The sequence below is a fragment of the Streptomyces eurocidicus genome (genome assembly GCF_002891295.1).
GTDB classification, from domain to species: Bacteria; Actinomycetota; Actinomycetes; order Streptomycetales; family Streptomycetaceae; genus Streptomyces; species Streptomyces eurocidicus.
The window spans coordinates 1-113,150 of the sequence record NZ_LGUI01000010.1; the positions used below are offsets into that span (position 1 = coordinate 1).

A 113,150-nucleotide genomic window follows, 5' to 3' on the forward strand; every position below is an offset into this window, starting at 1 on the left:
CAATGCACCGGCCACAACAACCACACCAACAAACCCACCGAAACCAACGGCGCCAACCCCACCAACAACCCCACACGAAGAACCGCAAGGCGCCCGGGTTCCCCTTCGGACCCGCTCTCGCGCGATCCTTGACGACCCCTCAGGCGCCGGTACTCCACGCGGTACTCACCCTCCGGCGCCTCCCGCACCGGTCCCGTCAGACGGCTGAACCGCTCGTAGTCGTAGCCGCCGGAAGCCTCCACAAGGCCGGCGTCGACGACGACCCCGACACCCTCGACACCGCCGGCGACAGCCGCCTCGGCCGCCGGACCCGGCACCCCACTCGCGCCTGCCACCTCATCCGTGACCTGGCACTCCGACACCCGTGCACCACTCACCACAGCCACCACCCACTCCCCCACAGCCACATCGGACATAACGTGAGATCAGTCTGAAAAACCTAACAATCCGCCCCTGGGTTGCCGGGCCGTCACACTCGATGCGGCCGCTCAACCACCCGCACAGCCCATACGGAGATACGAAAGACACATGGATCGGCCGAGTGGCCCCACTCCACACCCCCGCCGCCTCGCGCACGGGGAAACCGGAGGCAGGCACACCGGAACGGATGAACCATGGGTCGGCGCGTCGACCCGGCACGACGTGATCAAGTCAAAACAACCGGCGCCATCGGCGTTTCAGTGCCCGGTCCGCACCCTCACCTGCGATATCTCTCGCCGTACACGGCAACGTCGAGAGAAGGCTGAAGGGCAGGCATGATCACCAACCGCACCGCCACCCCCCTCGCGGCAGCCGTCGCACTGGCCGTCCTCGGTGCCGGCCCGGTCCCGGGCGCGGCGGCCGAGGGCTCCGACGACCCGGTCCCGGACGCCGCGGACGCCAAGAAGGTCGACGAGTTCCTCGAGCGGGCCAAGGAGACCGAGCAGGCCGTCAGCCCGGAGCTGAAGGCCGTCGCCCTGATCAGCCGTGCCACCCTGGTCGGCTTCGACGACCGGCTGAGGTCCGCCGGCTCCGTCAGACGCACGGTGGCCGCGCTCATGAAACGGACGCCCGGTCAGACCGTGGAGGCGGCCCTCGCGAAGATCGAGGACTCCGTCCACTACACCTTGCAATGGCCGGACGGCAGATACACCGAAGGCGTCAAGGCCGCCTCCACCGCGCTCGTCGGCTGGGACAACGACAGCGTCCGCTGGTCCAACACCTGGGGCCGCAAGGACGGCCGCAAGGCGATCGACTCGGTCTGGCGCGACCGGCGTTCCGGGCACGCCTTCGCGATCCGGTTCCACACCCCGTCCAGCAGGTGGGCCCAGGAGGCGGCACGCAAGCTCAAGGCGGAACAGCACCGGCCCGGCACCCAGGAGGACCGCGTCAAGGAACTGCGCCGACAGCAGGAGGCGATCTTCAACTCGGTGCCCGTTCCCGAGGGCGCGGAACGGCTGGCCGCGCCCGCGTCACCCCCGCCACCCGCCAAGCCCGAGCCCACCGCCGTGCCGGCGCCCGAGGTCACTCCCGCACCGGCGCCGGCCCCCGCGCCGGCCCCGGCCGAGCCCACCGCGGGTCCGGTACCCGTGCCGGCCTGACCGTGGCGGTGACCCGGGCCGGCGGCCCGGAAGCGCCCCGGGAAGGCACCGGTTTTCCGGCAGGGCCGGAATCGGCCCATCCGCGTTTCACCGGGCGCTTCGCTCCCGGACACCGTGGGAACCGCCCCGGGCGCACCGCCGGCACGGCCGGCGCCGGGCACGAGGGTCCGCCGCACCCGGGCCCCCACCGAGGCCCCGTCCAAGAACCCCGTTCACAACCAGGAGACATCGATGATCTTCATTGTCGTCAAGATGACCGTCCGCCCCGAGCGCACGAAGGAATGGCTCACGCTCGTCGGCGACTTCACCCGCGCCACGCGCGAGGAGCCGGGCAACCTCTTCTTCGAGTGGTCGACCAGCGTCGACAACCCGAACCAGTTCGTGCTGGTGGAGGGCTTCGCCTCCCGCGAGGCGGGCGACGCCCACGTCAATTCGGCCCACTTCAAGAAGGCCATGGACACGATGGCCGACGCCATCGCGACCACGCCGCAGATCATCAGCACCGAGGCGCCGGGCAGCGGCTGGTCCGCCATGGCCGAGCTCACCCCGCGCCACACGTCGTAGGACGGACCGGCCGGCCGCCCTCGGCCGGACCCCGTGGTCCGGCCGAGGGCGGTACGGGCATGCGTGGCTGCAACCCTCGGGCGGTTGCCGTAGTCCTATTGACTATGACCATACGAGCGAAGAAGAGAACGACCTCGTCGGCGGTACGCCGGCTGTCCGTGCTCCTCGGCGCGGTGGGGCTCGCGGCCCCGCTCACCCTCGCGATCGGCGGCACCGCGCAGGCCGCCCCCGCCTGCACGACGAAGGCCGGTCCGCACCAGAAGGACGTGGAGAAGTTCCTGGGCCTGCCGGTGGACGGGCGGCAGGCCCCGGCGGACTGCCGGGCGATACAGGACTTCCAGATCAAGCGCGGCATCCGTCCGAACATCGGCTACGCGGGCCCGGTCACCTGGGGCGTCATGCGGGAGGAGCTCACCGCGCGCAACCCCAACGCGGCGGGCAGGTGCCCGGTGAACGTGGGCCGCGTCGCCTGCGTCGACCTCACCCGGCAGATCAGCTGGGTCCAGGACGGCAAGTCCCTGAAGTTCGGCCCGGTCCCGGTCCGTACGGGACGTGACGGCCACGAGACCCGGACCGGCGCGAAGAAGGTCTACTGGCGTTCGATCGACCACTGGTCGACGCTCTACGACGTCCGCATGCCGTACGCCCAGTTCTTCGACGGCGGGCAGGCGTTCCATTCCATCGAGGGCAGCGTCCGTTCGCAGCCCGGGTCCCACGGCTGCGTCAATATGCGCCCCGGCGACGCCAAGGCGTACTGGTCCCTGCTCCGCAACGGCGACGACGTCTTCGTCTACGGCCGGAAGCCCGGCACCTGAGCCATGCCTCGGGGGCGGGGAGCCTGCCCGGCGCCCCGCCCCGAAAACCGGAGGAATTACCTCCCCCATAGGCAAACGATTCTGCGAACACTCTTACGAGTGAAGCGAGTTCATTCCCCCTTCTCCGGCCCCGGAACTCTCCGATAGAAAAGGCGCCTGGTCCCGAAGATGGGTGGTCATGGATGGCTCCGCATCACACAGCTCCCCTCTCCCAGGTCCCCTCGGACCTCGCAGACCGCACAGATCCCGCAGACCCCGCAGCCCTCTCGGCGCCGCGTGCCCCCGCCGGTCCGTCGCCGGCCGTGGAGCGGTTCGTCGAGGTCTCCGTCCGGCTGACCGGCTTCGACGCCTTCGACCTGCACGCCACGGGATTGGCCGCGCTGTACCGGGCGACGGCGCTCGACCAGGTGGGGCCCGAGGCGTTCGAGCGCTTCCTCGCCGAGCTCGCCGCCGTGGGCGGCGACCCCGGCCGGCTCGAAGGCGAGACCTCCCGCGACATCGCCCGCGCGCTCGCCCACCTCTGGTATCTGGGCGTCTGGCCGCAGCTCGCCAGATCCGTCCACACGGCCCTCGGCCGGGAGAAGGCCAACGTCCCGTTCACGGTCTCGCCCGAGGCGTACACGGAGGGCCTGGTGTGGCGGACCTTCCACGGCCATCCGGCCGGCGCCAAGGCCCCGGGCTTCGGCACCTGGTCCGAGCCACCGCCCGGCGCCCCGCCGGTGCCCCGCCCGGCCGCCCCCGGGCGACCCGTGGCGGGGCCCGGGAAAGAGCGCGAAGAGGAGACCGCGGGGGACGCCGTATGAGCACTTCCCCGCGCGCCGGCGGACAGCCGACCGGCGGCCACCGCACCGGCACACCCCACCTCCGGCGGTACGACGTGATCGTGGTCGGCGCCGGGCTCTCCGGAACCCTGGTCGCCAAGCGGCTGGGCGACCAGGGCTGGCGCGTCCTCGTCCTGGAGGCCGGCACCCGTACCCTCGACACCTGGCCCGGCCACCTCGACGCCATGAACACCTATTACGCGGCCTCCGCGAAGGTGCCCAATTCCCCGTACCGCGCCAATACGGCGGCCCCCTCCCCCGATGTCCTCGACCTCGTGGGACTGCCGGGCGGCGGATTCCGCGCGAACGGCTATCTCGTGCAGAACGGCGCCCTGCCCTACGGCTCCGACTATCTCCGCGCCAACGGCGGCACGGTCATGCACTGGCTCGGCCTCACCCCCCGTATGCACCCGGAGGACTTCGCCGTCCGCCGGACATTCGGATACGGCCGCGACTGGCCCATCGGCTATGCCGACCTGGAGGGCCACTACCGCGCGGCCGAGCGGGAACTGGGCGTCGCGGGGGACGCCCAGGAACAGTCCGAGGCCATCGGCCTGCCCTTTCCGGAGGGCTACGTCTATCCGATGCACAGGATTCCGCGCAGCTATATCGACGACGTCGTCGCCGCGAAGCTCGACGGCGTCCCCGTCCGGGAGTCGCCGGACGCCGCCGAGACCACCCTGCGGGTCGTCACCACCCCGCACGCCCGCAACAGCGTCCCCGACGCGCGGTACGACGGCGGGCGCGGCTACCGCCCGGTCGGTGCGGCGGGCCTGCCCAACTACGGGGAGCGGTGCGTCGGCAACGCCTCCTGTGTGCCCATCTGTCCCGTGCAGGCCAAGTACAACCCCCTGAAGACCCAGGCCACCTGGGACAGCCGGGTCACGCTCGTCACCAAGGCCGTGGTCAGCCGGGTCCTGGCCGACGGGAACGGCCGCGCCCTCGGCGTCGAGTACCAGGCGTACGACGACCCCGCCGCCCCCGTGCACACCACGCACACCGCCGAGGCCGACATCGTCGTGCTCGCCGCGCACGCGATCGAGAACGCCAGACTGCTCCTGGTGTCCCGGCTCGCCGGGCACAGCGGCCAGGTGGGCCGCAATCTCATGGACCACCCGGTGCTGCTGACCTGGGGGCTGATGAGGCATCCGGTCGGCCCCTTCCGGGGCCCCGCCTCCACCTCGGGGGTGGAGAGCTTCCGCACCGGCCCGGCCCGGCGGAGGCGCGCACCGTTCCGTATCGAGATCGCCAACTGGGGGTGGAGCTGGCCGGCGTCCTCCCCGGGGAGCGATGTCGCCCGGCTGCTGGGCATCACGGGAGACTCCGGGCAGCCCCGGGGAAGAGGCGTGTTCGGCGAGGAGCTGCGCCGCGCGCTCGGGGAAGGGATCGGCCGTCAGTTCAGCCTGCAGTTCGAGCTGGAGCAGGAGGCCGAGAGCCGTAACCGGGTCACCGTCGACCCGCGCCACCGCGACCGGCTCGGCAACCCCCGCCCGGTCATCACCTACGACCTCTCCGACCGGCTCAAGCGCGGTCTGGCCGCCGCCAAGGCCGTGTCCGACCGGATCTTCGGCCTGCTGGAGGCCGAAGACCACACGGCGTACGGCCCCGGCCCCTTCTCCCCCGGCTACTTCCGCTTCGAAGGACAGGATCTCTCCTTCAACGGCGCCGGCCACGGAGCGGGCACCCACGTCATGGGCGACTCGCGGGACTCCTCGGTGGTCGACCACTGGCAGCGCTGCTGGGACCACCCCAACCTCTACGCCGTCGGCTGCGGCAGCATGCCGTCGATCGGCACCTCCAACCCCTCGCTGACCATGGCCGCCCTCGCCCTGCGCAGCAGCGAGCAGATCCACCGCGAGCTGACCGGGCTGCACCGGCCGGTGACCGTCCGGACCGGTGGCGGGACCGGTGCCGGCGACCTCTCTCCCCATGTCCCCGGCCCGGCGCCGTCCCCCGCCCCCGCGCGGGGTCCGTCCCCGCACAGCCACCCGCACCAGGAGGTACGACCGTGACGACCGCCCGGGCACAGGCCGCCGCGACGCCCGGCCTCTCCACGGAGCTCGCCGTGGTGGTGGAGCCGCCGTTCCATGTGCCGCGCAACCCCGAGGAGCTCCGCCTGTTCCTCCAGGCCGCGCTGACGCTGGAGCACCTCACCATCCCGCCCTACCTCACGGCGATGTACACCCTCCACGCCGGCACCAACCGCCCCGCCTTCTACGCCATCCGGGCCGTGGTGCTGGAGGAGATGCTCCATATGACGCTCGTCGCCAATCTGCTGAACGCGGTCGGCGGCACCCCCCTGGTCGCACACTCCCGGTTCGTCACGGGCTATCCCGCCCGGCTGCCCTACAGCCGGGACAAGATCCCCATCGCCCTCCGGCACTTCGGCACCGAGGCGCTCCGGACCTTCCTCCACATCGAGCGACCGGAGTACGTCGCCGAGCCGCCCGGCCACCCCTCCGTCGCGGACGACGAGGGCTGGACGTCCATCGGGCAGTTCTACGCCACCATCCGGACGGGGCTGATCCGGCTGACCGAGGAGCTGGGCGAGAAGGCGCTCTTCACCGGCGACCCAGGCAGGCAGATCGGCCCGGAGCACTTCTACAACTCGGGCGGCGAGGTGTTCAGGGTCTCGGACCTGTCCTCCGCGCTCACCGCCTTCCGGGTGGTCACCGAGCAGGGCGAGGGCGTAAGCCGGACCATCTACAACACGGACGACCTGCTCTTCGGAGAGGCCCGGGAGCCCGCGCACTACTTCCGCTTCGACGAGCTCCTCCAGGAGCGGCGGTACGGCCCGCACGACACCCCGGGCTCCGGCCCGACGGGCCCCGCGCTCGATGTCGACCGGGCGGCCGTCCACCCCATCGATCCCGGGGCCAAGGCCGCGCACTATCCGCCGGGCAGCGCCGTGCGACAGGCCGCCGACCGCTTCAACGAGGTGTACGCCCGCCTGCTGTGCGTCCTGGAGGACGCCTTCACCAAGGACCCGGCCGCCCTGCGGGCCGCCGTGCCCACGATGCTGGAACTGCGCGACCTCGCCGAGCGGCTCTACCGCAATCCGCACCCCGACCCCGTGAAGCGGGCCATGGGCCTGCACGCGAGCGCCACATACGAGATCACCGACGAGTTGTTCGGCCGCGTCCGCGCCCTGCTCGCGGGGCGCCCGCCCGGAGCGGCGGCCGGGGGTGGTCTAGGAGTGGGGGAGCCCTATGGACTGTGAGTGGCGGAAGACGTTCCGGGGGTCGTAGGCGGCCTTGACCCGCTGCAGACGGGGGTAGTTGTCCTTGTAGTAGAGCGTGTGCCAAGGCACTCCCGAGGTGTTCCGGCGAGGGTCGACGATGTCCATGTCCGGGTAGTTGATGTAGCAGCCGTCGGTGGCCGTGCCGGGGACGGGATAGCCGCCGGTGGCGGAGAAGACGTCGGTGTACGCCTCGCGGGTCCAGGCCAGGTTCTCGGCGTCGGCGTCCTCGCCGGACCAGAAGCTCTGGAAGAGGGCCTTGAAGACGGAGTCGCGCTGGGCGGCGGCCGTGTCGGCCGGCCGGACGGTGTTGATCCTGCCGCCGTAGGACAGCAGGACCACCATGGAGTCGGGGTTCCGCCGGTCGGTGCGGGTCAGGTGTTGGTACAGCGCCACGGTCTGCGCCTCGTCGAAGCCCTTGCGCATATAGGCCGACTTATGGGCGGCGCGCAGCGTTGGATTGGTGAGGGTGGGGTTGTTGGTGCCGAGGAGTTTCACGGAGGTGAGCCATGGGATCCGTTGCGGGGTGAAGAAGCCGGGCAGCGGCCCCTGTTCACCGGCCGGACGGCTGAGCGGCCGGGGTTCGGCCCCGGTGCCGGAGAGGACCGCGCCGACGTGGTCGTCGACGAGCTGCCGGGCGCCCGGCACGGAGGCGTCCATCTGGGTGAGCATGCCCACGCTGTCGTGGGAGCGGTGGTTGAGCATCAGGAAGGTGCACAGCGAGGCATAGGGCGAGCCGGGGTCGCTGTTCCGTTCGTGCCAGCCGCCGAAGTTCTTGACGAGGGTGCTGAAGCCGGCCTTGTCGAGCCCGCTCCAGGGCAGGGAGAGGGCGCTCACATAGACCTCGCCGGGCGGGCGCATCAGCTGGCGCGCGGGGTCCTCCCCGGTGGCGCCCGGCGTGCGGAACCAATAGCGGGTGATCACCCCGAAGTTGCCCCCGCCGCCTCCGGTGTGCGCCCACCAGAGGTCGCGGTGGGGGTCGTCCGGTTCCCGGGTGGCGATCACGGGCCGGGCGGTGCCGTCCGCGTCCACCACCACGACCTCGACGGCGTGGAGGTGGTCGACGGTGAGTCCGTACCGGCGGGAGAGCATTCCGTAGCCTCCGCCGCTGATGTGCCCGCCGACGCCGACCGAATAGCAGGAGCCGCCGGGCAGGCCCACGCCCCAGCCCCGGTAGAGGGACTCGTAGACGTGCAGGAGGGTGGCGCCGGCCTCGACGGCGAAGGCCCTGCGCCGCGCGTCGTAGGAGATCTGGTCCATGCCGGACATGTCGATGACGGTCCGGACGTCGGGGTGGAAGACGAAGTCCGCGTAGCAGTGGCCGCCGCCGCGCACGGACAGCCGGCTGCCGCCGCGCACGGCCTCCTGGACCACCTGGACGACCTGCTCGGTGGTGCGCACGAGGCGTACGGATTCGGGTCGTCCGGTCCACCGGGTGTTGTTGCCGACGGTCAGGGCGGCGTAGCGCGGGTCGCCGGGGAGGACGGTGACGGCGGGGCCCGAGGGGTCGGCGGGGCCGGCGGGGCCGGTCCCGGTGGGCGCGGCGACGGCGGTGGCCGCCGGGCCCGCTCCCAGCGCGGAGGCGCCGGCGACGCCCGCGACCGCCGCCGTGCCGGTCAGGATGGTCCGTCTGTTCAGCATGCCCCTGGGCCCCTCTCCGACGCGCCGCTCCGGTCAGTCGCCGCCGACCGAGGATGCCTCCCGGGCGGGCGGGGCGGCCAGGCGCCGGGGCCCAGTCCGTCAGGTGCCGGGCGGCCGGGCGGCGGACGGTGCCGTCGTGGTCCACGGGTCGATGCCCGCGTCCCAGATGCGCCGTTCCTCCCGGCAGTGCAGGAACTTGGGGGCGTGCTCGCCCCAGAGCCGGGTGCCGCTGAGGGGGCACTTGCCGAAGCCGGCGAGGAAGAGGCGGCGGAGGAACTCCGCCATGCCGCAGTCGTGCACGGTCGCCGGCTCCGGGGTGTCCCGGCCGAGGACGACGACGGGCCAGCGGTCCGGGTCGGGGTCCGAGGTCAGCCAGCACAGGAGGTCGGGGCCGGAGGTGACCCCCCAGGCGATGAGCCGGTCCGGCGTCAGGGCGGAGCCCGGCGGGCGGGGCACCCCCATGAGGAGCTCTCCGGCGTTGGCGGTCTCGGCGCGCATACCGGTGTCCGGATCGGTCCAGTACGGGGACGGCAGGGGCTGGAGCACGTACAGGAAGTCGCTGATGGTGCCTTCGCCGTATTCGGCCATGAAGGTGACGTAGTCGCGGGGGAACGTGGTGCCCCAGATGCGCCCCGCGGCCGCCCAGTCGACGCTCTCCCCCGCGTTCGCGTGCGGCGGCATCAGACGGCGGACGCCGGCGAAGCCGGACGGCACCGCCCCTGCTGCACGGCCCTCGCGCCCCTCACGTGCTGTCCCGGCACTCATGTCGTCCCCTCCCGGCGGCGCCGGCGGGAGGCCGGGCGCCGTTCCCCTTCACCATGTCACACATGTCCGCCCGAAACGCCCCAAAGGGCGGTCAAGGGCGGTAGGTCCGGGCAAGGGCGGCGGGGGTCAGGGGCAGCCCGCCGGCCGGCTTTCCGGCGCCCCCTCCTGGGCGGGCAGCGCCGCGTCCTCGCCCTCCGGGCCGCGCGGGCCGTCCATGGGGTGGAGCACATGGCCGATCGAGTGGGGTTCGGCGTAGACGCCGATCAGCCGGCAGACCGTGGCGGGGTCGGCGGTGACGGTCACGGGCGCCTGGTACAGCTCGTGGTCGCCGTTCTCCTCCCCGTCGTCCGGCTCGGAGAGGGTGGCCCACATGTCCTCGGCGGCGCTGATGAGCTGGTCGAGTTCGTCGCGGACGGCGTTCCAGGCGCCGTCGCGGACGGCCCGGTCGATGCGGGAGACGGTGCCGAGGACGCTCGCGTAGTCCTCGGCCAGCTGGTCTTCCTGGGGGGACGGTCGAAGAGTCAGGGCGACTGGCTCGGTGGTGTACACGGCGCCTCCACGCAAGGAGAAACGGTATGGGCTGGGGCCGATGCGGACGAACCCCCACCCGGGCATCGTCGCGCGCCGGGACGCGGCGGCCGCTGTTCGCCGTCACCGGTCGGCCATATATCACTCGCACGGGCGAGCACCCGCTCTGGTGACGGGTGTCCGACGGGTGCCTGACGGGCGTTCGGGTACGCCCCCGCGCTCCTCCCGGCCGCCGCCGGGAGGAGCGCGGGGGCCGCGCCGGGCCCCGGCCGCCGTTACATCCAGATGGTGGCGGTGGCGACGGTGAAGGCCCGCTTCGGGCGGTCGGGGTTGCCGTAACGGACCTCCACGCGCGGGTGGGAGCGCATGAATCCGCTGTCGGCGATGACGACCCGCCGGGGGTCGCGGACGGTGCGCACCGCGATGTCCGTGTCGAGGAAGCTGCCGAACTCACCGGTGGCGGGCGCGTAGAGGAAGAACTGGCCGCCCCGGTAGTGCCGCGTCACGGTCTCGTCGTCGAGGACGAGCGCCCAGAAGGTCACCGGGTGACCCGCCGGGTACATCGTCCGCTGCTCGGCCCGCAGACCCTGGAGTTCGATCCCCAGGTAGGGGTTCTCGTCGGCGGGCCGCACGGTCGCCGGGGAGGCGGCTTCCGGCGCGGCGGCGCCGGGGCCGGCGGCCTGCGCCCCCGTGATCAGCGCGGCGCCGAGGGTCGCGGTCGCGGCGGCCACCGTGAGGGTGCGGAAGAGAGTGCGAGCTGACACCTGGTCTCCAATTCGGGCGGAAGGGCGACAGGGCGGCGGAACGTGCACGGAAGGTCGTACGGACACGGCGGAGCGACGACGGGATCCGTATGCGTGTTCCTGTCGCTACGTCCGGTGATCATCCAGCCGCGTCCGCACTCCTGGCAACGGCGTCCCTCGGGTTTCGGCCAGCGGGGCCCGGGACGGCCGCGTCACGCCCCGCCCCTCGAAGGCGGGACTACGCCTCGTCGTCGCCGCCCCCGAGCCCCCGCATGACCTCCGCCGCCTTCGGCGTGAGGACCATCGGTCCCTCCCCCGTCGACCAGATCATGCGCAGCTCCAGCCGCCGGAACCGCCATCCCTCGGCCGTACGGACCACCTCGCCGGTGAACGTGCCGCCGACGTCGAAGTGGCCGCCGACGACCGCGTCGCGGGCGCGCTGGGTCGAGGCGAGGTGCACGTGCGTCATGAGGGCGTTCCAGCGCACCGTCGCCCGGTCCCCGTCGAGGCCGATCATGTAGTTGGTGCCGATGTGCTGAGTGCGCCGGAACTTCGCCATGGTCTCCTGCTGGGACTCGCCCAGTCCCGCGACGCCCTCGTGGTCCCCGATGGGTGTCGTGATCCGGACGTCCTCGGTGAACATGCGCCGCGCCCAGGCGTCGTCGAACCGGCCGCCGGCGGCCGGCACCGCGTCCAGGCTCATGAGGTAGCCGTCGATGAGTCCCGTGATGTCCGCCCGGTCGGCGAGGACGCGGACGCGTGCCTCGAGTGCGGCGAAGTCGGCGCCGGAGACGGCGGGAACGGGGGTGACGGAGACGGTCATGGCTGTCCTCCAGGAGACTTGGCGGCCCGTCGGCGGGGCCGGCCCTTCCTTCGAGGAAAACACTAGAACCTCGACATAACTTGAGGTAAAGCCGGGTCGGGCCGCCCGGCCGGGCCCACCGCGGCGGGCCGGTCGCCTCGCTCGACGCGGAGACCCGGGCGGCGATCGAGCTGCTGCGCGGGATCCCCGAGGAGGGCGTCGACTGCGACGCCGTGGCGGCGGTGTGGGAGGACGCGCCGCGGGCGCCGGGCCCGGACAGGCCTCCGGTGCGGCTGCACGCCGACTTGATGCCGGGCCTCCGGACGGGGTGGATCCGCCGGTCTAGCGGCGGACGGGCCCCGGTCCGGCGACCGCGTCGAAGAACCGGTCGGCGTCGTCGGGGCCCGCGAGGTTGCCGAGAGTCAGCCAGGAGCCGTCGGGGAAATGCAGGTCGAACCGGGCGAAGCCGCGCGGCTGGCCCGTTTCCGCTTCGATACGGACCTCGCCGGACCCGAATTCGGCCATCAGCCGGAAGTCGTCGGCGCTGTGCGGAAAGACCCGGCGGCGCGGGGAGGCCGCGAAGCAGACGCGGTCACGGGTCGCCAGGAAGAGCCGGGCGCGGTTCGGGGAGGCGTCGTACCAGCGCAGCAGCAGCTGTCCAGCCGTCAGATTCCAGTCGCCGTCGAACACTTGGTCCCGCGGCCGCGCTCCGGTGTCGCCGGTCTCCTCCCGGCCGGGCGACGGCGGGTTCCGCCGCCCGGAGCCGTCGATCCTGCGTGCCGCCTTTTGCGAGAGGAGATCCATCAGCATGTACGGCACCACGATCACGCAGAACAGCACCGCGCCGACGTAGACCGCCCAGTGCCTGCCGGGCTTCAGGCGGCCCTTGCCCGCGGCGCGGTGAATCTCCTTCGGGGGCCGGGGAACGGCTGAGGGTATTCCGCACCACACCAGGAGGGCGGGTTCTTCGCCCAGGATTCTCCCGGCCCGCCGGAGGACTTTGCGTTTCGCCATGAAAGGAATTCTATTTCGGTGGCGCGGAGGCCCGGCCGCCGGAGAGACTCGCTCCCATGCGGGAACATATCGAGGCGTCCGCCGAGCTTTCCTTGCGCCCCTGGGCCGCCGCCGACGTGGCCGCCGTGACGGAGGCGTTCGCCGAGCCCCTGATGCGCCGGCAGCTGCCGTGGCCCGTCGACTCCCCCGAGGAGGCCCGGCGTTGGCTCGCCGACCGCGCGGAGCGACGGGCCACCGGCACGGACTTCTCCTTCGCGGTCGTCGACCGCCGCGACACCGTGCTGGGCGGCGTCGCGGTCGGCTCGATCGACCTCCGGCACGCCGTCGGCTGGGTCTCCTACTGGACGACGGCCCCGGCCCGGGGCCGCGGGGTGGCGACCCTCGGCTGCCGGGCGCTGGCCGACTGGGCGTTCACGGATCTGGGGCTGTTCCGGCTGGAACTCGGGCACCGCGTCGGCAACACGGCCTCCTGCCGGGTCGCCGGAGCCGCCGGTTTCGCCGTCGAAGGACTCCAGCGGCAGAAGCTCCGCTACGACGGCGTCCGCTACGACGTCGAGACCCACGCACGGCTGGTGTGCGACCCGGTCCCGGCGGGCGGGACGACCGGCTGAGCCGCGCCCGGGCAGGGTGTCCGGCCCGTCAGCTGCCCAGGGCGGTGCACATCGCCGACGGCCCGGGGAAGTCCTCGGGGAGGGCGTCCATCAGCAGCGTGTCGACGCGCTGGCCGAGCCAGAACCCGGACTTCCGCAGGCGCCCGGCCGGGCGGAAGCCCGCGCTCGCGAACGCGGCGATCGCCGCCCGGTTGGGTTCGAGCACCTTCAGCCAGGCCGTGCGGAGGGCGCCCAGGTGGAACGCCCAGTCCAGGGTGAGCCGGGTGGCCTCCTCGGCATAGCGCTTGCCGCGCTGGGCGGGCGCGAGGACGATCGTGAACTCGGCCGTCTGCGCGTCGGGGTCGAGTCGCAGCACGGTCAGCCCGACCGGCAGTTTGTCCTTCAGGCGCACGATCTCGAACGGGGCGTGCCGCCGGGCTCCGCGCCGGCGTTCCCAGTCGTCGGTGCGGTCCTCCGCCCGGCACGGGAACCGGTCGCCCCGGCCGAGGACGGTCGCCGGGTCGTTCTCCCACTTGTGGAACTCGGTCAGCGTGTCCTCGCGGGGCACCCCCAGGGCGAGCCGGTCGCCGGTGAGGAGGATGTGCGGGCTGCTCATGTGTGGCTTCCTTCCACGTCGCGGTGCGGCACGGGCGCCCGGCCAAGCTTGGTGCCGCACGCGCGCGGGGCCGCGGCGTCCGCCGGACGATCACTCGCATGTGTGGCGGCGGGGCTGACCCCGCTTCCCGCGGCCCGCGTTCACACCCGGCGGACGACCGCGTTCCGGTGAGTGGACGGCGACGGGAGGGCGCCGGGCACCGTGGGCGGCCGAGGGCTCCGGGGTGCCGCCGACGGCCGGGTCGCGCGGGCGGAATTGACCCATCATCTCGGCCCGGGAATGCACCATACCCCGGACCTTTTCAGCTCCTAGAGTTCCTGACATGACAGCGATTGAGATTCCCCAGCGCATGAACTTCGGCACCGTTGCTCCCAAGGTCTTCAAGGCCGTTCTCGCCCTCGACGCCGCCGCCCGCGACGGCCTGGACCCGGTCCTTCTCGAACTGGTCCAGATCCGTGCCTCGCAGGTCAACCGTTGCGCGTACTGCATCGACTACCACACGGGTGACGCCCGTAAGGCGGGCGAGACCGAGGAGCGGATCTACCAGCTCAGCGCTTGGGAGGAGTCCAGCCTCTACACCGCGAAGGAGCGGGCGGCGCTCGCGCTGACCGAGGCGGTCACCCTGCTTCCGGCCGGCGTCCCGGACAGCGTCTACGACGAGGCCGCCCGGCACTTCGAGGAGAAGGAGCTGGCCCACCTCATCGCGCTGATCTTCACGGTGAACGCCTGGAACCGGATGAACGTGACCACCCGCAAGATCCCCGGCACCGAGTAAGGGGACCCCGTTCGGGGCGGTGGCCGGTATCCCCCGGCCGGTCACCGCCCATCACCCCGGCCCCGGACGCGGGCGCGTCGTCGTTCCCACGGTCCGCCGGGCGCCCCGACCGGCAGCCGATCCCCCTCGCACGGGACGGAGGGTGCACGTGAGCCCCGCCACTCCCACCGCCGTATCCCGCCGTCATGGCGCGACACTGTGGCCATGCCGACGATGACCACTGCCCCGGACCACCACGACGGCCGGCCCTTCGACGCCGTGCTCTGCGACCTCGACGGTGTGATCCGCCATTACGACACCTCCAGGGTCACGGAGCTGGAGCGCGCCTCGGGACTTCCTGAAGGGAGCACCGCCGAGCGCGCGTTCGCTCCCGGGAACGGCCTTCCGCTGCTGCTCGGCGAGCTCACCAAGGAACAGTGGGTGGACGCGCTGGCCCACGACCTCTCGGCGCGTGTGCCACCGGCGCGGGCCCGCGCCTTGAGCACGGCGTTCGCCGAGGCGGAGTCGTGGATCGACGAGTGCGTCGTGGACCAGCTGCGCCGCGCCCGCGCGTCCCTGCCCGTCGTGATCGTCACCAACGCGGCCCCCTGGCTGGACGACGACCTCGCCGCGCTGGGCCTGACCGACCTCGCGGACCACGTGGTGAGCAGTGCCCGCGTCGGGGTCGCCAAACCGGACCGCAGGATCTACGAGATGGCCGCGGCGCGGGCCGGGGTCTCCCCGGACCGCTGCCTGTTCGTGGACGACGCGCGGGAGAACGTGGCCGCGGCCGTCGCCCTCGGGATGACGGGGGTCCACTACCGCGAGCCCGCGGACCTCCGCCGGGCACTGGCCGTCCTCACCCCGCCCCGCTGATCCCGGCGGGGGCGGCGTACGGAGACGGGGCGCGTACGGGTGCGGGAGGCGCACGGGCCCGGGAGGGGCGTACGTCCCCGCGCCGACGGCCGTACGGGCCTCCGTTCCCTGCCACCCGGGGCCGCGGACGCTCGTTGACCCGTCATGACGATGTCCTTCCGCCCGTGGCTCCGACGCCGGCCCACCGGCCCGCGCGCGCCGCGTGCCCGCGCCGTCTGCCTCGCGGCGGTCTGCGCGTTCCTGCCACCCGTCGTGCCCCGGGCCGAGCCCGCGTCGCCGCCCCGCGTCCTCGCCGTCCACGCCGACGGAGAGCTGGACGGGGCGTTCGCCCGGTACGCCGGGCGGCCCGGTCCCGGCCCGACCGGGATCGGCCACTGGACCGGCGGCGACAGCACGTACTCCCTGCCGACCCCCGCCGGTGAGCTGTGGGTCTTCTCCGACACCTTCCTCGGCACGATCCGGCCGGACGGCTCCCGCTCCCCCGTCGTCGGAGACGGAGGCACGACGCCCTTCGTCAACAACAGCTTCGTGCTGTGGGACCGGCACGGCCCGCGCACCGTCACGGGGCACGACCGCGCCGGCGGCCCCGCGTCCGTGGTGCCCGGCACCGCTCGTGGCGAGTGGTACTGGGCCCGGGCCGGGATCCCGGACGGCGGCGGCTTCTCCGTCGTCTACGCGCGGTACGCCCGCACCGGTACGGGCCCGCTGGACGTGGCCTGGCGCGGCAACGCCCTCGCCCGGTTCGGCCCCGGCGGCCCCGGCCGGCCCCGCTCGCTGACGCCGCTCCCCTCGTCGGCGGGCATCGCCTGGGGCGCGTGGCTGGAGCGGCAGGGCGGCCACACCTATGTGTACGGCACCGAACGGCTCGCCCGGGGCGGCAACCGGCTGCACCTGGCCCGCGTCGAGGGCTCGGACCTCGGGCGGCCCTGGCGCTACCGGACCGCCGACGGCGGCTGGTCGGCCCACGAGGCGCGGTCCGCCCCGCTCACCGGGCCGGGCGGGTCCGCGCTGCTCACCTCGGACGAGCTCAGCGTCGTCCGGCACGGCTCCTGGTACGCGCTGGTGACACAGCGGGCGGAGGTGCCGTTCAGCGCGGAGACGCGGCTCGCGTGGTCCCGTTCGCCGGGCGGCCCGTTCGGCCCGGCGCGGACGGTGTACACGGCGCCGGAGGCGGGGGCGCTCGGGACGTACCACGACCGGAACGTCATCGCTTACAACCCGCACGAGCATCCTGAGTTGGGGCGGGTGGGGGAGCTCGTCGTGTCGTACAACGTCAACAGTCTGGAGCCGGGGGACGTGGTGCGGCGGGCGGGGATCTATCGGCCGCGGTTCGTTCGGGTGAGGCTCGGGGGTGTGTAGCGCCCTGCGGGCGGCTTTTCCCCAGCCCCGCCCCTTCCCGCTGTATCCGATGTGCGGCTCCGCCGCGGGGGAGGCTTCGCCCCTGGGCCCCCTTTCCGCGCTGACGCGCGGTGTCCTCAAACTCCCCCAGCTACCGCTGGGAGGTGCCCCCAGACGGGCTGATTTCAGCCCGTCCGGCGTTTGAGGACATTCGGGAAGGGGCGGGGTGGGGAAAAGCCCGCCGCAGGCGGCCCGGACAACCGAACACCCCTCCCGCGCGTCTCCCACTCGACAACCGTGCGAAGCCGCGGGGCACGCAGGTGAGGACAAGGGGCGGTAGTGGGCGAGACGGGCAGGCCCGGCGCGGAGGACACCGGACAGGGCGCGCCGGAGGACCCGGGGGCGGATCCCTCGGGGTGCATACCGGCCGCGGGGGCGGACGAGCCGTCCCTGCGCCCACGCGGGCTGGTCGACCTGCGCGGACCGGCCGAGGTGCCAGCCGGTCTGTCGCTGTCCTATCCGGCGGGTGCCGTGGTCGTGGTCTCCGGCCTGCCCGGCAGCGGCAAGAGCACCCTGCTGCGCCGCTGGTCCGCGGCGGCGCCCGTCGTCGACCCGCGCGACGTCCACGTCGCCTGCGAGGCCGTGATGCCCGCCCGGCTGCCGTACGCGGTGTACCGGCCCTGGGCGCGGCTGGAGCACTTCCGGTGGCTGCGCTCGGCGGTGCGCGAGGGCGGGCCGTTCCTGGTGCACGACTGCGGGAGCCGGGCGTGGATGCGGCGCTGGCTGGCCCGTACCGCCGGGCGGCAGGGGCGGGAGCTGCACCTGGTACTGCTGGACGTCGGGGCCGCGGAGGCCCTCGCGGGCCAGCAGGCGCGGGGCCGGTGGGCGCGGGAACGGGTGTTCACCCGGCACCGGCGGGGCCTCGGCCGTCTGTTGCGCGCCCTGTCCGCGGAGGCCGCGAGCCCCGACCGGGCCGGGGCCGGGGCCCGGGTGGCCGCGGTTCCGGAGGCGGCCTCGGTGGTGCTGCTGGACCGTACCTCGCGTGCGCGGATGGCGGCGGTGGAGTTCGACGACCCGGCCGGCGGGCAGAGGGCGGCCATGGCGGGCGGCTTTTTCCCCACCCCGCCCCTTCCCGAATTGTCCTCAATCGCCGGACGGGCTGAAATCAGCCCGTCCGGCGATTGAGGACACCGCGCGGAGCGCGGAAAAGGGGGCCCGGGGGCGTCAGCCCCCGGTTACGGGAAGGGGCGGGGTGGGGAAAAAGCCGCCCGCGGCAGGGCGCCCCGCCTCAGCCGCTCCCCTCGGGCGGCCGGTTGTCCGGGGCGCCGCCGCCGTGCGACGGCAGATCGCCGCGCGGGGGCATGTCCATGGGGCGCCCCCGCACCGGCGGCAGGACGCGGTCCAGCTCCTCGTCGTCGGCGCGGTGGACGGACCGGGCGGCCTCCCGCAGGAGCGAGCGCTCCGCCTCCTCCGGCCGGGCGCTCACGGTGATCACATGGCCGCCGTCGGCGAGTTCGTACCGCTGCTCCCCGTCCCCCGTGCGGAACACCAGCTCGCCCTCGCGCTCGCAGGTCTCCCCGCCCCGGGCCGGGGTGCGCGGGCAGTCCTGCCGCGGCCCGCGCTCGGCGCGGACCGTGACGGGCCCGCCCTTGCCCCGGGAAGCGCCCTGGAAGACGTACGAGCCGGAGAAGCCGTCGTCCCCCGAGACGCCGACGGACTGCTGGGCGAGCACGAAACCCGGCACCTTGATCACATAGACCATGTCGGCCGAGGTGCCGATGGCCCGCGCCCGGGCCTCCAGCTGGGAGCGGTCGGCGCCCTTGCGCCGTTCGTCACCGGCCGACCGGGGCCGTGCCTCGCTCGTGTCCGTCCCGCAGGCCGTCAGGGACAGGGGGAGCAGCAGCGCTCCCATGGCCAGGGCGGCCGACAAGGGTCGATTCATGGGGACATTCTGCCGGTGCGCACGGTGCGGCCGGGGCGCCACTCCCGTCGTTCGGCCGTAAGGGCGCGGGCGGCCGGCCCGCGCGCCGGGCTCCGGGGGCCGAACGGGTGCCGTACGCGCCCCCGGTGTTTGCGCAGGGCCGGAAAGGGGACCCCGTCACGGTGCTGATGGGACCCCAGTGAAAGGCGTGGCACCGTGGCAGCGCACCCCGCCCAGGACGGCCCTCCTCCCCCGGACTCCGGTCCCCCGCCGTCCCCCGCGTCCTCCTCCCCCACCTCGTCGACCGTGACCCTCGAAGTCAACGGCACCTCCCACCGGCTGACGCTCGACCACCGCACGACCGTCCTCGACGCCCTGCGCGAGCACCTGGACCTGACGGGCACGAAGAAGGGCTGCGACCACGCCCAGTGCGGCGCGTGCACGGTGCTGGCCGACGGCAGGCGCGTGAACAGCTGTCTGCTGCCGGCGGTCGCCTACGACGGTGTGGAGATCACCACGGTGGAGGGGCTGGCCGGCGGCGGCGCGCCGCACCCGCTGCAACGGGCGTTCCTCGACCGCGACGGCCTCCAGTGCGGCTACTGCACGCCCGGGCAGCTCTGCTCGGCGGTGGGCGCGATCGCCGAGGCCGCCGAGGGCCACCCGTCCCACGTCACGCCCCTGTCGGCGCCGCCCGGCGCGCCCGTGCCCCTCTCCCCCGACGAGATCCGCGAGCGGATGAGCGGCAACCTGTGCCGGTGCGGCGCCTATGTGAACATCGTCGCCGCGATCGAGGACGTGACGCGGTGAAGGAGTTCGCCTACGCCCGCCCCGCCGACGTCGACGCGGCGATCGCCGCCCTGTCCGGCCGCCCCGACGGCGCGTTCCTCGGCGGCGGCACCAACCTCGTCGACCTGATGAAGCTGGGTGTCACGGCGCCCGCCCTGCTGGTCGACGTCAGCCGGCTGCCGCTGACGGCGATCGAGGAACGGCCGGACGGCGGCCTGACGATCGGCGCGAACGTCCGCAACAGCGACCTGGCCGCCCACCCCGCCGTACGGACCCGCTACCCCGCCCTGTCGCAGGCCGTGCTGGCGGGCGCGTCCGGGCAGATCCGCAACGCCGCCACCACCGCCGGAAACCTTCTCCAGCGCACCCGCTGCCTCTACTTCCAGGACGTGGGCAAGCCGTGCAACAAGCGCCTCCCGGGCAGCGGCTGCCCCGCCCGGGACGGTGTGCACCGCGACCTGGCCGTGCTCGGCCACTCCCCGCACTGCGTGGCGACCCACCCTTCCGACATGGCCGTCGCCCTCGCGGCCCTGGACGCCGTCGTCCACCTGCGCGGCCCGGACGGCGGACGGACGGTGCCGCTCACCGGCTTCCACCGGCTGCCCGGCGAGGAGCCGCACCGCGACACCGTCATCGGCCCCGCAGAGCTCGTCACCGCCGTCGAGCTGCCGCCCGCGCCGGCCGGCCCGTCGGCCTTCCGCAAGGCCCGCGACCGCGCCTCGTACGCCTTCGCGCTCGCCTCCGTCGCCGCCGCGCTGGAGGTGCGGGACGGGGTGGTCCGCGAAGCGCGCCTGGCCTTCGGCGGCCTGGCGCACAAGCCGTGGCGGGCCCGGGTGGCGGAGCGGGCGCTGCGCGGCGCCCCCGCCACCGAGGAGGAGTTCGCGCGGGCCGTCGGATCCGAGCTGGCCGCGGCCGAACCGCTGCGCGACAACGCGTTCAAGGTCCCGCTGGCCCACGCCCTCGCCGTACGGGTCCTCGCCCGGCTCGCCGGGCTCCCCGACCACGACGCGGCGACGGGAGCCGGCCGGTGAACCCCGCCGGAACCACCGGGCCCCTGAGCGCCGCGGACGACGGCGGCGGCGCCCCCGTCCGCCTGGAGGGCCTGCTGAAGGTCACCGGCGCCGCCCGGTACGCCGCCGAGCACACCCCGCCCGGCACCGCCTACGCCTGGCCCGTCCCGGCCGGCGTCGCCCGGGGCCGGGTCGTCGCGGTCGACACGGGCCGGGCGATGGCCGAGCCCGGGGCGCTCGCCGTGCTCACCCACGAGAACGCGCCGCGCCTGAAGGAGACCGGCGACGCCACCCTCCTCGTCCTCCAGGACGACCGGGTGCCGCACCGCGGCTGGTACGTCGCCCTGGCGGTCGCCCGCACCCCGGAGGCCGCCCGGGCGATGGCCGGGGCGGTGGTGGTCTCCTACGAACCCGAGGGCCACGACACCGTCCTGACCCCGGACCACCCCGGGCTGTACGTCCCCGACAAGGTCAACGCGGGCTTCCCGGGCAGCCGCGAGCGCGGCGACTTCGACGCGGCGTACGCGGGCGCCGCCGTGCGCGTCGACGCCACGTACACCCTGACGGGGCTGCACAACCACCCCATGGAGCCGCACGCCACGACCGCCCGCTGGGAGGACGGGCGGCTGTTCGCCCATGACTCCAGCCAGGGCGCCACGCTCGTGCGGGAGACGCTGGCCGGGCTGTTCGGCATGGACAAGCGGCTGATCACGGTCGTCTCCGAGCACGTGGGCGGCGGGTTCGGCTGCAAGGGCACCCCGCGCCCGCAGGTGGTCCTGGCGGCGATGGCCGCCCGGCACACCGGGCTGCCCGTCAAGCTCGCGCTGCCCCGCGCGCAGCTCGCGGCCGTCGCCGGCCACCGGCCGCCGATGTTCCAGCGGGTCCGGCTCGGCGCCGGCGGGGACGGGGTGATCAGCGCGCTCGCGCACGAGGTCGTCACCCAGACCTCCACCGTCCGGGAGTTCGTGGAGCAGGCCGCCGTCCCCTCGCGCGTCATGTACACCTCGCCGCACAGCCGCACCGTCCACCGGGCCGTCGCGCTCGACGTGCCCAGCCCGTCGTGGATGCGGGCGCCGGGCGAGGCGTCGGGGATGTACGCGCTGGAGTGCGCGATGGACGAACTGGCCGGCGCCGCCGGGCTGGACCCCGTCGAGCTGCGGATCCGCAACGACACCGCGACCGAGCCGGACAGCGGGAAGCCTTACAGCAGCCGGCACCTCGTGGAGTGCCTGCGCGAGGGCGCGCGGCGCTTCGGCTGGGCCGCCCGGGACCCGCGGCCCCGGTCCCGGGCCGAGGGCCGGCTGCTCCTCGGCACCGGGGTGGCCTCCGCCAACTACCCGGTCTACCTCGCGCCCTCGCGGGCGCAGGCGCGAGCGGAGCGGGCGGCGGACGGGGTCCGCTTCCTGGTGCGGACGGACGCCACGGACATCGGTACGGGCGCCCGTACCGTCCTCGCGCAGATCGCGGCGGAGGCGCTCGGCGTGCCCCTGGAGCGGATCGGCGTCGAGATCGGGAACACCGGGCTCCCGGCCGCGCCGGTCGCCGGCGGCTCCGCCGGCACCGCGTCGTGGGGATGGGCCGTGCACAAGGCGTGCCGCGCGCTCGGCGGGCTGCTCGCCGAGCACGGCGGCACGGTGCCGCCGGAGGGCCTGGCCACCACCGCCGACACCGCGGACGACGTCCCGGCGGAGTCGCGCCACGTACAGGCGGCGTTCGGCGCGCACTTCGCGGAGGTGGCGGTCGACGCCGACACCGGGGAGGCCCGGGTGCGCCGGCTGCTGGGCGTGTACGCGGCGGGCCGGATCCTCAACGCCCGGACCGCGCGCAGTCAGTTCATCGGCGGGATGATGATGGGCCTGGGCATGGCGCTGCTGGAGGGCAGCACCATGGACCCCCGGTTCGGCGACTTCGCCGAGCGCGACCTCGCCTCGTACCACGTGCCGGCCTGCGCGGACGTCCGGGACGTCGAGGCCCACTGGATCGCGGAGGAGGACCCGCACCTGAACCCGGTGGGCGGCAAGGGCATCGGGGAGATCGGCATCGTCGGGACGGCCGCGGCGATCGCCAACGCGGTGCACCACGCGACGGGCGTCCGCGTCCGTGACCTGCCGATCACCCCGGACAAGCTGCTCGGCACGGCGGGCGGCCCCGGCCGGTGGTCCGGCGCGGCTTCCGGGTCCACCGCGCACGACCTCCCGACATAGCTGGAAATATGCTTGTAACACTCACTGGGTAAGGTCCCGCCGCCAGGAGGGATCAACCATGCGAGACAGCGGTGCGGGGATACGGATCCGCCCGGCGACGTCCGGCCATCTCGGCCGGCTCACCGAGATCTACAACCACTACGTGACGCACACCCCGATCACGTTCGACATCGAGCCCGTCTCCGTCGAGGAGCGCGCCGACTGGCTGACGGCCCACCCCGACCGGGGCCGGCACCGGCTCCTGGTCGCGGAGGACACGGCCGCGGACACGGTGCTCGGCTACGCCTCCAGCAGCTCCCTGCGCCCGAAGCGGGCCTACGAGACCTCGGTGGAGACCAGTGTCTATCTGGCGCCCGGGCACACCGGGCGCGGGGTCGGCGGCCTGCTCTACGAGGCCCTGTTCGCGGCCCTCGCGGACGAGGACGTGCACCGGGCCTACGCGGTGGTGACCCAGCCGAACGAGGCGTCGATGCGGCTGCACGCCCGGTTCGGGTTCGCGGCGGCGGGGGTGCACCGGGAGGTGGGCCGGAAGTTCGGGCGGTTCTGGGACGTGGCGTGGCTGGAGAAGCCGCTGCGGTAGCCGTGCCGCACGCGCCCGGCGACCCCGCCGGGGGCGCCGGGAGACGCGGGAGCCGGCGCGGATCCGGGCCTAGCCGAGCGCCTTCGCCATCCGGCGCACCCCCTCCGTGAGGATCTCCGGTGACGTGCCGAAGTTCAGGCGCGCGTGCCCCGCCCCGCCCGAGCCGAAGGGCAGGCCGCCGGTCAGCGCGACCCGGCCCCGCTCCAGGAACACCGCGGCCGGGTCGTCGCCGAGGCCCAGCGCCCGGCAGTCCAGCCACGCCAGGCACGTCGCCGCCGGCGGTGCGTACCGCACCCCGGGGAGGTATCGCGCCAGCAGGTCGGCGAGCAGCCGGCGGTTCTCGTCCAGGCCGCGCAGCACCCCGTCCAGCCAGTCGCCGCCGTGCCGCAGGGCCGCCGCGTGACCGATGACGCCCAGGTGGCTCGGGCCGTGGCTCACCACGTAAGGGATCCGCGCCAGCTCCGCCGCGGCCTCCGGGCCGGCGATCGCCAACGCGGCCTTCGCGCCCGCGAGATGCCAGCCCTTGGAGGCGGACATCACCGAGAACGCGCTACCGGTCCCGGGCACCGACAGATACGGCACGAACTCCGCGCCCGGCAGCACCAGCGGCGCGTGGATCTCGTCCACCACGACCCGCACGCCGTGGGCGTCCGCCAACCCGGCCGCCGCGGCCAGTTCCTGGGCCGTGTGGACGGTGCCGGTGGGGTTGTGCGGACTGCAGAGCAGATACGCGGCCCGCCGCCCGCCGGCCGCGGCCCGCCCGAAGGCCGCCTCCAGCGCGGGCAGGTCGAGGCGGTGACCGTCGCCCAGCGGAGCCTCCGTCACCCGTCGGTCCATATGTTCCATGAATCCGTAGAACGGTGGATACACAGGGGAGTTCACGACGACGGTGTCCCCCGGACCGGTGATCAGACGCAGGACTTCCACGACGCCCTGCATCACGTCCGGCACGATCGCGGTATGCGCCGCCACCACACCGTCCCAGTTCCACCGCTTCCGGGCGAACTCGTCGAGCGCCTGCGCGTACGCCGTCCCGGAGGCATACCCGGTGTCGCCCCGCGCGACCGCCTCCGTGAGAGCGCGCGCCACCGGTTCGGCGAGCGGCGCGTCCATCTCGGCAACCCACAGCGGCAGCACGTCCGGCGGATGGGTGCGCCACTTCGCGCTCGTCCGCAGCCGCAGCTCGTCCAGGGAGAGCCGGCGCAGCGGTTCGGTCATGTCAACAGGCATAGGAACCATTGTGCTCGCCGGCGTCAACCGCAGAGGGGACCGCTCGGAGCATCCTCCGTGGGTCCCGTACCCAGAAGCCTGGAGTGAGCCCGGCGAACCCGGGCAGCACACCGGAACGAGAGGGAAACTCATCGTGTTCAGGGAGCAGCCGGTCAGCGAGACCATGGCCGAAGGCGGGATCGTCCTTCCCTTGCCTCCCGGAATGACCGACGCCGCGCATGTGGTGGTCCACCGGACCACGATGCCGCCCGGCGCACGGACCGGATGGCACTACCACCCCGGCACCCTCGTCGGTGTCGTCACCGGCGGCACGCTCACCCACTACTGGGCGGACGGCCACATCAGCCGGCACCCCGCGGGAACGAGCTTCATCACCGGCGGGCCCGGCCACATACACGATGGCCGCAACGAAGGGGACGACCCCCTGGTCATGCTGCTCACGTACATCAACTCCGCGGACGCGCGCCTGGCGGTGGACGTCCAGCCGCTGTTCCCCGACCCTCTGTTCCCCGATCCGGTCGTGCGCGTCGGCCGGTGATCAGGCCGGGCCGTCCGGCTCCGGCCGGGTGGCGGACCAGCCACGGTGGGCCGGTCGCCGGCCCACCGGCTGGGCCGGCTCCGGCCGCTCCGGCAGGCCCGGGACCTTCCGGCTCTCCGGCTTCCCCGGTGTCACCGTGAGCGTCTCGCCGCAGTGCTCGATCTCCAGCTCCCGGCCCTCGACCAGGGTGTACGTCGCCACCGAGTCGGTGATCTCCACCCGCAGCCTGCCCCGCCGCACCTGCACGGTGAACACGAGGCGGCGCAGCTGCTCGGGGAGCCGGGGGGCGAAGGAGACGACGCCGTCGCAGTGCCGCATCCCGCCGAACCCCGAGACCAGGGCGATCCAGGTGCCCGCGAGCGAGGCGATGTGCACCCCGTCGCGGGTGTTGCTCTCCAGGTCGGAGAGGTCCATCATCGCGGCCTCGCCGAGATAGTCGTACGCCAGCCGCAGATGGCCCACCTCGGCGGCCATCACGGCCTGGACGCAGGCGGAGAGGGAGGAGTCCCGGACCGTCAGCGGCTCGTAGTAGGCGAAGTTGCGGGCCTTCTGCTCGTCGGTGAAGGCGTCGCCGCGCAGCACCATGGCCAGCACCAGGTCCGCCTGCTTGACCACCTGCTTGCGGTAGATGTCGAAATAGGGGAAGTGGAGCAGCAGCGGGTAGTGGTCGGCGCCCGTCCCGGCGAAGTCCCAGTGCTGGTGCCCGGTGAAGCCGCGCGACTGCTCGTGCACGCCGAGGACCGGATCGAACGGCAGCGCCATCCGGGCGGCCGCGTCGCGCCACGCCGCCGTCTCCTCGTCGTCCACGCCGAACTCGGTCGCGAGGTCGGGGTGCCGCTCGGCGGCGTCGGCCGCCGCCCGCAGGTTCTGCTCGGCCATCAGGTTGGTGTAGACGTTGTCGTCCGCGATCGCGCTGTACTCGTCGGGGCCCGTCACCCCGTCGATGTGGAACTCGCCCTGGTGGTCGTGGTGGCCCAGCGAGCGCCACAGCCGGGCGGTCTGGACCAGCAGCTCCATGCCCACCTCGCGCTCGAACACCTCGTCGCCGGTGGCGGTCATGTAGCGCACCACGGCGTCCGCGATGTCCGCGTTGACGTGGAAGGCGGCCGTACCGGCCGGCCAGTACGCCGAGCACTCGTCACCGTTGAGGGTGCGCCAGGGGAAGGCCGCCCCCTGGAGCCCCAGCAGGCGGGCCCGTTTGAGGGCGGCGGGCAGGGTGGCGTGCCGCCAGCGCAGCGGTTGCGCCGCCGCCAGCGGCGCCGTGCACGTCAGCACCTGGAGGACGAACGTCTCGCTGTCCCAGAAGCTGTGCCCGTCGTACCCCGGGCCGGTCAGCCCCTTGGCGGCGATGGCCCGGCACTCCGCCCGCGCGCCCGCCTGGAGCACGTGGAACAGCGCGAACCGCACGGCCTGCTGGATCTCCGCGTCGCCGTCGACCTCGACGTCGGCCCGGTCCCAGAACTCGTCGAGGTACTGCCGCTGCTCGGCGCACAGGCCGTCCCAGCCGGTGCTCTTGGCGCCCGCCAGCGCCGCGTCGGCCTGGTCGTGCATCGCGGACAGCGAGCGGACCCCCGACCACCCGTAGGCGACCGTCTTCTCCAGCCGCAGCCGCTCGCCGGGGCGCAGCACCGTGGTCACGGTGTACCGGCTGAGGTTCTCGCTGCACTTGGAGTACGTCTTGGTCGCCTTCGGACCGTCCACCCGGTGCTCCGCGGCCACCGCCACCCGCAGTCCGCTGTGTTCGGTGCGGTGCACCAGGCGCAGCCTGCCCTCCTCGGCCGCGTGCTCCTCCGGGACCAGCGGGGACTCCAGCACCGCGGCCACCCGGGGGTCGCCGCCCGCCGCCGGCAGCTGCTCGTTGGCCACCAGCTCCGACTGGAGGACGATCCGCGTCTCGGCGTCCACCGCCTCCACCTCGTAGGCGATGGCCCCGACGGACCGCTGGGTGAAGGAGACCAGCCGGGTCGAGCGCACCCGCACCGTGCGCCCGGACGGCGACGTCCACTCGGCCTCGCGGGTCAGCAGCCCCGAGCGGAAGTCCAGCACCCGCTCGTGGCTGACCAGCCGCCCGTACCGCAGGTCGAACGGCTCGTCGTCGACGAGCAGCCGGATCAGCTTGCCGTTGGTGACGTCGATGAGGGTCTGCCCCGACTCCGGATAGCCGTAGCCCGCCTCGGCGTACGGGAGCGGCCGGAGCTCGTACACCCCGTTGAGGTACGAGCCGGGCAGGCCGTGCGGCTCGCCCTCGTCGAGGTTGCCGCGCCAGCCGATGTGCCCGTTGGCGAGCGCGAAGACGGACTCGCTCTGCGGCAGCACGTCGAAGTTGAGCTCCGTCTCGCGCAGGCACCAGGGCTCGACCGCGTAGGCCGGATGGGTGATCACGGGGCGTCTCCCAGCAGTTCGTCGAGGTCTCCCACCACCAGGTCGGCGCCGTGGGCGCGCAGTGCCTCGGCCTGGCCCACCCGGTCCACGCCGACGACGAGGCCGAACGCCCCGGCGCGGCCCGCCTCCATGCCCGCCAGGGCGTCCTCGTAGACCGCGGCCCGGCGGGGCTCCACGCCGAGGTCGCGGGCGGCCGCGAGGAAGGTGTCGGGGTGGGGTTTGCCCGGCAGCTTCCGCTCGGCGGCGACCACGCCGTCGATCCGGACCTCGAAGAGGTCCTCGATGCCCGCCGCGACGAGGACGTCGCGGCAGTTGGCGCTGGAGGAGACCACGGCCCGGCGCAGCCCGGCCGCCCGCGCGGCCTTCGCGTAGCGGACCGAGCCCTCGTACGGCTGCACCCCGAGCTCCTTGATCTTCTCCAGGACGATCGCGTTCTTGCGCGTGCCCAGGCCGTGCACGGTGTCCGCCTCCGGCGGGTCGTCCGGCCGGCCCTCGGGCAGGGTGATGCCCCGGGAGGCCAGGAAGGAGCGCACTCCGTCGGCCCTCGGCATGCCGTCCACGTAGGCGTCGTAGTCGTCGACCGGGTCGAAGGGCCGGAAGCCCGCCCCGTCGCGCGACCGCAGGAAGGCGTCGAACATCTCCTGCCACGCCGCCGCGTGCACGGTCGCGGTGCGGGTCAGGACGCCGTCGAGGTCGAAGAGACAGGCACGGATGCCGGGGGGAAGTCCGAGGCTCGTCACCCGGCCATGATGCCCCGGGCCGGGCGTCGGCGCGCGTCTGCGGGCGCCGCTGACGGCCACCGGCCGCCGGAGGGGGCTACAGGCTCGGGTAGGGCGGTGCGGAGTACGCCGAAGGGCCTCGTAAAGTGATCAAATGACCCACGCCGTTGATGCCGTCGATGCCGCCGCGATCGCCCTGGGCGAGCGCACCTGGATCCCGCACGACGAGGAACGCGCCCTCGGCCAAGCGTTCCTCGGCCACCGTGACACGGTGGAGCCGCGCCTCCTGCCGGGCATGCCCCCGCACAGTGACCCGCAGGGGTGGGTGACCCAGCACGTGCTGTGGCTGGAGGACGTGTCGGCGCTCGCCGCGGGCGTCCGCGACCAGTGGTACGGGTACCTCCCGACGAGCCATATGACGGCGCTGGTCTCCGCCTACGCCGAACAGGCCGCCGCCGTGGTCCCGCTCGCCGACCACCTGCGCGAGCGGTGGCACGCCGAGCCGCCGGAGCTGCTCACCCAGGAGCAGGTCACCTGGTGGGAGGAGTGGCACCTGCCGCCCGCGCAGCGTCAGCAGCTCGACGCGGTGACGCACCGTCTGGTGGTCATCGGCTCGGTCGTGGTGGCGGCGGTCACCGGGGCCTGGCACCAGGACTGACGCGGCGGGGCCCCCGCGGCGACGGGTTCCGCGGCACGGCGGCGGGTCACCCGGACGGCGCAGCACGGGCGGCCCGGCCGCCGGGCGGGCGGCCGGAGCGGATCCCGGCGGGTCGTGGCAGCGTGGTTCCCGACGCAGTCACGCACGACGCGAAGGGACGGTCCCATGACCCGCACCGACATCATCACCGAGCTGGAGACCGACCACCGGGTGATCGAGGCGCTGTTCACATGGATCCACCGGACCCCCCTCGAGGACACCGGGCGCGAACGCCTCCTGCAGGAGGCGACCGCCGAGCTGGCGCGGCACTCGGCGGCCCAGCAGCGGCACCTCTACCCGGCCGTGCGGTCCTGTCTGCCCGGCGGTGACGACTTCGTCGAGAAGGAGAACGCGGGCCAGGAGCGGCTGACGGCCATGCTGCGCGGGCTGGAGTCCTGCACGGTGTTCGAACCCGGCTTCGACGGCCGGGTCCGCGCGCTGGAGCGCGAGGTCATCCAGCACATCCGGCACGAGGAGCACGACCTGTTCCCGATGCTGCGCCAGGGCTGCCCCGCCGACACCCTCCAGCGGCTCGGGACGCAGGTGCGCGAGGACCGGAGCCGGGACCGCGCGGCGGCCGGGGGCTCGGCGGCGACGGTCCGCACCGCCCTGGCGGGCGGCGGCGGGCTCTGACGCGCCGCGCGGGACCCGCGCGTCCCCCGGCCGTCGCCGCCACCGTCACCGTACGCGGAGCGTGCGGACGGGTGAGTCACCGAGCGGGCCGGGGCGCGGGTCCCGGTCGCCGTCCAGTCCGTAGAGCGTGCCGCGGAGCTGGAGGGTGCCCGGGCGCCGGGCGCGCACCCGCGCCTCGACCCGCGCGGCCGTCCCGGAGGCCACGGTCGCACCGCAGGTAACGGTGTGCCAGGTGTCCCGGTCGCCGGTGCGTTCCTCGACACAGGCGCGCAGATAGCGCGCCGCGTGGTCGTCGGCGCGCCCGTCGCCGCTGACCCGTACGGTCCGGCCGGCCCGGACCGGGTGGTCGGGCGCGGCGATCCTCATCACCCCGCCGGGCGCGCTCGCCCCCTCGGCCGTCGCCGGTGACGCGGTCAGGGCGAGCGCGGCGGCGCCGAGCGCGCCGGCGGCGGCGATCCGCAGAGCCGTGGACAGGGACGTCGTGAACCGTGGGACCCGCGCGAGACGCCGCGCGGGGAGCTTCACCGGGCTTTTCGTGGATTTCATACTTTCCATGGCAACTCCACACCAATGAGCCGTCATTGGCACTGATTCGAGGAATGAGACGGTACGTTCCCCGGGTGCGTTGTCTCCTCGCGTGTCACTGTCCCGTAACGGCCGGGTGGTCCGGCGGCGGACCGGGGCATGGGCCGGGCCGGGGGTCGTGGGCGGCGGGACGGGCCGCGATCACCCGGCTGACACTTGCTATATTGCGCAAATATGCAAGGCGAGCCGGGCTCGCACCCGACCGATGGGGAGCACGCATGGGTGGCAGGCCGACCGCGACACCGCGGCGGAGAACGGGCGGACGGGGCCGGCGGGCCGTGGTGCCGCTGCTCCTGCCGGTGGCGCTGACCGCCTCGGGTGCCGTCGTGGACACGGCCCGCGGCCCCGGGCTCGGCTGGCTCTTCACCGCGGCCGCCGCGACGGCCGCCGCGCTGGCCGCCCTGACGGCCCCCCGTGGCCGCACCTGGTGGGCGGCGGCCCTGCCGCCCCTGGTGATAGCCGCCGTCGCCGCCGTGGCCCAGCTCCTGACGGAAGGTTCCGCCCCGCACACCGGCGCGACGGCCATGACCGCCGGGGTCCGCTGGGCGATGGACACCTTCCCGGCGATCGTGGCCGCCGAGGCCGCCGCCGCCGTGGTGCTCACGCTGCGCGCCGTCACCGCCCGGTCCACGGGCCCGGGGCGGCGCCGGCGCGGGAGGGCCGCGCATGCCTGAGTACCCCCGGACCGCCCCCAGGAGGACCACGGGGACACCCGCCCCCCGGCGCACCTCGGTGCCCGCTCCCCGGCGGACGGGCGGCGCGCCCCGGCGACCCGCGCCGCGCCGCCGGGCGCCCGGCGGGCCCGGGCCGCCGGCCTCGCCCGCCTCGCGGTGTGCCTCACATCGGCGGCCGTGCTGCTCACCAGCGGCGTCGGCTGGTTCGCCTACCACTGGCTGAACAACGGTCTGATCACCTCGCACGCGCTCGACGCGCTGCGCGACGACGCGCCCCGGAGCCGCGACGGCGCGGTGAACGTCCTGCTGATCGGCCTGGACAGCCGGCGGGACATGAACGGCGACGCCCTGCCCAAGGAGTTCGTCGAGCGGGAACTGCACGCCGGTTCCAGCGAGATCGGCGGCTACAACACCAACACGCTGATCCTGATGCACATCCCGGCGGACGGCGGGAAGGTCACCGCCTTCTCCATCCCGCGCGACGACTACGTCGAGATCGCCGGCGGGCGCGGCGAACACAAGATCAAGGAGGCGTACGGCCTGGCCAAGGCGGAGGCCGAGGAGAAGCTGGTGGCCCAGGGCGTCCGGGGCGCGGACCTGGAGCACCGGGGCCGGGAGGCGGGCCGTGAGGCCACGCTGGCCACGGTCCAGAAGTTCCTCGGCGTGCCGATCGACCACTTCGCGGAGGTCAACCTCCTCGGCTTCTACGACATCGCCAAGGTCGTCCAGCCGGTGCAGGTGTGCCTGAAGAAGCCCGTCCGTGACCGCTACTCCGGCGCGGACTTCCCCGCCGGCCTGCAGGACCTCGACGCCCGGCAGGCCCTGGCGTTCGTCCGGCAGCGCCACGGCCTGGACGGGGGCGACCTCGACCGCACGCGCCGTCAGCAGGCGTTCCTCTCCTCCGTGACGCACAAGCTCAAGTCCCAGGGCGTGTGGGGCGACGTCGGCAAGCTCCAGGGGCTCTTCGATGTCATCAAGAAGGACGTCGTCATCGACGACCGCTGGAACATCCTGGACTTCGCCCGGCAGGCGCCCAATCTGACCGGGGGCAACGCGGAGTTCCACACACTCCCGATCGAGGGCTTCGCCACGCGGAAGGGGGAGGCGGTGAACCTCGTCGACGCGGAGCGGGTGAGGGAGCTGGTGGGGAAGATGATCGGTGGGGCGGGGGCGACTCCGTCCGCGGGTGGCGGGGACGCGAAGCCCGGTGGTTCGGCGAGTGGTCCGGCGAGCGGGTCCGCGGGCGGTTCGGCGGCGTCCGGGGGTTCGGCGGTGCCGTCGGACGCGTTTCAGGGGCCGGCGGTGGAGATGGGTGGGGTGCCGTGCGTTGACTGAGGCGGGTGGGGCGGTTTTTTTCCCAGCCCCGCCCCTTCCCGTAACCGGGGGCAAGCCCCCGGGCCCCCTTTTTCCGCGCTGACGCGCGGTGTCCTCAAGCGCCGGACGGGCTGATTTCAGCCCGTCCGGCGTTTGAGGACATTCGGGAAGGGGCGGGTTGGGGAAAAAGCCCCGCGCAGCGGGCCCTTCAGCGTTCCGGAACGACGTTTTCCGCCTGCGGCCCCTTGGGCCCCTGCGTCACGTCGTACGTGACCCTCATGTTCTCCTCCAACGACTTGTACCCCGTCGCCGCGATCGCGGAGAAGTGGACGAACACGTCCGGGCCCCCGTCATCCTGCGTGATGAACCCGAAGCCCTTGTCGGCGTTGAACCACTTCACCGTGCCTGCTGCCATCCGTCGTCCCGTTCCCTCGAACACGTGCCACGGCGCCGCGTGGGCGCGCGCCGGCCGGGGGCCGCACGTCGGGCCCCGGCGCACCGACCTTTCCCGCCGGGGACCGGACTCATGTCCCCCTTCACCCGTCCGGCCGCACCGAGGGCCGGAACGCGCCCAGGCCCGGCCAGGACGTTCCTGGCCGGGCCGGACCTCAAGGCTGTGTGCTGTGGTACGCGACCGCCGACGCGCTCAGCAACGCGGCGCGGTCCGGTGCCTGATCAGCTCCGGGAAGGGTGGTTCAGTGAGCCGCCGCCGGAGTGCCGGGAGTCGCGCAGGTGATGTCGGTGCCGCCCACGGGGAAGAGGCCCGACTTGTTGAGCTGGCCGCCCTGGTACTCGTAGTAGAGGTACGTGTAGAACTCGATCCGCCGGCTCGGGCCGCAGGCCGAGTCCGCGCCGACCTTGTAGGTCAGGGTGACGGTGCGGCTGGCGCCCGGCAGGACGGGCACCTTGTAGCTCACGGCGCCGCTCTGCTTCGTCGCGACGGTGCAGGAGGTCGTGTCGCCGGTGCACGCGTCGAAGGCGTACTTCAGGCCGGGGTCCGAGGTGGTCGTGTACGTCGGCTGGATCGACTGGTACACGAACTGGGAGTTCGTGGTCTGGTCGTTGGTGAAGGTGAGCTTGATGGTGACGGTGGAGCCCGGCGTCGCGGACTGCTTGTCGACGGTGATGGTCATCGGCGGGGTGTCGGCGGCCGAGGCCGGTCCGGCCAGGCCCAGGAGGGCGACGACGAAGGCGAGGATCGCGGACAGGCTCAGCCGTCCCAGTGTTGTTCTGCGCATGGCGAGGGACTGTAGACACGAACGGCCACTTCTGGCTGCACCCACCGAACAGGACCGGCCAAGGCCACTGAGCGCCGTGGGGCCTACGGAGCTGGTGTGAGCCAGGTGACACTGTTGCGACGATGTTGCGAGTTGGCCGGGAAGCGTCCCTGAACCCCCCTGAGGAGGGAGCGCGGAGAGGGCATGAAGGGGACACGAAGGGGGCGTGGAGGTGTCGTGGAGGGTCCCGGCGGGCCCACCGGACCCCCGGGCGGTGGGCCCGGTGCCGGGCCGGCCGGCGAGGGCCGCCCGGTCGGCGTGCGGGCGCCATGGCATCCAGCACCTACCATGCTGAATCATGGAACTCAGACACCTCGAGCACTTTGTGGCGGTCGCCGAGGAGCAGCACTTCACCCACGCCGCCGAGCGGCTGCGCGTGGCCCAGTCGGGGGTGTCGGCGTCGGTGCGGGCGCTGGAGCGGGAGCTGGGCGCGGAGCTGTTCCTGCGCACCACCCGGCGGGTGGGGCTCACCGACGCCGGGCGGGCGCTGCTGGTGGAGGCGCGGCGCACGCTGGCCTGCGCGGCGGCCGCCCGGGAGGCGGTCGCCGCCGTGCAGGGCCTGATGGGCGGGAAACTCTCGGTGGGCACCGAGCAGTGTATGGGCACGGTCGACGCGGCGGCACTGCTGGCCGCCTTCCACTCGCGGCACCCGCAGGTGGAGATCCATATGGAACAGGCGGGTTCCGGGCGGCTGCTGGAGCAGGTGCGGCGCGGTGAGCTCGATGTGGCCTTCGTGGTGCACGACGGCTCCCACGAGGGCGTACGGCTGCGCGGGGTGGCCGCGGAGCCGCTGATGCTGCTGTGCCGGGCGGACCATCCGCTGGCCGGGGTGGGCGGGCCGGTGCCGCCGGCGCAGCTGGGCGGGGAGGTCTTCGTGGACCTGCATCCGGACTGGGGCGCGCGACGCGCGGCGGATCTGGCGTTCGCGGACGCCGGGGTCGCCCGGAAGGTGGCGCTCCAGGTCAATGACGTCTATACGCTGCTCGACCTGGTGTCGCGGGGGCTGGGGGCGGCGGTGGTGCCCCGGCCCGTGACGTTCAAGGAGCAGGCGCGCGGGCTGAGCTCGGTGCCGCTGGACAGCCCGACGTCCTGGCAGGTGGCCGTGGCGGTGCCGGCGGCCGGTCAGCCGACCGCCGCCGCCAGGGCCCTGCTGGCGATGCTGGAGGAGCGGGGGCCGGCGGCGGTCCCCACGGAATGATCAAGGAACCGGGCGGAGGCCCGGCCGGGGTCGCCCGGCGGGCCCGCTCCATCGATTGATCAGAGAGTCTGCTGAATGTGATCGGGTTGGGATGTTGGACAGCGGCTGTCCGGCGGCGCAGAGTGGAGGGCGGCTCCACCGGAGCGACCGGAGAGAAAGGCAGGCTGTCCCCCATGGCGCAAGAAGTACGCGGTGTCATCGCCCGAGGCAAGGGCGAACCCGTCCGGGTCGAGACGATCGTGGTGCCGGACCCCGGGCCCGGCGAGGCCGTGGTGAAGATCCAGGCGTGCGGGGTGTGCCACACCGACCTGCACTACCGGGAGGGCGGCATCAACGACGAGTTCCCCTTCATCCTCGGCCATGAGGCCGCGGGCGTGGTGGAGTCGGTCGGCGCCGGGGTGACCGAGGTGGCCCCCGGCGACTTCGTGATCCTCAACTGGCGTGCGGTCTGCGGGCAGTGCCGGGCCTGTCTGCGCGGCCGCCCGTGGTACTGCTTCAACACCCACAACGCCAAGCAGCGGATGACGCTCACGGACGGCACCGAGCTCTCCCCCGCCCTGGGCATCGGCGCCTTCGCGGAGAAGACCCTGGTCGCCGCCGGGCAGTGCACCAAGGTCGACCCCGCCGCCTCGCCGGCCGCCGCCGGGCTGCTCGGCTGCGGTGTGATGGCCGGTCTGGGCGCGGCGATCAACACCGGCGGGGTCGGGCGCGGCGACACGGTCGCGGTGATCGGCTGCGGTGGCGTGGGCAGCGCGGCGATCGCGGGCGCGCGGCTGGCCGGCGCCTCGAAGATCATCGCCGTGGACATCTCCGACGGCAAGCTGGAGACGGCCAAGTCGATGGGCGCCACCCACACCGTCAACTCCCGCACCACCGACGGCGTCGAGGCGATCCGCTCGCTCACCGGCGGCTTCGGCGCGGATGTGGTGATCGACGCGGTGGGCCGCCCGGAGACGTACGAGCAGGCGTTCCACGCCCGCGACCTGGCGGGCACCGTGGTCCTGGTGGGCGTGCCGACCCCGGAGATGAAGCTGGAGCTGCCGCTGCTGGACGTCTTCGGGCGCGGCGGTTCGCTGAAGTCCTCCTGGTACGGCGACTGCCTGCCGTCCCGTGACTTCCCGATGCTGATCGACCTCTACCTCCAGGGGCGGCTCGACCTCGACGCGTTCGTCAGCGAGACGATCGCGCTGGACGAGGTCGAGGAAGCCTTCCACCGTATGGAGAAGGGCGAGGTCCTGCGTTCGGTGGTGCTGCTGTGACGGCTCGTGTCGAACACCTGGTGACGTCCGGCACCTTCGCCCTGGACGGCGGGGTGTGGGACGTCGACAACAACGTCTGGCTCGTGGGCGACGACCGCGAGGTCGTCGTGATCGACGCGGCCCATGACGCCGCCGCGATCGAGAAGGCGGTGGGCGGCCGCCGGCTGGTGGCGATCGTGTGCACGCACGCGCACAACGACCACATCGGCGCCGCCCCCGCGCTCGCGGCCGCCACGGGCGCGCCGGTCCTGCTGCATCCCGCCGAGCGCGAGCTGTGGGACCGGACGCACCCCGGCACGGCGCCCGACGGCGAGCTGGTGGACGGCGGGACGCTCAGCGTCGCCGGTGTGGAGCTGACCATGCTGCACACGCCGGGCCACTCCCCCGGCGGCGTCTGCCTGTACGCGCCGGAGCTGGGCACGGTCTTCACCGGCGACACCCTCTTCCAGGGCGGGCCGGGGGCGACGGGGCGGTCCTTCTCGGACTTCCCCACCATCATCGACTCGATCCGGGACCGGCTGCTGACCCTGCCGCCCGGGACGGTGGTGCGCACCGGCCACGGCGACCCCACCACGATCGGCACCGAGGCACCGGCCCTGGCGGACTGGATCGCCCGGGGGCACTGAGCCCACCCGCGCCGGGGGCCCGCACGACGACCGTGCGCGCCCCCGGCCGGGCCTCTTGACGGCCGCGTCGCCGACCATGCGGGCGGGGGCGCACCGGCCAACTCCCGTACGGGGCCCGCCCGGCCTCGGACCCGCGCGTGCCCGGCCGGTGGCGACGGTGCGCGGGAATCACTAGCGTGAGGAGTGACGGGAGCAGCTCTCAGGGGCGAGAGGACGCGCACGCCATGACGCAGACGCCGGGGACCGGCATGACCTCCTTCGACGAGATCCACGACCGGCCCGACCCCCGGGACTACTTCCAGGCGCTCGGGCCGTGGGAGTACCGGACGCCGCACCACGCCCAGGACGTCTTCCGGCGGCTGGCCGGCGCCTGCGGGGGTCCCTCGGCCACGGTGGTGGACCTCTGCTGTTCGTACGGCAACAACGCCGCGCTGCTCAACCACGACGTGACCCTGGACGACCTGTACGCCCGCTACGCCTCGGCGGAGATCGCCGGGCTCGGCACGGGCGAACTGATCGAGGCGGACCGGAAGTTCTACCGGGCGCGGCGCCGGCCCCGGGCGTCCCGGGTGGTCGGGCTGGACATCGCCGCGAACGCCGTGGGCTACGCCCGCGCCGTGGGCCTGCTGGACGCGGGGTTCGCCGTGAACCTGGAGACGACGCCGCCCGGCCCGGAGCTGCGGCGGGAACTGCGCGGCGCCCGGCTGCTCACCGTCACCGGCGGGGCGAGCTTCCTGACCGGCCGGAGCCTCGGCGCCGTGCTCGACCACGCGGACGGCCCGGTGTGGGTGGCCGCGTTCGTCCTGCGGACCTATCCCTACCGGCCGGTCGCGAGCGCCCTGGCGGCGCGCGGGCTGCGTACGGAGAAGCTCACCACGCGCACCTTCCCGCAGCGGCGGTTCACCGGTCCCGACGAACAGCGGTACGCCGTGGAGGCGGTGGCGGCGGCCCGCGAGGATCCCCGCGGCCGGGAGACCGAGGGCTGGTTCCACACCGCCCTGTACGTGTCCCGGCCCACAGCGGACGCGGAGGCGGAGCCGCTGGCGAAGCTTCTGGCGTGACACGTCGGTTCGCCCTGCCGGTCCTTGGGCCGGCAGGGCGAACCAGGGCCGGGGGCGGCTTCAGCTGAGGTCGACGACAGCGCCCGCAGTGGCGACCGTACCGGCCGGACAGGTGAGGCGGACGAAGAAATTCCCGTTGAACACGGGGCTGTTGAACTGCTGGCCGCTACACACGACGCGGGACTGCCACCTGGTCCCGTTACACGTGATTTCCCACGACGTGTTGTCCAGCGCGCCTCCGCTGCAATGCAGGTTGGGCGACGGGGGCACCCCGGGGGCACCGCCCTCCGAGGGCGTGGCAGCGCCTTCCTCAGTCTTTCCGGTGTCCAGATTCGTGGCGGCGTAGCGCGCGCCTTCGGCCGCGTCGGCCGTCGGGGCCATTCCCCCGCCGGCTCCCAGGACGAGCAGGGCGCTCACCCCGAGCGCACCCAGAGAATTCAGCACCTTCATCATGACCCCTTTCCCAACTCGGCTCGGCCGACTTCCCGTTGACTCGACCCTTCGAGCCTGGGGCGAGCTTCGCGAAGTGCGCGGCAGGAGTCAATATCGAGGATTTACGACACATAATCCCATTACTGGGAAGGTCATCTCCAAATCCTTATCCACCTTTAGGAGAATCGCTTCTCCATATCACCCCCGGAAATCTTCTGACACGACCGATTCACCCGTACGGCCCCACCTCGACTTCAGATCTCCAGCGAGACGTCGTGCCTGCGGAACCAGAAGTCCAGGGCGAGCACGAGTTCCGTGCCGGTGCGGAACCCCGGCGCCGGGTCGTCGGCGGTGGCCGCCGCGAGGGACGGGCCGTCGAGGAGGGCGTGGACCGGCGCGTCGGGGCCGGTGGTGGCGCGCTTGAGGGCGGTGCGCAGTCCGTCGAGGTAGTGCGGGTCGCGGGTGGTCGGGTAGGGGGCCTTGACGCGGTCGGCGATCGCGGCCGGGAGGAGGTCGCGGGTGGCGGCGCGGAGCAGGGACTTCTCGCGGCCGTCGAAGGTCTTCATGGCCCAGGGGGTGTTGAAGACGTACTCGACGAGGCGGTGGTCGCAGAAGGGCACCCGGACCTCCAGGCCGACGGCCATGCTCGCACGGTCCTTGCGGTCGAGCATCCACTGGACGAAGCGGGTGAGGTGCAGGTAGCCGATCTCGCGCATACGGCGTTCCCGGCCGCTCTCCCCCGGCAGCCGGGGCACCTCGGCGAGCGCCTCCCGGTAGCGGGCGTCCCGGTAGCCCGCGAGGTCGATCTTCTCCAGGAGGCCGCGGTCGAGGAGGGCCTCGCCGGGGCCGCTGCCGGGGCCGGAGATGCCGGTGCCGAAGGGCGGGGCGAGCCAGGGGAAGGTGTCGGCGGCGACGGAGTCGGGGTGGTGGAACCAGCGGTAGCCGCCGAAGACCTCGTCGGCCGACTCCCCGGAGAGGGCCACGGTGCACCGCTCGCGGACGGCCTTGAAGAGCAGGTAGAGCGAGGTGTCGCCGTCGCCCAGGTCGAAGGGCAGGTCGCGGGCGCGCATCACGGCCTCGCGGGCGGCCGGGTCGAGGAGGGCGCTCGGCTGGAGGGTGACGACGTCGTGGTCGGCGCCCACATGGCGGGCGAGGGCCTCGGCGAAGGGGGCGTCGGGGGTGCCGCGCCAGTCGTCGGCGCGGAAGTCCCGGGCGTGCCGGGCGAAGTCGAGGGCGAAGGAGCGGACGGCCCCGCCGCCGGTGGCGGCGCGGTGGCGGGCGGCGAGCGCGGTGATGACGCTGGAGTCCAGGCCGCCGGAGAGGAGCGTGCCGACGGGGACGTCGGCGACCAGCTGCCGGCCGATGACGTCCTCCAGCAGCTCCCGTACGTGGCCGACGGTGGTGCGCAGGTCGTCGGTGTGCTCCCGGGCCTCCAGGGCCCAGTAGCGGCGCAGCCGGCTGCCGGTGCGCCCGACGCGCAGGGTGTGGCCGGGCGGGAGTTCGTACATCCCCTTGTAGACGGCGTGGCCGGGGGTCTTGGTGAAGGCGACCAGCTCGGCGAGCCCTTCGGCGTCGACGACGGGGCGGACGGCGGGGTGGGCGAGGATCGCCTTGGGCTCGGAGCCGAAGAGGACCCCGTCGGCGAGCGGGTGGTAGTAGAGCGGCTTGACGCCCATGCGGTCGCGGACCAGGAGGAGTTCCTCGGTACGGGCGTCCCAGAGGGCGAAGGCGTACATGCCGTTGAGCCGCTCGGTGAAATCCTCGCCCCACGCGAGGTAGGCGTGCAGCACGACCTCGGTGTCGCTGCTCGTACGGAACACGTGGCCGCGTGCGGCGAGTTCGCGGCGCAGCTCCCGGAAGTTGAAGACCTCGCCGCTGTAGGTGAGGGAGACGAGGGTGCGCCCCTCGTGGGCGAAGGTCATGGGCTGGGCGCCGCCCTCGATGTCGATGACGGCCAGCCGGCGGTGGCCGAGGGCCGCGTGGGTGTCCAGCCACAGGCCGTGGGCGTCCGGGCCGCGGCACGCCATGGTGCCGGTCATCGCGTCGGCCGTGGCGGCCGTGACGGGTCGCGCCGGGTCGTACGAGACCCATCCTGCTATTCCACACATGGCGTGCTGTCTCCTGTCGCTCTGCCTCTTGATCGGGTGCGGGACGGGGTGCGGTCCCCGCTCGGCGGGGACCGCACCCCGCGAAGGGCCGGAGGGAGGTGGGTCAGACGTGTGCGGCCGGGACGTCCGCGCCCCGGGTGGCGCCCGGGCCGGTGAAGCGCTTGAACGTCCAGGTCGTCCACATCACGACGAGGACCATGGCGACGCTGATCGCGGTGGCCCAGCCCATGGCCGTGGCCCAGCCCGCGGAGGTGGCCTCGTGGCCGGCGACGGCGAAGAACACCGCGCCGATGACGGCCACGCCGGCGGCGCCGGCGAACTGCTGGGTGGTGGTGAGGATGCCGGAGGCGATGCCCGCGTCCTGGGCCCGTACGCGCATCAGCGCGGCACCGAACAGGGCGGGGAGCACGACGCCGTTGCCCGCGCCGATCAGGCACAGGCAGCCGACGATCCAGGGCAGGCCGGTGCCGGAGCCGGCGGTGAAGAGCCGGGCGGCCAGGGCGCCCAGGCCCAGGGCGATGACCCCGCTGCTGACGACGAGGGCGCTCATGCCCCACCGGTCGGTGAGCCGGCCGCCGATCATGGAGGTGGCCGTGAAGAGGATGCCCATCGGGGAGAAGACCAGGCCCGCCTGGAACGGTCCGAGGTCCAGCCCGGACTGGAGGAGCAGGGTCAGGGTGAACATGAAGCTGCCGAAGTAGACCATGAACGCGACGCTCGCGACGACGCCGCCGCGGAAGGAGGGGCTGCGGAACAGCGGGAAGACGAGCACGGGGTCGCCGCCCCGGGCCCCGAGCCGCCGTTCCCAGCGCAGGGTCACCAGGGCGACGGGGACGGCCAGCGCCATGCTGGTCCATGTCCACGCGGGCCAGTCGGAGCTGTGGCCCATGGTGAGCGGCACCAGGAGGAGGGCGAGGGCGAGGGAGACGCCGAAGGCGCCGACGGGGTCGAGGCCGACGCGCCGGGCGTGGGTGCGGGCGGGCAGCACGCGCATCGCGGCGGCGGCGATGACCACGCAGAACGGCACGTTGATCAGGAAGATGGTGCGCCAGCCCAGACCGGCGAAGTCCGCGGCGATCAGGGCGCCGCCGAGCACCTGCCCGGCGATGGAGCCGAGGCCGGCCGCGGCGCCGTACCAGGCCATCGCGCGGGGCTTCTTCTCGTCGGGGAAGTCGGCCGTGACGACGGCGAGCACCTGCGGGACCATCACGGCCCCGGCGAGGCCCTGGGCCAGCCGGGCGACGATGAGCTGCTCGGGGCTGACCGCGATGCCGCAGAGCAGGGAGGTGACCCCGAAGGCGATCGTGCCGATGACGAAGAGCCGGCGGTAGCCGTACTTGTCCCCCAGCCGGCCACCGGTGATCATGCCTGCCGCGTAGGCGAAGGCGTAGCCGCCGACGACGAGTTCGAGGGCCGCGGGTCCGGCGTGGATGCTCTTCTCCAGCGACGGCGCGGCGACATTCACCACGAAGAAGTCGAACTGGGCGAAGAACATGGCCGACAGGAGGACGAGGAGGACGGGGCCGGTGCGCGGGGACGGGGGTGTGGTCCTGCCCGCCACGGTGGGCGGGACGAGTTGGTCGGTCATGGGACTCCTCGGCGCCGGCGCGTACGGCGGGCGGCGCGGTTCGCGGACCTGTGGTCGGGTCGGTACGGGGTGAACAGCGGGGATAGAAGGGGTGGAGGGCGCGGGACACGGAGTGGTGGGGGTGCGCGCCCGCGGCGTGTCATGACCGCCGTCTCCTCCCGTGGATGGCGCAGGTGATGCGGGAGGTGCACAGGCGGCGTCCGCCGTCGTCGGAGATGACGACCTCGTAGCTGGCCGCCGTGTCGCCGAGGTGGAGCGCGGTCGCGACGCCGGTGACGGTTCCGCCGCGCACGGCCCGGTGGTGGGTGGCGTTGATGTCGATGCCGACGGCGATGTGGCCGTCGCCCGCGTGCAGCACCGCGCCGATGGAGCCGAGCGATTCGGCGAGGACGACCGACGCGCCGCCGTGCAGCATGCGGTAGAGCTGGGTGTTCCCGGCGACGGGCATGGTGGCGACCAGCCGCCGCGGGGAGGCTTCGAGGAAGGTGATGCCCATCCGGCCGGCCAGGGTGCCGGCGCCCGCGGCGTTGATCCAGGCGACGGGGTCCTCGGCCGGCGCGGGGCGGAGGCCGGCGGTGCCGGCGGGCGCGGCGGTCACCGGGGTACCGCCGGTACGGGCACCTCGGCGGCCGTGGCGACGGACTCCGGGTCGGCGGGGCGGTAGGTCCGCAGGGAGACGTACTTCTCGCGCAGCTGCCGCTTGAGGACCTTGCCGGTGGGCCCGAGCGGGATGTCGGCCGGTGAGGCGGCGATCTCCAGCAGGGCGAGCCGGGGCTGGCCTATCCGGTCGAGGACGGCGTTGGCCCGGTGCAGGAGACCGGCCGCCGAGACCGGCGGGCCGCCGCCGTTCCCGCCGCCCGCGTCGTCGTACAGGCGGACGAGGGCGACGGGCACGGTCCGGTCCTGGTCGTGGCCGGCGACGACGGCGCAGTCGGCGACCTCCGCCAGGCCGAGCAGCAGTTCCTCCTCCATCAGCGCGGAGTAGCCGTCCCCGGCGTCGGTGCGGATCCGGTCGACGGCGCGGTCGACGTGGAAGAAGTCGCCGTCCTCGGTGCGGTGGACGAGGTCGCCGGAGAGCCAGTAGCCGGCGAGGGTCGAGCGGTAGGTGGTGTCGGAGTCGTTCCAGTAGCCGCGGGCGATGGAGTCGCCGCGCACGCCGAGCAGTCCGACCTCGCCCGGGTCCGCGTGGCTGCCGTCCTCGCGCAGGACGGCGACCTCGGAGATCGGTACGCGCCGGCCGAGGTGGCGGGCGCGGGGCGGGCTGTCCGGGGTGATCACCCGGCGCAGCGCCGCCCAGCCGAGCTCGGAGGAGCCGAGGCCGTCGTCGATGACGGAGCCGGGCACGGTGGTGTCGCCGGTCCGGGTGCGGCCGAGCCGCATCAGCTTGCGCATATGGGCGTCGTGGCCGCAGTCGCCGAGGTTCAGCCACACCTCGACCGAGCCGAAGGCGGTGGGGTCGGGGTCGCGGGTCGCCAGGTCGGTCAGGGCCTCGTTGAAGGCGAGCACGACGGTGGGCCGGTAGGTGGCGCAGCCGCGGGCGAGGCCGGGCCCGGTGGGGTCGGACCAGCCGACGGTGGGCAGACCGGCGAGGAGGGAGTAGAAGGTGAAGGCGATGGCGCTGGAGTGGGACTGGGGGAAGGCCGCCAGGGCGAGGGAGTCGGCCGGCTCGGGCCGGCCGGCCAGCCGGTAGAGGGCGCCGGCGACGCTCTGCCGGTGGGTCCACACCACGGGCTTGGGATTGCCGGTGGTGCCGGAGGAGTGGCAGATGACGACCGGGTCCTCGTCGCCGTGGCGGTACTCGGCGCCCGCGGGCAGCCGGCGGTTGCCGAGGATGCCGACGTCCTGGCGGGTGCGGGTCCAGCGGACGACGGGGAGTTCGCGCTCGCGGCCCGCGAAGAGGGCCAGCCGGGGCGCGTCGGTGTAGATGCCGACGGGGGCGGTGCGGCGGATCAGGCCGAGGGCCAGTTCGGGCTTCATCCGGCCGTTGATGAGCACCGCGATGGCCCCGATGCGGGCCAGGGCCGCGAGCTGGAGGTGGTCCTCGAAGGAGTCCTCCAGATAGACGGCGACGCGGTCGCGGGCGCGGACCCCCTGGTCGTGGTACCAGGCGGCCCAGGCTTCGGCCAGCGCGTCGAGCTGGTCGAGGCTGAACTCCGACTGCTGCCAGCCCTCGGTGTTGAGGAGCGGGACGTCGGCGGCGATCAGCGGCAGGTCGGCGGCCGGGTTGAGCTCGGCGGCCACGCGCCACGCGTTGCCGCCGCCGAGGCCGGGGTGGTCCACGAGGCTCAGCCGGGCCTCGGGGGTCAGCAGCGTGCGTGAAGTGAGGGGCATCATCCACCTGGCTTCTGTCGGGAATTCCGGTACGGGAACCGCGGAATCGCGGGGCGCGCCTACGGGAACTCTCGGCACGTCTTCGGGGGCTCCGGGACTTCGGGTGGCGAATGCGCTGCCGTCGTTTTCCCGACCGCTCCGGAACCCGGCAGTCCGCCGGTGGTGCCCGCCGACAAGTGACGTTATCCGCGCCGGGGCCCGTACGGCCATCGGCGGCCGCATAGCCCGTCAAGTCCACTCGTCCGCACACCCGTTCACCCGCTCGGGCCAGGCATGACGCCCTTGGCACGGGCCCCCGCGCCGGCGGCCGAGGACCTGACGTACTGCCCCGCCACCCCCTCGATACCGGAATTCCGCCTCGCTAGTGTCAGGAAAGTCCTCCGGAGAGCTCCGGCAATGCCGTGACCGGTAGCCGTACCACCCGATAAGGAGTACACCCGTGCGGAAATCCGACGCCGGTGACCGGCTTCGCGAAATAGTGGCGTTCGTCCTTGAGTTGGATGTGCGGGACGTACCGGCCGACGCCTCGTTCCACCAGGAGCTCAAGGTGGACTCCCTGGAGAAGGTCGAGATCGCGGCGCGCATCGAGCAGACCTTCGGGATCGCGCTCACCGACGAGGAGACGGCGGCCGTCGACAGCGTGCGGGACGCGGCGGTCCTGCTGGCGGCGAAGGCCGCGGGCGAGCGCTCCCCGGCGGCGGGCCCGGCGCACGGGGACGCCCCGGCCGCACCGGCCGCCGCACCGGCCGCCCCGGCGGCCCGCCCCTCGCTGACGGACCGTCTACTGGGTGGCCATCTGGCGGCCGGGCACGGCGAGCGGACCGCCTATGCGGACCCCGACGCCGGTGAGGTGTCGTACGCGCGGCTCCACGAGGCGGCGCGGGGCTACGCCGAGGCGCTGCGGGCGCGCGGGGTACCGCCCGGCCGCCGCGGTCTGATCGTCGCCGAGGACTCTGTGGCCACCGCCGCGGCCGTGCTGGGCCTGTGGTGGCACGGCTGTGTGCCCGTGCCGGTGAGCCCGCTGCACGCCGACGCCGATCTGCGGTTCATCGCCGGGGACTGCGCGGCGGCCCTGGTCCACCTGGACGTCGGAGCGGCCCGGGAGCGCTCCCTGGCGGAGGCGTTCGCCGGCCTGCCCCTGTGCACGGGCGAGCAGGTGCGGGAGGGGCTGCGCACCGGGCGGGCGACCGGCGCCTACCGGCCCGGCGGGGCGGCCCCCGCCGCCGCACGGCCCGCGGACCGGGAGGCGCTGGTCCAGTACACCTCGGGCAGCACCGGCCGGCCCAAGGGTGTGCGCCACTCCGCCGCCGGGATCGCCGCCGTGCTGGACGGCTTCGGCGAGGTGATGGGCCTCCGCCGGGACGACGTGGTGCTGTCCACCGCCCGGATGTCCTTCGGCTACGGCTTCGGCAGCTCCCTGCTGTGCACGCTGGCCGCCGGGGCGAGCGCCGTCCTGCTGCGCGGCGCCGTCGACCCCCGGGCGGTCGCCGCCGCCCTGCGCCGGCACCGTCCGACCGTCCTGTGCTCGGTGCCCCGCCTCTACGCGGGGCTGCTCGACGCCCTTCCACCGTCCGGAACCGAGGTGTCCGGGTCGCTGCGGCTGTGCCTGACCGCCGGGGAGAACTGCCCGGCCGGGCTCAGCCTGCGGGTCCAGGAGACCTTCGGCGCGCGGGTGATGAACTGCCTCGGCGCCACCGAGGTCATGCACGTGGCCGTCGCCACCCCGGCCGCGCCGCCCATGCACGGCCTCGCGGGGCTGCCCGTCCCCGGGGTGACCGTGACCGTCCGCGACGACCGGGGCGTACCGGTGCCCGACGGCACGGACGGCCGGCTGCACATCAGCGGGCCCACGGTCGCCCTGGGCTACCTCGACCGCGCGGACGCCGACGGCACCACGTTCGCCGACGGCGGCGCTTACACCGGCGACCTCGTCCGGCGGAACCCCGACGGCGGCATCGTCTACCTCTGCCGCGCCGACGACATCCTCAACCTCGGCGGCTACAAGGTCGCGCCCGGTGAGATCGAGGACGTGGTCCGCTCGATCGACGGCGTCACGGACTGCGTGGTGGTGGGCACCCCCGACCCGCACGGGCTCCAGCGCTCGGTGGCCTTCACCGTGACCGAGCCGGGCGCCGACCGGGAGGCCGTACGGCGGGCCGTCCGCGCCTCGGTCCGCGCCCGGCTCGCGCCCTACAAGCGCCCCAGCCGCTTCGAGTTCGTCGACGTGCTGCCTTCGACTACCACCGGCAAGCCGGCCGCCTACAAGCTCCGTGAGCAGGTGGGGCGGTCATGAGCTGGGACATCGTCGGCATGGGCGCGGTCGCGAGCATCGGCACCACCCCCGGGGAGATCTTCGACTCGCTGTGCGCGGGCCGGGGCGGGCCGGCCGGGCTCCGCGCCTTCGACACCGACAGGTACCGGGCGAAGCGGGCGTACGAGATCGACGACCGGGCCCGGCCCGGGGTCGACGAACCGGGCCGCGCGACCCGGTGGCTCAAGGCGGCCGTCCGTCAGGCCCTGGCGGACGCGGGCCACCCCGGCGACCTGGGCGACGTGCCCGTACTCGTCGGCACCACGCTCCAGGAGCAGCGCAGCGCCGAGCTGTGGTGGCGGCGGGGCGCTCCGCTCGGCACCGCCGACCTGTACTTCGGCACGGCGCTGCGGGAGACCTTCGGCGCCGTCCGCACCTACACCTTCGCCAACGCCTGCGCGGCCGCCCTCTACGCCCTGGCCATGGCCACCGACCTGATCGAGGCGGGCGAGGCCGACACCGTCGTGGTGGCGGGCACGGACGCCATCGGCGAGAGCGCCTTCGGCACCCTGGACCGGGTGCAGAACGACGTTCCCGACGCGCTGCGCCCCTTCGACCGGTCGCACAAGGGCATGCTGATGGGCGAGGGCGCGGTGGCCGTGGTCGTACGGCGGGCCGCCGGCCCCGGGCAGCGGGCGCACGCCCGGCTGCGGGCCGTCGGCGTGAACTGCGACGCCCATCACCCGACGGCTCCCGACCCGGCGGGCATCACCCGCGTGCTGCGGGACGCGTACCGGCGCGCCGGGGTGCGGCCGGAGGACGTCGACCTGGTCATGCTGCACGGCAGCGGCACCCCGAAGAACGACACGACCGAGGCCGGGGTGCTCGCGGGGATCTTCGAGCCGGGCGCCGGGCCCCTGATGACCGCGATCAAGTCCATGACCGGGCACACGCTGGGCGGTTCGGGGCTGCTGAGCCTGGTCGTGGCGGCGCTCGCGGCCCGGCGGGGCACCGTGCCGCCGGTGCTCGGGCTCACCGACCCCGTGCCGGAGGCCGCGGGTCTCCGGCTCGTCCGGCACGAAGCGGCGGCCGCGGAGATCGGCATCGCCCAGGTCGACGCGTTCGGCTTCGGCGGGATCAACGCGGCGGCGATCCTGGAGGCGACACCATGAGGCACGACGGGCACAAGCGACACGACGGCCACGACGGCACGGTGCGGAGGGGGTCGAACGGGGGCCCGGCGCGGGTGGCGCCGGCGGGTCCGGGGCCCGCGCGGCTCCACCGGTCCCGACGGCCCGGGCGGCCCGCGCCCCGCGAGGTCGTCGTCACCGGCGTGGGGCTCGCCGTCCCGGGGCTGACGCTGCCGGACGAACTCCTCGGCGCCGTACGCGAGGGCGGCTTCGACCCGCACACCGGGCTGACCGGCCGCGAGATGCGCCACAAGGACCGCGGCTCCCGCCTCGCGCTGCGCGCCACCGAGCCCGCGCTGCGCGACGCCGGCCTGTACGGCGAGGACGGCTTCGGCGGCGACGGGGACGGCACCGCCGTCCTGGTGTCCTCCAACTTCGGCATCCTGGACAGCGTCTGCGAGTTCGCCGACGTCATCGCCCGGGACACCGTCACCGGGCTGAGCCCGCTCGGGCTGCCCCGGACGTCGAGCAACGTCACGGCCGGGGCGGTCGCCATGCGGCACGGGCTGCGCGGGCCGAACATCACCCTGTGCAACGGCCCCACGAGCGGGCTCGACGCGGTGTACTGGGCGCGCGGCGCGATCGCCGCCGGGCGCGCCGAGGCCGCCGTGGTCGTCGGCGTGGAGCCCTCGGGCGACGCCGTCACCAAGCTGCTGGGCGCCCCCGTGTTCGACGGCGCCGTCGCCCTCGTCCTGGAGTCGCGCACGGGCGCGGAGGCGCGCGGGGCGCGTCCCCGGGCCACGGTCGGCGGCTACGCGCGCGCGTCCGGCAGGGCGGCAGCGGTGGCGGCCGTGACCGCCGGTCGGCCCGCCGGGACGGTGGGTCTGTGGCTCACGGAGGGGGCGGCGGACGGCGCCGTCACGGCGCCCCTGGACGAGGGCCCCGCCGCCGGGGCGGCCCCCTTCGACCTCCAGTCCCGCCTGGGCCTTTGCGCCGGTGCTCTCGGGGTGCTCCAGTGCGCGGCCGCGGTCGCCCACTTCGACGGCGGCCGCGGCGGCGCGGTGCTCGCCACCGCCGGGCGCGCGGGGGACGACGCGGTGGCGGCGCTGCTCCTGACGGGCGCGCGGGGCCGGCCGTGAGACCGGGGCGGCGGCCGGGACCGGTACGGGACCGGCCGGAGACCGTACGCGAAGGGCGCGTTCGACGTCCGTACCGAGCCGCGTTCGACGTCCGTAACCGGCAGCCGTGTTCGAAGGCCGTGCCCGAGGGACCTGTCCAAGAGTCCCGTTCCGGGGCCGTGTCCGAGGGCCTCATCCGAAAACCCTGTCCGTACACCTGACGATGCATGAGGAGTCACCCATGTCCGTACAGCCCCCGTCCTCCGTCCTCGACGTCGAGGAGCTCCGGGCCGTCGTGGCCGGCGCGGTGGAACTGCCCGTCGAGGAGGTCACCGACGACGCCCGTTTCAAGGAGGACCTCGACGTCGACTCGCTGATCTCGCTGGAGATAGCGGTCCGCGTGGAGGAGCACTTCGGCATCCGTATCGACGACGCGGAGCTCGCCGGGCTCGGTTCGTTCCGGCGGGTCAGCGAGCTGGTGCGGGACCGGGTCGCCGGGCGGTCCGCCGGATGAGCGCGTGGCCCGGCACGGCGCCGGACGACCGGGCGGGCGACGCGCCCGGCCGGCCGGTGGCCCTGGTGACGGGCGGCTCCCGGGGCATCGGCCGCGCCGTCGTCCTGCGGCTGGCCGAGGACGGCTTCGACGTCGCGTTCTGCTACCACGCGCACTCCGACGCGGCCGACGCCGCCGCCGAGGCGGCCGAGGCGGCGGGGGCCCGCGTCCTCGCCCGGCGGGTCGACGTCGCGGACGCCGGCCGGGCCCGGGGGTTCGTCGCCGAGGCGGCGCGGGAGCTGGGCCCGCTGTCGGCCGTCGTCACCTCGGCCGGCATCACCCGGGACCGGCCGCTGCCCCTGATGTCCGACGCGGAATGGCACGAGGTGATCGACACCAATCTGCACGGCACGTACCACGTCTGCCGCGCGGCCGTCTTCCCGATGATGCGGCGGCGGACGGGGGCGATCGTCACCCTGTCGTCCGTGGCGGGGATCCACGGCAACGCGGCGCAGGCCAACTACGCCGCGTCGAAAGCCGGGATCATCGGCTTCACCCGCTCCCTCGCGAAGGAGGGCGGCAGGTACGGCGTCCGCGCGAACGTCGTCGCCCCCGGCCTGATCACCACCGACATGACGGCGGAACTGCCGGAGGCGGTGACGCGGCGGCACCTCGACCGGATCCCGCTGGGCCGGGCCGGGCGGGCGGAGGAGGTGGCGGACGTGGTCGCCTTCCTGGTGTCGGCGCGGGCCGCGTATGTGACCGGCCAGGTGGTGGAGGTCGACGGCGGCTCGGGAGGCTGACGGGCGCCCCGGGAGGAGCGGTTCCCCCCTCCCCGGCCGCCCCGGCCCCCGTGCCGTGAACGCCGGCCGGGCTCAGTTGATCACGACGGAGTTGTGCGACTGGAAGAGCCCGCACCACTCGCTGTACGGCCTGCGGTCGCAGGTGTACGGATCGGTGATCACACGGCCGGAGTTGTCGGTGTTACGGGCCGGGGTGCTGCCCGGCTTGTGGGCCCAGATGCCCCCGGGGTGCAGGCGGTACCAGTGGTAGTCGCGGAAGCCGCCCGGGAAGGTACCGGTGACCAGCGCGACGACATAGCGCAGCGTGCCGGGCGGCTGGCAGTTGCCCCAGACCCGCAGCCCGTCGCGCAGGGCCCCGGTGGACACCTCGTTGCAGCGCACCGTGCCGGGAATGGTGTAGCCGTGGGCGCGGCCGGGCTGGGCGAAGGTGTTCGTCCGCCGGTTGACCGCGAAGTTGTAGCAGTTGTTGTGCGGCTGGGTGTCGGGGGCGTTCCAGAAGGCCGGGTTGAACGGGGTCACGTCATAGGCGCAGGCGAGCGCCGCCCCGTCGCCCAGCGAGGCTATCTGCCCCTCGGCCTCGACCGGGCCCCTCCCGCCGTCCTCGTCGTGGGGCTCGACCGTGGTCGCGCCGCCCGCGCCCCGGCGCGCGGTGCGCCGGATCTCCTCGCACACGGATTCAAGGAACTCCTCCGGGTAGCCGGCGGTTTCCCCGGAGTTCCCGGTGTCGTCGGCGTCCCGGCTCCCCGAGGAGCCCGCCCCGGTGGTCGGCATGGTGCGTACCAGCCGTTCGGCGATCTCGGCACCGGCGTAGGGGTCCCGGCCGCCTCCCCCGGCCAGCTCGAACCTCGGCGGCAGCCCGGCGGTGTCCAGGTCGTCGGTGAGCTCCACCTGGACGCCCCGGAAGCCCAGTCCGGTGAAACCGCTGGCCACCTCCGCGACGGCGGCCCGGTTGCGCGCGACGAGCTCCAGCAACTCGTGCACCTCGTCGGGGTCCTGGATCTCCCAGGACGGATTGGGACGCCCGGAGAAGATATCGACGACCACTCGGATTCCCATGAATTTCCCCCTCGCGCATTTACGGACCGGCGGAAAAGCGGAACAGCGACTGCCGGACAGGGTGGCAGCCGCCGCGAAACACCTCGCTTTCTACTCCCGGTCAACCGGCCGGTCAAGCAGGGCCCGAGGGGAAAATTATTTCTACTCCGGGGCCGGAAAAATCAACGGAAGCATGCATTGACACATGGCGGGCGCCGCTGGGAATGTCCCTTGCAGGGCGCGCCGGAAGGCGTGTCCGCGGGCGATCGGGGGCTATCAGGGGGGCAGCATGCCGCCGGCCATGGGAGACCCGCGGCCGGTACGGCCGGATCGATCGAATCCGCGGCAGGCGCGGGACGCGCGAATTCGGAAGAGAATTCTCCGATTCATTGGCCGCGCCCGGGGAAATCGGGGAATCCGGCACGCTCTCCGGCGCGTCTGACGCCCACCGTGTCCCCGGTACGCCCGGCACGCCCTCGCGCGTGACGGGCCGTCCGGAACCGCGGGCCGGTCCACTCCCCCGGTGGGCCGGCCCGCCGCCTCCGGGCGGGGCCTCCGAACGGGCCGGCCGCCCGCGCGCCGTGACCGCGCGGGCGGCCGGCCTCAACCCCGTACCGGCCTCAACCCCGTACCGGCAGCCTCAACCCCGTACACCGGCCTCGGTCCCGCCCGGCTCAGGCGTCCACCGCCAGCCGGTACCCCCGCTTGGGGACCGTGCGGACCAGGCCCGCGTACGCGCCGAGCCCGTGCCGCAGCCTGGCCACGGCGGCCTCGACGGCGTGCTCGTCCGGCGGCGGGTCCGCCCACACCCGGCGCAGCAGGTCGTGGCGGCTGAGCACCCGCCCCGGCCGCTCGGCCAGGGCGCGCAGGAGCGCCGCCGGCACCGGTGGCAGCCAGACGCCCTCGCCCTCGACGAGGAGCGCGCTGCCCTGGAGGACCATGTCCCGGCCGCCGGCCCGCAACTCCCGCCGCCCCCGGGCCGGCAGGGTCTCGGTGAGCGTGCGGACCAGGGCGCCGAGCCGGCCGCGCTCGGGCCTGACGGTCGGCACCCCGAGGTCCTCCAGCGGCCGGGCGCACAGCGGTCCGACGCACACCGGCACCACGGCCTCGCGCAGCGCGGCGAGCACCTCGTCGCGCAGTCCGGCCACGCGCGCGGACTCCAGGAAGTAGCCGATCGCCGGCGCGCTGGTGAACGTCACGGCGTGCACCTCGCGGCGGGCCGTCTGCTCGGCCAGCCGCCGTACCGCCTCGGGGTCCGGCGGCGGCGCCCACCGGTAGACCCGTACCTCTATCACCTGCGCGCCGTGGTCGCGGAGCGTGGCGGAGAACCCCTCGGAGGGGGCGCCGTGCTCCTGCACCGCGATCCGGCGGCCGCGCACGCCCCGGGCGAGCATCCAGGACAGCAGTTCGTCGCACGCCTCGGTGCGGGGTGAGTACGCCTCCGCCAGCCCGCTGGCCCGTACGGCGCCGGTGGCCTTGGGCCCCCGGCTGACCACCGTCGCGCCCCGGCACAGCTCGGCGAGGCGCGCCCCCTGCCCCCAGCCCTCGGCCGCGCTCATCCAGCCGCGCCAGCCCACTCCGGTCGTCGCCACCACGTAGTCGAGCGGCCGGGTGAGGCACGCCTCGGTGGCCCGGCGCAGCGCCACGTCGTCCTCGCTGGGGACGATCCGCATGGCGGGGGCCTCGATCACCCGGGCTCCCCGGCGTTCGAGCAGTGTCCTCAGTTCGTCGCGTCGCCGGTCCGCGGTCACTCCTATGACGAAGCCGGCCAGCGGTCCGGCTACCGCGGTGGTGGCGCCAGTTCCCATGGAGCGCATGGTCCGCCCGCGGGGTTTCCACCTCGTTGCGCCTCCGTCACACGAGGGTTAGCGAACACCCGGCCGGTGTTACGCGGGATGTCGTACCGCCCACGCCCGCCGGGCCGGCGCGTGAGCATCGTGTACCGCGGCGGCAACACCGCCGAATCGGCCCCGACACGGGCGGGGGCGACGCTCTTGGGCATGACGACCACCGACACCCATTGCCCGTACTGCTCGCTGCAGTGCGGGATGCGGCTGCGCGCGACGGACACCGGCGCGGCCCCGGTCGAGGTCCTGGAGCGGCCGGAGTTCCCGGTGAACCTGGGGGCCCTGTGCGGCAAGGGACGGACGGCCCCGGCGGTGTTGCGGCCGGGCGTCCGGCTGACCGGGCCGCTGGTGCGCGACGCGCCGGGCGGCGAGCTGCGGCCCGCCTCCTGGGACGAGGCGCTGGACCGGACCGCCGCGGGCCTGTCCGCCGCGCGGGACGGTCACGGGCGGGACGCCGTGGGGGTGTTCGGCGGGGGCGGGCTGACGAACGAGAAGGCGTATCTGCTGGGCAAGTTCGCCCGGGTGGTGCTGGGCACGGCCAACATCGACTACAACGGGCGGTTCTGCATGTCGTCCGCGGCGGCCGCGCACCGGCGGGCGTTCGGCCTCGACCGGGGCCTGCCCTTCCCGCTGGCGGACGTCGCCCGCACGGGCTGTGTGATCCTGGTCGGTGCGAATCCGGCCGAGACGATGCCGCCCGCGCTGCGCTACTTCCGGGAGCTGCGGGAGAACGGCGGCAGGCTGATCGTCGTCGATCCGCGCCGGACCCGGACGGCCGAGCTGGCCGATCTGCACCTTCAGCCGCTGCCGGGCGGCGATCTCGCGCTGGCCCTGGGGCTGTTGCACCTGGTCGTCGCGGACGGGCACCTGGACGAGGACTTCATCGCCCGGCGCACGACGGGGTTCGAGGCGGCCCGGGCGGCGGCGATGGCGCACTGGCCGGAGCGGGTGGAACGGCTGACGGGGGTGCCCGCGGCACAACTGGCCGCGGCCGTGGAGATGTTCACCGGCGCCCCGGAGGGCATGGTGCTCACCGCGCGGGGCCCGGAGCAGCACAGCAAGGGCACGGACACCGTCGGCGCGTGGATCGACCTGTGCCTGGCGACCGGCAGGTCGGGGCGGCCGCTGTCCGGTTACGGCTGCCTCACCGGGCAGGGCAACGGCCAGGGCGGGCGGGAGCACGGGCAGAAGGCCGACCAGCTGCCCGGGTACCGCTCGATCGAGGACCCGGCGGCCCGGGCGCACGTCGCCTCGGTGTGGGGCGTGGACCCCGAAAGGCTGCCGGGCCCCGGTCTGTCGGCCTACGAGCTGCTGGACCGCCTGGGCAGGCCGGACGGGGTGCGGGCCCTGCTGGTGATGGGCTCCAACCCCGTGGTGTCCGCGCCCCGCGCGGCCCATGTGACCGAGCGGCTGGGGGCGCTGGACTTCCTCGCCGTGGCGGACCTCGTACTGTCCGAGACCGCCCGGCTGGCCGACGTCGTCCTGCCGTCCGCCCAGTGGGCGGAGGAGACCGGCACGCTCACCAATCTGGAGGGCCGGGTGATCCTGCGCCGGCGGGCCGTCGACCCCCCGCCGGGCGTCCGCGACGACCTCGCGGTACTGCACGGGCTGGCCGGCCGGCTGGGCGTGCCGAAGGGCTTCCCGGTGGACCCGGAGGAGGTGTTCGAGGAGCTGCGGCGGGCCTCGGCGGGCGGCCCGGCGGACTATTCGGGCATCAGCTACGCCCGGATCGGCGCCGAGGACGGGGTGTTCTGGCCCTGCCCGGAGGAGTCACACCCGGGGACGCCCCGGATGTTCCTGGACCGCTTCGCCACCCCGGACGGCCGGGCCCGGTTCGCCGCCGTCGCGCACCGCCCGGCGGCCGAGGAGCCGGACGCCGACTTCCCGCTGTTCCTGACGACGGGCCGGGTGGTGGGGCAGTACCAGAGCGGGGCGCAGACCCGCCGCGTCGAGGAGCTCGCCGAGGCCGCGCCCGGCCCGTTCGTGGAGCTGCACCCGGCGCTCGCCGGGCGGCTCGGGGTGGCCGAGGGGCAGTTGCTGGCCGTCAGCAGCCGGCGCGGGCGGGCGGTGGCCCCGGCCCGGGTGACCGACACCATCCGGCCGGACACGGTCTTCATGCCGTTCCACTGGGGCGGCGAGGGGCGGGTCAACTCGGTCACCAACCCGGCCCTCGACCCGGTGTCGGGGATGCCCGAGTTCAAGGTGTGCGCGGTGCGCGTGGAGCGGGCCGCCGCCACGGAGGCGGCCCGGTGAGCGGCCGGGCCCCCGCCGGGGGCGCCGTCGCCGTGGTGGGCGCCGGGATGGCCGCCGCCCGCTTCGCCGAGCGGTACCAGGCGCTGGGCGGCCGGGGCGAGGTGACCCTCTACGGCGCCGAGCCGGCCGCCCCGTACAACCGGGTGCTGCTCACGGACGTCCTCACCGGGCGCTACGGCGCGGCGGCGCTCACCCTGCCGTACGGCTCGGCGGTCGTCCGCACCGGCCGCGAGGTGACCGCGGTGGACCCCACCGCCCGCGTCCTGCGGCTGGCGGACGGCACCAGCGCCGCGTACGACGAGCTGGTGCTGGCCACCGGGGCCGAGCCGGTCCTGCCGCCGGTCCGCGGCCTGCGCGGCCCGGGCGGCGCCCTCCGGGAAGGCGTGCACGTCTTCCGCACCCTCGCCGACTGCCGTCGGCTGGCCGTCGCCGCGGCGGCCGCGGAGCGGGCGGTCGTCGTCGGCGGCGGGGTGCTCGGGGTGAGCGCGGCCCGGGCCCTGACCGTGCCGGGCGGGGGCGGCGCGGCACGGCGCCCGGACCGGCTCCCCGTGGAGATCGTCGAACGGGCGCCGCTGCTGGCCGGCCGGCACCTGGACGGACCGGCCGCGGCCCTGCTGCGGCAGGGGCTCGGCGCGCTCGGCGTGGCGGTCAGCGTCGGCAGCCGGGCCCGCGCGCTGCCCGGCACCGGTCCGGTCACCGGGGTGGAACTGGCCTCCGGCCGGGTGCTGGACGCGGACCTGGTGGTGCTGGCCTGCGGGGTGCGGCCGCGCACCGGGCTCGCCCGCGCGGCCGGTCTGCCCGTCCGCGCCGGGGTCGTCGTCGACGACGCCCTGGCCTGCGCGCCCGGTGTGCACGCGATCGGCGACTGCGCCGAGCACCGGGGCACCGCGTACGGCACGGCCCTCACCGCCTGGGACCAGGCCGACGTCCTGGCGGCGCGGCTCTCCGGCGCGGACCCGGGCGCGGTGTACCGCGGTTCGCGCCCGCCGGCCCGGCTGACGGCGGGCCCCCTGGAGTACGCGGCGTTCGGCGAGACCGGCGAGGGCGGCGAGGCCGATCCCGGGCTCGACGTGCTCCGGCTGGCCGACGCCACCCGCGGCGCGTACCGCAAGCTCGTGCTGCGCGGCGACCGCCTGGTCGGCGGCATCCTCCTGGGCGACCCGGCCGCGGCCTGCGCCCTCTCCCGGGCCTACGAGCGGGACGAACCGCTGCCCGCGGACCCCCTTTCCCTGCTGATCACCCGAGGAGCGTCCCGATGACGACGAAGGAGCTGGTCCTGGTCGGCCACGGCATGGTCGGCCAGCGCTTCCTGGAAGCCCTGGCCGAACGAGCCGGACGGGCCGGGCGGACGGAACGGGCCGGCGGCACGGCCGGGTGGCGGGTGACCGTGCTCGCCGAGGAGACCCGGCCCGCCTACGACCGGGTCCGGCTGACCTCGTGGTTCTCGGGGACCTCCGCCGAGGAGCTCGCCCTGTGCCCCGAGGGCTTCCTGGCCGAGCACGGCATCGGGCTGCGGCTGGGCGAGCCGGCGACCGAGGTCGACCGGGCCGCCCGGAAGGTCACCACCGCCTCCGGGCTGCGCGTCCCCTACGACGCGCTGGTGCTGGCCACCGGTTCGTACGCCTTCGTGCCGCCCGTGCCGGGGCACGACGCCCCGGGCACGCACGTGTACCGGACGCTGGAGGACCTGGAGGCGATCCGGGCCGACGCGGCGGGCGCCCGGATGGGCGCCGTCATCGGCGGCGGGCTGCTGGGGCTGGAGGCGGCGGGCGCGCTGCGGGCCATGGGGCTGGAGACCCATGTGGTGGAGTTCGCCCCGCGGCTGATGGCCCTTCAGGTGGACGAGGGCGGCGGCGCGGTCCTGCGCCGCAAGATCGAGGAGCTGGGCGTCGTCGTGCACACCGGCACGGGCGCCGGGCGGATCGACACCGGCGACGACGGCCGGGTGCGCGGCCTGACGCTGTCCGACGGCACCGGGCTCGCCGCCGACCTGGTGGTGTTCTCCGCCGGGGTGCGGCCGCGCGACGAACTGGCCCGCGCCTGCGGGCTGGCCGTCGGCGAGCGCGGCGGGATCGTCGTCGACGAGCGGTGCCGGACCTCCGACCCCGCCGTGCTGGCCGTCGGCGAGTGCGCGCGGGCCGCCGACGGCCGGGTGTACGGGCTCGTCGCCCCCGGCTACGCCATGGCCGAGGCGGCCGCGCGCGAGCTCACGGGCGGGACGGGCTCCTTCACCGGGGCCGACACCTCCACCCGGCTCAAGCTGCTGGGCGTGGACGTGGCCAGCTTCGGCGACGCGCACGGCACCACCGAGGGCGCGCTCGACGTCCTGTACTCCAGCAGCCGGGAGGGCGTGTACAAGAAGCTGGTGATCGGCGCCGACGGCGCCCTGCTCGGCGGGGTGCTGGTCGGCGACACCGAGGCGTACGGAACGCTCCGCCCGCTGGCCGTCAGCGGCACCCCGCTGACCACACCGCCCGAACAGCTGGTGCTGCCGGCCGCCGCGAGCGCCCCGGCCGGGCCGGTGGCGCTGCCCGACGAGGCGGTCGTGTGCTCCTGCCACCACGTCACCAAGGGCGAGGTCCGTGCGGCCGTGCGGGACCGGGGCTGCGCATCCGTCCCGGAGGTGAAGAAGTGCACCAGGGCCGGTACGGGCTGCGGCAGTTGTGTGCCGACGCTGAAGACCGTGGTGTCCGAGGAGCTGGCGGCCGGCGGGGTGGCGGCCGCCCGGGGGCTGTGCGAGCACTTCGGCCTCACCCGCGCCGAGCTGTACGAGATCGTCCGGGTCAAGGGCATCACCGGCTTCTCCCGGCTGGTCGACGAGCACGGCTCCGGCGAGGGCTGCGAGGTCTGCAAGCCCGTCGTCGCCTCGATCCTGGCGAGCCTGGGCAACGGTCACATCCTGGACGGCGAGCAGGCCGCCCTCCAGGACACCAACGACCACTTCCTGGCCAACCTCCAGCGCAACGGCTCGTACTCGGTCGTGCCCCGGGTGCCCGGCGGGGAGATCAGCCCCGAGGGCCTGATCGTCATCGGCGAGATCGCCCGGGACTTCCGCCTCTACACCAAGATCACCGGCGGGCAGCGGATCGACCTCTTCGGCGCCCGGGTGGACGACCTGCCGGTGATCTGGAAGCGCCTGGTGGACGCCGGCTTCGAGTCCGGGCACGCCTACGGCAAGGCCCTGCGCACCGTGAAGTCCTGCGTCGGCGAGACCTGGTGCCGCTACGGGGTGCAGGACTCGGTGGGTCTCGCCATCGAGCTGGAGCTGCGCTACCGGGGCCTGCGCGCCCCGCACAAGCTGAAGTCCGCGGTGTCCGGCTGCGCCCGCGAGTGCGCCGAGGCACGGAGCAAGGACTTCGGGGTGATCGCCACCTCGGCGGGCTGGAACCTCTACGTCGGCGGCAACGGCGGCACGACCCCGCGCCACGCCGACCTGCTCGCCACCGACCTCGACCGGGAGACCCTGATCCGCACGATCGACCGGTTCCTGATGTTCTACATCCGCACCGCCGACCGGCTGGAGCGCACCGCGCCCTGGCTGGAGCGCCTGGAGGGCGGCCTGGACCACCTGCGCGCGGTGGTCATGGCCGACGCGCTGGGCATCTGCGCCGACCTGGACGAGCTGATGGCACGTCATATCGAGACGTACGAGGACGAGTGGGCGGCCACCCTGGCCGACCCCGACCGGCTGCGCCGCTTCGCGTCCTTCGCCAACGCCCCCGGCACCCCCGACCCCACCGTCCGCTTCGTCCCCGAGCGGGACCAGATCCGCCCCGCCCCGCCGCACCCGGCCGGGCCGGCCCTTCCGCCGGTGGTCGCCGGCGCCGCACTGGAGGTGCGTACACGATGACCGTGGAGATCCACGACGGGACCGGCTGGCGGTCCGTCTGCGACTGGGAGGCGCTCGTCCCCGGGCGGGGCGTGGCGGTGCTGGTCGGCGAGGAGCAGGTGGCCGTCTTCCGGGACCGCGGCGGGGAGGTGTACGCCGTCGGCAACCGCGATCCGTTCAGCGGGGCGTTCGTCCTCTCGCGCGGCATCCTCGGCAGCCGGGAGGGCGTGCCGGTGCTGTCCTCCCCCATGTACAAGCAGGCGTTCGACCTGCGGACGGGCAGCTGCCTGGACGAGCCGACCACCCCGGACGGGAGCACGGCGGACGTACGGGTGTGGCCGGTGCGCAGGGCGGCGGCCGGGAAAGCGCCGGTGAGTACGGCGGGCGGCGCCGAGGGGGCCGCGGGAACGGAGCGCGGCGGGCGGCACGACATCGCCGACTGGCGCCCGGAGGACCCCGGCTTCTGGCGGGAGACCGGTGCCCGCGTGGCCCGCCGCAACCTCGTCTTCTCCGTGTGCTCCGAGCACATCGGCTTCTCGGTGTGGAGCCTGTGGTCGGTGCTGGTCCTCTTCCTGGGGCCGGAGTACGGGATCGACGCCGCCGGGAAGTTCCTGCTCACCGCCCTGCCGACGGCGCTCGGCGCGGTCCTGCGACTGCCGTACACCTTCGCGGTGGCCGTGTTCGGCGGCCGGAACTGGACGGTCGTCAGCGCGCTGCTGCTGCTCGTCCCGACCGCGCTGGCCGGAGCCGTGCTCGAACCCGGCGTCTCCTACGGCACGCTCCTGGCGGTGGCGTGCGTGGCCGGGGTGGGCGGCGGCAACTTCGCCTCCTCGATGGCGAACATCAACGCGTTCTACCCGCAGCGGCTGAAGGGCTGGGCGCTCGGCGTCAACGCCGGCGGCGGCAATCTCGGGGTCCCGGCCGTACAGCTCGCCGGGCTGCTGCTGATGGCCGTGGCGGGCACGGGCAGCCCCAGGCTGCTGCCGCTCGTCTACATCCCGCTGATCGTCGCCGCGGCCGTCGCCGCGGCGCTGCGGATGGACAACCTCACCGCGCTGCGCAACGACCGGCGGGCCGTCCGCGACATCTGCCGCGAGCCGCACACCTGGATCGTGTCGGTGCTCTACATCGGCACGTTCGGCTCGTTCATCGGCTTCGGCTTCGCCTTCGGCCAGGTGCTCCAGGTGCAGTTCCACGACCACTTCGACACCCCTGTGAAGGCGGCGGGCCTCACCTTCCTCGGGCCGCTGCTCGGCTCGCTGGTGCGCCCGGTCGGCGGGCTGATGGCCGACCGCTGGGGCGGGGCTCGGGTGACGCTGTGGAACTACGCCGGGATGGCCGTGGGCGCGGCGGTGGTCCTGGCCGCGTCCCGGCAGGGCTCGCTGCCGCTGTTCGTCGCCGGGTTCGTGGCACTGTTCGTGCTCAGCGGGATCGGCAACGGCTCGACGTACAAGATGATCCCGGCGATCTTCCGGGCCAAGGCCGGGGCGGAGGTGGCGTCCGGCGCGGACCCGGAGGCGGCCGAACAGCGGTCGCGGCGCCGTGCCTCGGCGCTGATCGGCGTCGCGGGCGCGGTCGGCGCCTTCGGCGGCGTCCTCGTCAACATCGCCTTCCGCCAGTCCTTCCTGGCCTCGCACAACGGCGAGGCGGCGTACCTCGCCTTCCTCGCCGCGTACGCGGTCTGCCTGGTGCTGACGTGGGCGGTCTATGTGCGGCCGTCGAAGGGCCGGCTGCCGGGGGTGTGACGGCGGCGGGCGCCGCCCCGGGCCCGTGGCATCAGAGCAGCGGGCGGCGCCCGTCGTGCTGCTGGAGGTAGTCGCGCAGGGCGGCCAGCCGGGGCGGCGAGACGCCCGGGGCGAGGACGCCCAGGCGGATCTGCGGGTGTGCGACGCGGGCCAGCTCGAAGGAGCGGACGAGGGCACCGGGGTCCTCGGGGGTGGGCGTCGTCGCGGCGAAGTCGGTCCACCACACGGGCTTGTCGCCGTCGCGGTACGCGCGCATCGCCTCGGCCACGGCCGGGAAGTTGGCCACCTCCCGGATGCCGGGGAGCGCCCCGGGGTCCAGACGGGGGCGGAGGGCCAGCACGTCGAAGTGGTCGCGGGCGCCCGCGGCGTAGACGTCGCGGACGAAGCGGTGGTCGGTGTGGCGGGGGCCGCCGAGCACCACCACGGCCCGGGGGTGTCCCGCCTTCAGGCCGGCCGAGCAGGCCCGCAGGAGCGCGGTGTAGCGCGCGGCCCGCTCGCCGGGGTCGGTCACGCCGGTGGCGTCCGGGAGGTTGGGCTCGCGCCACACCTCCCAGGCGCGGACCCGGTCGCCGTAGGCGGCGCCCAGCCACTCCGCCCAGGGCCGGACGGCCTCGGGATCGTCGGGGAAGCGCGCGGAGGGGTTCCGGGAGGCGGCGCCGGCGCGCGTCCAGGCCGGGGAGTCGTGGAGGGTGACGAGGACGTCGACGCCGCGCTCCGCCGCCGCGTCGAGCACGGCGCCGAGGCGCCTGTGGTACGGGTGACCGGCGCGGGACCTGCCCCGCCTGCGCTCGCTCTTGGGCCAGGACACGTCCACCCGGACGAGGCCGACCCCGTACGCGCACAGGGTGTCGAGGTGGCGGTGGAACGCGGACCGCGGCCGACCGCCTCGCCAGTAACCCCTGCCCATGCCGGGGAAGCGCGCCCCGAGCGCGGGCGGCAGGGGGTCGGCCGCGAGAGCCGGTGCGCCCGTGGGGGTGGTCGTGGCGAGAGCCGCTCCGGCGGCCGAGACGACGAAGGTACGGCGACGCATGCGGAGCAGCCTGGCACCGGGCGCCGCCGGTTCCGGCGCTCCGGAGCGGGTGTCACCCGTACAGGTGGAACGGGCGGGAGCGCGAAGCCCGTCCCGGGCGTGCGGGGCGCGTGTACGGGGGCCCGGTCCGCCGGGCGCCGGCCTTCGCGACGGCCGCCCCGGCCCTCAACAGCGGGCAAAGAGAGCGTCTCCCCGCCGCCAAGGGGAGCGACTACCGGACAGGCGCGGCCCGGTCCGTCCGCTCACCGGTGGCCCGACTCCCTTGCGAGTCTCTCCTGTTGACAGGGGTCACTCGCCGCTCCGCACACGGGAAGGAGGGCCCTCGCGCGGCGCGCCGGGCCCGACCGGATGTCGCCCTTGAACACGGCCCGGCCCTCTGGTGACACTGAGGTTGATTGACATGGACGCGACCATCTCATCGGCCGTCGCACCATGCCCCACTCGGATACACCCCACCTCACACCACGTCACCTCACGCACGACCTCCACGACCGACATCGATGTCGGGCACTCCCCCACAGGAGGCACGAGTGAACCGTTCACACACCCCTGCCCGCCGCACCGCGCCGGCGCTCCTGGCCACCGCCGCCACCGCCGTCCTGGCGGTGACCGCCCTCGGCCTGCCGAGCGCCCACGCGGCCCCCGGCCCGGCCGCGCTCTCCGCCGAGAGCGCGGGCCTGCTCGCGCGGAGCCTCACCGCGAGCCTCCCGGCGACGGACACGGCCGGCGCGTACTACGACGCCGGGGCGCACACCCTCGTCGTCGGCGTCCTCGACGGGACGACCGCCGCGAAGGTGCGTGCCGCCGGGGCCGAGGCCCGCCTCGTCCGGCACTCGACCGCCGAGCTCGCGGCGGCCCGGAACACCCTGAAGGACCGTGCCGCGATACCCGGCACCGCGTGGTCGGTCGACCCGCGCGGCAACAAGGTCGTCGTCACCGCCGACAGCACCGTGCGGGGGGCCCGGCTGGCCCGGCTGGAGAAGGTCGTCGCGAGCCTGGGCGACAAGGCCGCGCTCAGAAGGACGAGCGGCGCGTTCCGCCCGTACCTCATGGGCGGCGACGCCATCTGGGGCAGCGGAGTGCGCTGTTCGCTCGGCTTCAACATCACCAAGGGCGGGAAGCCGTACTTCCTCACCGCCGGGCACTGCGGCAACGCCTCGACCGAGTGGTCCGCCACCCAGGGCGGCCCCGTGATCGCCGTGACCGAGCAGTCGTCCTTCCCCGGCCACGACTACGCCCTCGTGCGCTACACCGGCTCCGTCGCCCACCCCAGCGCCGTGAACCTGTACAACGGCGGGAGTCAGCGGATCACCCGGGCCGGCGAGGCGACGGTCGGCGAGCAGGTGCAGCGCAGCGGCAGCACCACCGGCCTCAGCGGCGGCGAGGTGACCGGCCTCGACGCGACCGTCAACTACGAGGAGGGCCAGGTCGACGGCCTGATCGACACCACCGTGTGCGCCGAGCCGGGCGACAGCGGCGGGGCGCTCTTCGACGGCGGGACCGCGCTCGGGCTCACCTCGGGCGGCAGCGGTGACTGCTCGTCCGGTGGCGAGACGTTCTTCCAGCCCGTGCCGGCCGCCCTCCGGGCGTTCGGGGCGCAGCTCCCGTGAGGCCCTGACGCACGGACACGGCCCCCGGCGCTCCTCGCGGAGCCGGGGGCCGTGCCGTCGTACCGTCGCGCGCCGCCGGGGCCTGCCGGTCCACCGGCGCCACGGCCGCGTCAGTTGACGCGGCCGTACCAGACGCTGCTGCTCCAGATCTTCTCCATGCGGACGGACGCGCCGGGCTTGGGCGAGTGCCAGATCTTGTTGTCACCGGCGTAGATGCCCACGTGGTAGACGTTGCTGCCGGAGTGGAAGAAGACGAGGTCGCCGACCTGGCGGGAGCCCGCCGAGAGGTGACGGGTCTTGTTGTACTGCTGGGCGGCGGTGCGCGGGAGCGTCTTGCCGGCCTTCTTGAAGGAGTAGAGCGTCAGGCCCGAGCAGTCGAACCGGTTGGGGCCCACGGCGCCGTACTGGTAAGGCGAGCCCTTCTTGGAGGCCGCGACCTTCACGGCGGTCTGACCGGGCGTCGCCGCCTGGGCCTCGGATCCCATACCGGGCAGCAGCATCGACGCGGTCACGGTGGCCGCGGTGAGGACGGACGCGGCCACGGCACGGGACTTCAGCGCGGGTATGCCAGGAATCGCAGACATGCCAAAACCCTTCGTCATCCGCCTGCGAAAGATGACCTGTCGGGTTCGGGCTGTCGAAGTTGCCCGGTCACCTGAGTGACTTCACCCCAAGGACCACCGCGTTCGTGGTCCGTCGTGCTTGGGTCTCCCGCTCCTGCCGATCCTTTTCGGTCTGTCCGCACCCGGTACGGCGGCAGGACTCGGCGTCCGCCCGGGTCGCCCGCCTCGGTGACGGGATCTTGTGTTCGATCCAAGATCCTGCATCACGGAATGCCGGAATCCGGCGCCGGAAGGGGTTTCTGTGAACTTCTTCACTTCACGGCCATTCGGGGAACCGGGGCATGTTTTCGCACCACACGGACCTCCTAAATCCTTTTACCGCAAGGAAGTTGCCGAGACGTCCGGAGACCGAAATCGCGTCACCCGCCGCATCCGGGCGGCGGTATCCGCAGAAGGGCCCGGCGTCTTTGCGTCAGAAACCCGGGACGGCCCTTGCACGCGGTTCGCCGGGACGGCGCGGGGGTAGCGATACGGCATGCTCACCCTAGGGATCGAGGAGGAGTATCTTCTGCTCGACCCGGCCACCGCGCTGCCCGTACCGATGGCGGAGCAAGTCTGTGCGGCGGTGGACCTGGAGCCGGTCGTCCATGAGCGGGAGATTCAGCCGGAACTGCTGCAGGCCCAAGTGGAAGTTGCCACTCCGGTCTGCTCGGATCTGGCGGAGGCGAGCAGGCATCTGCTGCGGCTGCGCCACGCGGTGAGTTCCGCCGCGAAGCGCACCGGATGCCGCATCGCAGCGAGCGGGACCGCACCGCGCGCGGGGCTGGCCCCCGTGCCCGTGACGCGCAATGCCCGCTATCTGGCCATGCACACCGTGGCACCGCAGCTGGTCGACGAGCAGCTGGTCAACGGAATGCATGTGCATGTCGCCATCCCCGACCGGGAGGTGGGAGTAGCCGTACTCAACCGCGTCCGGCCCTGGCTGCCCGTCCTGGTGGCCATGGCGGCGAACTCCCCGATGTGGCACGGCCAGGACACCGGCTTCGCCAGCTGGCGCACGGTGGTCTACAGCCGCTGGCCGGTCAGCGGCCCGCCCCCGCACTTCATCGATCTCGCCGACTACGAGGAGCGGATCCAGGCGCTGTTCGTCGCCGGCGCGATCACCGACCGGGGGCAGCTGTACTGGCAGGCCAGGCTGTCCGACCGCTATCCCACCATCGAGGTCCGCTGCCTGGACGTCCAGCTGCGGGTCGACGACGCCGTGATGTTCGCCGGGATCGTCCGGGCCCTGGTCGCCACGGCCATCCGGGACGAGAAGACCGGCCCGCTGCCCTCCCCCTGCACCCCCGAGCTGCTCAACGCGTCGAACTGGCATGCGGCGCGGTACGGTCTGGACGGCATGCTGGTGGACCCCGAGGGCAGGCGCCGGGGTGCCGACGCCGTGGTCCTCACCCTCCTCGGCCACATAGGACAGGCCCTGGAGGAATCGGGTGACACCCGGCAGGTGCACTCCCTGGTGCACCGGCTGCTGCGGCGCGGCACACCGGCGGACCGGCAGCGGCGCGTCCTGGCGTCGGACGGCATCAAGGCGCTCGCGGACCTGATCACCGAGCCGTGAGCCGGGCCCGCGGGGCGAAGACCCGGGACACGAAGGCCCGGGACACGGAGACCCGGGACACCAAAACCCGGCGCCCACGGGCCCGGGAGGCGGCGGCCCGGTGGGCCCGGCCTCAGTAGTGCGGGTCCCCCTCGATCCGCCCGCCCAGCGCGCGGACGGTGGCCGGGAGCCGGCGCAGCCGGGTGGTCAGCAGCAGGGCCGCGAGGCCCAGGTAGACATAGGTCAGGACGAGGCGCGCCGACTCGCCGGGCAGCGCGAACTGCACGGCGAAGAGCACGAAGAGGCAGGCGGCCTGCCACCGCGCGAACCGCAGGTCGAGCAGGATCACGACGGCCAGGACCGTCTGGGCGGCCGTCAGCGCGACCTCGTCCACCTGCCTGGTGACCAGCGGGAGCGCGGACCCGCCGCCCCCGGCGGCGTGGGCCAGGGGCAGACAGCCGACCAGCAGCGTCCACTGGTTGACCTTGCTGGACAGCAGGGCGCCGAGGCCGTCGCCGGCCCGCAGCCGCCAGGCGAAGACGACGGCGACGAGCAGCTCCGGCGCCTCCGAGGCCAGCGGGGCGAGCCACTGCACCAGGACGAAGCGGTCGATGCCCAGCGAGGCCCCGGCCTCCACCAGGCCGTCGGCGAACGGCTCGGCGCAGGCGAACACGACGGCCGCCGCGACGGCGAAGAGCGTCGCGGTGGTCGCGCGGCGGGTGGCCTTCGGCAGCGCGGCCAGCCGGGCCGGCACCCCGACCAGTTCCTCCATCTCCCCCGAGGAGCACTTCCCGATCCGGTAGAGGTAGTAGCCGTACCAGGGGATCAGCACGACCGGGACGTACCAGGCGATCTCCCGGGTGAGCGGCATCACGAAGGCGAGGACGGCGGCCACCGCGAGGAAGGCCACGTCGATCCTGCGGTGCGGTTCGAGGGTGATGCCGGCGGGCGGCGCGCCCCGGCGGCGCAGGGCGAGCGCGGCGGCGAGGGCGACGAGCGGCCAGCCGACGCCCACGAGGAGCCGGTTGGCGCCGGTCATATTGGCCGCGGCGTAGGCGGCGTACGACGGGTCCGATCCCGCGGCGTAGGCGAAGTAGAGGTCCACGGCGTATTCCGGCAGGACCGCGATGAAGGCCAGCAGGGCGAGGGCGAGGGCTCCGGCCATATCGGCGCGCGCGGTCTCGGCGGCCCACATCAGCAGGAGCGCCGCGGCGAGCACGCCCAGCCCGAAGACGGCCACCGCCCAGCCGGGCGCGAGCTCGGTCCCGCTCAGCCGCACGGCGACGGCGGGCGCCGCGCCTGCACAGGCGGCGCCGATCCGTGCGGCGGCCGCCGATGCGGAGGGCGCCCCCGTCCGCTGGTCCTCGTCACCCATACCGCGGATCTATCAGCAGTCGGTGCGGGAGGGGCGGGGACAGCCCGGCGCGGGTTCCCGTGCCGCCCGTTCGGCCGAGGCGGCCACCAGCCGGTACGTAACGTCGCGCGGGGCAGCTGGCGGCGGATGTTCCCCGTCCGCTGCCGGCCCGGACGGTCGGTCAGCGAACGAATGCGGTGCTCCTTTCGCCGCCGTCCCGGCCGGGTCGACGTTGACCAGGTCAGCGGCACCCCCGTGACTGCTGACCCGTACGTAGATCATGCAGCAAGGATGCGATCATTTCTGTCGAGAACTTTTCATTGGAAAAATTCTCCTATGAATTCGGCTTCCGCTGCGGCGCCGGTCGTGATATTAGGGGTGCACCGTGGACAAGGAAGCACTGCAGGACCTCTTGCGGGACCGGCGGGCCCGGATAGCCCCGGAGGACCACGGCCTGGCCCGCCCCTCACGGCAGGGGCGGCGCGCGCCGGGACTGACGCAGAGCCAGATCGACCAGCTGCTGCACCGCACCTACGGCACCTTCAACCGGCTGGAGACGGGCGCGTACCCCAACCCGCCCGAGGACCTGCTGCGGGACGTGGCCCGGCTGCTGGAGTTCACCGAGCAGGAGTGGACGTCGCTGTGGCTCTACGCCGTGCACCGCGACCCGCCGTACCCGCTGCACCACCGCTCGGGGACGGAGGTGTCACGGGCGTGGCAGGACGTGGTCGACGGGCTCTCCCACATGGCCTATCTGAACGACCAGTCCTGGCGGGTCATCGCGCACAACGAGGCGTTCGCGGAGCTGTTCCCCCGGGGTGAGGTGCCGGAGAACACCATGCGCTGGATGGCGCTGCACCCCGAGGCCCGGACAGTGCTCACGGACTGGCGCGAGCGCTGGGCGCCGATGATCCTGCCGCAGCTGCGGGCCGCCGTGGCCGCGCTCCCGCACGACCGGACCCTCGCCGAACTGGAGGCGGACGTCCTCGCCGACCCGGTGTCCGGTCCGCTGTACGAGGCGGGCGGGCGCGCGTACATCCACCCCGACGGCGACGTGCGGCCCCTGCTGCACACGAGGAAGGGGCCCGGCTGGGTGTCGCTGTGCGGCGCGCAGCCGCTGGCCTCGCCCCGCGCCCGGCTGATGGTGCTGGTCTTCCACCCCGGCGACCGGCCCAGCCCGGCCTGCGCGCCGACGCTCCACGCCGGCTGACGGGCCGGCTGGCAGGCCGGCGGGCCGGGGCGCGCGAGGGGCCCGGCGGCTCAGTGCGCGGAGTCGGCCCGGAAGCCGCGCGGCACCAGCGCGGCCGCCAGCACGACGGCCACGGCCACGATGCCGACGGACACCCACGAGGTGGTGGTGAGGGCGTCGTCGAACGCGGACCGTGCCGTCCGCAGGAGCGCCCTGCCCTCCTCGGTGTCGCGGCCCAGGTCCCGGGCGACCTCGTCGGCGCCGCCCACCGACCCGCGGGCGTTCTCCAGCCGTCCCCCGCGCACGGCTTCCGGCAGGCCGGTCATCCCCGAGCGGTAGAGGGTGTGGTGGACGCTGCCGAGCAGCGCCACGCCGAAGCCGATGCCCAGTTCGTACGCGCTCTCCGAGACCGCGCCCGCCTGACCGGCGCGTTCCGGCCGGACCGCGGCCACCATCACGGCGGCGGAGGCGGTGATGGCCAGGCCGTCGCCGAGGCCGAAGGTGATGAGCGCGATCAGCACCGTGCCGTAGCCCAGCGGCTGGGGCGCGGCGGCCAGCAGGACGAAGCCGCAGAGCAGGGCGGCCAGACCCACCGTCAGCACCGTGCGGACGCCGGTGTGCCGCAGCAGCCAGGGCGTCAGCAGGGCGGCGGCGAGCGCGGCGAGGGCCACCGGCAGCGTCCGCAGGCCGGCCTGGAGCGCGTCGTGCCCCTGGACGTACTGGAGCCAGAGCGAGAGCAGGAAGAGGGCGGCGCCGATGGCCATCATGGCGATCAGGGTGGCCAGCGCGGCGGCCAGGAAGGGGCGGTTGGCGAACAGCCGGACGTCCAGCAGGGGGTCCGCGGCGACCAGCTGGCGGCGGACGAACCAGGTGAGGGCGGCCAGGCCGACGAGCAGGACGGCCAGGTCGGCCGGGCGGAAGCCGCCGGCCAGGTGCTTGATGCCCCAGGCGGTGGCGATGACGCCGGCCACGGACAGCACGGCGGACGGCAGGTCGAGGTTGTGGTGCGACGGGCTGCGGTACTCGGGCAGCAGCAGGACGGCCGCGACGAGGGTGACGACCACCACGGGCACGTTCACCCAGAAGGCGGCCGACCAGGAGAAGGCGTCCACCAGGACGCCGCCCACCAGCGGGCCGATCGCCGCGCCGGCCCCGGCCACGGCGGCCCAGACGCCGATCGCCAGGGTGCGCTCGTGGGGGTCCGTGAAGATGGTGCGGATCAGGGACAGCGTGGAGGGCATCACCATCGCGCCGCCGATGGCCAGCAGCACCCGGCCGGAGATCAGCTGGAGGACGCTGTCGGTGAACCCGGCGGTGGCGGCGAGCACGGACGCCGCGCCGAACAGCGCGAAGCCGGTGACGAAGAGGAGCTTCCGGCCCAGCCGGTCGCCCACGGCGCCGGCGGTGACGAGCAGGCCGCCCAGCACCAGCCCGTAGATATCGATGATCCACAGCTGTTCCAGGGCGTCCGGCCGCATCTCCTTGATCAGCGACGGCAGGGCGACGTTGAGGATCGTGGCGTCCATGGCGACCAGCAGGAGGCTGGCGCAGAGGACGGCGAGCATCGCCCAGCGAGCGGAACCCGCCGGTTCCGGGCCGGGAGCGCCCGCGGAGGAGACAGGGTCCACGTCGGGGAACGTAACCCGGGCCCCGGCGGCCCGCATCCCGTGGGCGCGTACGGGTGCGGGGCGGGCGCCGGCGGGGCTTTTCCGCCGCTGTGGACGGCGGGGGTTCCGGTGTACAGCCGACTGGGCAGGGTCGCCCTATGGAAAAGGGGGTGCCAGTGGGACGTACGGCCGAATCCGACGGCGGTGGGGGTGCCGGGTGCGCCGGCGGGCTCCGGGAACGGCCGGGCCCGGGGCGGGACGTGGTCGTCATCGGCGGCGGCGTCGCCGGGACGAGCTGTGTGCTGCACCTGGTGCGGGAATTGCTCGACGCGCCGGGCCGGGGCGGGGGCGGCGGCCGGCCGGGGCCGCCGCGCGGTGGCCGGATCCGGTCGGTCCTGCTGGTGGATCCCAATCCGCCGGGCTGGGGCCTGGCGTTCGGGGACCGCGACCCGCTGCTGCTGTGCAACACCGCCGCCGAGATCAACTCCTTACTGGCCGACGAGCCGGGTGACTTCGTCGGCCATCTGCGCGAGCAGGGCCTGGAGGTGGGGCCGCTGGACTGTGTGCCCCGGGCGCGAATGGCCGCGTACTGCCACGACCGCTTCGACCGGTCCCGCGCGCGGGCGCGGGAGCTGGGCGTCGAGGTGCGGCACGTCCGGGGGGCGGCCGAGTCGGTGACCGCCGGGCCCGCCGGGCACCGGGTGCGGCTGGCCGACGGACGGGAGCTGCGGGCCGACGAGGTCGTGGTCGCGACCGGCGTCCACCGGCCGCGGGTCCCGGACGGCTTCGCCGCGTTCCAGGACCACCCCCGTTACCTGGACAGCCCCTATCCCGCCGCACGGATCCGCGAGCGGCTGCCCGCCGGATCGAACGTGCTGGTGCTCGGCAGCCACCAGTCGGCGATCGACGCGGCCCTGCTGCTGTGCCGCGACGGCCACCGGGCGACGCTGACGTCACCGTCCGGCCTGCTGCCGGCGGTCCGGGTGTCACTGGCCGCGCCCGTACGGGCGTTCCCGCCGCTGGAGCGGCTCGCCCGGCTCGACCCGGCCGACCCGCTCCTGGAGGAGCGGGTGCTGCGCTGCGCGGTGGAGTCGGTGCGGCTGCTGAGCCGGGTGCCGCTGCGCCGCCAGACGTCCCGGGCGGCCGACCCGCTCCAGCGGCTGCGGGAGGAGGCGGCGCTGGTGGAGGAGGGCGCCGTGTGGTGGCCGGGGATCATGGTCGCGCTGATGGATGCCCTCATCGCCCTCGCACCGTCGCTTCCCCCCGGCCGCATGGCGGCGCTCCAGGCCCGTTTCGCCCCGCTGACCGGCCGCTATGTCACGGCCATGACCTCCCGCAACGCCCGCCGGCTGCTGGCACACGCCGGATCGGGGGCGCTGCGGCTGGCCGGCTCGTACCCCGCCGCGGTGGCCTTCGAGGACGGCGCCTGGCGGGTGGAGCGCCCGGGGGCCGCGCCGGAGCGCTTCGACTACGCCGTGAACGCCACCGGCTTCCTCCTGCCGACGCTGTGCTGGAACCACGACGGCACGGCCCTGTACCTGGACGCGCCGCCCGGCGCGGGCTGGGCCGTCGACCGTCTGGAGGCGGACCTGCGGGTGCGGCGGGGGCCGGGGGCGGCACCGGAGCGGATCTGGGTGGTGGGCGTCGGCACGCACGTCCGCGTCCCGTTCGCGAACCTGCTGGGCAATGTGGTGCGGCAGGCCCACCAGGTGGCGCGGGAGCTGGCGGGGGCGGAGATCCCGGTGTAGGCCGGCTCGGCGAAGTCCAGTGCGGTCCGGCAGCGCCCCGAAGGGGCGCGGGGAACTGCGCGGCCGGCCACAACGCACCCGCGGATGACTCGCCGGAGTTCCAGCGGAGCGCTCGGGCGGGGGCGCCGGGATCCGCGCCCCCGCGCGCCGGGGGCGTCACTCCAGCAGTCCCCGGCGCATCGCCTCCGCGACGGCGGCGGCCCGGTCGGAGACGCCGAGCTTCTCGTACAGCCGCTGGGTGTGCGTCTTGACGGTGCTGGCGCCCAGATACAGCTCGGAGGCCAGCTGGGGGATGCTCTTCCCCTCGGAGAAGCCGCGCAGGACCTGCCGCTCGCGTTCGGAGAGGACGGCCGGGTCGCGGTCGGCGCGCATCCGGATCTCGTCCACCAGCCCGCCGGCGAGGTCCTCGGAGACCACCTGCTTGCCGGCCGCGACCTTCAGCACCGCGTCGACGATCTCGGACCGTTTGGCGTCCTTGGCCAGGTACCCCGCGGCGCCCTCCTGCACCGCGCGGTAGACCACGGCGGCGTCGGTGGTGGCCGACAGCAGCAGGGCCCGGGTCGGCAGGTGGTCCCGGGCGAGCGCGTGGACGACGGCGATGCCGTCCATCGTCGGGATGCGGTAGTCGATCAGGGCGACCTGGGGTGTGAGCTCGCGGATCAGCTCCAGGGCCTCGGCCCCGTCCCCGACCTCGGCGAGCACGTCGATCCGCCCGCTGAGCTGGAGCCCGCGGGCGATGCCCTCGCGGTAGACCGGGTGGTCGTCCGCCACCACGACCGTCACCCGCGCACCGGAATCCGTCACAGGAATCGTCCTCCCGTCGCTGGTCCTGGCATCCACGATAGGCCGGACGGGGCACGCCGACCGCCCGGGCGGCCTCCGGTGACCTCCCCCGATCGGAGGAGGCGGTGTCGCCCGGCGGGTCGGCCGAAGGCGGGATCCCGGGCCGGGCACCGGCACCTACCCTGGAGGATGAAAAGCGACAAAAGGGCTTAAAAAGAAGGTCGCGGAGCACACTCCCGGAGAAGGTGAAGGTCATGTCGGAGGTCGTACAGCGCGTGGTGGTCGGTGTGGACGGTTCGGAGGCGAGCGTCTGTGCCCTGCGGCAGGCCGCCCAGGAGGCCGAGCGGCACGACGCGGCCCTGTGCCCGGTGATCGCCTGGGTGCCGCCGGGCGGCGAGGCGGCCGACGCCATGTACCCGGCGCCGGCGGACGTCCGCGCGCACTGGGAGCGGACCGCCCGCGAGCGCCTGCAGACCGCGTGCAAGCGGGCCCTCGGCGAGAACACCCGCAGGCTGGTGGTCCGCCCGAGGGTGATCCGGGCACAGCCCGGCCCGGCGCTGGTGGCCTGCGCGCCCCGTACGACGGACATGCTGGTGATGGGCGCGGGGCGGCACGGTTCGGTGCACCGGCTGCTCTTCGGCTCGGTGAGCCGGCACTGCCTGCGGCACGCGCGGTGCCCGGTGCTGGTGGTCCACCCGGACGAGGAGGCGTAGCCCTCCCCCGGGCCCGCCCGGCCCCCATCGGGCGGCGGAGCCCCCGGGAGCGCCTCAGCGCAGGCGCGCCAGGTCCCTCGCGACCCCCGTCAGCCATGCCTCCGCGTCCGCGACCAGCAGCGCGTCCGCGTCCGTGACCCCCGGCGGCAGCCCCGCCACCTGCCGGAGCGGCGAGGATTCCGCCGCCGGGCACGGCACCTCGGCCGGCCGCGCCTCGCCCACCGGATCCGCCCCGGACCGCAGGGCCTCCGCGACGCGCACGGTCCCGTCCGCCACCCGCCCGGCCAGTACGGTCAGCTCCTCCGCCGCCGCCCCGGGCAGCGGCCCGGCCGCCTTCCCGTGCCACCCGGCCACCAGCAGTTCCCCGCCGTGCACCAGGTCGTAGCCCGCGGCGAGGGCGAAGCCCCACGGCGGCTCCGCCGCGGGATCCCGCCCGGCGCGTTCGATCCGGTACTGGATGTACGAAGCCTCCGCGAGCAGCATCGCGTGGCGGGCCGCCTCCAGCGGGGCGCGGGAGCCCCGGCCGGCGCCGATCAGCGCGATGACCTCGCGGCAGGCGGCGGCGCCGTCGGTGAGGAAGGCCGCCGTGTCCCGGCGCACCTCGCCGTGCCCGCCCTGGGGCCAGGCGAACAGGCCGGCGACGGCGCCGACGGCGCCGCCGATCAGGACGTCGACGAGACGTACCCCGGAGAGCGCCCAGTCGGGGGTGGTGAACTGGGTGAACGCCAGGACGACGGTGAGCGTGAAGACCGCCTGCGTCGCCGCGGGCCCGGACGGCGGGCCCACCGTGAAGCCGACGAGGAGCACGACGGGCAGGAGCACCGCGTAGACGAGCGGGACGTCCCCGACCACCCGGAGCAGGGCGGCGGCGACCACCGCGCCGGCGACCGTGCCGGCGAAGGCCGGTCGCAGGGCGGCGCGGGTGTCGGCGGCCGAGGTCCGCATCATGCTGAGGGTCGCCAGCAGCACCCAGAAGCCGTGCGAGAGGCCGAGGACGCCGACGAGCAGCCGGGCGGCGGCCAGGGCGACGGCGATCCGCAGGGCGTTCTGGAGGTGCACCGAGTGCGGGGTGAGGTGCAGGCGCAGCCGGCACCACCAGCGGACGGGCGCGGGCGTGGTGGCGTACGCGAGGAAGCCCGCGCCGTCGTCGGCGGGGCGGTCGCCGAGGGCGATCCGGGCGGCCTTCCCGGTCAGCATGGCGGCGACGGCCGCCGCGCGGGCGACCGCGTCCTGCCGCAGCCGGGCGGCCGGGGTTCCGGCCACGGTGCCGGCGCGGGCCGCGTCGAACGCCACGAGGGCACCGGGCAGGTCGTCCGGTGGTTCCCGGCGGCCGGTGCGCAGGCCACCGGCGGCGGCCCTCAGGACGTCCTCGGTGTGCCGCAGCAGGGACACGGTGGCGGGGGCCGCCGGGTGGGGCGCGGTGGCGTCGGTGAACAGCCGGTCGAGCTGGTCGCCGGCCTGCCGTACGAGTACGCGCACGTGGTTGAGGGCGTGGTCGCGGACGGAGGGCGAGGCGGGGCGCTCCCCGGTGGGGACCCGGGAGAGCCGGACGGCCTCCAGGGCGCGCTCGGCCGGTTCCCGGGTGGTGTCGGGCCCGTCCGCCCCGGTCGCGAGGCGGTCGGCGGCGGCCCGGGCCCGGTCGGCGACGGCCGCCGCCGCGTCCGCGAGGCGGATCCGGTACGGGACCGGGTCGGGGTCGGGCCACAGGAGGCGTTCGGCGAGGGCGGTGAGCAGGATGCCGAGGGTGAGGCCGGCGAGCCGGGAACCCAGGGTGTCCGGCGCGTAGGGCGGGAAGCAGGGCAGCACGTAGAAGAGCTGGAAGGCGGTGGCCAGGCCGGTCACCCGGGGGCCGCCGACCCCGCAGTAGGAGATGACGAAGCCCACCACGAACATGCCGCAGGCGGCGGCCCAGGAGCGGACGGCGAGCAGGGTGCCGGCGGTGACGAGCACCCAGCCGACCGGCACGGCGGCCAGCAGGGTGCGGGTCCGCTCCCGGGCGGCGCCGGGCACCTCGCAGAACATGGCCAGGGGCAGGGAGCCGAAGAACGAGTAGAGGGCCATGACGTCGTCGCCGGTGACGTAGCGGCAGACATAGAAGCCGGGACACCCCCCGAAGACCACCCACAGGGCGCGCCGCGCCGCCCGCCGCGTGTCCGCGCGCCCGAGGAACCGGCGGACGCGCGCGGTCACGGCCATGGGCGGCGGCCGGGGCGGGGAACGGGTGGGCGGATCATGGTGATTCCTCACGTTAGGTGAACGGCGCCGGGCCGCAACCCGGGACCCGCCCGGCGGCCGGTGCGACGAGGGCGGCCGTACCGCCCCCACCGGCGGACAGCGCGATCGGTTCCGGGTGCCCGCCCACGGCCCCACCCGCCCGGCCCACCGGACACCGGCGTCGCCTCGCCACGCTCCGGGCGGGCAGAAGGCCCGGGTGCCCGCGCACCGCCCTTTCCGACCCGCCCGCCGGACACCGACTCACCCCGCCGCGCTCCGAGGCGGACGAAGGGTCCGGGGCCCGCTCACGCCCCTTTCCGCCCGGCCCGCCGGAAACCGGCCGCCACCCGCTGCGGTCCGAGGGCCCGCGGAGCGCGCCCGGGGGCGTCCGGGAGAGGGCCGGGGACGGGCAGACCGCCGTGTCCTGCGGTCCGTGCAGGACCCGGCCCGGCGGGCCGCGTGGAGCGGCCGGGCGGAGGCCGGGGCAATGGTCAGGGCGCCGACGTGGGAGTCGCGCCCGGTTCGGCGGCGGACGGCAGCCGGACCTCGGTCGTCGTGCCGCCGGGGCCGCTGTCGACGGTGAACCGGCCGCCCGCGCTCTCCACCCGCACATAGTGGCTGGCCAGCCCGATGTGGCCTTCCTTGAGACGCCGCTGGACGACGGCGGGGTCGAAGCCCGTGCCGTCGTCCCGGACGGTCAGGACGGTCTCGTCCGCGTCGACGGCGAGCCGGATCCACACATGGGAGGCGTGGGCGTGCTTGACGACGTTGCTCAGCAGTTCCCGGGCCGCCGAGTAGAGCAGGGCCTCGTGGCCGACGCGGCCGGGCAGCCGCAGGTCGTAGTGGACGGCGAAGCCGCCGCGCCGGGCGAACCGCTCCCCCGCCGCCTCCAGCGCGGCGGCCAGGCCCGCCGCGGCCAGGATCTGCGGATGCAGATCGAAAATGATCTCCCGCATCTCGGTGACGGTCCTGCGCACCTCGGTCTGCGCGCGGCGCAGCGCGGCCGCCCCGCCGGGCGCCGCGGACCCCGGCACCGCCTCCTCGACCTCCTCCAGGTCGTGGAGGGCCGCGAGCAGCGTCTGGACGGCGCCGTCGTGCAGCGCGTCCGCCAGGTCCGCGCGCTCGCGGGTCTCGGCCGCGAGCGCGTCGTCGAGCAGCAGCTCACGGGTGTCCAGCAGGTCCGAGACGGTACGCGTACGGCGTCCCAGCAGCATCGCGATCAGGGTGCACACGCCCATGATCCACAGCACGTACACCTCGTCCACGATGACCGGCCAGCTCTGCTCCTCCCGGTCGGCCAGGAGGTGCGGCAGGGACATCGCCGCGTACGCCGCCATGCAGACCGCGCCGAGCGCGGCGGTGATCCTGGGCATCTGCCACAGGACGGTGGCCAGGGGCCAGATGAAATAGGCGTAGCGGACCGGGGAGTCCTGGCCGCCCGCCGTGACCGCGAGGCCGGTGATGATCAGGAGGTCGACGACGAGGGCCGCCACCGCGCTGCCCACACCGGTGACCGGCCGCCGGTACACCCACACCAGCCGGGCGAGCGACCAGACCAGATAGACGCCGAGCAGCCCGTCGAACCACGCGCGGTGGAAGTAGTCCGCCGACGGGTGCTGTCCCGCCATGAACAGCGGGACGAAGAACGGCAGCCGGCTCCAGGCGACATAGCGCGAGGACTGCGCGATCATCTCGCCGAGCTGCTGCTCACGCCACCGGGTGGTCATCGGTTCCGACGTTAACCCGGGGCGCTCCGCGGCGCCCCGCCGGTGACCGATCGGTGGAGGGCCTTTCCCCCGCCCGGTGGACCGGCCGGTGGACGCCCCGGAAAAGGGCCGCCGCCTAGCGTGGAGAACGGTGCCGCCCGGTATACGGCGGGACCACCGGTGAGAAATCGCGAAGGAACGCAAGAGGAAAAGCGAAAAGGAAAGGGGAAAGGAAATGAGGAGCACGGTACGACGTGTAGTGGTCGGGGTCGACGGATCGGACGGCAGCCTGGACGCCCTGCGGAAGGCCGCCGGGGAGGCCCGCCGCCACGGCGCCCGGCTGCGCCCGGTCCTCGTCCACTCCTCCCCCGAGGGCGACTACGTCGACATGATGTGGCCGCCGGACCCCGAGACGGCCCGGGAGCTGGCCGACCGGGCCCGCGCGACCCTGACGGCCGCCTGCGAGCGGGCCCTGGGCGGCCTCCCGGGCGACCTGCGCTGCGAGCCGGTCGTGGCCCGCGGCCAGGCGGGCCCGCTGCTGGTGGCGGCCGCGTGCCGGGAGGGCGACCTGCTCGTGGTGGGCGGCGGTTCGCACAGTGCGGTGCACCGCCTCCTGATGGGCTCGGTGAGCCGTTACTGCCTGCGGCACGCCCCGTGCCCGGTGCTGGTCGTACCGCCCGGGCCGGCCGCGCGCCGCCACCGGCACGACCGGCACCGGGCCCGTCCGGAGCTGTGCCTCAGCAGTTCAGCGGGTAGGGGATGACATGGGTGGTGGGGCCGGTGTTGCGGCACAGCCGGTAGCCCTGGTCCCTGAGGTCGTCGACGATGCCGGGCAGGGCCTCGGGGAAGTGGCTGAAGAGATGCCCCAGGATGACGCCGCTCCGCTTGTCCGCGGCCGGGGCGTCGCGCACGGTCGCGCGGAGCGCCGCCGTGCCGGGGAAGGTCCCGTCGGGGCCCTCCCAGTCCCGGGTGTCGACCGTCCAGGTGCAGATGCGGTAGCCGAGCTCCTCGGCCAGGCGGGTCTCCCGGTCGCCGAAGTCGCCGTAGGGCGGGCGCAGCAGGGTGCTGTCCACGCCGCCGCGGATCTCGGCGCGGGCCTCCCGCTCCGAGAGCTGCCGCAGGTGCGGGTGGGAGTAGGTGTGGTTGCCGACCCAGTGGCCCTGGGTGTGGAGGGCGGCGGCGACCTTCGGATAGCGGGAGGCGTAGGAGTTGACGAGGAAGAACGCGGCGCGGATGCCCCGGCGCTGGAGGGATCTCCCCACGGTGACGGCGCGGTCGTCGTCGCCGTAGGACCAGTCGTCCAGGGTCAGCAGCACCCGGCCTGAGGTGTTGCCGCAGCGTTGGTGGTCGTAGCCCGCGGGGGCGGCGGCCGTGGCCGTCGCCGGGACGGCCGTCGGGACGAGGGCCAGGACCAGGGCGGCCAGCGCCGAGGTGAGCGGGGACCGGGCGCGCTTGCGGGAACCGGGCATACGGGACTCCTCCTGTGGTCGCCGTCGGGCTCCGATCATCCTGGGGTCCGGGACGCGCCGCCAGCCGTACGGGCGGGTCGGGCGAGCCGCCCCGCGGATCCGGCCCGGGCCCGCGCGGTGGTCGCCGGCACCCCGTGGAACGGGCCCGGACCCGCCCCGCCGGAGCCGCCGGGACGTGAGATGGGCCACGCCGGCACGGTGCCGCCGGACCGTCCGCGACCGGCGCCACCAGGGACATTGCGCCGGGGACAAGAGTGTGTTGACCCCGCCGCACTGGAGCCGGGAGCGGCGGGCGCCGAGGATCCGGGCCATGAACAGCGAACCGAGGAACTTCAGTCACCTGGACCTGCTGGCCGTCGTGAGCCAGAGCGGCCCGACCGTCACCTTCTTCGACGCCCTCACCCATGAGCGGCTGGCGGTGCTCGATGTCCCCGCCCAGCCCCACGAGTTGTGCTTCGACCCCGCCCGGCGGCGGCTGTACTGCGCCGGCACCTACGTCGCCGGCTATTACCACGCCCACCAGGGGCGGGCCCGCGACCTCACCGTCATCGACGTGGACACCCTGGAGATCGTCACGGTCGTCGACCTGGGGCCGGACCACGCGCCGCACGGGCTGGCCCTGGACGCGGAGCGGGACCGGCTGTACGTGAGCGTGGAGGCGACGGACACCGAGCCGGGCGGGGTGGTCGTGCTCGACGCGGAGACGCTGGACCGGATCACCCGCATCCCGGTGATGGCGGACGGGCCGCACTGGTTCGCGGTCTCGCCCGACGGGCGGCGCGGCTGGTCCACCAACAAGGAGGCGCCGTTCATCTCCGTGCTCGACCTGGAGCGCGACGAGTTCGCCGGGCGGATCTCGGTGCCGGGGAGCGAGGGGCTCGCCGTCTCGCCGGACGGCCGGTATGTGCATGTAGCCGCGCCCAAGGGCGACTTCGGCTCCCCGCCGGCCGCGCGGCCGGGCATCCGGGTGATCGAGGCGGCCACCGGCGAGGTGGTGCGGACGCTGCCCACCGAGGGGGTGGTCTTCCCCGTGCACACCACGGTGGCCGGGCTGGTGCTGGCGGGCGAGCTGCGGATGGCGACGGACGACGGCGGCGCCCTGGGCACGCAGACCGACGGCGTGCTCACGGTCTACGCTCCGGAGACCTTCGAGGTCGTCGGTCAGGTGCCGGTCGGCCGGTTCCCGCTGACGATCACGTCCTCGCCGGACGGTGCGACAGGCTATGTCGCGAACGTCCTGTCCAGCACCGTGACCGTGGTCGACCTGCGGGAGATGCGCGTGGTCACCACGCTGGAGGTCGAGCGGGCCGGCGAGGCGGGCGCGCACGGCCTGGCGTACATCCCGGCGGCGCGCTGACGGCGGCCCGCCGCGAACGTGACGGGGGTACGTCCGCGGCGGGCCCGAGGGCTCACTCCATGGCGTCGACGTAGACCCAGGCGCCGTCGACCCGTGCGAAGCGGCTGTTCTCGTGCTGGGAGCCCTCCTCGCCGCGCACCGCGTAGTGGGCGCGGAACTCGACGGTGCCCTCCGTGTGGAACGCCGTGCCGCCGGTCGTCCCGAGGATCTCCAGCCGGGTCCAGCGCAGCCGCGGGTCGAAGTCGATCTCCTCCGGCCGGGTGGCGGGGTGCCAGGTGCGGAGCAGATAGGCGGCGTCGTGGACGGCGAACGCGCTGAAGCGCGAGCGCATCAGCCGCTCGGCGGTCGGGGCCGTCCCCGTGCCCCGGTGGAAGCCGCCGCAGCAGTCACCGTAGGTGGCTTCGAGGCCGCAGGGGCAGGGCGAGGTCTCCGTGACGGCGGCCGGTCGCGGGCGTGGGCTGTTCTTTCTGGACACCCCCCGATTGTGCCCGCTCCGCGCCGGGGCCTCCGCCCGGGGGCGCGACGGCGGCCCCGGGCGGTTCCGGACGAGCCCGGACGAGGCAGCCAGGTTGGAGTCCGGTCCTCGTCCGGCCCGCTCAGCAGGGCTGCCGCCAGGCGTCCAGCTCCAGCTTCTTGCGCATCGAACTGAGCCCGAGCTTCTCGGCCGTATCGCAGAACTCGCCCGGCTTCAGCTCGTACTCGACATGGAAAACCGCCTTCCGGTTCTCGGTGAAGGGGGCCAGCCGCCCGCACTCGTCGTACTGCGCGCACTGCTCGTTCACGGCGAAGTCGAAGTCCCGGACCAGCTCGGGGATCTGGTCGAGGTCGTTCTTCAGACCGATGGCCAGGCCGCGCTCATGGGCGAGCCCCGCGAGCATGCGGTTGAACGCGAGCTGGTGGGCGCCCGTCAGCGGGAAGCCCGTGCTGTTGCGGTAGCCCTCGGTGAGATCCGGCTCGACGGCGTCGAAGCCCTTCTTCCGGCACATGTCGAACCGGGCCGCCATGATCGGCCGGAGTTGGTCGAGGCGGCGGATGTCCAGCCACTTCTCCCCTTTCCAGCCCTTGTTGTCCGCGCCCAGCAGCCCCTTGGGAAACGCGTCGTGGTCGGGCCGGAAGTTCTCCCAGGCCCCGGCGTTGACGTAGCAGATCACCTTGCGGCCGTCGGCGTGCAGCTTGGCGACGGTCTCGGCGGAGTTCTCGAAGCCGTCGATGTCGTAGACGGGGACGTCCACGCCGGTGTCGACCTTCCCGTCGAGCTGCCACTGCCACCGGGTGCCGGGGCGGGGCTGCCAGCGGCCGGCCGGCTCCGCGGAGGCGGACGGACCGGCCGGGCCCGCGGAGCCCGAGGGGGAGCCGGAGGGCGTACGGCCCGGGGCCGGCGTCCGCCCCTTGGCCGAGGGCGGTGCCGAACCGCCGGCTGAGGGCGGGCGTTCCCCGTCCGGCGGTTCGGGCTCCCCGGAGTCCGTTCCGGAGCAGCCCGCGAGGAGCAGCAGTGCGGCCACCGCCCAGGCTCCCCGGCCTCGTCGACGCGTCGTACTCACCGCGCACCTTCCCTTTCCGGCGCGTGCGCCGGTGCCGTGTCCGTCGCTGATCCCGGTGCCGTTCCCGGTGCCGTTCCCGGCTCCGGTACCGGCCCCCGTCGTGCTTCCGGTCCTGTCACCGGCCCGGGTTCCGGCCCTGTGCCCGGCCCCGGAGCAGTCTCCCGTGCCGCTCCCGGGTCCGTCCGCGCGGCCCCCGTGCCGTCCCCGGGCACGCTCCGCCACGGGTTGGCCCCCGTGCCCGGCACCGCGCAGTGCACCGCGGCGCCCCGGCGCTCGGCGGTGCGGGCGACCAGGGCCGTGTGTTCCTCCGGCACCCCGTGGACGAGGTGGCAGAAGCGCTCCGGCGGATGGTCGGCGGTCCAGGCGGGCACGCCGGCGGTCCGGTACGCCTCCCAGCCGCCCTCGAAGGTGACGAGCACGTCGGCCACCCGGGCGTACCCAGGGTCGGGGTGGGTGCCGGGGTTGAGGACGGCGGTGCCCGCGCCCAGCGCCCTGGCCAGCCGGACCAGACGGCGGTAGTGCGGCAGCGCCCCGGGGCCGGCCGCCGCCTGGTCGAGGAAGACGCCGTCGACGCCGTACCACCTGCGGTGCCTGCGGACGTCGCCGACGATCTCGCGGGCCGGGCGGTTCCCGTAGGCGGTGTCGACGTAGCCGAGTACGGGCACGCCCGCGCCCCGCAACCGGGCCGCGGCCTCGGCGAACGCCGGGTCGGGGAGCCGGCCGGGCCCGTCGGCGGCGTTGAGCACCACGGCGCGCAGCCGGGGCGCGGCGGCCACCAGGGCCGCCCACGCCCCGGGGTCGGTCGCCGGGTGAACGTAGAGCGGCACGAGAAGGCCGGCGCGACCGGCCCGTCCGGCGGCCGCCGGACGGGTCACCGCGCGCGCTCCTCGGGCCGGGCCAGGGTCTCGGCCCAGAGGTCGGCGAGGGATTCGGCGAGCGGCCGTGCCGGGGTCCAGCCCAGGGTGCGGGCCGTGAGGGCCAGGTCCGCGCGCTGCCAGGGCACGGCGGCGGAGCGCGGTGAGCCGTCGCCGTCCTCCTCCAGCCGACCGTCGAAGCCGGCCGCGGCGACGAGCCCCCGGGCGAGCTCCCGGACGGGCCGGGCGGTGCCGCTGCCGATGTTGAGGACGGGCGGCAGCGGGCCGGGAGCGGCGACGGCGCGGGCGACGGCCTCGCCCACGTCACGGGCGTCGACGAAGTCGCGGTGGGCCGAGAGGTCGCCGACCCGCACCCGGCCGCCGGGGCCGGCGGCGCGCAGTTCGGCGGCGAGCCGGCCGGGCAGCGACCCACGGGGCGCGCCGGGGCCGACGGGGTTGAAGACCCGCAGGACGACGGCGTCGAGGCCGGATCCGGTCACCGCGAGGGTGCCGGCGAGCTTGGCGACGCCGTAGAGGCCGAGCGGGCGGGCGGGGCCGGTCTCGGCGGCGGGGCGTTCGCCGTCGGCGGCCCCGTACTCCGCGGCGGAGCCGAGGTGGACGAGGCGGGCCCCGGGGGCCGCCTCGGACAGGGCGTCGCAAAGGACGGCGGGGCCCTTGGCGTTGACGCCGATGAGGGTGGTGGCGCTGCCGCCGACCGCGCCCGCGCAGTTGACGACGGCGTGCGGGGCGGCCTCGCGGACCGCGGTGACCAGGTGGGCCGGGTCGGCGGTGAGGTCTAAGTGCGGGCCGGCGCCCGGGTTCCGGCCGCCGACGAGCACCCGCGCGCCCGGAAGGGCGCGCAGGCTCTCGACGGCGTGCCGGCCCAGGAAGCCGGTGGCGCCCAAAACAAGGATGCGCATGCGGGCCGGTCACGCTCCCTTGATCAGCATGTCGCGGTGCAGGGAGAATTCCTTGTTGGCCCGGTCGTAGTCGTCGGGACGGCCGATGTCGAGCCAGTAGCCGTCGAACTCGTAGGCGTGCGGCGGGGTGCCGTCCGCCAGCATGTCCAGCACGAGCTCGTCGAAGCCCAGCGGCAGGCCCGGGGTGTAGCGGGCGAGTGCCGCGCGGGAGACGCCGTAGACACCCATGGAGACGCGGTAGTCGATGCTGGGCTTCTCGGCGAAGCCGACGACCCGGCCGGAGTCGGTGGTCAGCACCCCGAAGTCGATGCTGACCTGCCGGGCGTAGGTGGCGATGGTCAGCGGCGCCCCGGAGGTCACGTGCGAGCGGTACACGTCGCCGAAGTCCAGGTCGGTGAGGATGTCGCCGTTCATCGCCAGGAAGTGCTCGGGCAGTCTGTCGAGCATGGTGAGGAGGGGGCCCATGGTGCCCAGCGGGCTCTCCTCGGTGGTGTAGTCCACCTTCATGCCCCACTGGGAGCCGTCGCCGACATAGGCGCGGATGATGTGGCCGAGATGGCCGATGGCCAGGGTGCAGCTGGTGAAGCCCGCCCCGGCCAGCTGGCGCATCACGATCTCCAGGATCGCGTGCTCCTCGCCGATGGGCACCAGGGGCTTGGGGAGCGCGGTCGTGTACGGGCGGAGCCGGACGCCCTTGCCTCCGGCAAGTATGACTACGTGCATGATGCCGTCCTCTCTGCGTGGGGTGACGTGACGGGCGAGCGGTGCCCTCGCGTCAGACGTTGTAGATGCCGGCCTTGTACCGGGCGAGGTTGTTCGGGTCGCGGAAGAAGTCGACGGTGTGTGCCAGGCCGGTCTCCAGGGTGTGGGCCGGGGCCCAGCCGGTGGCGGCGCGCAGCCGGGAGGAGTCGCAGACCAGCCGCATCACCTCGGAGCCGGCGGGCCGGACGCGCTCCTGGTCGGAACGGACGTCGAGGTCGGCGTCCATGAGCTTGCCGATCAGGGAGACGAGGTCGCCGATGGAGATCTCCTCGCCGGTGCCGGAGTTGAAGGTGCGTCCGACGACGGCGTCGGCGGGTGCGGTGCCGACGGCGAGGAAGGCGGCCACGGTGTCCGCGACGTAGCTGAAGTCGCGGGTGGGGCGCAGGTCCCCGAGGGTGATGACGCGCTCTCCGGCGGCGACCTGTCCGATGACGGTGGGGATGACCGCGCGCATGGACTGGCGGGGGCCGAAGGTGTTGAAGGGGCGCAGGGTGACGACGGGAACGCCGAAGCTGGCGTGGTAGCTGTCGGCGAGGCGGTCGCCGCCGGCCTTGGAGGCGGCGTACGGCGACTGGGTGTTGATCGGGTGGTCCTCGGAGATCGGCACGGTCTGCGCGGTGCCGTAGGTCTCGCTGGTGGAGGTGTGCACCAGGCGCGGTATGCCCAGGTGGCGCACGGCTTCGAGGACGTTGAGGGTGCCCGTGACGTTGGTCTCCACATAGCTGTGGGGGGCACGGTAGGAGTAGGGGATCGCGATCAGCGCGGCGAGGTGGTAGACGGCCTCGGTGCCGGTCACCAGCCCCTGGACGGAGCCGGGGTCGCGGACGTCGCCGAGTACGACGTCGACGTGGGACATCACCTCTTCGGAGAGCGACTCCAGCCAGCCGTAGGACGAGAAGGAGTTGTACTGCACCATGGCGCGGACCTGGTGGCCGGCGGCGACGAGCGCTTCGACCAGGTGCGAGCCGATGAATCCTTCGGCGCCGGTGACGGCTACGGGTGCGGTTGCGGGCATGGCGGAACTCCCTAGGGGACGGAACGGCGAGCGGGTGATGCGTGATGACGGAACGTCAGCGATGGGTCGTCAGACGTCCGAGCAGGGCGGTGGCGACGCTGAGCAGGGCGACTGCCGCGCCCGTGCAGACCAGGAGCTGAACGGTGACCGGTGTGGAGACCCGCAGGGCGAGCGCGGCCGACTCGGCGCCCGCGGCTGCCAGGCACAGCGCGGCCGGGGTCCATGCGACACCGAACGCCTGGAGCAGCAGCCCGGTCCACAGGACCGCCCCGAGCGCCAGCAGGGCGGTGAGCCGAGGGACGGTCAGGGGTGGGCCATCCTTCCACAACAGCGCGGTGCCGAACGCCAGAACGGTGAGCGCGGCGAGATATCCGGCCACGCACAGGGCGAGCACCCGGACGGCCCCCAGCAGCATGCCGCGGGTGGTCGTGGCGCGGGCGAGCGCCTTCAGGGCGGTGCCCCGGCAGCGGTAGAGCAGCCATTCCGCGGCTCCCATGCTGAGGGTGAGCGCGATGACGGCGGCGCCGGCCGTGGCCGCGCCCGGGCTGCGGCGCAGCACGTCGCCGAGTGCGGCGAGGGTCGTGAGGACACCGCAGCCCAGGCCGAACAGGCCGTACGGGAGCGAGGCGAGGGGCGACAGCGCGGGCGGCGCGGCGCCCCGCGCCCCGTCCTCGCGGGTGCGCAGGATCTGGTGGGCGGCCACGCCGAGGACACCGCCGAGGGTGCCGAGCAGCAGCAGGACGCGGAGGACGGACGGTGGCTGGAGGAAGAGGAGCAAGACTCCCCCGGCGGCGGTGGGCGCGAGGGTGAGCAGCAGCAGCCGCTCGCGGCCGAGGACCAGCAGCACGGTGGCCGCCGCCAGGTACAGGGCCTGGCCCGCCGCGAAGCAGCTGGTGCCGGTGGGGCCCGCCGGGCCCGGCGCCAGGAGCGCGGCGGCGGTGGCGAGGAGCGCGCCGAGTGGGGCGCCCCAACGCAGGCAGCGGCCGGCCGCCGGGCGGCCGCCCGCCGCGAGGCGGACGTACGCCCGGTGGGCGAGGCCCTGGTTCCAGGCCCAGGCGAAGAGGGCCGAGGAGACCAGTCCGGCGGTGCCCGCGGGCAGGCCGTACCCGTCGCGGGCCCCGGTCATCAGCGGTGCGCCCAGCGCGTAGCCGAAGCCGGGCAGGGTGAAGACCAGGGCCCGCAGGGCGAACCGGCCGGGATGCGTCTTCCAGGGGTCGGCGCGGGGCCCGGGTTCGGGGTGGCTGCGGGGCACCCGGGCGTAGAGTTCGGCGGCCAGCTCGAAGGCGTCGGAGCGGCCGTAGCGCTCGGTGATCTGCTCACCGGTGAGGCCGTCGGCCTCCAGGACGGCCGCGATCTCGTCGGGGTGCACGGCGGCCGCGCACACCTCGGCGAGTTCCTCGGCCAGTTGGTCGACGGGGTCGGCCGCCCAGCGCGGACCGGAGCGGACCGGGCCGGCCGCGGCCGCGAGGTCGTGGGCGGGTTCGGGTTCGTCCGGTACGAGGCGCAGTAAGCCGCTCATCCCGCACCGCCCGCGGCCATGGCCATGACGGGCACGGCCGCCTGCCGCTCCTCCAGCGCGCGCTGTCGGCGGCGCCAGGGCCGCTCGACGGACGGCTGCCGGGTGCGGGCGTCGAGGTCGCGGTAGATGTCGCGGAAGGCGCTGATCGTCTGGCGGAGGGTGAACTGCTCGATCACCCGGAGCCGGGCCGACTCCCCCATCCGGGCGCGGAGTTCCGGGTCCCGCAGCAGGGTGAGGGCGGCCTTGGCCATGGCCTCGGGGTCCCGGGGCGGTACGACCAGGCCGCTGTCGCCGACGGCCTCGCAGACCCCGCCCACATCGGTGGAGACGGTCGCGCGGCCGCAGGACATGGCCTCGATCAGGGTGAACGGGAAGCCCTCGCTGATGCTGGAGAGCATCACGATGTTGCCGGCGGCGTAGGCGTCCCGGATGTCCTCGACCCTGCCCTCGAAGACGACGGCCTCGGCCACCCCCAGCTCGGCGGCGAGCTTCTCGCAGGCCGTGCGGTAGCCCTCGCCGCCGCGCGGGGTGCCGCCGAAGAGCCGCAGCCGGGCGGCGGGGATCTCGGCCCGTACCAGCGCGAAGGCGCGGATCAGCGTCTCCAGGCCCTTGATGGGGTCGACCCGGCCGGCCCAGCTGAGCGTCGGGGTCTCCGGCTCGGGTCCGGCGGGCGGGAAGGCGGCCGGGTCGACGCCGTTGTAGACGGTGCGTATCCGGTCGGGCGGGGTGCCACCGTGCTCCTCCCAGCGCCGGTTGTAACGGTTGCCGGGGGTGACGAGCGAGGCGACCCGGTAGCTCTCCACGGCGAGCAGCCGGAACAGTCCCAGCATCAGCGCCTTGACGGGCCAGCGGTAGGGCTCGGCGCGGAAGCCGAGGTAACGCTCGCGGAGATAGATGCCGTGTTCGGTGAGGAGGAAGGGGGTGCCGTGGCGGTGATGGGCGATCAGACCGGGCAGCGCGGCCAGCCCCCCGCTCACCGCGTGGGTGACCCCTTCGGCGGGCGGGTCGGCGGCGAGCGGGCGCAGCGCGTGTTCCAGCAGGTCGGTGGCGAGCAGGGCGTCGTGGAGGGTGGGCTTCGCGCCGGCGGTGGCGAGGCCGGGGCGGTTCCACACCCGGACGAGAGTGCGGGCCGCGGCCTCGCCCTGCAGGGCCGGGGCGAGGGTGCCGGCCGCGGCGTACTCGGCCAGCCGGTAGAAGGTCCTCGGGAAGTGGTGCTCGTGCGCCGGGTCGAGGAGGGTCAGCAGGAACAGCTCGTAGGCGGTGAGCAGGGCCTTCAGCCGCTTGCCGCGCGGGGCGCGGCCCGTCGGCGGCGGGCCCCACAGCGGGTGGCATTGCACGCTCCGGACGTGCGGCGGGAGTTCCCAGGCGAGTTGCTCCCGCCCGGTGCCCGTCACCGCGATGACCCGGAAGTCGACGTCGGGCATGCCCTGGACCAGCTGGTCGCACCACACGCTCACTCCACCGTGGCTGTGCGGATAGGTCCCCTCGGTGAGCAGGGTCACCGAGGGAGTGTCGATTGCTGTCTCGGCAAGCGGTCCGTGCATGAAATTCGGTTCTCTCCAGAGAGTGCGCGGCTCGATGCGGTGCTGCTGCCGGTCAGCGGCGTGCGGTGGTCGCGGCGGCGTCCGCGGGCCCGTAGGGGACGCGGTGGGCGACGCCCTGGGGAACCGGGAGGGCGGCGGCCGGCGCCTGGACGCGCGCGGCGGTGGCGCCCGCGGAATGCGCGGCGGGCGCGGTGCCGGGCAGGGTGAAGGTGGCCGGGGTCTGGGTGCCGGCCGCGGTCCAGCCGGAGCGGGCACCCGCGTAGGCGCTGCCGAAGGCCGTGCCCGAGCCGTTCGGGCCCGTCTGCACGGTGCCCGTCGGCAGGGTGACGGCGGCCTGTGTCCCGTCGGGCGCGCTGACGGTGACGGCGTTGCCGATCCGGTAGGCGGTGACCTTGCCGGCGGCGAGCGCGGTCTTCCAGGCGGCGCGCTTGCTCAGCTCCGTGCCGATGTCCCGCATCCGGAGGTTGACCAGCGGGGTGTTGTCGGCGAAGAGGCCGTTGTAGTCGGCGAGGACCTTCTCCAGCACGGTGTAGCCGATCCGCTGCTCGGAGAGGTTGGACTGGTGCATGAAGTGCGGGCGCGGGTCGTTGGCGAGCACGTGGCCCAGGGCGATGCGGGACTCGAGCGGCGCGATGTAGGAGGCGAAGCCGGTCCTGGTGTCGAGCGGGGCCTTCATGCAGGTGGTCGTCTCGGGGTACTTCTCGCAGATGCCGCTGCCGCCGTCGGCCTTCTTGGTGTAGAGCCAGTTGTACTCGTCGGTCTGCTCGGCCGCGGTGCCGACGTTGTAGTAGACGTTCATGGGGTAGCGGGGCACCGTCAGCGCGGAGCCGACCGGGCGCTGCTGCCGCTCGCGGGAGTTGTCGCTGGCGACCCAGCCGACGCCGCTCTGGCCGAGCACGGGCGCGAGTTCGGGGTTGTCCTCGGTCTGCTGGGGCAGGGTCTTCAGACCGGAGTGCTCGCCGGTGACGAGCTCGTCCTTGTCGTGGACCAGGCCCTGCTTCGCGGCCCAGGCGGTGTTGCCGTCGATCTCGCCGCTGATCTTCAGACGGCTGACCCAGCGGGTCCGGCCGAAGATGTCGGTGGCGCACTTCCAGGGCACGACGGAAGTGTTCTGCTCACAGCCGAGGAAGGCGTGGGTGAAGGTGTGGTTGATCCAGCGGTAGGACTGCTGGTCGGCGACCAGCTGCTGGAGCAGCGGGTCGGCCGCCCCGCCGTGCTCCGCCCGGTACTCCTCGCTGCCGACGCCGTTGTAGGCGAGGTCCAGGGTGAGTTTGTGGCTCTGGGACCACTGCTTGGCGTACTGCGCGTCGGCGGCCTTCATCCGGATCGCCGGGCTGTCCGGATTGGGGTTGCCGGGGCAGTCGACGTCGCCGGGGGTGCACTTGAGCTTGGTGTCCCAGCGGTCGTCCGCCGCGAAGACGTCGTCGACGTGGACGCCGAAGTAATTACGGGCGGCGCCGAGATGGGCGCCCTGGGTCAGCCACTCCACGATGCCGCGCGAGACCAGCCGGAACTGTGTCTGGTACTGGTTGGCGACGAAGGTGACGACGAGCTCGCTGCGGCCGTCGTGGGCGTATTCGCCGATCAGCGAGCCGCGGGCGCTGCCGCCCGGTATGGGGGCGTCGAGCAGACTGGTGTAGGTGGCGCCGTCCGCCTGCTTCTCCAGGGGGGTGGCCAGATATCCGTAACTCTCGTTGACAGCGGTGTCGTTGTCCTCGAAGGGAACGTTTTTCCTCAGATAGCCGAACGGGCCCGCCGCCCCGGTGGAGGTCACCTGCGCGGTCTTGCCGTCCAGGGGACCGCTGTAGCCGCCGTCCGCGGGGGTGTTGAGCCCGACGGCCGGGCGGGCGTAGGTGTAGGCGTCGACCTGCCGGATGCCGAAGCGCTTCTCGTACGAGGCGAGGGCCGCCATCTCGGGCGAACCGTCCCCGAAGGGATTGTCGTTGGGTAACACCACACCCTGGAACTTGGCGCGCGGTCTGCCGTCGACCGTGTCGCTGAGGAACGCCTCGTCGATCCGCTGGCGCCCCGCCGCGGTGAGGTCCACCTGGGTGTAGGGCGTGCCGGCCTCGGCCAGCTCGGCGCGGATGGCCTCGGTGGCCGGGCCGCCGTCGTCGACGACGAGCAGCCGCAGATCGATCCTGGGCGTGGTGTCGGCGGCATGCGCGCCCCCGGCCGGCACGGCCACGGTGAGCAGGACACCCGCGGCCCACGCCGCGGCAAGACGGGTCGAACGACCCATGGTTTTCTCCCCCCAGAACGGCTCTGCGCACGCGTGCGCAGCCGTCCGGTCATGACGTGTACGCGCAGCACCGGGACCCGGCACCGACCCGCACATCGAATGGTCCCCAAGGCACGGCCCCCACCCGCGGTCGCACCTCCCCGGCGACCGCCACTCCTCCCCCACGGCGCGGACACCGCTGTCCGCGCCTGAGCCGCACGGCCGGAGCCGAGACCGCGCGGTGGTGTCATGAGCCGCCGGGCACACGTGTGCCACGGCATCGGGAGGCACCCTCAGCCTCTCGACCGCCCAGCCATATAGTGCGCCATGCCCGAGGGTCTTGCTGGCTCGATGGCCAGGAGCCACGCGGTGGTTCTCGGCACCCTGGCCGGTTTCGGTCGGGCCTTCGGAGGAAGCCCGGCGGTGCCCGCGATCGCGGGGCCGGCGGGCATCCGCAGGGTGACCTGTGGCGACATTGGTGTACACCGGCGTCGGACCCATACGCTCCACCCGGAACCACAGGGGTCACTCGAAGAACGGGCCGCCCGGAGATCGGCCTGATGACGGCTGTCCGGCTTGCCTGTTGCATCCGGCAATCAACGGATACTTCCGCCCACCCCGCGGTCGGGATCCGCGCACGCTCCCCGGACGTTCCGGGGGCCGGCACGCAACCGGAACCAACTCGCCCCCCTCTAAGTAAGGTTGCCCTCCAATCCCCCGCCGGTCCGCCGCCGGGCAAGGACCCGGGTTTTCTGCCCAGAGCATGCGGCCCTTCCGCCCGCCCGGGGCGGGAGGGCAGGGTGACGGCATGAGGCTATTGATTCTGGGCGGGACCGAATTCGTGGGATACGCCGTCACCGAGGCGGCGCTGGCACGCGGCTGGGAGGTGACGGTCTTCCACCGCGGCGCCCACCCCGCGCCCGCCGGTGTGACGGCGCTGCGCGGCGACCGCACGGCGGCGGACGGACTCGCGGCCCTGGCGGCGGGCGAGTGGGACGCCGTCGTCGACACCTGGTCGGGCGCGCCGTCGGCGGTCCGGGACACCGCGCGGGCGCTGGCCGGGCGGGCGGGGCGGTACGCGTATGTGTCGAGCGGCTCGGTGTACGCCTACCCGAGCCCCGACGGGCACGACGAGAGCCATCCGGTGGTGGAGGGTTCGCCGGACGCCGGCGCGGTGGCGTACGAGCGGGACAAGCGCGGCGGCGAGCTGGCCGCGATCGGGGCCTTCGGGGAGGACGGGGCGCTGCTGGTGCGGGCGGGGCTGATCCTCGGGCCCCGCGAGAACATCGGCCGGCTGCCCTGGTGGCTGAACCGGATCGCGCGCGGCGGCCCGGTGCTGGCCCCCGGCCCGAGCGACCTGGAGCTTCAGTTCATCGACGCCCGCGACCTCGCGGAGTGGACCCTGGACGCCGTCGCGCACGGTCTGTCGGGGCCGTACAACCTGATCGGCCCGCCCGGTCACACCACGATGGGCGGGTTCCTGGAGGCGTGCGTCCGCGCCACCGGCTCCGACGCGGAGCTGCGCTGGACGGACCCGGAGCGGATCCTCGCGGCGGGCGTCCAACCGTGGACGGACCTCCCGCTCTGGGTCCCCCGGGGCGAGCTCTACGAGACGCTGCACCGGGGAGCGGTGGACAAGGCCCTGGCGAGCGGGCTGCGGTGCCGCCCGGCCGGGGAGACGGTGGCGGACACCTGGTCCTGGCTGACGTCCCTCGGCGGCCGTGCCCCCCAGCGCCCGGACCGCCCGGCATTGGGCCTGGACCCACGGGTGGAGGAGGAGCTCCTGGGGACGCCGGTGCGCGCGTAGCGCGGCCGCCCGGCGGCGCCGGAGCGGTCGGGGGCCGGGGCGGAGCCCTGAAGCGGAGGACAAAGCTCCATAAGCCCGTCACTCCGGTGCGAGCCGCCACGCGCCCTGCTGGGCGATGCCCCTCGGCCCGCATAATGGGGGCGCGCCAGGTCGGCCCGGCACATGTCAGGGTCATGCCGACCAGGTGGGTACGTACGAGCAGGTGACACCCGAACCATGGGGGCGTGCATGAGCGCTGAGCTGAACCAGGACGAGCGGGAGGGCCACCGGCCCACGGCGGAGCGGAGCGGCGCCCGACGGCGCCGGGGCCGCCGGGCGGTGGTGGCCGCGGCGCTCGCGCTGGCGGCCGCGCTGCTGGTGCCGCCCGCGGCGGCGGAGAGCCCGGCCCGGTCGGCCACGGTGGCCGTGGCGGCCGCGGACACGGCCCAGGCGCCGGCCGCCGCCGACGCCGGGTCGGCCGCCGACGCCTCGCCCCGCCACCAGGCCGGCAAGGACCACAAGTCCACGCTGGCGAAGCCCAAGAAAAAGAAGAAGAAGGGCTTCTTCAAGAAGCTCGGCATCGTCCTGATCGTGGTGCTGATCCTGCTGGTCGTGGTGGCGATCGTCGTGATCGCGCTGATCGTCCGCTTCGTGCGGAAGGCCCTCAGGCGCCGGCGGTCCTGACGCCGGCGGCCCGGGGCTCCTCGGCGGTCAGCCGCTCTTACGCCGGAAGGAGCGCTGACCGCCCGCCCGGCCGTGGGTGCCATGGATCTTGGATCCATCGCTGTTGCGGCCACCGGCGGCGGCGTCGGCGGCCTGGCCGCGCTTGCGCTCCAGCGCCTCCTTGAACTTGCGCTTCACGTCGTCCTCGGCACCGTTCGCGGGCGCGTCCTGCGGCGTGTCCTGGGGTGCTGTGCTGTCCGTCATTGAAACCTCCTGGTCATGGCGGGCGTCGCCACAGCTTCGCACGGCCGCCCGCCCCTCGGTAGTCCGGCCGGAATCCGGCCCGCCGGCATGTCAGGTAACCGTCATATCCCCATCGGGGACGTCCTGGACCGTCACCCGCCCGCGCGGCTGCCCCAGCCCGTCGGCCACCGCACGCGCGATCCCGTCGGGGTCCGGCGCCGTGGGGAAGGGCACGGTCTCGCCGTCCCCGTACGCCTCGATCGCCTTGGTGAAATAGCCGGGGTGCCAGGCGCCGACCGCGCCCCGGACCTCGACCGCCCGCACCGTCCGGTGCCCCACGCGCTGCTTGAGCGCCGCGAGGATCGCGTCCGAGCGGTACTCGCCGGGCACCTGGAACAGGCTGGCGTGGGCGCCGGCCTTACGGCCGTCGGCCAGCCGGACGGTCACGGTCAGGCAGCTGGTCACGCTGGGATAGAGGATCGGGACGCCCGGACGGGCCTCCGCGACCTGCCCCTCGGTGATCCGCACGAGGGCCGCGGCGGCGCTCGGGGCGGTGGCCGCGGGCCGGTCACGGGCCTCCGCGACGGCGCCGGCCGCCGGTATCGACGTCAGCACCACGGGCAGCAGCGCTCCGGACAGCGCCACGGATACGATCTTCGCTCTCATCGCACGATCTTCGCACTCATCCGGCGCTCACCCGGCCTGCGGGGCGTCCGGGCCGAAGCGGCTGCGGACGGCGGTCTGCACCTCCGCCTCCTCGGCCGGGTCGGCGGCGAGCCTGCGCAGCTGCTCCACCACCCGGGCGTCCGCCGTGGTGGCGTGGTGCGCCGCGAGCTCCCGGGTGGTCTCCTCGCAGTCCCACAGGCACTCGACGGCGAAGCCCCTGGCGAACGACGGGTCCGTGGCCGCGAGCGCGCGGGCCGTACGGCCGCGCAGCTGCGAGGAGGTCGTCTCGCGGTAGACGTGGCGCAGCACGGGCGCGGCGCAGCCGATCGCCAGCCGCCCGGCCCCCTGGACCAGGTCCCACAGCACGGGCGCGTCGGGCCCCTCGGCCCGCACGGTCCGGCGGAGGGCGCCGAGGACGAGCGCCGAGTCGTACTGCGCGCCCCGGCAGGCCAGCATCCCGGCCGCGGCGGCGCCGAGGGCGTCGCCGCGGTGGATCCAGGCGCGGGCCCGCTCCAGGGCCGCCGTGCTGCGCATGCGCTCGAAGGCGGTGACGGCGGCCTCCGCGACCCGCGGGGACGGGTCGGCGGCGGCGCTCTCGATGAGGTCGAGGGCCTGCGGGTCGTGGTGCTCGGCGAGATAGCGCAGGGCGGTGGCGCGCGCGGCCTCGGGGCCTCCGGCCGCGGCCTGGATGATCTCCAGCCGGTCCTCGGGGCCGGCGACGGCGGTCAGACAGCGGGTCGCGGGGACGTGGCGCAGCTGGGTGGGGTGGAGGTCGAGGCCCTGCTGGGCCCAGTCCAGGACCTCCCGGACGCTCCAGCCCGGCCGGGGGCCGGACGGGCGGAGCTGGCGCTGCCAGCGGTCGAAGGACCCCTGTTCCTGTGCGGCGCGCACCCGGTCCGCGGTCGCGGGCGACTGCTTCTCGTCGGCCCACAGCCGCCAGGGGCGGGGCTCGAAGGCGTCGCGCACGGCCGCGGCGAGGTCGCGCTCGCCCTCGGGCGTGGCGGGGAACCGGGCGAGGACGCTCGCGCCGAGGGCGAGCAGGCCCGCGTCGTCGTCGCGCAGGGCGAGCTCGTCCAGGGCCCATGCCCAGTTCGTCCCCGAGACCGCGTAGCGGCGCAGGAGCAGGAGAGCGTCCGCACGCCCGTACGAGGCGAGGTGGCCGAGGACGGCGAGGGCCAGGCCCGTGCGCTCCTCGCCCGTGTCCAGGACGTCGTCGGCGTCGAAGAGGTGCTCGGCGATCTCGCCGAGCCCGGCGTCGAGGTCCAGACACAGGCGTGCGTAATAGAGCGAGCGGTTCTCGACCTGCCAGTCCCGCCTGGGGTCGCGCAGCACGCAGTGGTGCAGCGCCGCGAGCGCCTCCGCCCGCGGCGCCGCGAGGGCATACAGGGTCCCGTCGCCGCGGCCTCGCTGGAGGAGGCCGAGCAGGGTGCCGCTGGGCGCTATGTCTGGATCGAACATGGGGTCAGCATCCGGTGCGGGGAGTCGGCTGGCAACGGGATTTCCGTCGTCCGGCATTCTTGCCGGTGTCCATCGGGGCTATGCCTGGTGAACAGGGGGAACTCCGGATCCTCCAAGCGCCCGCAGCCTACCTGGAGCGAAGCATTCCGCCGAGCCGTGCCCGAAATGCCCCACCGACCCCCGAACACCCCCACATGCCGGGCCGGGGCGCGAAGCCCCGCTTTCACCCGGCGTGACCTTCACCGCCGCACCTCCGGCCCCACTCGCCACGACCCCGCCACGGCCTCGTCAAGATCGCGTTCCGGGTCCCGTTCCCGGGCCCGTCGCCGCACCGCCCGGCGACACCGCCGGAATCCGCCCTCCGCACCACGGTCTCCGCCGACCGCCGCGCACCGCGCTTGACGCCTCACCCCCGGCAGCCCTCCCCGAATGCCCCTGGCATGTGCCTAAGACACCACCGGATCGGGTGTTGCCAAACCACTTACGGGCCCTCGCTCCCTGTGCAACAGTCGTTACCGGCCCATTCCCCGGACCCAGGAGCCGGCCGCGCCGCGCCGGTATCGGAGTACGACATGCCGTCCCCCCTGCACGCGGACCGTTCCACCGCTCGACCATCCGAGCCCGGCACGGTCGACGCGCTCATCTCCCAGACCCGAAGGCTGCGCGGCGGTGTCGACGCCGTGCGCCGGGAAACGGTGGGGGAAGAGCTGTCCGAGGATCCGCAGCTGCGCTGGCAGCGCGCCCTGTGCGACCTCGCCGTGCACCACCTCGACAACCTCGGCGAGCACCTGGACCAGCTCCGCGCCGGGCTGCCGGAGCTCACCGGCTCCGAGGAGCCCCCGGGCGCCCCGGCCGGGCTCGTGCCCGCCCAGGCCGGCCCGGAAGCCCCGCCGGGCAGGGCGGGCAGCGCCGAGTGGAACCTCCTCAACGACGACGCCTCCTGGTCCGCCGAGCTCTTCGAGATCTTCGGCCGCCGCCCCGAGGACGGCGCCCTGACCCTCGACGAGCTCCCGTCCTGGCTCCTGGACGAGGACCGCGGCCTGCTGACCGCGATGGTCACCGACTGCCTGGTGGACGGCAAGCCGATCGACGGGGAGTTCCGGATCCTCCGCGGCGACGGCTCCCTGCGCACCGTGCACATGATGGGCGAGCCGGTGCTCGACGCCGACGGCGCCACGGCCTCCATGTGGGCCGTCTTACGCGACGTCAGCGAGGAGCACCGGAACCTCCGGGCGGTGCACGAGACGGGGGACTCCCTCCAGCGCCACCGCGAGATCGCCCGGACCGAGCGGCGCCTCGCCGTCGAGCTCCAGGAAGCCGTGCTGCCACCGTGGCGCGGCTCCCTGCGTTTCCCGCAGCCGACCGCCGAGGTCGAGGGTGCCGCGGGCGCCCGTGGCACCCTCGACCTGGCCGCGCACTATCTCCCTTCCGCCAGCAACGCCCTCATCGGCGGTGACTGGTTCGACGCCCTCCAGCTGCCCGACGGACGGACCCTGCTGAGCGTCGGCGGCCTCACCGGACACGGGGTGACCGCCACGTCGACCATGGCCATGCTGCTCGGCGCGCTGCGCGGCATGGCCGTCACCGGCGCCGACCCGGGCCCGCTGATGGGCTGGCTCAACCACCTCCTCGACGCCTCTGCCCAGCCGGCCCTCGGCAGCGCCGTCTGCTGCCGCTACGACCCCGCGACCCGCGTCCTCAGCTGGTCCCAGGCCGGCCACCCGGCCCCCCTGCTCTTCCGCAGCGGCAGGGGACGGGCGCTCCAGCCGCCCGAGGGCGTGCTCCTCGGGGCGGTCCCCGACGTCACCTACGCACAGGCCGAGGAGCAGCTGGAGCCGGGCGACCTGCTCCTCCTGCACACCGAGGGCCTGGTCCCGCACAGCACGGAGCCCGGCCTCGACACGGACCTGGAGCGGCTGCTGGGCTACGCACCGCGGTTCACCGCGGCGAGAAGCGCCCAGGAGTGCGTGCGGACCGTGCTGGAGGAGTTCGGCGGGAAGGACCGTGAGGACGACGCCTGCGTTCTGGTGGCACGCGTTCCCTCATAGGGGCACAGCCGTAGGGATACAGCTCAGTGACACGACCGGCAGGGATCACGGCTCGTAGGAGCCTTCGTGGGAGAACCGCGGCCACCGGGACGGACCGAGGCCGTAGGGAATCACGAGGGCGGGACGGGTTCCCACCGGTCGGTGAGGGCTGAGGGCTTTGCCCGGGGCCTCACACCTTCGCGCTCCCGCCTCTGGCCGCGCCGCCCTTCCCCGGGCCCTGTGGCGCCCTGGGCAGCGCCCGCTGGATCTCCTGGCGGAGGTCCTCGATGCGGGCGAAGCCCGCGTACTTCCCCGTGAGGCGGTACATCTCGCGCAGGCGGTCCCAGGTCCGGTGCGAGGAGGTCTCGCCGATCGAGACCAGCGCCAGCCGGGCGTAGGTGTCCGCCTGCTCGGGGTCGTTGCTGATGAAGCACGCCGAGGCCATGGAGATGTAGTCGAAGATCTTCGACCGGAGGGTGTCCACCCCGCGCAGCTCCAGCGCCTCCTTGGCGTGCCGCTGGGCGATGGCCGCCGCCGCGGGGTCGTGCTCCGCCAGGGTGCGGTAGGCGAGGGCCTGCATCCCGTGGAGTTCCATCTCGTCGAACTTCTGCATCCAACTGGGCGCCGGCACATCGCCCCGGTCCGAGACGAACAGCTCCTCCGCCTCGCCGAGGGTGCGCCGCATGGCCTGGCCGCGCCCCATCGACGCCTGTGCCCAGGCTTCGATCGTGCACAGCATGGCGCGGGTGCGGGGCAGGGCCTCGCTGCCGGCGCCGGACTTGGCCAGCTTCATCAGGTCGAGCGCGTCGTCCGGACGGCCCAGGTGGACCATCTGACGAGCGGCCCGGGAAAGCGCCTCGCCCGCCCGCGGGCGGTCGCCGCCCTCGCGGGCCGCGTGGGCCGCGATGACGAAGTACTTCTGCGCCGTGGGCTCCAGGCCCACGTCGTGGGACATCCAGCCGGCGAGCACCGCGAGGTTGGCGGCGACCCCCCAGAGCCTGCGCTGGAGGTGCTCGGGGTGGTGGTAGGCGAGCATGCCGCCCACCTCGTTGAGCTGGCCGACGACGGCCTTGCGCTGGAGGCCGCCGCCACGGGCGGCGTCCCAGGCGCGGAAGACCTCGACCGAGTGTTCGAGTGCGTCGATCTCCGTGGAGCCCACCGGCGCCGCCTCGTAGCGGTCGAGGCCGGCGGGGTCGGCGTGTGCGGTGTCCATCCGCAGGTCGTCGAAACGGGGGGCGTCGGAGGCGAGAACCGGATCGGAGTGCAGCCAGTCGTGCATCGCGCTGCTGAGTGCTGAGCCTGCGGCGAGCGCGGCGCCCGCGCCCACCAAGCCGCGTCGGTTGAGCATGAGGTCCATTCCCGTGAATTCGGTGAGGACCGCGGCGGTCCGCTCGGGCGGCCAGGGCAGTCCGTCCGCGGACTGCCCCTTACCCGCGCGCCCTCGCCGGCCGAACCCGAGGTCCTCGATGGTCACGACACGACCGAGTCGCTCGGTGAAGAGGGCTGCCAGCACCTTGGGCACGGGATCACGCGGGGATTCCCCCATGTCGATCCAACGCCGCACCCGCGAGGTGTCGGTCGCCAGCTGCGGATGGCCCATGACCGCCGCCTGCCGGTTCACCAGTCTCGCGAGTTCGCCCTTGGACCAGCCGGCCAGGCCGAACAGATCCGCTAGGCGGGTGTTGGGTTCCCTTGTCACGTCAAGCCCCCAGGTTCTCGGCTGACTTGAAGGTAGCGGGCGCTCAGGGGCCAGGCGAGTATTCGCCAGGGTTCGCCAGGGTGCGCCAGATGGTGTGCCACCCGCGGGTGGGTGTGATGTAGGAACGCGCCACCCCGGCCACCCGGCTGCCGGACCGCATTCCCCAGGGTGCTCCTCGGCCCGGGGACCGGGGAGCGTCGCATTCGTCGGCACACGAAGGGATCTGTTCCGCACATGTATGCAGCCTCGTCCTCCGTGTCCGCCCCGCCCCGGCAGCTCCGTCCGCAGCACGCCGGCGGCGGGCCTTACCTCGACCCCTCCCACGCCGCGGGAGCTGCCTTCGGGAGCGGGCGGGCCCGGCGGTCCCCGGGGCTCGGCGGCCAACCGCTCAGCGGGAGAATCGACTTGTCCGGCCCTCAGGGCGCCCAGCTGCGGACGGCCATCGCCGCCGTGCACCGCATCTGCCCGGAGTTCAACCCCGTCCAGGTGCTGCGGCGCAGCGGGCGCTCGGTCCTGCTGGTCGGCTCCACCGGTCGCTCCACGGCCGTGGCCAAGTGTTTACTGGATCACTCCCCCTCCTGGGCCGAGCGGTCCCGCCACGAAATAGCTACATACCGGGCGTTCGTCCGGCACCGCCCTCCGGTGCGCGTGCCCCGGCTGATCGCCGCGGATCCCGACAATGGCACTCTGGTCATCGAGCGGATGCCGGGCCGCCCGGCCGCCACCCAGCGCCACCCCGTGGACTCGCCGCCCCGCGCGGACGTCCGGGCGGCGCTCGGGGCGGTCTGCCGGGTCAACCTCTGGCGGCCTCCGGTCGGCATGTTCGACATGCCGCTCGACTACGGCAAGCGCATCGCCCGCTATCACGAGCTCGGCCTGCTCACCGATCGCGACCTGGGCGACCTGCAGAAGCTGCTGCACGGCCTGGCCCATGTCCAGGGGCAGTTCTGCCACGGCGACGCGCTGCTCTCCAATATCCTCCTCTCCCCCGCCGGCCCGGTCCTGGTCGACTGGGACCAGGCCGGCTGGTATCTCCCGGGGTACGACCTGGCCACCCTCTGGACCGTCCTCGGCGACGCCCCCGGCGCCCGCCGTCAGATCAGCCAGTACGCACAGCAGGCCGGCCCGGCCTCCCGTGACGCCTTTCTGGTGAATCTGATGCTGGTGCTCACCCGGGAGATCCGTACGTACGAGACGGCGGTGCAGCGCGCCATGCACGACCCCGCGCCCACGGCGCCCGGGGCCGCCGAGTCCGGCGAGGAGCAGCGGCTCCTGCTGCGCCGGCTGCACGACGACTGCGCGCTCGCCAGGCGTGCCGTCCGGGCCGCGGTGGGCACCCGCTGACCGGCCCCCACCACCACGCCGACGCGCCGCGCCCTTCCGCGCGGCGCGTCGGCGTTCACCGGTTCGGCCCAACGGGCCACCGTGAAGCGGACGTCCGCGCGGAGTAGTCTCCGGGCACGGGCATGGACATGCGCAGCATCGGCGACACCAGCATGATTGACGGATCGTCATCCAGCGACTACCTCTGGTACGTCCGGTACCGCACGCCCCGCACGCGCGCCCACCGTTCCGACGCAGCCCTTCCCCAGACCGTCCCAGCGCGTGGCACATCCGTCTCTAGGAGGCCGCATTGCGAGGATCCGCTTCCGCACCCCGGACCACCGCTCCCCCGTCCCCGCGAAGACGCCGCCCACTCCGCTCGGCGGGCGTCGTGGCCTCGGCGGCCCTGCTGCTGCCCCTGATCGCCACGGCCCCGGCGGCACCGGCCGGCCGGGCGGGCGACGGCGCTCTGCTCCAGGCGTTCACCGCGGCCTCCGCGAAGTACCACGTACCACGGAGCGTGCTGCTGGGCGTCTCCTACCTCCAGTCCCGCTGGGACACCCACGACGGCGCGCCCAGCGTCACCGGTGGCTACGGCCCGATGCACCTCACCGACGCCGCCACGGCCCTGGCGGCGGTCCCGCACCACGCCGACGGCCGTGAGGACCCCCGGGGCGACGGCGCCCGGCCCCTCCCGGCCGCCCGCGCCGCCCGGGGCGCCTCGCCCGTGCCCGCCGAGCTCCCGGCGCGGCTGCGCACCCTGGAGCGGGCCGCGGCGCTGTCCGGGCTGTCCGCCGAGGCGCTGCGCCGGGATCCCGCGGCGAACATCCAGGGCGGTGCGGCGCTGCTCGCCGACGGCCAGCGCAGGCTGGGGCTGCCGGCCGGCGGCGACCCCGCCGACTGGTACGGCGCGGTGGCGGGCTATCCGGGCGCCGGCGACTCCGCCACGGCGGACACCTTCGCCAAGGACGTCTTCGCGGTGATCCGTTCGGGTGAGCGGCGCACCACCGACACGGGCCAGCGGGTGGCACTCCCCGCCAGTCCCGGCCTGGAGGTCCGTCCGGAGCAGGTGCGGCGGCTGGGGCTGCCGGTCTCCCCGGAGGACGGCGTCGAGTGCCCGGCCACGGTGGCGTGCGAGTCCATCCCCGCGCCGTACCAGCAGTTGGAGGGCTCCGACTACGGCAATCACGACCTGGGTAACCGCCCCACATCGCAGAAGGCCGACTTCATCGTCATCCATGACACGGAGGGGTCGTGGGAGACCACGATCAAGCTGATCAAGGATCCGGCGTATGTCTCCTGGAACTACACCATCCGCTCGGCGGACGGCCATATCGCCCAGCACGTGCCCACGAAGGACGTGGCCTGGCACGCGGGCAACTGGTACGTGAACGCCAAATCGGTCGGCATCGAGCACGAGGGCTTCCTGGCCCAGCCCGACGCCTGGTACACGGAGGAGATGTACCGTACGTCCGCGCGTCTGGTGGCCCATCTGGCACGGAAGCTGGACATCCCGCTGGACCGGCAGCACATCCTCGGCCATGACAACGTCCCGGGCACCACTCCGGGGACCATCCGCGGCATGCACACCGACCCGGGTCCGTACTGGGACTGGGCGCATTACTTCGAGCTGATCGGCAAGCCGCTGCGGCCCACGGGCGGCGCGTTCGGCGGCATGGTCACCATCCGCCCCGAATACGACAGGCACAAGCCCGCCTACACCGGCTGCACGGGGCCGGGCAAGCCGTGCGCCGCGCACGGCTCGGGCGCGGTGCGGCTGCACACGGCGCCGAGGGAGAAGTCCCCGCTGGTGAAGGACATCGGGCTGCGCCCGGACGGCGGGGAGTCGACCGCCGATGTCAACGACACGGGCGCCCGCGCGTCCACGGGTCAGCAGTTCGCGGTCGCCGACCGGCGCGGGGACTGGACGGCCATTTGGTACCTGGGGCAGAAGGCGTGGTTCCACAACCCCTGGTGGCGCCCGACGGCCGTCAACGCCTTCGGCTCGGTCATCACCCCCAAGGAGGGCGTCGCGGACGTGCCGGTCTACGGTCGTGCCTACCCGGAGCAGGCGGCGTATCCGGCGGGGGTGCCGGTGCAGGCGGTGACTCCGCTGCCGTACAAGCTGCTCGCCGGGCAGGAGTACGCCCTGGGGCAGCGGCTGACGAGCGAGTACCTCTGGGCAAAGACCTTCGACCCGGCGGGCCACAAGCTGGTCCGTGGCAAGGACGTCTATTACGAGATCCAGTTCGGTCACCGGGTGGCGTTCGTGAAGGCCGACGAGGTGACCGTGCGCCCGTCCAACCAGTAGGCCGGTGGGCCCGGACGTGCGAGGAGCCCGGTACGGCGGTCCGTACCGGGCTCCGGTGTCCGGGGCGGGCGGGGTCGGTCAGACCTGCTGGAACATCTCGGCGGGCAGCGGCTTGAGGAGCTGGTAGAGCTCGTCGGTGATGGGCCGGTCCCAGCTGGCGATGGTGACGAGGACGCCGTCGCTGCGGTCGAACTGGGTGCAGGAGATGCGGCCCTCGGAGCACTTCACGCGCCGCACGATCAGAAGGTTGTCCTCGTGCATGACCGGGATGTCCTCGGTCCCCAGGACATGGACGGGCTCCTCGTTGCCGAGCGCGGCGAGGAGCTGGGTCACCTCGAAGGGCACCTGGTCCTCGCCCACCTCGCGCGCGGGGGAGCCCTCGGGCAGATTGCCGATGATCATCGCCGGGCCGCGCCCGCCGAAGAGGTCATAGCGGAGGAAGACGCCCTGGCAGCTGCCATCGGGCGCGGGCAGCAGCCCGGCTCCGAGATCACCCGGCCAGTCGCCCGGGTCCATGGCCAGGACGTCGAAGTCCGGCCCGGTGGGCGTGGCGGCGCTGCGGCGGCGGAGGAACGACATGCCCACATCGTACGTGCCCGGCGCCGTCGCGTGACCCCGGGGAGAGTCGTGGTGCGGCGGGCCGCTAGGCCCTCTCCCTGAGGGTCTCCAGATGGTGGCGGAGGAGCCGGCGGAGCTCCTTGGGGGGGTAGCGGTCCGGCTGGAGGACGGCCTGGAAGGTGAGGCCGTCGATCAGGGCGGCCAGCCTGCGGCTCTCGGTGCCGGGGTCGAGGCCGGCGGGGAGGCCGCCGGCCGTCTGGGCGCCCCGGAGGACGTGCCCCATCAGGGTCAGCGCGTTCTCCTGCAGTTCCACGGCGCAGGGGCGCAGTCCGGGGCGGATCCGGGCGGCGGTGGCGAGGGCGATCCAGAGGACGGCCTCCTCGTGCCGTGTCGCGTCCAGCGGGAGGAACTCGCCGAGCAGTTCCTCGGCGCGGGCCCTGAGGTCGCCGTCGGGTTCCGGGGTGCCGAGGTGGTCGATGTGCGCGCGGACCCGCCGGTCGATGCGGTCGACCAGATGTCTCATGGCGAAGACCACCAGCTCGTCGTGATCGCTGAAGTAGTGCCGCACGGAGCCGACAGCCAGGCCGGCCTCCTCGGCCACATTGCGCAGCGAGGCGGCTTCCAGCCCGCTCCTGGCCACCACGCGGAGGGTGGCCTCGGCGACGTCCCGGCGGCGGGCCCGCGGATCGACGATCTTCGGCATGTCGACTTTATAGCACGGTCGAGCTAACATCTTATTTGGCACGAGCGTGCCAAATAAGGGGGTTGGGCGAACATGAACGGCTGGGTACCGGCGGCGGCGATCGTCGTGGTGCTGATCGTCGTGGTGGTCAGACGTCTGAGGGGAGAGCCGCTCAACGCGCGCGACCTGCTGGTCGCGCCGCTGGTCCTCACCGGCATCGGCGTCATGTCGGTGATCAAGGCCGACGACGTCACGGGGGCGGACCTGGGGTGGCTGATCCCCGGCGCGGCCCTGGGCGTGGCGCGCGGCGCCACGATCGAGGTCTTCGAGCGCGGCGGCGTCCTCTGGCAGCGCTACACCGGCAAGTCCTTCGCCGTGGCGGCGGGTTCACTGGTGCTCATGGCGGGCTTCGGCTACGTCGCGGCCCGGTCGGGGATGCACGCGAGCGCCCGGCCGACGCAGCTGAACATCGGGGTCGGCTTCCTCGGCGAGGCCCTGGTGGTCGCCGTCCGCGGCCTGGCGAGCGGGATCCCCTTCGCCCCGGAGCGGGGGCGGCGCTGAGCCCGCCCGGACATGGCTTGTGGGGGCGCTGTCCGGGCGGGGCCGACGGCCCGCGAACCGCCGCGAACCGCACGCTACCAGCGGAATACGGCACCGGAATTCCGCTCCGGCGGCCGATGGAGCAAATGAGTGAATGCCCGAAACTTCTGCAAATGGGGTCGAGTTACTCAGGTCGCTTCCCTGAGAGGGGCGCTAATCGATCGAAAGGCACAGACGTGCTCAAGAAGGTACTCGCCACGGCCGCCATGACGGCTTCGGCCGTCGGCACCATCGCCGGCCCCGCGATGGCGATCGGCAACGACAGTGACGTCGCCAACGGCAACGCTTCGAAGACCGGTTACGGCAACACCAAGACCGGCGGTGAGCAGAGCCCGCAGATGAGCCTGATCCAGGGCACGCTCAACAAGCCGTGCCTCGGCATCGGCAAGATCGAAGCCCAGTCGCTGATCGCGCTGCTGGCCAACATCGGCGTCCAGGACGTGCCGGTCCTCAGCTCGCAGCAGCAGCAGCAGTGCACCGACAACTCGACGATCGACGACGGCGACGACCCGCTGTCGCACATCCTCGACGAGATCCCGGTCATCTCGGGCAACGGCTCGGGCAACCGCGGCACCAGCGCCCACGGCGACGGGTTCGGGCACCACGGCGGCTTCGGCCACCACGACGGTGACCACGGGGACCACGGGCACGACGGCGGCTTCGGCCACCACGACGGCGGTCACGGCCACTGACGACCGGCTCGCGCCGGATCCACGGAATTTCCCCCTTCCTCGGGTGCACGGGCCCCGAGGAGGGGGGATTCCTGTATTTCCGGGTGCGAAGAGGGGGTGGGCCCGGCATTCTCTTCACCCGGGCCGCCGGTCCGGGCACCCGGCCGGCACCCAGTGGCTACCGACCGGTACGCCGGTTCCGCGCCGGGTCGTATACGATGACGTCGTGACCATGCTCGTGAAACGCCGCCACGTGGACCTCCTCCGCGTCACGAGCATGTCCTGTCGTCGCTTCGGCTGACCTTCCTCCCGCCGGGCCCCCTTCTTCGGGCCGAGGCCGCTCTTCTTTTTGCCTTCCTGATCTTCCTGCCGTTTCCCGGTCACCCGTCCGTCCTTCCGCACACCCTGCGCCGCCGGACGGCCGTCCGGCGCACCGCCGTACGGAACCGGGCCTCACAGCTGTGGACACCCTCATGAGCAACCAGCTTCCCGTCCTCGACCTCTCCGCCGCCGACGGTGACCCCGACGCCCGCGCGCGCTTCCGCCAGGACCTCCACTCCGCCGCCCGTGACGTGGGCTTCTTCCACCTGACCGGCCACGGTGTCACCGAGGCCGAGACCGAAGACCTGATGCGCACCCTCCGCGCCTTCTTCGCGCTCCCCGAGGCCGAGCGGCTCGCCGTGAGCAACCTCAACTCGCCCCACTTCCGCGGCTACACCCGCACGGGCGACGAGCGCACGGGCGGCAGCCGCGACTGGCGCGACCAGCTCGACATCGGCGCCGAGCGCGCGCCGCACGTGCCCGGCCCGGACGAGCCCGGCTACTGGTGGCTGGAGGGCCCGAACCAGTGGCCGGACTCCCTCCCGGAGCTGCGGACGGCCGCCCTGCACTGGATCGACAGGCTCAGCTCGGTCGCCCGGCGCCTGCTGCACGAGCTGCTGGCCGCGATCGGCGCGCCGGCCGACTTCTACGACGACGCGTTCGCCGAGCGCCCGCACCTGCACCTGAAGCTGGTCCGCTACCCCGGCAGCGCCCCCGACGGCGCCGCCCAGGGCGTGGGCGCCCACAAGGACTACGGCTTCCTGACCCTGCTGCTCCAGGACGAGGTGGGCGGCCTGCAGGTGGAGGGCCCGGACGGGACGTTCCTGGACGTGCCCAAGGTGCCCGGCGCGTTCGTGATCAACCTCGGCGAGCTGCTGGAGGTGGCCACCAACGGCTACCTCAAGGCCACCAACCACCGGGTCGTGAGCCCGCCCGGCGACCGCGAGCGCTACTCCGTGCCGTTCTTCTACAACCCCCGGCTGGACGCCCGTATCGAGCCCGTCCCGTTCGCGCACGCCGACCAGGCCCCGGGCGTCACCCAGGACTCCACGAACCCGCTGTTCGCGGAGTACGGCCGCAACGAGATCAAGGGATGGCTGCGGGCGCACCCGCAGGTCGCCCGCCGCTACCACGCGGAGCTGCTGAACGAGGGCGTGGGAGCGGCCCGCTGAAACCCCGGGGCTCCGGCCCGGACGCCGGGAACCGGTGACGGGCGGCAGGGCCACGGCCCTCCGCCCGCCGGCACCGCCGGTGTCCGCCGACGGCTACGTCAGGTCGAACTCCCCTTCGCGCGCGCCGAGTACGAACGCGCGCCACTCCGCCGGGGTGAACACCAGCGCCGGGCGGTCCGGCCGGCGGCCGTGCCGCATCGCGATGAAGCCTTCGACGAAGGCGATCTGGACGTCGCCGAGTCCCTGCGTACCGGACTGCCAGGCGGCGTTCGCGAGGTCGAGGTCGTGCGCCGGCCCGCCCGCCGGCCGTTCAGTCGTGCTCTCCGTCACGTCCGTAGCTCCTCCCGGTCGTCGTCCCGGCCCACCCTAGCGAGCACGGGCGGTGCCGGACAGGCCGCGTCGCACTCCGTCAGCCGGGTGCCGGACAGGCCGCGTCACACCCCCGTCAGCCGGTGGGCGGCCGGCTTCCCACCAGCCACATGGAGAAGAACTGCGCTCCTCCCCCGTAGGCGTGGCCGAGGGCCTTGGCGGCCCCCTCGACCTGGTGCGCTCCGGCCTCGCCGCGCACCTGGAGGGCGGCCTCGGCGAAGCGGATCAGCCCGGAGGCGCCGATCGGGTTGGTGGACAGGACCCCGCCCGAGGGATTGACGGGCAGCTCGCCGCCGAGGGCGGTCGCCCCGGACGCGGTGAGCCGCCAGCCCTCCCCCTCGGCGGCGAAGCCGAGGTTCTCCAGCCACATCGGCTCGTACCAGCTGAACGGCACATACAGCTCGGCGGTGTCGATCTCGCGGCGCGGGTCGGTGATCCCCGCCTGGCGGTAGACCTCGGCCGCGCAGTCCCGGCCCGCGCGGGGCGAGACGAAGTCCTTGCCGGCGAAGAGCGTGGGCTCGCTGCGCATGGCCCCGCCGTGCACCCAGGCGGGCGGGCGCGGGGAACGGGCCGCGCCCGCGCGGTCGGTGAGGACCAGCGCGCAGGCGCCGTCGGAGGACGGGCAGGTCTCGGAGTAGCGGATCGGGTCCCAGAGCATGGGTGAGGACCGGACCTGTGCCAGGGTGAGGCCGTGCTCGTGGAGGTGGGCGTAAGGGTTCCGCAGGGCATTGCGGCGGTCCTTGTGGGCGACGAGGACGCCGATGTCCGCGGGGGCTCCGGTGCGGCGGATGTACGCGCGGACGTGCGGGGCGAAGAAGCCTCCGGCGCCGGCCAGCAGGGGCTGCTGGAAGGGGACGGGCAGGGAAAGCCCCCACATGGCGTTGGACTCGGACTGTTTCTCGAACGCGAGGGCCAGCACGGTCCGCTGGACGCGGGCGGCCACGAGGCTCGTGGCGACCAGGGCGGTGGAGCCGCCGACGGAGCCCGCGGTGTGCACCCGCAGGACCGGTTTGCCGGCCGCGCCGAGGGCATCGGCGAGATACAGCTCGGGCATCATGACGCCCTCGAAGAAGTCGGGCGCCTTGCCGATGACGACGGCGTCCACGTCGGCCCAGGTGAGCTCCGCGTCGTCGAGCGCCCGGCGGGCGGCCTCGCGGACGAGGCCGGGCAGGGAGACGTCCCGCCGGGCGGCGGCGTGGTGGGTCTGGCCGATACCGACGACGGCCACGGGTTCCCTGCCGTTCACGGCCTCTCCTCCCTTTCCGGCCCTTCCAGCACCGCGACGAGGTTCTGCTGGAGACACGGGCCCGAGGTCGCGTGGGCGAGGGCCCGGCCGGACTCGCCCCGGTGGATGCGGGCCGCCGCCTCGCCGAGCCGGATCAGACCGGCGGCCATGACGGGGTTCGCGGCCAGGGGGCCGCCGGAGGGGTTGACGGCCACGCCGTCGGCCAGCCGCAGCGCCTTGCGCAGGACGACCTCCTGGGAGGTGAAGGGCGCGTGGAGTTCGGCGGTGTCGGCGGGGGCGTCGAAGGCTCCGGCGCGCTCGGCGGCGAGGCGGGTGGAGACGGAGTCCGTGAGGTCCCGCACGCCGAGCGCGTGGGGTTCGGCACGGTGGTCCATGCCGCGTATCCAGGCGGGCCGGGCGCACCTGCGGCGGGCGTCGTCCCCGGCGGCGAGGACGACGGCGGCGGCCCCGTCGCCGACGGGCGGGCAGTCGCCGGTGCGCAGCGGCCGGACGACGTAGTCGCCCGCCGGCACCGGGCCGCGCAGCTGGGCGTACGGATTGGTCGCGGCGGCGGCGCGGCTGCGGACGGCGATGCGGGCGAGGGCGGCCTCGTCGGTCTCCCCGGCGTCGATGAGCGCCTGCGCCTGGAGGGCGGCGAGGGCGACGGGGTCCGGCCACAGGGGTGCGGTGCAGTAGGGGTCCAGCTGGCGGGTGAGGACATCGCGGAGCTCGCCGGACGAGGAGGTGCCATGGGCGTAGACGAGGGCGGTGTCGGCCTCGCCGGTGAGGAGCTTCACCCATGCCTCGTAGAGCGCCCAGGCCCCGTCCATCTCCACATGGGACTCCGCGACGGGCGGCCAGGCGCCGACCGTGTCGAGGGCCATGGTGAAGGAGAAGGGCCGGCCGGCGAGGTAGTCGCTCGACCCGGAGCAGGTGAAGCCGGCCTCGCCCGGGCGCAGTCCGGCCTGGTCGAGGGCCTCGCGCAGGACGGGCAGCAGCATCTCGGGCTCGGACAGCTCCGGGGTGGCGCGGCGGTGCCGGGTCTGGGCGAAGGCGACGATCGCGATCTCGCGGGCGCCGGGCGGGCCGGGCCGCCCGGGCCGGGTCACAGCAGTTCCTTGTAGGTGTCGTAGGCGGCGTCGGGCTCGCCGGTGGGACGGTAGTGGTCGGGGTGGCGGGCGTCGCCGGTCCATACGGGTTCGACGCGCAGTCCCATGCGCACCTGGTCGCAGGGGATGCCGGCGATACGGCCGTGGAGGGCGAGGCCGGCGCCGTCCAGGGCGATGTGGGCGTAGACATAGGGCACGTCGATGGTGAGGTTCCTGGCCTTGATGTTGACGACGCAGAAGGTGGTGACGGTGCCCCGGGGGCCGACCTCGACCTGTTCCCCGGTGGCGACGGCACAGGTGGGGCACGCGCCGCGGGGCGGTACGTAGACCTTGTGACAGGACGGGCAGCGTTCGCCGGTGATCCTGCGGTCGGCGAGGGCCGCCAGATGGCGGCCGAGGGCGCGGCCGGGGGTATAGGTGTAGTCGAGGCGGGCGGGGGTGGTGAGGATGGTGACGGGGTCGGGGAAGACGCCATCGTGCGGGACGGCCGGGCCGGCGGGTGCGTCGGTGCCGGGCGGGCAGGGTTCGAAGCAGGCGATGTCGGTGATCGCTCCGGTGCGCCGCGCCGCCCAGCGGACGCGCACCCGCAGGCCGGTGCGCACGGCCTCGGGCCCGGGGGCGTCGAGGGCGTGGAGGAGGGCGGTGTCGGCGCCGTCGAGGCGGACGAGTACCCAGGCGAAGGGAGTGGCCAGCGGCTGGCCCCGGCGTGGCGCGGGGTTCCAGGCCCAGGTGGTGACGGTGCCGGTGGCGGCGGTCCGGACGAGTGCGTGGAGGTCCTCGCCGGTGACCGGGTCGTATTCGGCGGGTGGGACGAGGACGCGGCCGTCGCGGGTGCGGATGCCGAGGACGACGCGCTCGCGCAGGCCGGTGAGGAAGGCGCTCAGCACGGGGCCGAGGGAGCGGGTGAAGGGGAATTCGACGACCAGGGGGGCGGTGAGGACGTCCGGCACGGCGGGTCTCTCCCTCGGTCAGGCGCGGCGGAAGACGGGCGGTCGTTTCTCGGCGAAGGCGCGGGTGCCCTCCTGGGCGTCGGCGGTGCGGAACAGGGGCATCCCGCGTTCGAGTTCGAGGGCGAGGCCCTCGGCCTCGGTGAGGCCGGCGGTGTCGTAGGCGCACGCCTTGACGGCCTCGACGGCGAGCGGGCCGTTGGCGTTGACGAGCTCGGCGGTCTCCAGGGCGCGGTCGAGGGCGGTGCCGTCGGGTACGACGTGGCCGACGAGGCCGATGCGTTCGGCCTCACGGGCGGTGTACGGGCGTCCGGTGAGCAGCATTTCGAGGGCGTGGGTGCGGGGGATCTGGCGGGTGAGGCGGACGGTGGAGCCGCCGACGGGGAAGAGGCCGCGCCGCACCTCGAAGAGGCCGAACACGGCGCTCTCGCCGGCGACGCGGAGGTCGGTGCCCTGGAGGAGCTCCGTGCCACCGGCGACACAGGGGCCCTCGACGGCGGCGATCACGGGCTTACGGGGCCGGTGGTGGCGGAGCATGGCCTTCCAGTGCAGGTCGGGGTCGGCGGCGAAGCGCTCCCGGTAGGGGTCCCCGGCCGCCGGGCGGCCGTCCCCGGGCCGGGCGGCGGCCAGGGCCTTGAGGTCCATGCCGGAGCAGAAGGCGCCGCCGGCGCCGGTGAGCACGATGGACCGGATCGCGTCGTCCTCGTCGGCCTCGGCCCAGCCGTCGTGGAGCCCGACGAGCATCGGGAGCGAGAGGGCGTTCCTCGCCTCCGGCCGGTTCAGGGTGAGCACGAGCGTGGCTCCGGCGCGCTCCACTGTGAGGTGTTCGGTGCCGCCCATGGGGGTCCTCCCGTCGTCGGACCCCCACAGGGTGCAGGAGGCGCGGCCGCGGTTCAAGGGATTCCCGGCAGTTTTCTGACTGTCCGTCAGATTCTTTGAGTGCGGGGGCTTCCCAGCCCCACGGGGCGGCGCTACTAATGTCGCCGTGGACTACAACCTCGCGGATCTGTTCGAGTCCGTCGTCGACGCCGTGCCCGGCCGGGAGGCACTCGTCCACCTCGACCACCCGGGCGACGGCGCCGAGCACAGACTCACGTACGCCGGGCTGGACGAGGCGGCGAACCGGCTGGCCCATCACCTCCGGGACAGCGGCGTCCGGCCGGGCGAGCACGTCGGGCTGCACCTCTACAACGGCGTCGGCTACCTCCAGGCACTGTGGGCCTGCCTGAAGATCCGCGCGGTGCCGGTGAACGTCAACTACCGCTATGTGGCGGGCGAGCTGGCCTATCTCTACCGGGACGCCGGGCTGACGGCGCTGGTCTTCGACGGCGAGTTCACCGGGCGGGTGGCCGCGGCCCTGCCCGGGGCGCCGACGCTGCGCCACCTCGTACGGGCCGGGGCCCCGCCCGCGGGCGCGCCCGAACCCGCCGTCGCGCCCGTACCGCTGGACGAGGCCGAGGCGTCCGGGGCGCCCTGGCGCGACTTCGGCCCCCGTTCGGGCGACGACCGGTTCATCGTCTACACCGGCGGCACCACCGGCATGCCCAAGGGGGTGCTGTGGCGGCAGGAGGACCTGTTCTTCGCCGGGCTCGGCGGGGGCGCCCCGACCGGAGAACCGGTGAAGCACCCCGGTGAACTGGCGGAACGGGTGGCGGCCGGCGGCGAGGGGCTCGTCTTCCTGCCCGCCGCGCCGCTGATGCACGGCACGTCCACACTGACGGCCCTCATCGCCTTCGGCTTCGGCCAGAAGGTCGTACTCCACCGCAAGTTCGTGCCCGCCGAGGTGCTGCGCACCGTCGCGAAGGAGCGGGTCACCAGCGTGTCGCTGGTCGGCGACGCGATGCTGCGGCCGCTGGTCGACGCGCTGGCGGGGCCGCTGCGGGGGACGGACTGCTCGTCGCTGCTCACCGTCAGCAGCTCGGGGGCGATCCTCTCGGACGCGGTGCGGGAGGAGTTCACGGCGCTGCTTCCGGGGGTGGCCCTGCTGAACAACTTCGGGTCGTCGGAGTCCGGTTTCAACGGCACCGCCACCGAGGACCGCGGCCGGGGCTTCCGGCTGCGCGTCAACGGCCGTACGGCCGTGGTCGACCCGGTCACCCACGAGCCCGTCCCGCCCGGCACGCCCGGCCGGGTGGCCCAGCGCGGCCACGTCCCCCTCGGCTACCACAACGACCCCGCGAAGACCGCCGAGACCTTCTTCCGGCTGCGCGGCGAGCGGTGGGTGCTGCTCGGGGACATGGCGACGGTCGACGCCGAGGGAGTCGTCACGGTCCTCGGCCGGGGCTCGCAGTGCATCAACACCGGCGGCGAGAAGGTGTACCCGGAGGAGGTCGAACAGGCGCTCAAGGCACACCCCGACGTCTACGACGCCCTGGTCACCGGCGTCCCCGACCCGCGCTGGGGCCAGCGGGTGACCGCCGTCGTCCAGCCCCGCGAGGGCACCCCTCCCCCGTCCCCCGAAGCCCTCCGGGCGCACTGCCGCGACCGCCTCGCGGGCTACAAGGTGCCGCGCGGCGTCGTCTACACGGACCGCGTCCGCCGTTCGCCGAGCGGGAAGGCGGACTACCGCTGGGCGAAGGAGGTGGCGGAGGGCGGAGGCTGACGCGGCGAGGGCTGACGCGGCGGGGTCCGGTCCTCGGCGGCCGGGCGGGCGCGCCCGCCCCGCATGCGGAACTCCCCGCTCGGGGGAAGCTCCCCCCGAACCTCTTGACGTGCGCTTCCCACCGCCGGTTACCATCGGGAATCTACCGAACGATCGGTCGGCAGAGGGTGGTGGCGATGACGGAGAGCGGCGCGCTCCTGGACGCGGCGGAGCGGATGACCCCTGCGGAGCTGGCCGCGTTGCAACGGGAGCGACTGCGGAGCACCCTGCGGCACGCCTACGAGAACGTGGGCTTCTACCGGCGGGCGTTCGACGCGGCCGGGGTGCGCCCCGAGGACTGCCGTTCGCTCGGCGATCTCGGCCGGTTCCCGTTCACCACCAAGGCGGATCTGCGCGACCACTACCCCTTCGGGATGTTCGCCGTGCCCGAGGAGCGGGTGCGGCGGATCCACGCCTCCAGCGGCACCACGGGGACCCCCACCGTCGTCGGCTACACCGAGCACGACCTCGGCGTCTGGGCCGACGTCGTCGCCCGGTCGCTGCGGGCCGCCGGGGCCCGGCCGGGCCACAAGGTGCACGTGGCCTATGGATACGGCCTCTTCACCGGGGGCCTCGGCGCCCACTACGGCGCCGAGCGGCTGGGCTGCACGGTGATCCCCGCCTCCGGCGGAATGACCGCGCGCCAGGTCCGGATCATCCAGGACTTCCGGCCGGAGGTCATCATGGTGACACCCAGCTATATGCTCACGCTGCTCGACGAGTTCGAGCGGCAGGGCGTCGACCCCCGGTCCACCTCGCTGCGCGTCGGCGTCTTCGGCGCCGAGCCGTGGACGGACGGGATGCGGCGGGAGATCGAGGAGCGCTTCGCGCTGGACGCCGTCGATATCTACGGGCTGTCCGAGGTCATGGGGCCCGGCGTCGCCCAGGAGTGCGTGGAGACCAAGGACGGGCCGCACATCTGGGAGGACCACTTCTACCCCGAGATCGTCGACCCCCTCACCGGTGAGGTGCTGCCCGACGGCGCCCACGGCGAGCTGGTCCTCACCTCACTCACCAAGGA

General features: G+C 74.2%; 98 protein-coding genes, 5 pseudogenes and 1 riboswitch (1 of these 104 running past the window's edge). Of the genes and pseudogenes, 53 read left to right on the forward strand and 50 right to left on the reverse strand.

Going from position 1 to position 113,150, the window contains the following annotated elements:
• Window positions 1-416 (reverse strand): annotated as a pseudogene (locus AF335_RS35220) (hypothetical protein); the annotation flags it as partial.
• Between the two features lie 339 nt (window positions 417-755).
• On the opposite strand from AF335_RS35220, the gene AF335_RS35225 reads away from it, so the two are divergent.
• The 6 genes from AF335_RS35225 (at window position 756) to AF335_RS26365 (ending at window position 7,000) form a co-directional block, all read left to right on the forward strand.
• A complete protein-coding gene (locus tag AF335_RS35225; protein ID WP_102920933.1) occupies window positions 756-1,580 on the forward strand; it encodes an ATP nucleotide 3'-pyrophosphokinase in 825 nt (274 codons plus the stop codon).
• A 231-nt stretch (window positions 1,581-1,811) separates the two neighbouring features.
• On the forward strand, window positions 1,812-2,144 hold the full coding sequence (locus AF335_RS26345) for a putative quinol monooxygenase (protein ID WP_102920934.1): 333 nt from the start codon (window positions 1,812-1,814) through the stop codon (window positions 2,142-2,144).
• 104 nt (window positions 2,145-2,248) lie between these two features.
• On the forward strand, window positions 2,249-2,959 hold the full coding sequence (locus AF335_RS26350; protein WP_102920935.1) for a L,D-transpeptidase family protein: 711 nt from the start codon (window positions 2,249-2,251) through the stop codon (window positions 2,957-2,959).
• 302 nt (window positions 2,960-3,261) lie between these two features.
• Window positions 3,262-3,762 carry a hypothetical protein gene (locus AF335_RS26355; protein WP_102920936.1) on the forward strand — a complete coding sequence of 167 codons (501 nt, stop codon included), beginning with the start codon at window positions 3,262-3,264 and terminating at the stop codon, window positions 3,760-3,762.
• Window positions 3,759-5,792 carry a GMC family oxidoreductase gene (locus tag AF335_RS26360; protein ID WP_102920937.1) on the forward strand — a complete coding sequence of 678 codons (2,034 nt, stop codon included), beginning with the start codon at window positions 3,759-3,761 and terminating at the stop codon, window positions 5,790-5,792. Before AF335_RS26355 ends, AF335_RS26360 begins: the two co-directional genes overlap by 4 nt.
• The gene (locus AF335_RS26365; RefSeq protein ID WP_102920938.1) at window positions 5,789-7,000 is read left to right on the forward strand and encodes a ferritin-like domain-containing protein; all 1,212 of its coding nucleotides are present in this window, start codon (window positions 5,789-5,791) and stop codon (window positions 6,998-7,000) included. Before AF335_RS26360 ends, AF335_RS26365 begins: the two co-directional genes overlap by 4 nt.
• Here the strand turns inward: AF335_RS26365 and AF335_RS26370 are convergent.
• From AF335_RS26370 to AF335_RS26390, 5 genes are all read right to left on the reverse strand, one after another.
• Entirely contained in the window at window positions 6,971-8,659 is a 1,689-nt protein-coding gene (locus tag AF335_RS26370) for an FAD-binding oxidoreductase (protein ID WP_102920939.1), read from the reverse strand. The genes AF335_RS26365 and AF335_RS26370 overlap by 30 nt on opposite strands.
• A 99-nt stretch (window positions 8,660-8,758) precedes the next feature.
• Window positions 8,759-9,424 (reverse strand): SMI1/KNR4 family protein, encoded by a 666-nt coding sequence (locus AF335_RS26375; RefSeq protein WP_184743911.1) that lies wholly within the window; start codon window positions 9,422-9,424, stop codon window positions 8,759-8,761.
• A gap of 126 nt (window positions 9,425-9,550) precedes the next feature.
• Window positions 9,551-9,973, reverse strand: a complete 423-nt coding sequence (locus tag AF335_RS26380; RefSeq protein WP_102920940.1) for a hypothetical protein — start codon at window positions 9,971-9,973, stop codon at window positions 9,551-9,553.
• A 254-nt stretch (window positions 9,974-10,227) separates the two neighbouring features.
• Window positions 10,228-10,716 (reverse strand): hypothetical protein, encoded by a 489-nt coding sequence (locus AF335_RS26385; RefSeq protein WP_146045621.1) that lies wholly within the window; start codon window positions 10,714-10,716, stop codon window positions 10,228-10,230.
• Window positions 10,717-10,933: 217 nt separating this feature from the next.
• Window positions 10,934-11,518 carry a nuclear transport factor 2 family protein gene (locus tag AF335_RS26390; RefSeq protein ID WP_102920942.1) on the reverse strand — a complete coding sequence of 195 codons (585 nt, stop codon included), beginning with the start codon at window positions 11,516-11,518 and terminating at the stop codon, window positions 10,934-10,936.
• 110 nt (window positions 11,519-11,628) lie between these two features.
• Here AF335_RS26390 and AF335_RS35965 point away from each other — a divergent pair.
• A pseudogene (locus tag AF335_RS35965) lies at window positions 11,629-11,814 on the forward strand (phosphotransferase); the annotation flags it as partial.
• A gap of 25 nt (window positions 11,815-11,839) precedes the next feature.
• On the opposite strand, the gene AF335_RS26400 reads toward AF335_RS35965, so the two are convergent.
• A complete protein-coding gene (locus AF335_RS26400) occupies window positions 11,840-12,511 on the reverse strand; it encodes a hypothetical protein (RefSeq protein ID WP_102920943.1) in 672 nt (223 codons plus the stop codon).
• 56 nt (window positions 12,512-12,567) lie between these two features.
• On the opposite strand from AF335_RS26400, the gene AF335_RS26405 reads away from it, so the two are divergent.
• The gene (locus tag AF335_RS26405) at window positions 12,568-13,122 is read left to right on the forward strand and encodes a GNAT family N-acetyltransferase (RefSeq protein ID WP_102920944.1); all 555 of its coding nucleotides are present in this window, start codon (window positions 12,568-12,570) and stop codon (window positions 13,120-13,122) included.
• A gap of 28 nt (window positions 13,123-13,150) precedes the next feature.
• Here the strand turns inward: AF335_RS26405 and AF335_RS26410 are convergent, their stop codons facing one another.
• A complete protein-coding gene (locus AF335_RS26410) occupies window positions 13,151-13,717 on the reverse strand; it encodes a GNAT family N-acetyltransferase (RefSeq protein WP_102920945.1) in 567 nt (188 codons plus the stop codon).
• Between the two features lie 349 nt (window positions 13,718-14,066).
• Here AF335_RS26410 and AF335_RS26415 point away from each other — a divergent pair, with 349 nt between their 5' ends.
• The 4 genes from AF335_RS26415 (at window position 14,067) to AF335_RS26430 (ending at window position 17,870) form a co-directional block, all read left to right on the forward strand.
• Window positions 14,067-14,492, forward strand: a complete 426-nt coding sequence (locus tag AF335_RS26415; protein WP_102920946.1) for a carboxymuconolactone decarboxylase family protein — start codon at window positions 14,067-14,069, stop codon at window positions 14,490-14,492.
• Window positions 14,493-14,696: 204 nt separating this feature from the next.
• A complete protein-coding gene (locus AF335_RS26420) occupies window positions 14,697-15,347 on the forward strand; it encodes an HAD family hydrolase (protein WP_211304140.1) in 651 nt (216 codons plus the stop codon).
• Window positions 15,348-15,491: 144 nt separating this feature from the next.
• The gene (locus AF335_RS26425) at window positions 15,492-16,706 is read left to right on the forward strand and encodes a glycoside hydrolase family 183 protein (RefSeq protein WP_102920947.1); all 1,215 of its coding nucleotides are present in this window, start codon (window positions 15,492-15,494) and stop codon (window positions 16,704-16,706) included.
• A gap of 318 nt (window positions 16,707-17,024) precedes the next feature.
• Window positions 17,025-17,870, forward strand: coding sequence for an AAA family ATPase (locus AF335_RS26430; protein ID WP_311775617.1), 846 nt, complete (start codon window positions 17,025-17,027; stop codon window positions 17,868-17,870).
• A gap of 103 nt (window positions 17,871-17,973) precedes the next feature.
• Here AF335_RS26430 and AF335_RS26435 read toward each other — a convergent pair whose 3' ends face one another.
• Window positions 17,974-18,627, reverse strand: coding sequence for a hypothetical protein (locus tag AF335_RS26435; protein ID WP_146045622.1), 654 nt, complete (start codon window positions 18,625-18,627; stop codon window positions 17,974-17,976).
• A 285-nt stretch (window positions 18,628-18,912) separates the two neighbouring features.
• On the opposite strand from AF335_RS26435, the gene AF335_RS26440 reads away from it, so the two are divergent.
• Genes AF335_RS26440 through AF335_RS26455 form a run of 4 tightly spaced genes read left to right on the forward strand, consistent with a single transcriptional unit; the run spans window position 18,913 to window position 23,186 of the window.
• Window positions 18,913-19,413, forward strand: coding sequence for a 2Fe-2S iron-sulfur cluster-binding protein (locus tag AF335_RS26440; protein ID WP_244927164.1), 501 nt, complete (start codon window positions 18,913-18,915; stop codon window positions 19,411-19,413).
• A complete protein-coding gene (locus AF335_RS26445) occupies window positions 19,410-20,423 on the forward strand; it encodes an FAD binding domain-containing protein (protein ID WP_102920950.1) in 1,014 nt (337 codons plus the stop codon). The genes AF335_RS26440 and AF335_RS26445 overlap by 4 nt, the downstream gene beginning before the upstream one ends.
• Window positions 20,420-22,606, forward strand: a complete 2,187-nt coding sequence (locus AF335_RS26450) for a xanthine dehydrogenase family protein molybdopterin-binding subunit (RefSeq protein ID WP_244927165.1) — start codon at window positions 20,420-20,422, stop codon at window positions 22,604-22,606. Before AF335_RS26445 ends, AF335_RS26450 begins: the two co-directional genes overlap by 4 nt.
• 58 nt (window positions 22,607-22,664) lie before the next feature.
• Window positions 22,665-23,186: a GNAT family N-acetyltransferase gene (locus AF335_RS26455; protein ID WP_102920951.1), complete on the forward strand. Its 522-nt coding sequence runs from the start codon at window positions 22,665-22,667 to the stop codon at window positions 23,184-23,186.
• Between the two features lie 69 nt (window positions 23,187-23,255).
• Here the strand turns inward: AF335_RS26455 and AF335_RS26460 are convergent, their stop codons facing one another.
• The gene (locus AF335_RS26460) at window positions 23,256-24,416 is read right to left on the reverse strand and encodes a MalY/PatB family protein (protein ID WP_228773011.1); all 1,161 of its coding nucleotides are present in this window, start codon (window positions 24,414-24,416) and stop codon (window positions 23,256-23,258) included.
• Between the two features lie 133 nt (window positions 24,417-24,549).
• Here AF335_RS26460 and AF335_RS26465 point away from each other — a divergent pair, with 133 nt between their 5' ends.
• Complete coding sequence (locus tag AF335_RS26465) at window positions 24,550-24,954, forward strand: cupin domain-containing protein (RefSeq protein ID WP_170127811.1); 405 nt, start codon at window positions 24,550-24,552, stop codon at window positions 24,952-24,954.
• Here AF335_RS26465 and AF335_RS26470 read toward each other — a convergent pair whose 3' ends face one another.
• Both AF335_RS26470 and AF335_RS26475 read right to left on the reverse strand, forming a co-directional pair.
• The gene (locus AF335_RS26470; RefSeq protein WP_102920954.1) at window positions 24,955-27,336 is read right to left on the reverse strand and encodes a glycoside hydrolase family 65 protein; all 2,382 of its coding nucleotides are present in this window, start codon (window positions 27,334-27,336) and stop codon (window positions 24,955-24,957) included. It abuts the gene before it with no gap.
• Window positions 27,333-28,076 carry a beta-phosphoglucomutase family hydrolase gene (locus tag AF335_RS26475; RefSeq protein WP_102920955.1) on the reverse strand — a complete coding sequence of 248 codons (744 nt, stop codon included), beginning with the start codon at window positions 28,074-28,076 and terminating at the stop codon, window positions 27,333-27,335. Before AF335_RS26475 ends, AF335_RS26470 begins: the two co-directional genes overlap by 4 nt.
• A 133-nt stretch (window positions 28,077-28,209) precedes the next feature.
• Between AF335_RS26475 and AF335_RS26480 the strand changes: the two genes are divergently transcribed.
• Together AF335_RS26480 and AF335_RS26485 are read left to right on the forward strand one after the other, a co-directional pair.
• Window positions 28,210-28,713, forward strand: coding sequence for a hypothetical protein (locus AF335_RS26480; protein ID WP_102920956.1), 504 nt, complete (start codon window positions 28,210-28,212; stop codon window positions 28,711-28,713).
• Between the two features lie 165 nt (window positions 28,714-28,878).
• Window positions 28,879-29,385: a hemerythrin domain-containing protein gene (locus tag AF335_RS26485; RefSeq protein ID WP_102920957.1), complete on the forward strand. Its 507-nt coding sequence runs from the start codon at window positions 28,879-28,881 to the stop codon at window positions 29,383-29,385.
• 45 nt (window positions 29,386-29,430) lie between these two features.
• On the opposite strand, the gene AF335_RS26490 is transcribed toward AF335_RS26485, so the two are convergent.
• Entirely contained in the window at window positions 29,431-29,931 is a 501-nt protein-coding gene (locus AF335_RS26490) for a hypothetical protein (protein WP_146045623.1), read from the reverse strand.
• A gap of 317 nt (window positions 29,932-30,248) precedes the next feature.
• Between AF335_RS26490 and AF335_RS26495 the strand changes: the two genes are divergently transcribed.
• Together AF335_RS26495 and AF335_RS26500 are read left to right on the forward strand one after the other, a co-directional pair.
• On the forward strand, window positions 30,249-30,644 hold the full coding sequence (locus AF335_RS26495; RefSeq protein WP_102920959.1) for a DUF6542 domain-containing protein: 396 nt from the start codon (window positions 30,249-30,251) through the stop codon (window positions 30,642-30,644).
• A gap of 177 nt (window positions 30,645-30,821) precedes the next feature.
• Window positions 30,822-31,979 carry an LCP family protein gene (locus AF335_RS26500; RefSeq protein ID WP_244927166.1) on the forward strand — a complete coding sequence of 386 codons (1,158 nt, stop codon included), beginning with the start codon at window positions 30,822-30,824 and terminating at the stop codon, window positions 31,977-31,979.
• A gap of 187 nt (window positions 31,980-32,166) precedes the next feature.
• Here AF335_RS26500 and AF335_RS26505 read toward each other — a convergent pair whose 3' ends face one another.
• Together AF335_RS26505 and AF335_RS26510 are read right to left on the reverse strand one after the other, a co-directional pair.
• Complete coding sequence (locus tag AF335_RS26505; protein ID WP_102920961.1) at window positions 32,167-32,373, reverse strand: cold-shock protein; 207 nt, start codon at window positions 32,371-32,373, stop codon at window positions 32,167-32,169.
• Between the two features lie 280 nt (window positions 32,374-32,653).
• A complete protein-coding gene (locus AF335_RS26510) occupies window positions 32,654-33,196 on the reverse strand; it encodes a hypothetical protein (protein WP_102920962.1) in 543 nt (180 codons plus the stop codon).
• Between the two features lie 337 nt (window positions 33,197-33,533).
• Between AF335_RS26510 and AF335_RS26520 the strand changes: the two genes are divergently transcribed.
• The 4 genes from AF335_RS26520 to AF335_RS26535 all read left to right on the forward strand — a co-directional run bounded on the left by AF335_RS26520 (window position 33,534) and on the right by AF335_RS26535 (window position 37,379).
• Window positions 33,534-34,433 carry a LysR family transcriptional regulator gene (locus AF335_RS26520; protein ID WP_102920964.1) on the forward strand — a complete coding sequence of 300 codons (900 nt, stop codon included), beginning with the start codon at window positions 33,534-33,536 and terminating at the stop codon, window positions 34,431-34,433.
• A gap of 173 nt (window positions 34,434-34,606) precedes the next feature.
• Window positions 34,607-35,692: an S-(hydroxymethyl)mycothiol dehydrogenase gene (locus AF335_RS26525; protein ID WP_102920965.1), complete on the forward strand. Its 1,086-nt coding sequence runs from the start codon at window positions 34,607-34,609 to the stop codon at window positions 35,690-35,692.
• Window positions 35,689-36,318, forward strand: a complete 630-nt coding sequence (locus tag AF335_RS26530) for an MBL fold metallo-hydrolase (protein ID WP_102920966.1) — start codon at window positions 35,689-35,691, stop codon at window positions 36,316-36,318. The genes AF335_RS26525 and AF335_RS26530 overlap by 4 nt, the downstream gene beginning before the upstream one ends.
• Window positions 36,319-36,542: 224 nt before the next feature.
• Window positions 36,543-37,379 (forward strand): hypothetical protein, encoded by an 837-nt coding sequence (locus tag AF335_RS26535; RefSeq protein WP_228773010.1) that lies wholly within the window; start codon window positions 36,543-36,545, stop codon window positions 37,377-37,379.
• A 60-nt stretch (window positions 37,380-37,439) separates the two neighbouring features.
• On the opposite strand, the gene AF335_RS26540 is transcribed toward AF335_RS26535, so the two are convergent.
• The 5 genes from AF335_RS26540 to AF335_RS26560 all read right to left on the reverse strand — a co-directional run bounded on the left by AF335_RS26540 (window position 37,440) and on the right by AF335_RS26560 (window position 43,838).
• Complete coding sequence (locus tag AF335_RS26540; protein ID WP_102920967.1) at window positions 37,440-37,832, reverse strand: hypothetical protein; 393 nt, start codon at window positions 37,830-37,832, stop codon at window positions 37,440-37,442.
• Window positions 37,833-38,065: 233 nt separating this feature from the next.
• On the reverse strand, window positions 38,066-39,919 hold the full coding sequence (asnB, locus tag AF335_RS26545) for an asparagine synthase (glutamine-hydrolyzing) (RefSeq protein WP_102920968.1): 1,854 nt from the start codon (window positions 39,917-39,919) through the stop codon (window positions 38,066-38,068).
• Between the two features lie 103 nt (window positions 39,920-40,022).
• Window positions 40,023-41,507 carry an MFS transporter gene (locus AF335_RS26550; RefSeq protein ID WP_102920969.1) on the reverse strand — a complete coding sequence of 495 codons (1,485 nt, stop codon included), beginning with the start codon at window positions 41,505-41,507 and terminating at the stop codon, window positions 40,023-40,025.
• A gap of 139 nt (window positions 41,508-41,646) precedes the next feature.
• Window positions 41,647-42,039 carry a hotdog fold thioesterase gene (locus AF335_RS26555; protein WP_244927181.1) on the reverse strand — a complete coding sequence of 131 codons (393 nt, stop codon included), beginning with the start codon at window positions 42,037-42,039 and terminating at the stop codon, window positions 41,647-41,649.
• A 62-nt stretch (window positions 42,040-42,101) separates the two neighbouring features.
• Complete coding sequence (locus tag AF335_RS26560) at window positions 42,102-43,838, reverse strand: class I adenylate-forming enzyme family protein (RefSeq protein WP_102921181.1); 1,737 nt, start codon at window positions 43,836-43,838, stop codon at window positions 42,102-42,104.
• A gap of 439 nt (window positions 43,839-44,277) precedes the next feature.
• Here AF335_RS26560 and AF335_RS26565 point away from each other — a divergent pair, with 439 nt between their 5' ends.
• The 5 genes from AF335_RS26565 to fabG all read left to right on the forward strand — a co-directional run bounded on the left by AF335_RS26565 (window position 44,278) and on the right by fabG (window position 49,633).
• Window positions 44,278-46,131: an AMP-binding protein gene (locus AF335_RS26565; protein ID WP_244927167.1), complete on the forward strand. Its 1,854-nt coding sequence runs from the start codon at window positions 44,278-44,280 to the stop codon at window positions 46,129-46,131.
• Window positions 46,128-47,261: a beta-ketoacyl synthase N-terminal-like domain-containing protein gene (locus AF335_RS26570; protein WP_102920970.1), complete on the forward strand. Its 1,134-nt coding sequence runs from the start codon at window positions 46,128-46,130 to the stop codon at window positions 47,259-47,261. The genes AF335_RS26565 and AF335_RS26570 overlap by 4 nt, the downstream gene beginning before the upstream one ends.
• Window positions 47,258-48,358, forward strand: a complete 1,101-nt coding sequence (locus AF335_RS26575; RefSeq protein ID WP_102920971.1) for a beta-ketoacyl synthase N-terminal-like domain-containing protein — start codon at window positions 47,258-47,260, stop codon at window positions 48,356-48,358. Before AF335_RS26570 ends, AF335_RS26575 begins: the two co-directional genes overlap by 4 nt.
• 220 nt (window positions 48,359-48,578) lie before the next feature.
• Window positions 48,579-48,851 (forward strand): acyl carrier protein, encoded by a 273-nt coding sequence (locus AF335_RS26580; protein ID WP_102920972.1) that lies wholly within the window; start codon window positions 48,579-48,581, stop codon window positions 48,849-48,851.
• Window positions 48,848-49,633 (forward strand): 3-oxoacyl-ACP reductase FabG, encoded by a 786-nt coding sequence (fabG, locus tag AF335_RS26585; protein WP_102920973.1) that lies wholly within the window; start codon window positions 48,848-48,850, stop codon window positions 49,631-49,633. The genes AF335_RS26580 and fabG overlap by 4 nt, the downstream gene beginning before the upstream one ends.
• 72 nt (window positions 49,634-49,705) lie before the next feature.
• On the opposite strand, the gene AF335_RS34240 is transcribed toward fabG, so the two are convergent.
• Both AF335_RS34240 and AF335_RS26595 read right to left on the reverse strand, forming a co-directional pair.
• Window positions 49,706-50,689: a hypothetical protein gene (locus tag AF335_RS34240; protein WP_146045624.1), complete on the reverse strand. Its 984-nt coding sequence runs from the start codon at window positions 50,687-50,689 to the stop codon at window positions 49,706-49,708.
• 653 nt (window positions 50,690-51,342) lie between these two features.
• Window positions 51,343-52,476, reverse strand: a complete 1,134-nt coding sequence (locus tag AF335_RS26595) for a uroporphyrinogen-III synthase (RefSeq protein ID WP_102921183.1) — start codon at window positions 52,474-52,476, stop codon at window positions 51,343-51,345.
• A 192-nt stretch (window positions 52,477-52,668) separates the two neighbouring features.
• On the opposite strand from AF335_RS26595, the gene AF335_RS26600 reads away from it, so the two are divergent.
• The 5 genes and pseudogenes from AF335_RS26600 (at window position 52,669) to AF335_RS26615 (ending at window position 60,342) form a co-directional block, all read left to right on the forward strand.
• Window positions 52,669-54,768: a molybdopterin oxidoreductase family protein gene (locus AF335_RS26600; protein WP_102921184.1), complete on the forward strand. Its 2,100-nt coding sequence runs from the start codon at window positions 52,669-52,671 to the stop codon at window positions 54,766-54,768.
• Window positions 54,765-56,027 (forward strand): NAD(P)/FAD-dependent oxidoreductase, encoded by a 1,263-nt coding sequence (locus AF335_RS26605; RefSeq protein ID WP_280524647.1) that lies wholly within the window; start codon window positions 54,765-54,767, stop codon window positions 56,025-56,027. Before AF335_RS26600 ends, AF335_RS26605 begins: the two co-directional genes overlap by 4 nt.
• Entirely contained in the window at window positions 56,024-58,618 is a 2,595-nt protein-coding gene (gene nirB / locus AF335_RS26610; RefSeq protein WP_102920975.1) for a nitrite reductase large subunit NirB, read from the forward strand. Before AF335_RS26605 ends, nirB begins: the two co-directional genes overlap by 4 nt.
• Window positions 58,615-58,938, forward strand: a pseudogene (gene nirD / locus AF335_RS35970) (nitrite reductase small subunit NirD); the annotation flags it as partial. The gene nirB and the pseudogene nirD, both read left to right, overlap by 4 nt.
• A gap of 30 nt (window positions 58,939-58,968) precedes the next feature.
• Complete coding sequence (locus tag AF335_RS26615; protein WP_376697874.1) at window positions 58,969-60,342, forward strand: nitrate/nitrite transporter; 1,374 nt, start codon at window positions 58,969-58,971, stop codon at window positions 60,340-60,342.
• A gap of 31 nt (window positions 60,343-60,373) precedes the next feature.
• Here AF335_RS26615 and AF335_RS34860 read toward each other — a convergent pair whose 3' ends face one another.
• Window positions 60,374-61,372 carry a glycoside hydrolase 5 family protein gene (locus AF335_RS34860; protein ID WP_170127812.1) on the reverse strand — a complete coding sequence of 333 codons (999 nt, stop codon included), beginning with the start codon at window positions 61,370-61,372 and terminating at the stop codon, window positions 60,374-60,376.
• A 500-nt stretch (window positions 61,373-61,872) separates the two neighbouring features.
• Between AF335_RS34860 and AF335_RS26625 the strand changes: the two genes are divergently transcribed.
• Window positions 61,873-62,982, forward strand: a complete 1,110-nt coding sequence (locus AF335_RS26625; protein WP_102920977.1) for a S1 family peptidase — start codon at window positions 61,873-61,875, stop codon at window positions 62,980-62,982.
• Between the two features lie 110 nt (window positions 62,983-63,092).
• Here the strand turns inward: AF335_RS26625 and AF335_RS26630 are convergent, their stop codons facing one another.
• A complete protein-coding gene (locus AF335_RS26630) occupies window positions 63,093-63,566 on the reverse strand; it encodes a C40 family peptidase (protein WP_102920978.1) in 474 nt (157 codons plus the stop codon).
• A gap of 4 nt (window positions 63,567-63,570) precedes the next feature.
• A riboswitch (cyclic di-AMP (ydaO/yuaA leader) is annotated at window positions 63,571-63,728 on the reverse strand.
• 352 nt (window positions 63,729-64,080) lie between these two features.
• Between AF335_RS26630 and AF335_RS26635 the strand changes: the two genes are divergently transcribed.
• On the forward strand, window positions 64,081-65,163 hold the full coding sequence (locus AF335_RS26635) for a carboxylate-amine ligase (RefSeq protein ID WP_102920979.1): 1,083 nt from the start codon (window positions 64,081-64,083) through the stop codon (window positions 65,161-65,163).
• 112 nt (window positions 65,164-65,275) lie between these two features.
• Here the strand turns inward: AF335_RS26635 and AF335_RS26640 are convergent, their stop codons facing one another.
• The gene (locus tag AF335_RS26640; RefSeq protein ID WP_102920980.1) at window positions 65,276-66,517 is read right to left on the reverse strand and encodes a sodium/calcium exchanger protein; all 1,242 of its coding nucleotides are present in this window, start codon (window positions 66,515-66,517) and stop codon (window positions 65,276-65,278) included.
• Between the two features lie 364 nt (window positions 66,518-66,881).
• Between AF335_RS26640 and AF335_RS26645 the strand changes: the two genes are divergently transcribed.
• A complete protein-coding gene (locus AF335_RS26645; RefSeq protein WP_102920981.1) occupies window positions 66,882-67,706 on the forward strand; it encodes an MmyB family transcriptional regulator in 825 nt (274 codons plus the stop codon).
• A 50-nt stretch (window positions 67,707-67,756) separates the two neighbouring features.
• Here AF335_RS26645 and AF335_RS26650 read toward each other — a convergent pair whose 3' ends face one another.
• A complete protein-coding gene (locus AF335_RS26650; RefSeq protein WP_244927168.1) occupies window positions 67,757-69,313 on the reverse strand; it encodes an MFS transporter in 1,557 nt (518 codons plus the stop codon).
• A gap of 155 nt (window positions 69,314-69,468) precedes the next feature.
• On the opposite strand from AF335_RS26650, the gene AF335_RS26655 reads away from it, so the two are divergent.
• The gene (locus AF335_RS26655) at window positions 69,469-71,040 is read left to right on the forward strand and encodes an FAD/NAD(P)-binding protein (protein WP_170127813.1); all 1,572 of its coding nucleotides are present in this window, start codon (window positions 69,469-69,471) and stop codon (window positions 71,038-71,040) included.
• Window positions 71,041-71,196: 156 nt separating this feature from the next.
• On the opposite strand, the gene AF335_RS26660 is transcribed toward AF335_RS26655, so the two are convergent.
• A complete protein-coding gene (locus AF335_RS26660; protein WP_102920984.1) occupies window positions 71,197-71,844 on the reverse strand; it encodes a response regulator transcription factor in 648 nt (215 codons plus the stop codon).
• A gap of 233 nt (window positions 71,845-72,077) precedes the next feature.
• Between AF335_RS26660 and AF335_RS26665 the strand changes: the two genes are divergently transcribed.
• Complete coding sequence (locus tag AF335_RS26665) at window positions 72,078-72,536, forward strand: universal stress protein (RefSeq protein ID WP_102920985.1); 459 nt, start codon at window positions 72,078-72,080, stop codon at window positions 72,534-72,536.
• Window positions 72,537-72,590: 54 nt separating this feature from the next.
• Here the strand turns inward: AF335_RS26665 and AF335_RS36300 are convergent, their stop codons facing one another.
• Window positions 72,591-74,726: an FUSC family protein gene (locus tag AF335_RS36300; RefSeq protein ID WP_184743904.1), complete on the reverse strand. Its 2,136-nt coding sequence runs from the start codon at window positions 74,724-74,726 to the stop codon at window positions 72,591-72,593.
• A gap of 515 nt (window positions 74,727-75,241) precedes the next feature.
• On the reverse strand, window positions 75,242-76,477 hold the full coding sequence (locus AF335_RS26675) for a sensor histidine kinase (protein ID WP_102920987.1): 1,236 nt from the start codon (window positions 76,475-76,477) through the stop codon (window positions 75,242-75,244).
• Window positions 76,478-76,691: 214 nt separating this feature from the next.
• Here AF335_RS26675 and AF335_RS26680 point away from each other — a divergent pair, with 214 nt between their 5' ends.
• Window positions 76,692-77,219 carry a universal stress protein gene (locus AF335_RS26680; protein ID WP_102920988.1) on the forward strand — a complete coding sequence of 176 codons (528 nt, stop codon included), beginning with the start codon at window positions 76,692-76,694 and terminating at the stop codon, window positions 77,217-77,219.
• Here AF335_RS26680 and AF335_RS26685 read toward each other — a convergent pair.
• Window positions 77,194-77,925: a polysaccharide deacetylase family protein gene (locus AF335_RS26685; RefSeq protein WP_170127814.1), complete on the reverse strand. Its 732-nt coding sequence runs from the start codon at window positions 77,923-77,925 to the stop codon at window positions 77,194-77,196. The two genes, AF335_RS26680 and AF335_RS26685, sit on opposite strands and share 26 nt — an antisense overlap.
• A gap of 310 nt (window positions 77,926-78,235) precedes the next feature.
• Between AF335_RS26685 and AF335_RS26690 the strand changes: the two genes are divergently transcribed.
• Window positions 78,236-79,282 carry a YncE family protein gene (locus AF335_RS26690; protein WP_102920990.1) on the forward strand — a complete coding sequence of 349 codons (1,047 nt, stop codon included), beginning with the start codon at window positions 78,236-78,238 and terminating at the stop codon, window positions 79,280-79,282.
• Between the two features lie 52 nt (window positions 79,283-79,334).
• Here AF335_RS26690 and AF335_RS26695 read toward each other — a convergent pair whose 3' ends face one another.
• From AF335_RS26695 to AF335_RS26735, 9 genes and pseudogenes are all read right to left on the reverse strand, one after another.
• Window positions 79,335-79,757 (reverse strand): YchJ family protein, encoded by a 423-nt coding sequence (locus AF335_RS26695; RefSeq protein ID WP_102920991.1) that lies wholly within the window; start codon window positions 79,755-79,757, stop codon window positions 79,335-79,337.
• Window positions 79,758-79,878: 121 nt separating this feature from the next.
• Window positions 79,879-80,784 carry an endo alpha-1,4 polygalactosaminidase gene (locus AF335_RS26700; RefSeq protein ID WP_184743901.1) on the reverse strand — a complete coding sequence of 302 codons (906 nt, stop codon included), beginning with the start codon at window positions 80,782-80,784 and terminating at the stop codon, window positions 79,879-79,881.
• Window positions 80,785-81,029: 245 nt separating this feature from the next.
• Window positions 81,030-81,698 (reverse strand): annotated as a pseudogene (locus AF335_RS26705) (spherulation-specific family 4 protein); the annotation flags it as partial.
• Entirely contained in the window at window positions 81,695-82,597 is a 903-nt protein-coding gene (locus AF335_RS26710; RefSeq protein ID WP_102920994.1) for an NAD-dependent epimerase/dehydratase family protein, read from the reverse strand. The pseudogene AF335_RS26705 and the gene AF335_RS26710, both read right to left, overlap by 4 nt.
• A 9-nt stretch (window positions 82,598-82,606) precedes the next feature.
• The gene (locus AF335_RS26715; protein ID WP_102920995.1) at window positions 82,607-83,320 is read right to left on the reverse strand and encodes a nucleotidyltransferase family protein; all 714 of its coding nucleotides are present in this window, start codon (window positions 83,318-83,320) and stop codon (window positions 82,607-82,609) included.
• A 52-nt stretch (window positions 83,321-83,372) separates the two neighbouring features.
• Window positions 83,373-84,374 (reverse strand): SDR family NAD(P)-dependent oxidoreductase, encoded by a 1,002-nt coding sequence (locus AF335_RS26720; RefSeq protein ID WP_102920996.1) that lies wholly within the window; start codon window positions 84,372-84,374, stop codon window positions 83,373-83,375.
• Window positions 84,375-84,429: 55 nt separating this feature from the next.
• A complete protein-coding gene (locus AF335_RS26725) occupies window positions 84,430-85,893 on the reverse strand; it encodes a hypothetical protein (RefSeq protein ID WP_184743898.1) in 1,464 nt (487 codons plus the stop codon).
• A complete protein-coding gene (gene pelF / locus AF335_RS26730; RefSeq protein ID WP_102920997.1) occupies window positions 85,890-87,437 on the reverse strand; it encodes a GT4 family glycosyltransferase PelF in 1,548 nt (515 codons plus the stop codon). The genes AF335_RS26725 and pelF overlap by 4 nt, the downstream gene beginning before the upstream one ends.
• A 52-nt stretch (window positions 87,438-87,489) precedes the next feature.
• On the reverse strand, window positions 87,490-89,679 hold the full coding sequence (locus AF335_RS26735; RefSeq protein WP_102920998.1) for a hypothetical protein: 2,190 nt from the start codon (window positions 89,677-89,679) through the stop codon (window positions 87,490-87,492).
• Between the two features lie 787 nt (window positions 89,680-90,466).
• Between AF335_RS26735 and AF335_RS26740 the strand changes: the two genes are divergently transcribed.
• Entirely contained in the window at window positions 90,467-91,465 is a 999-nt protein-coding gene (locus AF335_RS26740; RefSeq protein ID WP_102920999.1) for an NAD-dependent epimerase/dehydratase family protein, read from the forward strand.
• A gap of 228 nt (window positions 91,466-91,693) precedes the next feature.
• Window positions 91,694-92,128, forward strand: coding sequence for a hypothetical protein (locus tag AF335_RS34865; protein WP_170127815.1), 435 nt, complete (start codon window positions 91,694-91,696; stop codon window positions 92,126-92,128).
• A gap of 27 nt (window positions 92,129-92,155) precedes the next feature.
• Here the strand turns inward: AF335_RS34865 and AF335_RS26750 are convergent, their stop codons facing one another.
• The 3 genes from AF335_RS26750 to AF335_RS26760 all read right to left on the reverse strand — a co-directional run bounded on the left by AF335_RS26750 (window position 92,156) and on the right by AF335_RS26760 (window position 94,474).
• On the reverse strand, window positions 92,156-92,371 hold the full coding sequence (locus AF335_RS26750) for a DUF5302 domain-containing protein (protein WP_102921000.1): 216 nt from the start codon (window positions 92,369-92,371) through the stop codon (window positions 92,156-92,158).
• Between the two features lie 90 nt (window positions 92,372-92,461).
• Window positions 92,462-93,016: a hypothetical protein gene (locus tag AF335_RS26755; RefSeq protein ID WP_102921001.1), complete on the reverse strand. Its 555-nt coding sequence runs from the start codon at window positions 93,014-93,016 to the stop codon at window positions 92,462-92,464.
• A gap of 27 nt (window positions 93,017-93,043) precedes the next feature.
• Window positions 93,044-94,474 carry a HEAT repeat domain-containing protein gene (locus AF335_RS26760; protein ID WP_102921002.1) on the reverse strand — a complete coding sequence of 477 codons (1,431 nt, stop codon included), beginning with the start codon at window positions 94,472-94,474 and terminating at the stop codon, window positions 93,044-93,046.
• 572 nt (window positions 94,475-95,046) lie between these two features.
• Here AF335_RS26760 and AF335_RS26765 point away from each other — a divergent pair.
• Window positions 95,047-96,522: a PP2C family protein-serine/threonine phosphatase gene (locus AF335_RS26765; protein ID WP_102921003.1), complete on the forward strand. Its 1,476-nt coding sequence runs from the start codon at window positions 95,047-95,049 to the stop codon at window positions 96,520-96,522.
• 169 nt (window positions 96,523-96,691) lie between these two features.
• Here the strand turns inward: AF335_RS26765 and AF335_RS26770 are convergent, their stop codons facing one another.
• Entirely contained in the window at window positions 96,692-98,200 is a 1,509-nt protein-coding gene (locus AF335_RS26770; protein WP_102921004.1) for a DNA-binding protein NsdB, read from the reverse strand.
• 234 nt (window positions 98,201-98,434) lie between these two features.
• Between AF335_RS26770 and AF335_RS26775 the strand changes: the two genes are divergently transcribed.
• Both AF335_RS26775 and AF335_RS26780 read left to right on the forward strand, forming a co-directional pair.
• Window positions 98,435-99,544 (forward strand): aminoglycoside phosphotransferase family protein, encoded by a 1,110-nt coding sequence (locus AF335_RS26775; protein WP_102921005.1) that lies wholly within the window; start codon window positions 98,435-98,437, stop codon window positions 99,542-99,544.
• A gap of 289 nt (window positions 99,545-99,833) precedes the next feature.
• On the forward strand, window positions 99,834-101,834 hold the full coding sequence (locus AF335_RS26780) for an N-acetylmuramoyl-L-alanine amidase (RefSeq protein WP_102921006.1): 2,001 nt from the start codon (window positions 99,834-99,836) through the stop codon (window positions 101,832-101,834).
• Between the two features lie 78 nt (window positions 101,835-101,912).
• Here AF335_RS26780 and AF335_RS26785 read toward each other — a convergent pair whose 3' ends face one another.
• Complete coding sequence (locus tag AF335_RS26785; protein WP_102921007.1) at window positions 101,913-102,413, reverse strand: hypothetical protein; 501 nt, start codon at window positions 102,411-102,413, stop codon at window positions 101,913-101,915.
• Between the two features lie 64 nt (window positions 102,414-102,477).
• The gene (locus tag AF335_RS26790; protein WP_102921008.1) at window positions 102,478-103,095 is read right to left on the reverse strand and encodes a TetR/AcrR family transcriptional regulator; all 618 of its coding nucleotides are present in this window, start codon (window positions 103,093-103,095) and stop codon (window positions 102,478-102,480) included.
• A gap of 72 nt (window positions 103,096-103,167) precedes the next feature.
• Here AF335_RS26790 and AF335_RS26795 point away from each other — a divergent pair, with 72 nt between their 5' ends.
• The 4 genes and pseudogenes from AF335_RS26795 to AF335_RS26805 all read left to right on the forward strand — a co-directional run bounded on the left by AF335_RS26795 (window position 103,168) and on the right by AF335_RS26805 (window position 105,838).
• Entirely contained in the window at window positions 103,168-103,635 is a 468-nt protein-coding gene (locus AF335_RS26795) for a DUF1453 domain-containing protein (RefSeq protein WP_102921009.1), read from the forward strand.
• Window positions 103,636-103,850: 215 nt separating this feature from the next.
• Window positions 103,851-104,240 (forward strand): annotated as a pseudogene (locus AF335_RS26800) (rodlin); the annotation flags it as partial.
• Between the two features lie 331 nt (window positions 104,241-104,571).
• Complete coding sequence (locus tag AF335_RS36725) at window positions 104,572-104,646, forward strand: putative leader peptide (RefSeq protein WP_418952541.1); 75 nt, start codon at window positions 104,572-104,574, stop codon at window positions 104,644-104,646.
• Window positions 104,647-104,818: 172 nt separating this feature from the next.
• A complete protein-coding gene (locus tag AF335_RS26805) occupies window positions 104,819-105,838 on the forward strand; it encodes an isopenicillin N synthase family dioxygenase (RefSeq protein ID WP_102921186.1) in 1,020 nt (339 codons plus the stop codon).
• A gap of 93 nt (window positions 105,839-105,931) precedes the next feature.
• Here the strand turns inward: AF335_RS26805 and AF335_RS26810 are convergent, their stop codons facing one another.
• From AF335_RS26810 to AF335_RS26830, 5 genes are all read right to left on the reverse strand, one after another.
• Window positions 105,932-106,168: a DUF397 domain-containing protein gene (locus AF335_RS26810; protein WP_102921010.1), complete on the reverse strand. Its 237-nt coding sequence runs from the start codon at window positions 106,166-106,168 to the stop codon at window positions 105,932-105,934.
• A gap of 115 nt (window positions 106,169-106,283) precedes the next feature.
• Complete coding sequence (locus AF335_RS26815) at window positions 106,284-107,453, reverse strand: thiolase domain-containing protein (protein WP_244927170.1); 1,170 nt, start codon at window positions 107,451-107,453, stop codon at window positions 106,284-106,286.
• The gene (locus tag AF335_RS26820; RefSeq protein ID WP_244927171.1) at window positions 107,450-108,541 is read right to left on the reverse strand and encodes a thiolase domain-containing protein; all 1,092 of its coding nucleotides are present in this window, start codon (window positions 108,539-108,541) and stop codon (window positions 107,450-107,452) included. Before AF335_RS26820 ends, AF335_RS26815 begins: the two co-directional genes overlap by 4 nt.
• On the reverse strand, window positions 108,538-109,491 hold the full coding sequence (locus AF335_RS26825) for a Zn-ribbon domain-containing OB-fold protein (RefSeq protein ID WP_102921012.1): 954 nt from the start codon (window positions 109,489-109,491) through the stop codon (window positions 108,538-108,540). The genes AF335_RS26820 and AF335_RS26825 overlap by 4 nt, the downstream gene beginning before the upstream one ends.
• An 18-nt stretch (window positions 109,492-109,509) precedes the next feature.
• A complete protein-coding gene (locus AF335_RS26830; protein WP_102921013.1) occupies window positions 109,510-110,328 on the reverse strand; it encodes a crotonase/enoyl-CoA hydratase family protein in 819 nt (272 codons plus the stop codon).
• A 145-nt stretch (window positions 110,329-110,473) separates the two neighbouring features.
• On the opposite strand from AF335_RS26830, the gene AF335_RS26835 reads away from it, so the two are divergent.
• Together AF335_RS26835 and paaK are read left to right on the forward strand one after the other, a co-directional pair.
• Window positions 110,474-112,090, forward strand: coding sequence for an acyl-CoA synthetase (locus AF335_RS26835; RefSeq protein WP_102921014.1), 1,617 nt, complete (start codon window positions 110,474-110,476; stop codon window positions 112,088-112,090).
• 176 nt (window positions 112,091-112,266) lie between these two features.
• On the forward strand, window positions 112,267-113,150 hold the 5' portion of the coding sequence (gene paaK, locus AF335_RS26840) for a phenylacetate--CoA ligase PaaK (RefSeq protein ID WP_102921015.1). It continues 430 nt past the right edge of the window; the window shows 884 of its 1,314 coding nt (coding positions 1-884); its start codon is at window positions 112,267-112,269; the stop codon falls past the right edge of the window.

Excerpts from the sequence above, each read along its gene's own strand:
- AF335_RS26510 (WP_102920962.1), bottom strand. The coding sequence starts at position 33,196 with ATGCGCAGAACAACACTGGGACGGCTGAGCCTGTCCGCGATCCTCGCC.
- pelF (WP_102920997.1), bottom strand. The coding sequence starts at position 87,437 with ATGCACGGACCGCTTGCCGAGACAGCAATCGACACTCCCTCGGTGACC.
- AF335_RS26685 (WP_170127814.1), bottom strand. The coding sequence starts at position 77,925 with ATGCCCGGTTCCCGCAAGCGCGCCCGGTCCCCGCTCACCTCGGCGCTG.
- AF335_RS26760 (WP_102921002.1), bottom strand. The coding sequence starts at position 94,474 with ATGTTCGATCCAGACATAGCGCCCAGCGGCACCCTGCTCGGCCTCCTC.
- AF335_RS26535 (WP_228773010.1), top strand. The coding sequence starts at position 36,543 with ATGACGCAGACGCCGGGGACCGGCATGACCTCCTTCGACGAGATCCAC.
- AF335_RS26390 (WP_102920942.1), bottom strand. The coding sequence starts at position 11,518 with ATGACCGTCTCCGTCACCCCCGTTCCCGCCGTCTCCGGCGCCGACTTC.
- AF335_RS26410 (WP_102920945.1), bottom strand. The coding sequence starts at position 13,717 with ATGAGCAGCCCGCACATCCTCCTCACCGGCGACCGGCTCGCCCTGGGG.
- AF335_RS26625 (WP_102920977.1), top strand. The coding sequence starts at position 61,873 with ATGTCGGGCACTCCCCCACAGGAGGCACGAGTGAACCGTTCACACACC.
- AF335_RS26640 (WP_102920980.1), bottom strand. The coding sequence starts at position 66,517 with ATGGGTGACGAGGACCAGCGGACGGGGGCGCCCTCCGCATCGGCGGCC.
- AF335_RS26345 (WP_102920934.1), top strand. The coding sequence starts at position 1,812 with ATGATCTTCATTGTCGTCAAGATGACCGTCCGCCCCGAGCGCACGAAG.
- AF335_RS26560 (WP_102921181.1), bottom strand. The coding sequence starts at position 43,838 with ATGCCCCTCACTTCACGCACGCTGCTGACCCCCGAGGCCCGGCTGAGC.
- AF335_RS34865 (WP_170127815.1), top strand. The coding sequence starts at position 91,694 with ATGAGCGCTGAGCTGAACCAGGACGAGCGGGAGGGCCACCGGCCCACG.
- AF335_RS26805 (WP_102921186.1), top strand. The coding sequence starts at position 104,819 with ATGAGCAACCAGCTTCCCGTCCTCGACCTCTCCGCCGCCGACGGTGAC.
- AF335_RS26755 (WP_102921001.1), bottom strand. The coding sequence starts at position 93,016 with ATGAGAGCGAAGATCGTATCCGTGGCGCTGTCCGGAGCGCTGCTGCCC.
- AF335_RS26765 (WP_102921003.1), top strand. The coding sequence starts at position 95,047 with ATGCCGTCCCCCCTGCACGCGGACCGTTCCACCGCTCGACCATCCGAG.
- AF335_RS26420 (WP_211304140.1), top strand. The coding sequence starts at position 14,697 with ATGCCGACGATGACCACTGCCCCGGACCACCACGACGGCCGGCCCTTC.
- AF335_RS26570 (WP_102920970.1), top strand. The coding sequence starts at position 46,128 with ATGAGCTGGGACATCGTCGGCATGGGCGCGGTCGCGAGCATCGGCACC.
- AF335_RS26415 (WP_102920946.1), top strand. The coding sequence starts at position 14,067 with ATGAACTTCGGCACCGTTGCTCCCAAGGTCTTCAAGGCCGTTCTCGCC.
- AF335_RS26675 (WP_102920987.1), bottom strand. The coding sequence starts at position 76,477 with ATGACCACCCGGTGGCGTGAGCAGCAGCTCGGCGAGATGATCGCGCAG.
- AF335_RS26740 (WP_102920999.1), top strand. The coding sequence starts at position 90,467 with ATGAGGCTATTGATTCTGGGCGGGACCGAATTCGTGGGATACGCCGTC.
- AF335_RS34240 (WP_146045624.1), bottom strand. The coding sequence starts at position 50,689 with ATGGGAATCCGAGTGGTCGTCGATATCTTCTCCGGGCGTCCCAATCCG.
- AF335_RS26350 (WP_102920935.1), top strand. The coding sequence starts at position 2,249 with ATGACCATACGAGCGAAGAAGAGAACGACCTCGTCGGCGGTACGCCGG.
- AF335_RS26460 (WP_228773011.1), bottom strand. The coding sequence starts at position 24,416 with ATGCCTGTTGACATGACCGAACCGCTGCGCCGGCTCTCCCTGGACGAG.
- AF335_RS26595 (WP_102921183.1), bottom strand. The coding sequence starts at position 52,476 with ATGGGAACTGGCGCCACCACCGCGGTAGCCGGACCGCTGGCCGGCTTC.
- AF335_RS26795 (WP_102921009.1), top strand. The coding sequence starts at position 103,168 with ATGAACGGCTGGGTACCGGCGGCGGCGATCGTCGTGGTGCTGATCGTC.
- AF335_RS26790 (WP_102921008.1), bottom strand. The coding sequence starts at position 103,095 with ATGCCGAAGATCGTCGATCCGCGGGCCCGCCGCCGGGACGTCGCCGAG.
- AF335_RS26405 (WP_102920944.1), top strand. The coding sequence starts at position 12,568 with ATGCGGGAACATATCGAGGCGTCCGCCGAGCTTTCCTTGCGCCCCTGG.
- AF335_RS26680 (WP_102920988.1), top strand. The coding sequence starts at position 76,692 with ATGAGGAGCACGGTACGACGTGTAGTGGTCGGGGTCGACGGATCGGAC.
- AF335_RS26375 (WP_184743911.1), bottom strand. The coding sequence starts at position 9,424 with ATGAGTGCCGGGACAGCACGTGAGGGGCGCGAGGGCCGTGCAGCAGGG.
- fabG (WP_102920973.1), top strand. The coding sequence starts at position 48,848 with ATGAGCGCGTGGCCCGGCACGGCGCCGGACGACCGGGCGGGCGACGCG.
- AF335_RS26635 (WP_102920979.1), top strand. The coding sequence starts at position 64,081 with ATGCTCACCCTAGGGATCGAGGAGGAGTATCTTCTGCTCGACCCGGCC.
- AF335_RS26720 (WP_102920996.1), bottom strand. The coding sequence starts at position 84,374 with ATGCCCGCAACCGCACCCGTAGCCGTCACCGGCGCCGAAGGATTCATC.
- AF335_RS26360 (WP_102920937.1), top strand. The coding sequence starts at position 3,759 with ATGAGCACTTCCCCGCGCGCCGGCGGACAGCCGACCGGCGGCCACCGC.
- AF335_RS34860 (WP_170127812.1), bottom strand. The coding sequence starts at position 61,372 with ATGCGTCGCCGTACCTTCGTCGTCTCGGCCGCCGGAGCGGCTCTCGCC.
- nirB (WP_102920975.1), top strand. The coding sequence starts at position 56,024 with ATGACGACGAAGGAGCTGGTCCTGGTCGGCCACGGCATGGTCGGCCAG.
- AF335_RS26455 (WP_102920951.1), top strand. The coding sequence starts at position 22,665 with ATGCGAGACAGCGGTGCGGGGATACGGATCCGCCCGGCGACGTCCGGC.
- AF335_RS26425 (WP_102920947.1), top strand. The coding sequence starts at position 15,492 with ATGACGATGTCCTTCCGCCCGTGGCTCCGACGCCGGCCCACCGGCCCG.
- AF335_RS26505 (WP_102920961.1), bottom strand. The coding sequence starts at position 32,373 with ATGGCAGCAGGCACGGTGAAGTGGTTCAACGCCGACAAGGGCTTCGGG.
- AF335_RS26785 (WP_102921007.1), bottom strand. The coding sequence starts at position 102,413 with ATGTCGTTCCTCCGCCGCCGCAGCGCCGCCACGCCCACCGGGCCGGAC.
- AF335_RS26775 (WP_102921005.1), top strand. The coding sequence starts at position 98,435 with ATGTATGCAGCCTCGTCCTCCGTGTCCGCCCCGCCCCGGCAGCTCCGT.
- AF335_RS26575 (WP_102920971.1), top strand. The coding sequence starts at position 47,258 with ATGAGGCACGACGGGCACAAGCGACACGACGGCCACGACGGCACGGTG.
- AF335_RS26750 (WP_102921000.1), bottom strand. The coding sequence starts at position 92,371 with ATGACGGACAGCACAGCACCCCAGGACACGCCGCAGGACGCGCCCGCG.
- AF335_RS26600 (WP_102921184.1), top strand. The coding sequence starts at position 52,669 with ATGACGACCACCGACACCCATTGCCCGTACTGCTCGCTGCAGTGCGGG.
- AF335_RS26550 (WP_102920969.1), bottom strand. The coding sequence starts at position 41,507 with ATGACCGACCAACTCGTCCCGCCCACCGTGGCGGGCAGGACCACACCC.
- AF335_RS26830 (WP_102921013.1), bottom strand. The coding sequence starts at position 110,328 with ATGGGCGGCACCGAACACCTCACAGTGGAGCGCGCCGGAGCCACGCTC.
- AF335_RS26480 (WP_102920956.1), top strand. The coding sequence starts at position 28,210 with ATGACCCACGCCGTTGATGCCGTCGATGCCGCCGCGATCGCCCTGGGC.
- AF335_RS26690 (WP_102920990.1), top strand. The coding sequence starts at position 78,236 with ATGAACAGCGAACCGAGGAACTTCAGTCACCTGGACCTGCTGGCCGTC.
- asnB (WP_102920968.1), bottom strand. The coding sequence starts at position 39,919 with ATGTGTGGAATAGCAGGATGGGTCTCGTACGACCCGGCGCGACCCGTC.
- AF335_RS26490 (WP_146045623.1), bottom strand. The coding sequence starts at position 29,931 with ATGAAATCCACGAAAAGCCCGGTGAAGCTCCCCGCGCGGCGTCTCGCG.
- AF335_RS26540 (WP_102920967.1), bottom strand. The coding sequence starts at position 37,832 with ATGATGAAGGTGCTGAATTCTCTGGGTGCGCTCGGGGTGAGCGCCCTG.
- AF335_RS26370 (WP_102920939.1), bottom strand. The coding sequence starts at position 8,659 with ATGCTGAACAGACGGACCATCCTGACCGGCACGGCGGCGGTCGCGGGC.
- AF335_RS26665 (WP_102920985.1), top strand. The coding sequence starts at position 72,078 with ATGTCGGAGGTCGTACAGCGCGTGGTGGTCGGTGTGGACGGTTCGGAG.
- AF335_RS26485 (WP_102920957.1), top strand. The coding sequence starts at position 28,879 with ATGACCCGCACCGACATCATCACCGAGCTGGAGACCGACCACCGGGTG.
- AF335_RS26580 (WP_102920972.1), top strand. The coding sequence starts at position 48,579 with ATGTCCGTACAGCCCCCGTCCTCCGTCCTCGACGTCGAGGAGCTCCGG.
- AF335_RS26725 (WP_184743898.1), bottom strand. The coding sequence starts at position 85,893 with ATGAGCGGCTTACTGCGCCTCGTACCGGACGAACCCGAACCCGCCCAC.
- AF335_RS26520 (WP_102920964.1), top strand. The coding sequence starts at position 33,534 with ATGGAACTCAGACACCTCGAGCACTTTGTGGCGGTCGCCGAGGAGCAG.
- AF335_RS26400 (WP_102920943.1), bottom strand. The coding sequence starts at position 12,511 with ATGGCGAAACGCAAAGTCCTCCGGCGGGCCGGGAGAATCCTGGGCGAA.
- AF335_RS26710 (WP_102920994.1), bottom strand. The coding sequence starts at position 82,597 with ATGCGCATCCTTGTTTTGGGCGCCACCGGCTTCCTGGGCCGGCACGCC.
- AF335_RS26715 (WP_102920995.1), bottom strand. The coding sequence starts at position 83,320 with ATGCACGTAGTCATACTTGCCGGAGGCAAGGGCGTCCGGCTCCGCCCG.
- AF335_RS26525 (WP_102920965.1), top strand. The coding sequence starts at position 34,607 with ATGGCGCAAGAAGTACGCGGTGTCATCGCCCGAGGCAAGGGCGAACCC.
- AF335_RS26630 (WP_102920978.1), bottom strand. The coding sequence starts at position 63,566 with ATGTCTGCGATTCCTGGCATACCCGCGCTGAAGTCCCGTGCCGTGGCC.
- AF335_RS35225 (WP_102920933.1), top strand. The coding sequence starts at position 756 with ATGATCACCAACCGCACCGCCACCCCCCTCGCGGCAGCCGTCGCACTG.
- AF335_RS26435 (WP_146045622.1), bottom strand. The coding sequence starts at position 18,627 with ATGAATCGACCCTTGTCGGCCGCCCTGGCCATGGGAGCGCTGCTGCTC.
- AF335_RS26735 (WP_102920998.1), bottom strand. The coding sequence starts at position 89,679 with ATGGGTCGTTCGACCCGTCTTGCCGCGGCGTGGGCCGCGGGTGTCCTG.